The 111112-nt window shown below is 65.9% G+C and carries 112 protein-coding genes and 1 tRNA gene (2 of these 113 cut by a window edge); 44 read left to right on the top strand and 69 right to left on the bottom strand.

Annotated elements, in window-relative coordinates:
• The 4 genes in view from HCU76_RS10135 to HCU76_RS10120 are tightly spaced (at most 43 nt apart) and all read left to right on the top strand, a layout consistent with a single transcriptional unit that may run on beyond the window.
• Positions 1 to 86, top strand: partial view of a DUF1330 domain-containing protein gene (locus HCU76_RS10135; protein ID WP_213953463.1) — the 3' portion only. It extends 205 nt beyond the left edge of the window; 86 of the gene's 291 nt are visible here — the last part of the coding sequence; its start codon lies beyond the left edge, outside the window; it ends in the stop codon at positions 84 to 86.
• Between the two features lie 29 nt (positions 87 to 115).
• Positions 116 to 1399, top strand: coding sequence for a phosphopyruvate hydratase (gene eno, locus HCU76_RS10130; RefSeq protein ID WP_213953462.1), 1284 nt, complete (start codon positions 116 to 118; stop codon positions 1397 to 1399).
• 9 nt (positions 1400 to 1408) lie between these two features.
• The gene (locus tag HCU76_RS10125; protein ID WP_213953461.1) at positions 1409 to 1687 is read left to right on the top strand and encodes a septum formation initiator family protein; all 279 of its coding nucleotides are present in this window, start codon (positions 1409 to 1411) and stop codon (positions 1685 to 1687) included.
• Between the two features lie 43 nt (positions 1688 to 1730).
• Complete coding sequence (locus HCU76_RS10120; protein ID WP_218509146.1) at positions 1731 to 2402, top strand: AAA family ATPase; 672 nt, start codon at positions 1731 to 1733, stop codon at positions 2400 to 2402.
• 93 nt (positions 2403 to 2495) lie between these two features.
• On the opposite strand, the gene HCU76_RS10115 is transcribed toward HCU76_RS10120, so the two are convergent.
• Together HCU76_RS10115 and HCU76_RS10110 are read right to left on the bottom strand one after the other, a co-directional pair.
• Entirely contained in the window at positions 2496 to 3485 is a 990-nt protein-coding gene (locus HCU76_RS10115; protein ID WP_218509385.1) for an Hsp33 family molecular chaperone HslO, read from the bottom strand.
• 25 nt (positions 3486 to 3510) lie between these two features.
• Positions 3511 to 4035 (bottom strand): gamma carbonic anhydrase family protein, encoded by a 525-nt coding sequence (locus HCU76_RS10110; protein ID WP_213953459.1) that lies wholly within the window; start codon positions 4033 to 4035, stop codon positions 3511 to 3513.
• 38 nt (positions 4036 to 4073) lie between these two features.
• Here HCU76_RS10110 and HCU76_RS10105 point away from each other — a divergent pair, with 38 nt between their 5' ends.
• Positions 4074 to 4880: a ferritin-like domain-containing protein gene (locus HCU76_RS10105; RefSeq protein WP_213953458.1), complete on the top strand. Its 807-nt coding sequence runs from the start codon at positions 4074 to 4076 to the stop codon at positions 4878 to 4880.
• Between the two features lie 191 nt (positions 4881 to 5071).
• On the opposite strand, the gene HCU76_RS10100 is transcribed toward HCU76_RS10105, so the two are convergent.
• The 4 genes from HCU76_RS10100 to HCU76_RS10085 form a co-directional block, all read right to left on the bottom strand.
• The gene (locus HCU76_RS10100; protein ID WP_213953457.1) at positions 5072 to 5521 is read right to left on the bottom strand and encodes a MaoC family dehydratase; all 450 of its coding nucleotides are present in this window, start codon (positions 5519 to 5521) and stop codon (positions 5072 to 5074) included.
• A gap of 47 nt (positions 5522 to 5568) precedes the next feature.
• Positions 5569 to 6570, bottom strand: coding sequence for a Bug family tripartite tricarboxylate transporter substrate binding protein (locus HCU76_RS10095; protein WP_371319787.1), 1002 nt, complete (start codon positions 6568 to 6570; stop codon positions 5569 to 5571).
• 49 nt (positions 6571 to 6619) lie between these two features.
• Entirely contained in the window at positions 6620 to 7528 is a 909-nt protein-coding gene (gene xerD, locus HCU76_RS10090; RefSeq protein ID WP_213953456.1) for a site-specific tyrosine recombinase XerD, read from the bottom strand.
• A gap of 64 nt (positions 7529 to 7592) precedes the next feature.
• On the bottom strand, positions 7593 to 8525 hold the full coding sequence (locus tag HCU76_RS10085; protein ID WP_213953872.1) for a tripartite tricarboxylate transporter substrate binding protein BugE: 933 nt from the start codon (positions 8523 to 8525) through the stop codon (positions 7593 to 7595).
• A gap of 189 nt (positions 8526 to 8714) precedes the next feature.
• Here HCU76_RS10085 and HCU76_RS10080 point away from each other — a divergent pair, with 189 nt between their 5' ends.
• Positions 8715 to 9620: an AEC family transporter gene (locus HCU76_RS10080; protein ID WP_213953455.1), complete on the top strand. Its 906-nt coding sequence runs from the start codon at positions 8715 to 8717 to the stop codon at positions 9618 to 9620.
• Here HCU76_RS10080 and queG read toward each other — a convergent pair.
• Positions 9530 to 10699: a tRNA epoxyqueuosine(34) reductase QueG gene (gene queG, locus HCU76_RS10075; RefSeq protein ID WP_213953454.1), complete on the bottom strand. Its 1170-nt coding sequence runs from the start codon at positions 10697 to 10699 to the stop codon at positions 9530 to 9532. The genes HCU76_RS10080 and queG overlap by 91 nt on opposite strands.
• Here queG and tsaE point away from each other — a divergent pair.
• The 3 genes from tsaE (at position 10685) to HCU76_RS10060 (ending at position 13124) form a co-directional block, all read left to right on the top strand.
• A complete protein-coding gene (gene tsaE, locus HCU76_RS10070; RefSeq protein ID WP_213953453.1) occupies positions 10685 to 11185 on the top strand; it encodes a tRNA (adenosine(37)-N6)-threonylcarbamoyltransferase complex ATPase subunit type 1 TsaE in 501 nt (166 codons plus the stop codon). The two genes, queG and tsaE, sit on opposite strands and share 15 nt — an antisense overlap.
• A gap of 16 nt (positions 11186 to 11201) precedes the next feature.
• Entirely contained in the window at positions 11202 to 12701 is a 1500-nt protein-coding gene (locus tag HCU76_RS10065) for an N-acetylmuramoyl-L-alanine amidase (RefSeq protein ID WP_213953452.1), read from the top strand.
• 147 nt (positions 12702 to 12848) lie between these two features.
• A complete protein-coding gene (locus tag HCU76_RS10060) occupies positions 12849 to 13124 on the top strand; it encodes a glycine zipper domain-containing protein (protein WP_213953451.1) in 276 nt (91 codons plus the stop codon).
• Between the two features lie 91 nt (positions 13125 to 13215).
• Here the strand turns inward: HCU76_RS10060 and HCU76_RS10055 are convergent, their stop codons facing one another.
• Both HCU76_RS10055 and HCU76_RS10050 read right to left on the bottom strand, forming a co-directional pair.
• Positions 13216 to 13404 (bottom strand): hypothetical protein, encoded by a 189-nt coding sequence (locus HCU76_RS10055; protein WP_213953450.1) that lies wholly within the window; start codon positions 13402 to 13404, stop codon positions 13216 to 13218.
• 129 nt (positions 13405 to 13533) lie between these two features.
• Complete coding sequence (locus HCU76_RS10050; protein ID WP_213953449.1) at positions 13534 to 14196, bottom strand: DedA family protein; 663 nt, start codon at positions 14194 to 14196, stop codon at positions 13534 to 13536.
• A gap of 298 nt (positions 14197 to 14494) precedes the next feature.
• Between HCU76_RS10050 and mutL the strand changes: the two genes are divergently transcribed.
• From mutL to HCU76_RS10025, 5 genes are all read left to right on the top strand, one after another.
• Positions 14495 to 16375, top strand: a complete 1881-nt coding sequence (gene mutL / locus HCU76_RS10045; protein WP_213953448.1) for a DNA mismatch repair endonuclease MutL — start codon at positions 14495 to 14497, stop codon at positions 16373 to 16375.
• A gap of 115 nt (positions 16376 to 16490) precedes the next feature.
• Positions 16491 to 17432, top strand: coding sequence for an alpha/beta hydrolase (locus HCU76_RS10040; RefSeq protein WP_213953447.1), 942 nt, complete (start codon positions 16491 to 16493; stop codon positions 17430 to 17432).
• Positions 17433 to 17524: 92 nt separating this feature from the next.
• Positions 17525 to 18520, top strand: a complete 996-nt coding sequence (gene miaA, locus HCU76_RS10035) for a tRNA (adenosine(37)-N6)-dimethylallyltransferase MiaA (RefSeq protein WP_213953871.1) — start codon at positions 17525 to 17527, stop codon at positions 18518 to 18520.
• Between the two features lie 25 nt (positions 18521 to 18545).
• Positions 18546 to 19193 carry an ABC transporter ATP-binding protein gene (locus HCU76_RS10030; protein ID WP_213953446.1) on the top strand — a complete coding sequence of 216 codons (648 nt, stop codon included), beginning with the start codon at positions 18546 to 18548 and terminating at the stop codon, positions 19191 to 19193.
• Between the two features lie 208 nt (positions 19194 to 19401).
• Positions 19402 to 19824 (top strand): hypothetical protein, encoded by a 423-nt coding sequence (locus HCU76_RS10025; protein WP_213953445.1) that lies wholly within the window; start codon positions 19402 to 19404, stop codon positions 19822 to 19824.
• Positions 19825 to 19857: 33 nt separating this feature from the next.
• Here HCU76_RS10025 and HCU76_RS10020 read toward each other — a convergent pair whose 3' ends face one another.
• The 6 genes from HCU76_RS10020 to badH form a co-directional block, all read right to left on the bottom strand.
• Complete coding sequence (locus HCU76_RS10020; protein WP_256354112.1) at positions 19858 to 20484, bottom strand: flavin reductase family protein; 627 nt, start codon at positions 20482 to 20484, stop codon at positions 19858 to 19860.
• On the bottom strand, positions 20481 to 21458 hold the full coding sequence (locus HCU76_RS10015; RefSeq protein WP_213953444.1) for a threo-3-hydroxy-L-aspartate ammonia-lyase: 978 nt from the start codon (positions 21456 to 21458) through the stop codon (positions 20481 to 20483). The genes HCU76_RS10020 and HCU76_RS10015 overlap by 4 nt, the downstream gene beginning before the upstream one ends.
• Positions 21459 to 21626: 168 nt before the next feature.
• Entirely contained in the window at positions 21627 to 23285 is a 1659-nt protein-coding gene (gene aliA, locus HCU76_RS10010) for a cyclohexanecarboxylate-CoA ligase (RefSeq protein ID WP_213953443.1), read from the bottom strand.
• A 30-nt stretch (positions 23286 to 23315) separates the two neighbouring features.
• Positions 23316 to 24467 carry a cyclohexanecarboxyl-CoA dehydrogenase gene (aliB, locus tag HCU76_RS10005; RefSeq protein ID WP_213953442.1) on the bottom strand — a complete coding sequence of 384 codons (1152 nt, stop codon included), beginning with the start codon at positions 24465 to 24467 and terminating at the stop codon, positions 23316 to 23318.
• Positions 24468 to 24477: 10 nt separating this feature from the next.
• On the bottom strand, positions 24478 to 25260 hold the full coding sequence (gene badI / locus HCU76_RS10000; protein WP_213953441.1) for a 2-ketocyclohexanecarboxyl-CoA hydrolase: 783 nt from the start codon (positions 25258 to 25260) through the stop codon (positions 24478 to 24480).
• Positions 25261 to 25288: 28 nt separating this feature from the next.
• Positions 25289 to 26056, bottom strand: a complete 768-nt coding sequence (badH, locus tag HCU76_RS09995) for a 2-hydroxycyclohexanecarboxyl-CoA dehydrogenase (RefSeq protein WP_213953440.1) — start codon at positions 26054 to 26056, stop codon at positions 25289 to 25291.
• Between the two features lie 136 nt (positions 26057 to 26192).
• Between badH and HCU76_RS09990 the strand changes: the two genes are divergently transcribed.
• The 3 genes from HCU76_RS09990 to HCU76_RS09980 all read left to right on the top strand — a co-directional run bounded on the left by HCU76_RS09990 (position 26193) and on the right by HCU76_RS09980 (position 28387).
• Positions 26193 to 26702, top strand: coding sequence for a MarR family winged helix-turn-helix transcriptional regulator (locus tag HCU76_RS09990; RefSeq protein ID WP_256354111.1), 510 nt, complete (start codon positions 26193 to 26195; stop codon positions 26700 to 26702).
• Positions 26703 to 26801: 99 nt separating this feature from the next.
• The gene (locus HCU76_RS09985; RefSeq protein WP_213953439.1) at positions 26802 to 27158 is read left to right on the top strand and encodes a YciI family protein; all 357 of its coding nucleotides are present in this window, start codon (positions 26802 to 26804) and stop codon (positions 27156 to 27158) included.
• Complete coding sequence (locus HCU76_RS09980; RefSeq protein WP_345944615.1) at positions 27155 to 28387, top strand: DUF6596 domain-containing protein; 1233 nt, start codon at positions 27155 to 27157, stop codon at positions 28385 to 28387. The genes HCU76_RS09985 and HCU76_RS09980 overlap by 4 nt, the downstream gene beginning before the upstream one ends.
• A gap of 55 nt (positions 28388 to 28442) precedes the next feature.
• Here HCU76_RS09980 and HCU76_RS09975 read toward each other — a convergent pair whose 3' ends face one another.
• Entirely contained in the window at positions 28443 to 28658 is a 216-nt protein-coding gene (locus tag HCU76_RS09975) for a hypothetical protein (RefSeq protein WP_213953437.1), read from the bottom strand.
• A gap of 115 nt (positions 28659 to 28773) precedes the next feature.
• On the opposite strand from HCU76_RS09975, the gene HCU76_RS09970 reads away from it, so the two are divergent.
• Both HCU76_RS09970 and HCU76_RS09965 read left to right on the top strand, forming a co-directional pair.
• Positions 28774 to 31335, top strand: coding sequence for an FtsX-like permease family protein (locus tag HCU76_RS09970; protein WP_218509145.1), 2562 nt, complete (start codon positions 28774 to 28776; stop codon positions 31333 to 31335).
• A 298-nt stretch (positions 31336 to 31633) separates the two neighbouring features.
• Positions 31634 to 34045 (top strand): HAD-IC family P-type ATPase, encoded by a 2412-nt coding sequence (locus HCU76_RS09965; protein ID WP_256354110.1) that lies wholly within the window; start codon positions 31634 to 31636, stop codon positions 34043 to 34045.
• Between the two features lie 51 nt (positions 34046 to 34096).
• Here the strand turns inward: HCU76_RS09965 and phaP are convergent, their stop codons facing one another.
• Complete coding sequence (gene phaP / locus HCU76_RS09960; RefSeq protein ID WP_218509144.1) at positions 34097 to 34642, bottom strand: TIGR01841 family phasin; 546 nt, start codon at positions 34640 to 34642, stop codon at positions 34097 to 34099.
• Between the two features lie 391 nt (positions 34643 to 35033).
• On the opposite strand from phaP, the gene ppk2 reads away from it, so the two are divergent.
• Positions 35034 to 35792 carry a polyphosphate kinase 2 gene (gene ppk2, locus HCU76_RS09955; protein WP_256354133.1) on the top strand — a complete coding sequence of 253 codons (759 nt, stop codon included), beginning with the start codon at positions 35034 to 35036 and terminating at the stop codon, positions 35790 to 35792.
• Here the strand turns inward: ppk2 and HCU76_RS09950 are convergent.
• Positions 35789 to 36973 (bottom strand): acetyl-CoA C-acyltransferase family protein, encoded by a 1185-nt coding sequence (locus HCU76_RS09950; protein ID WP_218509142.1) that lies wholly within the window; start codon positions 36971 to 36973, stop codon positions 35789 to 35791. The genes ppk2 and HCU76_RS09950 overlap by 4 nt on opposite strands.
• 164 nt (positions 36974 to 37137) lie before the next feature.
• Here HCU76_RS09950 and HCU76_RS09945 point away from each other — a divergent pair, with 164 nt between their 5' ends.
• Entirely contained in the window at positions 37138 to 37920 is a 783-nt protein-coding gene (locus HCU76_RS09945; protein WP_218509141.1) for a YoaK family protein, read from the top strand.
• 10 nt (positions 37921 to 37930) lie between these two features.
• Here HCU76_RS09945 and HCU76_RS09940 read toward each other — a convergent pair whose 3' ends face one another.
• The 3 genes from HCU76_RS09940 to HCU76_RS09930 form a co-directional block, all read right to left on the bottom strand.
• Positions 37931 to 38629, bottom strand: a complete 699-nt coding sequence (locus tag HCU76_RS09940) for an acetate uptake transporter (RefSeq protein ID WP_218509140.1) — start codon at positions 38627 to 38629, stop codon at positions 37931 to 37933.
• 27 nt (positions 38630 to 38656) lie between these two features.
• Positions 38657 to 39145, bottom strand: a complete 489-nt coding sequence (locus tag HCU76_RS09935) for a MaoC family dehydratase (RefSeq protein ID WP_213953431.1) — start codon at positions 39143 to 39145, stop codon at positions 38657 to 38659.
• Between the two features lie 64 nt (positions 39146 to 39209).
• Positions 39210 to 40853 (bottom strand): acyl-CoA synthetase, encoded by a 1644-nt coding sequence (locus HCU76_RS09930; RefSeq protein ID WP_218509139.1) that lies wholly within the window; start codon positions 40851 to 40853, stop codon positions 39210 to 39212.
• A gap of 291 nt (positions 40854 to 41144) precedes the next feature.
• Here HCU76_RS09930 and HCU76_RS36565 point away from each other — a divergent pair, with 291 nt between their 5' ends.
• The 6 genes from HCU76_RS36565 (at position 41145) to HCU76_RS09900 (ending at position 44520) form a co-directional block, all read left to right on the top strand.
• Complete coding sequence (locus HCU76_RS36565; RefSeq protein ID WP_218509138.1) at positions 41145 to 41375, top strand: hypothetical protein; 231 nt, start codon at positions 41145 to 41147, stop codon at positions 41373 to 41375.
• 28 nt (positions 41376 to 41403) lie between these two features.
• The gene (locus HCU76_RS09920; RefSeq protein WP_218509137.1) at positions 41404 to 42093 is read left to right on the top strand and encodes a BON domain-containing protein; all 690 of its coding nucleotides are present in this window, start codon (positions 41404 to 41406) and stop codon (positions 42091 to 42093) included.
• On the top strand, positions 42090 to 42593 hold the full coding sequence (locus HCU76_RS09915) for a DUF1269 domain-containing protein (protein WP_218509136.1): 504 nt from the start codon (positions 42090 to 42092) through the stop codon (positions 42591 to 42593). Before HCU76_RS09920 ends, HCU76_RS09915 begins: the two co-directional genes overlap by 4 nt.
• Before the next feature lie 30 nt (positions 42594 to 42623).
• Positions 42624 to 43451 (top strand): universal stress protein, encoded by an 828-nt coding sequence (locus HCU76_RS09910; RefSeq protein ID WP_218509135.1) that lies wholly within the window; start codon positions 42624 to 42626, stop codon positions 43449 to 43451.
• 205 nt (positions 43452 to 43656) lie between these two features.
• The gene (locus HCU76_RS09905) at positions 43657 to 44268 is read left to right on the top strand and encodes a GNAT family N-acetyltransferase (protein ID WP_218509134.1); all 612 of its coding nucleotides are present in this window, start codon (positions 43657 to 43659) and stop codon (positions 44266 to 44268) included.
• A 21-nt stretch (positions 44269 to 44289) separates the two neighbouring features.
• Entirely contained in the window at positions 44290 to 44520 is a 231-nt protein-coding gene (locus HCU76_RS09900) for a hypothetical protein (RefSeq protein WP_218509133.1), read from the top strand.
• 170 nt (positions 44521 to 44690) lie between these two features.
• Here HCU76_RS09900 and HCU76_RS09895 read toward each other — a convergent pair whose 3' ends face one another.
• The 10 genes from HCU76_RS09895 to atpD are packed head-to-tail and all read right to left on the bottom strand — an operon-like array spanning position 44691 to position 51473.
• Positions 44691 to 45614, bottom strand: a complete 924-nt coding sequence (locus HCU76_RS09895; RefSeq protein WP_218509132.1) for a F0F1 ATP synthase subunit gamma — start codon at positions 45612 to 45614, stop codon at positions 44691 to 44693.
• Positions 45614 to 45931, bottom strand: a complete 318-nt coding sequence (locus HCU76_RS37090; protein ID WP_371319786.1) for a hypothetical protein — start codon at positions 45929 to 45931, stop codon at positions 45614 to 45616. Before HCU76_RS37090 ends, HCU76_RS09895 begins: the two co-directional genes overlap by 1 nt.
• Positions 45850 to 47181, bottom strand: a complete 1332-nt coding sequence (locus HCU76_RS09890; protein ID WP_305729948.1) for a F0F1 ATP synthase subunit alpha — start codon at positions 47179 to 47181, stop codon at positions 45850 to 45852. Before HCU76_RS09890 ends, HCU76_RS37090 begins: the two co-directional genes overlap by 82 nt.
• Positions 47178 to 47984: a F0F1 ATP synthase subunit B gene (locus HCU76_RS09885; protein WP_218509131.1), complete on the bottom strand. Its 807-nt coding sequence runs from the start codon at positions 47982 to 47984 to the stop codon at positions 47178 to 47180. The genes HCU76_RS09890 and HCU76_RS09885 overlap by 4 nt, the downstream gene beginning before the upstream one ends.
• 3 nt (positions 47985 to 47987) lie before the next feature.
• Positions 47988 to 48278 carry a F0F1 ATP synthase subunit C gene (locus tag HCU76_RS09880; RefSeq protein ID WP_218509130.1) on the bottom strand — a complete coding sequence of 97 codons (291 nt, stop codon included), beginning with the start codon at positions 48276 to 48278 and terminating at the stop codon, positions 47988 to 47990.
• A complete protein-coding gene (locus HCU76_RS09875; RefSeq protein ID WP_218509129.1) occupies positions 48266 to 49000 on the bottom strand; it encodes a F0F1 ATP synthase subunit A in 735 nt (244 codons plus the stop codon). The genes HCU76_RS09880 and HCU76_RS09875 overlap by 13 nt, the downstream gene beginning before the upstream one ends.
• Entirely contained in the window at positions 48990 to 49304 is a 315-nt protein-coding gene (locus HCU76_RS09870) for an ATP synthase subunit I (protein ID WP_218509128.1), read from the bottom strand. Before HCU76_RS09870 ends, HCU76_RS09875 begins: the two co-directional genes overlap by 11 nt.
• Positions 49297 to 49590 (bottom strand): AtpZ/AtpI family protein, encoded by a 294-nt coding sequence (locus tag HCU76_RS09865; protein WP_256354109.1) that lies wholly within the window; start codon positions 49588 to 49590, stop codon positions 49297 to 49299. The genes HCU76_RS09870 and HCU76_RS09865 overlap by 8 nt, the downstream gene beginning before the upstream one ends.
• A 25-nt stretch (positions 49591 to 49615) precedes the next feature.
• Positions 49616 to 50005 (bottom strand): F0F1 ATP synthase subunit epsilon, encoded by a 390-nt coding sequence (locus tag HCU76_RS09860; RefSeq protein ID WP_218509126.1) that lies wholly within the window; start codon positions 50003 to 50005, stop codon positions 49616 to 49618.
• Complete coding sequence (gene atpD, locus HCU76_RS09855) at positions 49995 to 51473, bottom strand: F0F1 ATP synthase subunit beta (protein ID WP_218509125.1); 1479 nt, start codon at positions 51471 to 51473, stop codon at positions 49995 to 49997. Before atpD ends, HCU76_RS09860 begins: the two co-directional genes overlap by 11 nt.
• Positions 51474 to 51612: 139 nt before the next feature.
• On the opposite strand from atpD, the gene HCU76_RS09850 reads away from it, so the two are divergent.
• From HCU76_RS09850 to HCU76_RS09840, 3 genes are all read left to right on the top strand, one after another.
• Positions 51613 to 54066 (top strand): phosphoketolase, encoded by a 2454-nt coding sequence (locus tag HCU76_RS09850; protein ID WP_218509124.1) that lies wholly within the window; start codon positions 51613 to 51615, stop codon positions 54064 to 54066.
• 80 nt (positions 54067 to 54146) lie between these two features.
• Entirely contained in the window at positions 54147 to 55211 is a 1065-nt protein-coding gene (locus HCU76_RS09845; protein WP_218509123.1) for a PLP-dependent cysteine synthase family protein, read from the top strand.
• The gene (locus HCU76_RS09840) at positions 55208 to 56260 is read left to right on the top strand and encodes a carotenoid 1,2-hydratase (protein WP_218509122.1); all 1053 of its coding nucleotides are present in this window, start codon (positions 55208 to 55210) and stop codon (positions 56258 to 56260) included. Before HCU76_RS09845 ends, HCU76_RS09840 begins: the two co-directional genes overlap by 4 nt.
• 78 nt (positions 56261 to 56338) lie before the next feature.
• On the opposite strand, the gene HCU76_RS09835 is transcribed toward HCU76_RS09840, so the two are convergent.
• The 11 genes from HCU76_RS09835 to HCU76_RS09785 form a co-directional block, all read right to left on the bottom strand.
• Positions 56339 to 57295 (bottom strand): SMP-30/gluconolactonase/LRE family protein, encoded by a 957-nt coding sequence (locus tag HCU76_RS09835; RefSeq protein ID WP_218509121.1) that lies wholly within the window; start codon positions 57293 to 57295, stop codon positions 56339 to 56341.
• Positions 57292 to 58278 (bottom strand): branched-chain amino acid ABC transporter permease, encoded by a 987-nt coding sequence (locus HCU76_RS09830; protein ID WP_218509120.1) that lies wholly within the window; start codon positions 58276 to 58278, stop codon positions 57292 to 57294. Before HCU76_RS09830 ends, HCU76_RS09835 begins: the two co-directional genes overlap by 4 nt.
• Positions 58279 to 58286: 8 nt before the next feature.
• Positions 58287 to 59162 carry a branched-chain amino acid ABC transporter permease gene (locus HCU76_RS09825; protein WP_213953408.1) on the bottom strand — a complete coding sequence of 292 codons (876 nt, stop codon included), beginning with the start codon at positions 59160 to 59162 and terminating at the stop codon, positions 58287 to 58289.
• Between the two features lie 39 nt (positions 59163 to 59201).
• On the bottom strand, positions 59202 to 60395 hold the full coding sequence (locus tag HCU76_RS09820) for an ABC transporter substrate-binding protein (RefSeq protein WP_213953407.1): 1194 nt from the start codon (positions 60393 to 60395) through the stop codon (positions 59202 to 59204).
• Positions 60396 to 60406: 11 nt separating this feature from the next.
• Positions 60407 to 61603, bottom strand: a complete 1197-nt coding sequence (locus tag HCU76_RS09815) for an ABC transporter substrate-binding protein (protein WP_213953406.1) — start codon at positions 61601 to 61603, stop codon at positions 60407 to 60409.
• A gap of 43 nt (positions 61604 to 61646) precedes the next feature.
• The gene (locus tag HCU76_RS09810; protein ID WP_218509119.1) at positions 61647 to 62357 is read right to left on the bottom strand and encodes an ABC transporter ATP-binding protein; all 711 of its coding nucleotides are present in this window, start codon (positions 62355 to 62357) and stop codon (positions 61647 to 61649) included.
• Positions 62357 to 63127 carry an ABC transporter ATP-binding protein gene (locus tag HCU76_RS09805; protein ID WP_218509118.1) on the bottom strand — a complete coding sequence of 257 codons (771 nt, stop codon included), beginning with the start codon at positions 63125 to 63127 and terminating at the stop codon, positions 62357 to 62359. Before HCU76_RS09805 ends, HCU76_RS09810 begins: the two co-directional genes overlap by 1 nt.
• Positions 63128 to 63301: 174 nt before the next feature.
• On the bottom strand, positions 63302 to 64864 hold the full coding sequence (locus tag HCU76_RS09800; RefSeq protein WP_218509117.1) for a DHA2 family efflux MFS transporter permease subunit: 1563 nt from the start codon (positions 64862 to 64864) through the stop codon (positions 63302 to 63304).
• Positions 64865 to 64890: 26 nt separating this feature from the next.
• Positions 64891 to 66267 (bottom strand): efflux RND transporter periplasmic adaptor subunit, encoded by a 1377-nt coding sequence (locus tag HCU76_RS09795; RefSeq protein ID WP_218509116.1) that lies wholly within the window; start codon positions 66265 to 66267, stop codon positions 64891 to 64893.
• A 31-nt stretch (positions 66268 to 66298) separates the two neighbouring features.
• Complete coding sequence (locus tag HCU76_RS09790; RefSeq protein WP_218509115.1) at positions 66299 to 67786, bottom strand: efflux transporter outer membrane subunit; 1488 nt, start codon at positions 67784 to 67786, stop codon at positions 66299 to 66301.
• A complete protein-coding gene (locus HCU76_RS09785) occupies positions 67767 to 68318 on the bottom strand; it encodes a MarR family winged helix-turn-helix transcriptional regulator (RefSeq protein WP_218509114.1) in 552 nt (183 codons plus the stop codon). Before HCU76_RS09785 ends, HCU76_RS09790 begins: the two co-directional genes overlap by 20 nt.
• Positions 68319 to 68394: 76 nt before the next feature.
• On the opposite strand from HCU76_RS09785, the gene HCU76_RS09780 reads away from it, so the two are divergent.
• Positions 68395 to 70182: an ABC transporter transmembrane domain-containing protein gene (locus HCU76_RS09780; protein ID WP_218509113.1), complete on the top strand. Its 1788-nt coding sequence runs from the start codon at positions 68395 to 68397 to the stop codon at positions 70180 to 70182.
• Positions 70183 to 70268: 86 nt separating this feature from the next.
• Here HCU76_RS09780 and HCU76_RS09775 read toward each other — a convergent pair whose 3' ends face one another.
• The 25 genes from HCU76_RS09775 to HCU76_RS09655 all read right to left on the bottom strand — a co-directional run bounded on the left by HCU76_RS09775 (position 70269) and on the right by HCU76_RS09655 (position 94074).
• On the bottom strand, positions 70269 to 70694 hold the full coding sequence (locus HCU76_RS09775; protein ID WP_213953399.1) for a DUF1178 family protein: 426 nt from the start codon (positions 70692 to 70694) through the stop codon (positions 70269 to 70271).
• An 11-nt stretch (positions 70695 to 70705) separates the two neighbouring features.
• On the bottom strand, positions 70706 to 71296 hold the full coding sequence (locus HCU76_RS09770; protein ID WP_213953398.1) for an NUDIX domain-containing protein: 591 nt from the start codon (positions 71294 to 71296) through the stop codon (positions 70706 to 70708).
• Entirely contained in the window at positions 71289 to 71606 is a 318-nt protein-coding gene (locus tag HCU76_RS09765) for a DUF2818 family protein (RefSeq protein ID WP_213953397.1), read from the bottom strand. The genes HCU76_RS09770 and HCU76_RS09765 overlap by 8 nt, the downstream gene beginning before the upstream one ends.
• A 4-nt stretch (positions 71607 to 71610) precedes the next feature.
• On the bottom strand, positions 71611 to 73101 hold the full coding sequence (gene nuoN, locus HCU76_RS09760) for an NADH-quinone oxidoreductase subunit NuoN (protein ID WP_218509112.1): 1491 nt from the start codon (positions 73099 to 73101) through the stop codon (positions 71611 to 71613).
• A 22-nt stretch (positions 73102 to 73123) separates the two neighbouring features.
• The gene (locus tag HCU76_RS09755) at positions 73124 to 74599 is read right to left on the bottom strand and encodes an NADH-quinone oxidoreductase subunit M (RefSeq protein WP_218509111.1); all 1476 of its coding nucleotides are present in this window, start codon (positions 74597 to 74599) and stop codon (positions 73124 to 73126) included.
• Positions 74600 to 74623: 24 nt separating this feature from the next.
• Positions 74624 to 76651, bottom strand: coding sequence for an NADH-quinone oxidoreductase subunit L (gene nuoL / locus HCU76_RS09750; protein ID WP_218509110.1), 2028 nt, complete (start codon positions 76649 to 76651; stop codon positions 74624 to 74626).
• A 12-nt stretch (positions 76652 to 76663) separates the two neighbouring features.
• Positions 76664 to 76972 (bottom strand): NADH-quinone oxidoreductase subunit NuoK, encoded by a 309-nt coding sequence (gene nuoK, locus HCU76_RS09745; protein WP_213953393.1) that lies wholly within the window; start codon positions 76970 to 76972, stop codon positions 76664 to 76666.
• A complete protein-coding gene (locus tag HCU76_RS09740) occupies positions 76969 to 77634 on the bottom strand; it encodes an NADH-quinone oxidoreductase subunit J (protein ID WP_218509109.1) in 666 nt (221 codons plus the stop codon). Before HCU76_RS09740 ends, nuoK begins: the two co-directional genes overlap by 4 nt.
• A gap of 28 nt (positions 77635 to 77662) precedes the next feature.
• Entirely contained in the window at positions 77663 to 78172 is a 510-nt protein-coding gene (gene nuoI / locus HCU76_RS09735; RefSeq protein ID WP_218509108.1) for an NADH-quinone oxidoreductase subunit NuoI, read from the bottom strand.
• 14 nt (positions 78173 to 78186) lie between these two features.
• On the bottom strand, positions 78187 to 79263 hold the full coding sequence (nuoH, locus tag HCU76_RS09730) for an NADH-quinone oxidoreductase subunit NuoH (RefSeq protein WP_213953390.1): 1077 nt from the start codon (positions 79261 to 79263) through the stop codon (positions 78187 to 78189).
• Positions 79260 to 81440: an NADH-quinone oxidoreductase subunit NuoG gene (gene nuoG, locus HCU76_RS09725; RefSeq protein ID WP_213953389.1), complete on the bottom strand. Its 2181-nt coding sequence runs from the start codon at positions 81438 to 81440 to the stop codon at positions 79260 to 79262. Before nuoG ends, nuoH begins: the two co-directional genes overlap by 4 nt.
• 16 nt (positions 81441 to 81456) lie before the next feature.
• Positions 81457 to 82797: an NADH-quinone oxidoreductase subunit NuoF gene (gene nuoF, locus HCU76_RS09720; protein WP_213953388.1), complete on the bottom strand. Its 1341-nt coding sequence runs from the start codon at positions 82795 to 82797 to the stop codon at positions 81457 to 81459.
• Positions 82797 to 83327: an NADH-quinone oxidoreductase subunit NuoE gene (gene nuoE, locus HCU76_RS09715; protein WP_213953387.1), complete on the bottom strand. Its 531-nt coding sequence runs from the start codon at positions 83325 to 83327 to the stop codon at positions 82797 to 82799. Before nuoE ends, nuoF begins: the two co-directional genes overlap by 1 nt.
• The gene (locus HCU76_RS09710; protein WP_213953386.1) at positions 83324 to 84577 is read right to left on the bottom strand and encodes an NADH-quinone oxidoreductase subunit D; all 1254 of its coding nucleotides are present in this window, start codon (positions 84575 to 84577) and stop codon (positions 83324 to 83326) included. The genes nuoE and HCU76_RS09710 overlap by 4 nt, the downstream gene beginning before the upstream one ends.
• Positions 84578 to 85186, bottom strand: a complete 609-nt coding sequence (locus HCU76_RS09705; RefSeq protein ID WP_213953385.1) for an NADH-quinone oxidoreductase subunit C — start codon at positions 85184 to 85186, stop codon at positions 84578 to 84580.
• 7 nt (positions 85187 to 85193) lie between these two features.
• The gene (locus tag HCU76_RS09700) at positions 85194 to 85676 is read right to left on the bottom strand and encodes an NADH-quinone oxidoreductase subunit B family protein (protein ID WP_140839331.1); all 483 of its coding nucleotides are present in this window, start codon (positions 85674 to 85676) and stop codon (positions 85194 to 85196) included.
• A 2-nt stretch (positions 85677 to 85678) separates the two neighbouring features.
• Complete coding sequence (locus HCU76_RS09695) at positions 85679 to 86038, bottom strand: NADH-quinone oxidoreductase subunit A (protein WP_213953384.1); 360 nt, start codon at positions 86036 to 86038, stop codon at positions 85679 to 85681.
• A gap of 56 nt (positions 86039 to 86094) precedes the next feature.
• Positions 86095 to 86179: transfer RNA gene (locus tag HCU76_RS09690), tRNA-Leu, on the bottom strand.
• 114 nt (positions 86180 to 86293) lie between these two features.
• Positions 86294 to 86722, bottom strand: a complete 429-nt coding sequence (secG, locus tag HCU76_RS09685) for a preprotein translocase subunit SecG (protein WP_213953383.1) — start codon at positions 86720 to 86722, stop codon at positions 86294 to 86296.
• 40 nt (positions 86723 to 86762) lie between these two features.
• Positions 86763 to 87518 (bottom strand): triose-phosphate isomerase, encoded by a 756-nt coding sequence (gene tpiA, locus HCU76_RS09680; protein WP_213953382.1) that lies wholly within the window; start codon positions 87516 to 87518, stop codon positions 86763 to 86765.
• 12 nt (positions 87519 to 87530) lie between these two features.
• Positions 87531 to 88526 (bottom strand): NAD(P)H-quinone oxidoreductase, encoded by a 996-nt coding sequence (locus HCU76_RS09675; protein WP_213953381.1) that lies wholly within the window; start codon positions 88524 to 88526, stop codon positions 87531 to 87533.
• Positions 88527 to 88616: 90 nt separating this feature from the next.
• Complete coding sequence (pnp, locus tag HCU76_RS09670; protein ID WP_213953380.1) at positions 88617 to 90986, bottom strand: polyribonucleotide nucleotidyltransferase; 2370 nt, start codon at positions 90984 to 90986, stop codon at positions 88617 to 88619.
• A 205-nt stretch (positions 90987 to 91191) separates the two neighbouring features.
• A complete protein-coding gene (rpsO, locus tag HCU76_RS09665) occupies positions 91192 to 91458 on the bottom strand; it encodes a 30S ribosomal protein S15 (RefSeq protein WP_007837783.1) in 267 nt (88 codons plus the stop codon).
• A 109-nt stretch (positions 91459 to 91567) separates the two neighbouring features.
• Positions 91568 to 92740, bottom strand: coding sequence for a pyridoxal phosphate-dependent aminotransferase (locus tag HCU76_RS09660; RefSeq protein WP_213953379.1), 1173 nt, complete (start codon positions 92738 to 92740; stop codon positions 91568 to 91570).
• Between the two features lie 38 nt (positions 92741 to 92778).
• Positions 92779 to 94074: a branched-chain amino acid ABC transporter substrate-binding protein gene (locus tag HCU76_RS09655; RefSeq protein ID WP_213953378.1), complete on the bottom strand. Its 1296-nt coding sequence runs from the start codon at positions 94072 to 94074 to the stop codon at positions 92779 to 92781.
• A gap of 135 nt (positions 94075 to 94209) precedes the next feature.
• Between HCU76_RS09655 and HCU76_RS09650 the strand changes: the two genes are divergently transcribed.
• Together HCU76_RS09650 and HCU76_RS09645 are read left to right on the top strand one after the other, a co-directional pair.
• Positions 94210 to 94584, top strand: coding sequence for an Hsp20/alpha crystallin family protein (locus HCU76_RS09650; protein ID WP_213953377.1), 375 nt, complete (start codon positions 94210 to 94212; stop codon positions 94582 to 94584).
• A gap of 181 nt (positions 94585 to 94765) precedes the next feature.
• A complete protein-coding gene (locus tag HCU76_RS09645) occupies positions 94766 to 95515 on the top strand; it encodes an alpha/beta fold hydrolase (protein ID WP_256354108.1) in 750 nt (249 codons plus the stop codon).
• On the opposite strand, the gene tsaD is transcribed toward HCU76_RS09645, so the two are convergent.
• Positions 95475 to 96512 (bottom strand): tRNA (adenosine(37)-N6)-threonylcarbamoyltransferase complex transferase subunit TsaD, encoded by a 1038-nt coding sequence (gene tsaD, locus HCU76_RS09640; RefSeq protein ID WP_213953376.1) that lies wholly within the window; start codon positions 96510 to 96512, stop codon positions 95475 to 95477. The genes HCU76_RS09645 and tsaD overlap by 41 nt on opposite strands.
• 60 nt (positions 96513 to 96572) lie before the next feature.
• Here tsaD and HCU76_RS09635 point away from each other — a divergent pair, with 60 nt between their 5' ends.
• The 11 genes from HCU76_RS09635 (at position 96573) to cobA (ending at position 110893) form a co-directional block, all read left to right on the top strand.
• Positions 96573 to 97832: a nitrate regulatory protein gene (locus tag HCU76_RS09635; RefSeq protein ID WP_213953375.1), complete on the top strand. Its 1260-nt coding sequence runs from the start codon at positions 96573 to 96575 to the stop codon at positions 97830 to 97832.
• A 314-nt stretch (positions 97833 to 98146) separates the two neighbouring features.
• Positions 98147 to 99391: a CmpA/NrtA family ABC transporter substrate-binding protein gene (locus HCU76_RS09630; RefSeq protein ID WP_213953374.1), complete on the top strand. Its 1245-nt coding sequence runs from the start codon at positions 98147 to 98149 to the stop codon at positions 99389 to 99391.
• A 10-nt stretch (positions 99392 to 99401) separates the two neighbouring features.
• On the top strand, positions 99402 to 100343 hold the full coding sequence (gene ntrB / locus HCU76_RS09625) for a nitrate ABC transporter permease (RefSeq protein ID WP_213953373.1): 942 nt from the start codon (positions 99402 to 99404) through the stop codon (positions 100341 to 100343).
• Positions 100340 to 101167 carry an ABC transporter ATP-binding protein gene (locus tag HCU76_RS09620; protein ID WP_213953372.1) on the top strand — a complete coding sequence of 276 codons (828 nt, stop codon included), beginning with the start codon at positions 100340 to 100342 and terminating at the stop codon, positions 101165 to 101167. The genes ntrB and HCU76_RS09620 overlap by 4 nt, the downstream gene beginning before the upstream one ends.
• Positions 101168 to 101204: 37 nt before the next feature.
• Positions 101205 to 101645 (top strand): globin family protein, encoded by a 441-nt coding sequence (locus tag HCU76_RS09615; protein WP_213953371.1) that lies wholly within the window; start codon positions 101205 to 101207, stop codon positions 101643 to 101645.
• Entirely contained in the window at positions 101642 to 102538 is an 897-nt protein-coding gene (locus HCU76_RS09610; protein ID WP_213953370.1) for a GAF domain-containing protein, read from the top strand. Before HCU76_RS09615 ends, HCU76_RS09610 begins: the two co-directional genes overlap by 4 nt.
• Before the next feature lie 25 nt (positions 102539 to 102563).
• Positions 102564 to 105077 (top strand): nitrite reductase large subunit NirB, encoded by a 2514-nt coding sequence (gene nirB / locus HCU76_RS09605; protein ID WP_213953369.1) that lies wholly within the window; start codon positions 102564 to 102566, stop codon positions 105075 to 105077.
• Positions 105078 to 105091: 14 nt separating this feature from the next.
• A complete protein-coding gene (gene nirD / locus HCU76_RS09600; protein WP_213953368.1) occupies positions 105092 to 105520 on the top strand; it encodes a nitrite reductase small subunit NirD in 429 nt (142 codons plus the stop codon).
• A gap of 687 nt (positions 105521 to 106207) precedes the next feature.
• Complete coding sequence (locus HCU76_RS09595) at positions 106208 to 109033, top strand: nitrate reductase (RefSeq protein ID WP_213953367.1); 2826 nt, start codon at positions 106208 to 106210, stop codon at positions 109031 to 109033.
• A 160-nt stretch (positions 109034 to 109193) separates the two neighbouring features.
• Positions 109194 to 110099 (top strand): DNA-binding protein YbiB, encoded by a 906-nt coding sequence (gene ybiB, locus HCU76_RS09590; protein ID WP_213953366.1) that lies wholly within the window; start codon positions 109194 to 109196, stop codon positions 110097 to 110099.
• On the top strand, positions 110096 to 110893 hold the full coding sequence (gene cobA, locus HCU76_RS09585; protein WP_213953365.1) for a uroporphyrinogen-III C-methyltransferase: 798 nt from the start codon (positions 110096 to 110098) through the stop codon (positions 110891 to 110893). The genes ybiB and cobA overlap by 4 nt, the downstream gene beginning before the upstream one ends.
• Positions 110894 to 110900: 7 nt before the next feature.
• Here cobA and HCU76_RS09580 read toward each other — a convergent pair whose 3' ends face one another.
• Positions 110901 to 111112 carry the 3' end of a M48 family metallopeptidase gene (locus HCU76_RS09580; RefSeq protein WP_218509107.1) on the bottom strand. Its footprint extends 3640 nt past the window's final position, so the window shows 212 of its 3852 coding nt (coding positions 3641-3852); its start codon lies off the right edge, out of view; its stop codon occupies positions 110901 to 110903.

The raw sequence follows: 111112 nt of genomic DNA, 5'->3' as shown, positions 1-111112 counted from the left end.
TCTACGACACGCCTGAATACCGCAAGGCACGCGAGGCGCGTGCCGGCGCGGCGATCATGAACATGATTGCCGTCGAAGGTCTGTAAGAATCAAGTTCTCAAACAAAGGGTAAGCAATGAGTGCAATCGTTGACATCGTCGGCCGCGAGATTCTCGACAGCCGAGGCAATCCCACCGTCGAATGCGACGTGCTGCTGGAAAGCGGCACCATGGGCCGCGCGGCCGTGCCTTCGGGCGCATCGACCGGCTCGCGCGAGGCCATCGAGCTGCGCGACGGCGACAAGAGCCGCTACCTCGGCAAGGGCGTGCTGAAGGCCGTGGAGAACATCAACACCGAGATCTCCGAAGCCGTGCTCGGCCTCGACGCCAGCGAGCAAGCCTTCCTCGACCGCACGCTGAACGACCTGGACGGCACCGACAACAAGGCGCGCCTGGGCGCCAACGCGACGCTGGCCGTGTCGATGGCCGTGGCCCGCGCCGCGGCCGAGGAATCCGGCCTGCCGTTGTACCGCTACTTCGGTGGCATGGGCGGCATGGAATTGCCCGTGCCGATGATGAACGTCATCAACGGCGGCGCCCATGCCAACAACAGCCTGGACCTGCAGGAGTTCATGATCATCCCCGTGGGCGCCAAGAGCTTCCGCGAGGCCGTGCGCTACGGCGCGGAGACCTTCCATGCGCTCAAGGCCATCCTGAATTCCCGCGGCATCAGCACCGCGGTCGGTGACGAAGGCGGCTTCGCGCCCAGTGTCGAAAGCCATGAAGCCGCGATCCAGCTGATCCTCGAAGCCATCGACAAGGCCGGCTATGTGGCCGGCGAACAGATCGCGCTGGGCCTGGACTGCGCCGCCAGCGAGTTCTACAAGGACGGCAAGTACGTGCTGTCGGGCGAGAACCTCACGCTGACGGCCGAAGGCTGGACCGACATGCTCGCGACCTGGGTCGACAAGTACCCGATCATCAGCATCGAGGACGGCATGCACGAAGGCGACTGGGACGGCTGGAAGCACCTGACCGAACGCCTTGGCAAGCGCGTGCAACTGGTGGGCGACGACCTGTTCGTCACCAACACCAAGATCCTGCGCGAAGGCATCGACAAGGGCATTGCCAACTCGATCCTCATCAAGATCAACCAGATCGGCACGCTGACCGAGACCTTCGCCGCCATCGAGATGGCCAAGCGCGCGGGCTACACGGCCGTGATCTCGCACCGCTCGGGTGAAACCGAGGACAGCACCATCGCCGATATTGCGGTGGGGACCAACGCTGGCCAGATCAAGACCGGCTCGCTCTCGCGTTCGGACCGCATTGCCAAGTACAACCAGTTGCTACGCATCGAGGAAGACCTGGGCGACGTTGCCACCTACCCGGGCCGTTCGGCGTTCTACAGCCTGCGCTGACGTTACATCATGCGCTCCCGCGTCGTCGCTCCCATCGTGCTCGTGTTGCTGCTGCTGTTCTTGCAATGGCAGCTGTGGAACGGCCGCGGCAGCCTGCGCAGCGTGGCGCAGCTCGAGGACAAGCTGGCGACGCAGAAGGCAGCCAATGCCAAGGCTGCCGTCATCAACGACCGACTCACGGCCGAGGTGCGCGACCTGCGCGAAGGCCTCGAGATGGTCGAGGAACGCGCGCGGCAGGAACTCGGCATGGTGAAGCCGAACGAAGTCTTCGTCCAGATCACACGCTGATGCGGCCCACCCCCGAAGCGCCTGCGGCGCCCGGAAAACCCACATGACCCCGACTCTCCCGGCCGGCAGCGTGATCGCGCTGCTGGGCGCCGGGAGCACCGGCAAGACCGAACTTGCGCAGGCGCTGGCCACGCGGCTGCAGCAGCGCGGCATCGCGAGCACGTGGGTTCCGGAGCCCTTGCGCGAATGGTGCATGCGCGAAGGCCGCGCACCGCGGCGTGATGAACTGCAGGCCATCGCGGACGAGCAGACGCGCCGCATCGTCGAAGCCGCACGCAGCGGCGTTGTCGTGGCGGACACCACCGCATTGTCGATTGCCGTCTACAGCGACACCCTGTTCGGTGACACCTCGCTCTACCCCGGCGCAACGGCCGCGCAGTGCCGGTACACGATCACGCTGTTGACCGCGCTCGACTTGCCCTGGGTCGATGACGGCCTGCAGCGCGAAGGCCCGCAGGTGCGCGAGCCCTTCGATGGGCGGCTGCGCGGCGCATTGGCTGGCGCCGGTATCGGCTACGCCGTCGTCCACGGCACGGGCGCCGAGCGACTGGCCAGTGCCTGGAACGCGATCCATTCGATCGCTTCACGCGAGCGCCCCACGGGGGCCCCGGTGCGGCGTGGCGCCGGCTCGGCGTGGCAGTGGCCTTGCGACAAGTGTTCCGATCCTTCCTGCGAGCACCGGCTGTTCAGCGGCCTCGTCGCGGGGCGGCAATAGCGGTCAGCCCTGCCGCCCGGCCCGGGCAACCGCATACCCAAACCAATCGCCCGCCAGGATGCGCGGTCTGTGTGGACTTGAACGGCGCCGTCGCTACTGGACGATCGCCGTCCCGGGCGGCTGGTCCCCAGGGGACTTGAAGATCTGCGCCGCATCGACGGCATCGAAGCGGTACTGCTTGCCGCAGAAGTCGCAGCCCACCTCGATGTCGCCGCGCTCGGCAAGGATCTCTTCCGCCTCCACGATGCCGAGCCCGCGGATCATGCCGGCCACCCGATCGCGGCTGCAGGTGCATGCGAAGTGCGGCCCGAGCAAGCCGGCTTGCGGCTCGAAGCGCAGCACCTTCTCCTCCCAGAACAGGCGATGCAGGATGGTGTCGACGTCGAGCGTCAGCAGTTCGTCGCGCGTCAGGCTGGAGGCCAGGATCGAGATGCGGTTGTAGTCCTCGTTGAGGCCGATCTGGTCCTGGTGGGCTTCCGCGATGCCGCTGCGCAGCAGGTTGGCCTCGCCCTTGACCGGCAGGCGCTGGATCAGCAACCCTGCGGCCACCTTGTCGTCGGCCGCCAGCACCAGCGTCGTGTCGAGTTGCTCGCTCTTGAGCATGTAGTGCTGCAGCACGTCGCTGAGCTTGCCGAACTTGTCGTTGTGGTCGCCCACCAGCGGCACCACGCCCTGGTAGGGCTGCTGGCCGGGCACCTTGTCCTTCGGATCGAGGGTGATCGCGCAGCGGCCCTTGCTGTGCACGTTGACCATCTCCGACAGGTGTGCATTGTCAGGAATGGCGCCCATCACCTTGGCCGTGGCACGCAGGCTCAGGTCGGCCTGGACTTCGGCCACGGCGATCTTCACCGGCCCGTCGCCGAAGACTTGCAGGATCAGCGCGCCATTGAACTTGATGTTGGCCTGTATCAACGTTGCCGCAGCCGTCATCTCGCCGAGCAGCTCCACCACGGGCGGCGGATAGGCACCGGTGGCGGAGTTCGATGCGCGCCGCGCCAGGATTTCGGTCCAGGGTTGGGTCAGGCGCACGATCATTCCGCGCACGGGCATTCCGTCAAACAAGAACTTGTGCAGCTCGCTCAAAATCATCCTTCAGTCGCCTGGGCAATCAGGCGATCTTCCTCAGGCCCTTCGCGAAGCGATGGCCGTTTTGTACATAGTGCTCGGCGCTTTGCCGCAGCTTGGCGGCGGCCGCATCGTCGAGCGTGCGAACCGCCTTGGCGGGCGCGCCGATGATGAGCGAGTTGTCGGGAAATTCCTTGCCCTCGGTGACCACGCTGCCGGCGCCAACGATCGAGTTGCGGCCGATCTTCGCGTTATTCAAGATGACGGATTGAATGCCGATCAGCGAGTTGTCGCCGATGGTGCAGCCATGCAGCATCACCTGATGCCCCACGGTGACGTTCTCGCCGATGGTGAGCGGGCAACCATGATCGGCATGCAGCACCGACAGGTCCTGCACGTTCGAGTTGCGGCCGATGGTCAGGGTGTCGGTATCCCCGCGCAACACCGCGCCGAACCAGACGCTGGTGTTGTCGGCCAGCTTCACGTTGCCGATCACCTGTGCGCTGTCAGCGACCCATGCGCCATCGCCAAGTTGCGGCGCCACGCCGTCGAGTTCATAGATCGCCATCGTCAGGGTCTCCAGGGAGCAAAACTAGAATTGTAGGGATGCACCATCGCCTGAGCGCCCTTGCCGCGCTGCGCATCGAAGATCCCGCAGAAAAAGTGACCGCGGCACGCGCGGCGGCGGCGCTCGCGGCCGTGGATGCCATCGGCTCGGACGAACTGCGCGGCGTGGTGGACGAGTCCGGCGTGCCGGGGCGGCCGGCGCGGCCCGTCCGAGTCGCCGCCACCTCGGTGCCGCAGCGCTCGCCCTTCACGGACGAGGGCCGCGCCGCGCTGATCCACGCGATCTGCCACATCGAATTCAACGCCATCAACCTCGCGCTCGATGCCGTCTGGCGCTTCGGCGGCATGCCCGAGGCCTACTACCGCGACTGGTGGCGCGTCGCCGACGAAGAGGCGCAGCACTTCGCCTTGCTTCACGCGCACCTGCGCGGGATGGGCTGGCAGTACGGCGACTTTCCCGCGCATGACGGCCTGTGGACCATGTGCGAGAAAACGAGAGACGATGTGACAGCGCGCATGGCGCTGGTGCCCCGCACGCTGGAAGCACGTGGGCTCGACGCCACGCCGCTGATCCAGGCCAAGCTGGCGCGAATCGGCACGCCCGATGCCGTGGCCGCGAGCGCCATCCTCGACATCATCCTGCGCGACGAGATCGGCCACGTGGCCGTCGGCAATCGCTGGTATCGCTGGCTCTGCGAGCGCGACGGGCTGGACCCGATCGCCCACTACCGCATGCTTTATCGCCGCCACGAAGCACCGCGGCTGCGACCGCCGTTCAACCTCGATGCGCGCTCGCGTGCCGGCTTCACGGACGAGGAGCTGGGCGCGCTGTCACAGGCTGACTGAACCAGCGCAATTGACCCAGGAAGACGGGAGCGGACAGCCGTACGCAGAGGACGCAAAGGTTCCGCAAGGACGCGAAAGAAGACAAGGAAAAAGCAAAGGCTTCTCTGGTTTTCTTTTGCGATCTTTGCGAAGCCTTTGCGCCCTCTGCGTTCGGCTGTCCGTTCCCATTCCCGTTCCCGTTCCCGCTACCCCTATCGTCGACGCATCACGACCAGCTTCGGCAGGAAGTGCTGCAGCACCTCGCCGCGCTGGTTGCGCGTCTCGCACCGCATCTGGACCATGCCGCGATCGGGCTTGGAGCGCGATGGCACGATCTCCATCACCTCGGCTTCGACGCGCAGCACGTCGCCCGGCCGCGTCGGATGGGGCCAGCTGAGCTGGCCGCCCGAGCCGATGATGCCGTCGGCCAACGGCAGGCCGCTGGTGACGAGCAAGCGCATGGTGATTGCAGCGGTGTGCCATCCGCTGGCCGCCAGTCCTCCGAAGAAGGTGCTCTTCGCGGCCTCTTCGTCGGTATGGAAAGGCTGCGGGTCGAACAGGTTGGCAAAAGCCTTGATCTGCTCCGCGTCGATCTCGTGCCCCTCGCTCGTGAATCGATCGCCGACTTTCAGATCGTCGAGATACAGCGCCTTGTCGGCCATGGCTTGCTCCGGTGGGATGGATGGGACGCCCATGATGGCAGACCCGTCTATTCCGCCTTGATGTTCGCGGCCTTGATGATGCGCCCGTTGCTTTCGTACTCCGCGGCGATGGCCTTTGCGAAGTCACCCGCGCCGCGGGTCGTCGGCACGTTGTCCGCCGCCAGCAGCTTGGCGCGCAGTTCGGGGCTCTCCAGCGCCTTGTTGATCTCGGCGTTGTAGCGATCGACCAGCGCGCCCGGTATGCGGGCCGGCGCGAACACGCCGAAAAGCGACGACAGGTTCGCCGTCTCGAAGCCGAGTTCGCCCAGCGTCGGCACCGCAGGCAGGCTGTCGAGCCGAGCGGGTGCGCCCGCGGCGAGCGCCCGCAGCTTGCCGCTCTGGATGTGCGCGGTCAACGTCGGACCGGCATTGGTCGACAGGATCTCGAATTGCCCACTCAATGCGTCGGTCAGTTGTTGGCCGCCGCCCTTGTACGGCACATGCGTCACGTCGATGCCCGCGCTCGCACGCAACTGCGCGAGCACGATGTGGCCGAGCGAACCCAGCCCGGAGGTGGCCCAGCGGATGGCGCCCGGCTTGGCCTTCGCTTCGGCCAGCAGCGCCTTGAAGTCCCTCGCCGCTTCGGCGGGCGTGGCCAGCAGCAGCACCGGCGAATACATCACGCTCGCCACCGGCACGATGTCCTTCAACGGGTCGAAGGGCGACTTCGCGAGATGAGGATTCAGCACCAGCGGGCTCGTGGCAGAAAAGCACAGCGTGGCGCCGTCCGGCGCGGACTTGGCCACCGCGTCCATGCCGATGCTGCCGCTGGCGCCGGCCCGGTTCTCGATGATCACCGTCGTGCCGAGTTGCGCCGCGAGCTTCTCGCCCAAGGCTCGCGCCACGTTGTCGCTGACGCCGCCCGGCGGATAGGGCACGACGATGCGGAGGACCTTGGGAAGGGCCTGGGCGCGCGCACGCGCGCTCCAGAGCGCGGATGCAGCCAGTGCAGTGATCGCAAGGTCGCGTCGGGTGAACGCCAGGTTCATCTTGAAAATCCCCTTTTCCATTCCAGATTTCCACTGAAGGCGCCGCGGGCGCTTCGGCGGTGGGCACCATTCAGCCGCGCGGATGATGCTGCGCGTGCAGTTGCTTCAAGCGCTCGCGCGCGACATGGGTGTAGATCGTCGTCGTCGAGATGTCTGCATGGCCCAGCAACAGTTGCACCGCGCGCAGGTCGGCGCCATGGTTGAGGAGGTGCGTGGCGAACGCGTGGCGCAAGGTGTGCGGGGAAAGCGGTACATGGATGCCGGCACGCAGCGCGTGCTTCTTCACGATGATCCAGAACATCACGCGCGTCATGCCCGAGCCGCGTGCGGTCACGAAGAGGTCATCGGTTTGCTGCCCATCGAGGATCTCGGGGCGCGCCTCCTTGAGATAGCGCTCGATCCATCGCCGCGCTTCGCCGCCGAAGGGCACCAGCCGCTCCTTGCTGCCCTTGCCGACGACGCGCAGCACGCCGTCGTTGAGGCTCATGTTCAGCACCTTGAGCGTGACCAGTTCGCTCACGCGCAGCCCGCTGGCGTACATGAGTTCCAGCATCGCGCGATCGCGCAGGCCAAGCGGCGTGTCAACCTCGGGCGCCGTGAGCAGATCTTCCACATGCTGCTCGGTCAGCGTCTTGGGTACGCGCAGCGACTGCCGCGCGGGGCTCAGGCGCAGGGTCGGATCGGCGGTGATGCGACGCTCGCGCAAGGCCCAGCGGAAGTAGCGCTTGAACACGGTGAGCCGCCGGTTGGCCGAGGTGGCCTTGCCCTTGTCGGCGAGCTTGGCGCCCATGTAGGCCTGCAGGTGATGCTCCTGCGTGGCATCCAGCGCGACGCTGCGCTCCGCCAGCCAGCGCTCGAACAATTCAAGGTCGCGCCGGTACGCCTCCAGCGTGTTGTTCGCCAGGCCGTGCTCCAGCCACAGCGCATCGACGAAATCCGTGATGGCGGAGCTTTGGGAAGAGGTCGCGGCGACGGTCATGGGCGCAACCATACCCAAATTGAAAAAGCCGCCCGCGGCGGCTTCTGGTGGGACGGTGCCGTGATCAGTCCAAAGAGAGGTTCTGCTTTTTCACCACATCCTTGTAGACCGCAAATTCCGCCTTGATCTGCGCCGCGAACTGCTCGGGCGTGTTGGCCACGATGAGCGAGCCGGTGTCCTCGATGCGCTTCTTGACGGCCGGGTCTTCCACCGACTTCTTCACGCCGTCGGCGATCTTGTCGACGACTTCCTTGGGCAGGCCCTTGGGTCCGAGGATGCCGTAGTAGGCCATGCGATTGACCGGCTCCAGCCCGACTTCCTTGAAGGTCGGCACATTGGGCAATTCCTTCAACCGCTGCGGCGCGGACACCACGATGGGCACGAGACGGCCCGCCTTGATGAAGGGCATGGCCGAGGGGATGTTGTCGAACATGATGGCCACCTGGCCCGCCACCACGTCGTTGAGCGCCGGGCCCGCACCGCGGTAGGGAATGTGGGTCACGAAGGTGCCGGTCAGGCTCTTGTACAACTCCATCAGCAGGTGCCCGATGCCGCCGGTGCCCGACGACGCATACGAATACTTGCCCGGGTTCTTCTTCAACTCGGCCACGAACTCGGCGTAGTTCTTCGCCGGGAAGTTCGGGTTCACCGCGATGATGTTCGGCGTGGCGGCGATGTTGGTGATCGGCGTGAAATCGGCGATCGGGTCATAGGGCGTCTTCGGATTGATGGCCGGGTTGGCCGCCGTGCTCGACACGGTGGCCACGCCGAGCTTGTAGCCGTCCGGCGCGGCCCGCGCGGTTTCAGCCGCACCCACGATGCCGCCGCCGCCCGGGCGATTGATCACGATCACGGGCTGCCCCAGCACCTTGGCCAATGGCTCGGAGATGACGCGGGCCACGATGTCGGTGGTGCCGCCCGGTGCGAAGGGCACGCTCAATTCGATCGGCTTGTTGGGATAGCCCTCTGCCCAGGCCTGGCCGGCAAACGCAACCATGGCAACGGCGCCCACACTCCATTGACGACGATTCAAGTTCACTGAACTCTCCAGTACAAATTTGCAAACATGAGCCTCATGCTAGCGGCATGCCCGCGGAGCCGCGCCCTGAAATACCCGCGTGATTGCCCGTTTATGCTCTGAGGCGCGCTCCATCATGCGCGGCCTTCATGCGAGACAAGCACCCCCGTGAACTATGCGCAACTGCTCTTCCCCGACTTCTCGCTGATCGCCTGCGGCTGGCTCCTGTGCCGCTTCACCGCGCTCGACCGCCGCGTGTGGGACCAGGTCGAAAGCCTCGTCTACTACTTCCTGTTCCCGGTGCTGCTGTTCCATTCGATCGTGCGCAGCCCCTTCGACTTCGCGGCGACGTCGAGCATGCTGGGAGCGGGCGTCGCCATGAGCCTGTGCGGCGTCGGGCTGTCGTATGCCCTGCCCCATCTCCCGTGGCTGGGCCGGTATATCGATCGCGCCGATCACGCTGCCAGCGCGCAGGTCTCGTTCCGCTTCAACTCCTTCATCTGCCTCGCGCTGGCCGACCGGCTTGCGGGCCCGCAGGGGCTGTTGCTGATCGCGGTGTTGATCGGCGTGTGCGTGCCGCTGCTGAACGTGGCCGCCGTCTGGCCGATGGCCCGCCATGCGCAAACGGGCTTCCTGCGGCAATTGATACGCAACCCGCTGATCATCGCGACGGCGACCGGCCTGCTGGCCAACGTGCTCGGCTTCAGGGTGCCGCCGTGGCTGGAGCCCACGCTCTCGCGCATCGGCGGCGCCTCGCTGGCGCTGGGCCTGATGGCCGCCGGTGCGGGTATGCAGTTCGCCACGCTGGCGCGTGCCAAGGTGCTCGCAAGCTGCGTGCTCGCGATCCGGCACCTGGTCCTGCCGCTGGTCGCGTTCGGCCTGTCGCGCCTGCTGCACCTGGAGCCGACGCAGGCCACCGTGCTGCTGGCCTTCTCCGCCGTGCCCACGGCCTCCAGCGCTTATGTGCTGGCGGCTCGCATGGGCTACAACGGGCCGTTCGTCGCGGGGCTGGTGACGCTGTCGACGACGCTGGGGGTGTTGAGCCTGCCGTTCGCGCTGGGGGTGTTGAGATAGTTGCTGGCCTGGGCCTGTTCCAGCGCCCATTCGACATGCTCGCGAACCAGCGCGGAGGGATGCGCAAGCCGGGCCCTCAGCGCGTCAACCAATCCCGGGTCCGAAGGCGTTATGCGTAGGGCGTTGCCGACCCCGACGGCCAGGTTGCGCAGCCACCGCTCGTGCCCGATGCGACGAATCGGGCTGCCCTCCGTCCATCGAAGGAACTCGTCCTCGGTCCACGCGATCAACTCCGCCAGATGCCGCCCCGTCAACCCTTCCCGCTGATCGAAGTCCGGCAACGCGCTGCGGCGCGCGAACTTGTTCCAGGGGCAGATCAACTGGCAGTCATCGCAACCGTAAATGCGGTTGCCGATCAAGGGCCGCAGCTCGACCGGGATCGCCCCGGCATGCTCGATGGTGAGGTAGGAAATGCAGCGCCGTGCATCGAGCCTGTGGGCGCTCAGGATCGCCCTTGTCGGGCAGATGTCGATGCAGGCGGTGCAGCTTCCGCAATGCGGCGTCACCGGTTCGCTCGCGGGCAATGCCACGTCGACGTAGATCTCGCCGAGGAAGAACATCGAGCCCGCCTCGCGGTCCAGCACCAGCGTGTGCTTGCCCCTCCAGCCCTGGCCGCTGCGCGATGCCAGTTCGGCCTCCAGCACGGGCGCCGAATCGGTGAACACGCGATGCCCGAACGGCCCCATTTCAGCGGCGATCTGGTCGGCCAGCTTCTGCAGTCGCGAGCGCAGCACCTTGTGATAGTCGCGTCCTCGCGCATAGAGCGACACGATCGCCTCGCCCGGTCGCGAGAGACGGTCGAACTCGATGGCCTGCCAATCGGCGGGCGTATCGCGCGGCAGGTAGTTCATGCGCGCGGTGATCACGGTGACCGTCCCCGGCACCAGCTCGGCCGGCCGGGCGCGGCGCGCGCCATGGGCCGCCATGTAGTGCATGTCGCCATGGAAGCCTTCGGCCAGCCATGCCATCAGTCCGGGCTCGGCACTGGACAAGTCGATGCCCGCCACGCCGATTTGGGAGAATCCCAGTTCCCGGGCCAGCGCCTGAATACGAATCACGAGTGGATGGCTGCCGATCACCTGCCGATTGTAGAAACGCAAGACGCCGTGCGCGTCTGGCACACCGAAGAGGACACCGCGGCCTTTGCGCAGACGCTGGCGCACAAGCCGGCGTTGCGTGATGCGTTCGTCGAGTTGCGTGGCGACCTCGGCGCCGGCAAGACCACCTTCGTGCGACACCTGTTGCGCGCGCTCGGCATTGCCGGCCGCATCAAGAGCCCGACCTACGCGGTGGTCGAGCCGCACGAGGCACCCGATGGCCTCGCGATCTTTCATTTCGACTTCTACCGTTTCAGCGATCCCCAGGAGTGGGAAGACGCCGGCTTCCGTGACATTTTCGCGGGCCCCGGCCTCAAGCTCGCCGAATGGCCCGAAAACGCCGCAGGCCGCATTCCGCTTGCAGACCTTGCTATTAAAATCGAAGCAATGACCGACCAATCCCGTACCGTGCGCCTTCGCGCGAACACCGCCCGCGGCCGGCAATTGCTGGCCGGGTTCGTTGAATGAGCGCGAAGTCCTTTCAATGACTCTTGAGCACCCCAATCGCCGCCACCTGTTGAAGGCAGGCAGCCTGGTGCTGCTGCTCGGCGTGCAGGAAATCGCGCATGGCGCAACCATCATGGCCGTGCGCGTCTGGCCGGCCGCCGACTACACCCGCGTGACCATCGAATCCGACGGGCGCCTGCAAACGCAGCAGCTGGTGGTCGGCAATCCGCCGCGCCTGGCCATCGACATCGAAGGCATCGAGCTGAACCCGGCGCTGCGCGAACTGGTCGGCAAGATCAAGCCGGGTGACCCGTACATCAACGGCCTGCGCGTGGGGCAGAACTCGCCCAACGTGGTGCGCATCGTGTTCGACCTGAAGCAGTCCGTGGTTCCGCAGGTGTTCTCGCTCGCGCCGGTCGCCGCGTACCAGCATCGACTCGTGCTCGACCTCTATCCGCAGCAGGCGGTCGATCCGATGGAAGCCCTCATCGCCGAGCGCCTGCGCGACGCGCCGTCTTCCACCGCCAAGGGCAACGCAGACACCACGGTGGCCGGCATCGCCCCACGCGAATTGCCGCGCACCGGCGAGCCGCAAAACGCCACGCGCGCCGCGCCTTCCACAGGCGACGCGCTCGGCGAACTGATGGCGCAGCAATCGATGCGGCCCGCACCGGCCACCCAGGGCGCAAGTCCCGGCGGTTCGCCAACGCTCTCGGCGCCGCCGACTTTGCCGCCTGTCGTCGGTGTCACCCCGGTCAAACCGCCGCCCGTGGCTGCGACAGCGGGTCCCAGTGTCGCCACTTCCAGCCGCACTGATCGGCTCATCATCGTCGCGCTCGATCCCGGCCACGGCGGCGAAGACCCTGGCGCCACCGGGCCGGCCGGCACCCGCGAAAAAGACATCGTGCTGCAAGTCGCCTTCAGGCTGCGCGACCGCATCAACGCGGGCAGCGTGAACGGCAACCCGATGCGCGCATTCCTGACGCGCGACGCGGATTTCTTCGTGCCCTTGGGCGTGCGCGTGCAGAAGGCCCGCCGCGTGCAGGCCGACCTGTTCGTGAGCATCCACGCAGACGCCTTCACCACGCCCGCAGCGCGCGGCGCCAGCGTGTTCGCGCTGAGCCAGGGCGGCGCGTCGAGCAGTGCGGCGCGCTGGCTGGCCAACAAGGAAAACGAGGCAGACAAGGTTGGCGGCATCAACGTCGGCGGCCATGAGGCGCAGGTGCAACGCGCATTGCTCGACATGAGCACCACGGCCCAGATCAACGACAGCCTGAAGCTCGGTGGCGCGATGCTCGGCGAGATTCGAAACGTGGGACGGCTGCACAAGGGCGAGGTCGAACAGGCCAGCTTCGCCGTGCTGAAGGCGCCCGACATTCCAAGCGTGCTGGTCGAGACCGCATTCATCAGCAACCCCGAGGAAGAAGCCAATCTGCGTCGGGTGAGCTACCAGGAAAACCTCGCCGATGCGCTGATGCGCGGCATCCAGCGCTACTTCACGCAGAACCCGCCGCTGGCTCGCAGCCGGCAACTGTAGCCGTCATCAATGCCCGGCCAAACGCCGGGTCCTGCGCGTGCACAAGCCCCGCGCGGCGTCGCGCAAATAACCGGGACCGTCTCCTACAGCCCCGCTGGAGGGGGTTCGCACAATGAGTCCATCACTTCAAAACGAAAGGTGGACATCATGAAAGCACGTCTCTGGATCGCGGCCGCTGCAGCATCTTCGGCAATGGCATTGGTGGGTTGCGCGGGAACCGGGCCCAACCAGCAGTTGGGCGTGGGCGCGGGTGCAGTGGGCGGTGCCTTGGTGGGCCAAGCCATCGGGCACAACACTGCGGCGACTGTTGGCGGCGCGGCGATTGGCGGCCTGATCGGCAACGAGGTTGGACGCAACGCGGACCAGCGCAACTACAACAACAACCGCAACAACTACTACCCGTACAACGGTCCGAGCAACTGAGCGAGTTGAATCGGTCGGGCCGGCGCGAGGAGCGGCTGGCCAGCAAAAAGGCGTGTCATCGACACGCCTTTTTTGTTGAGTCTCGGCAGGCTCACGTAGTCGGTCGTGCCGCCGCGGACGCCATCGCAAGGAAGGCATGCGTCATGGCCATCGCCCGGGCTGCCCAGGGATGATGCGCGGTGTCGTCTTCTTCCCGCACCAGCGCAGGCAACCTGACTGCGGAGCCAATGCTTTCCAGGAGCGCGGCGTATTCGGAAGTGTCGGGTTGTGGGGCTTGCATGGAGGGCATGCTACGCGGCGGGGCTCGACTCACAATTCGTCGGACGGCGTAGGAAGACACAATATCAGAACAAAGTCACACATTGTTTCATGACCTTTGGGACTCGAACCTTCCACCCTCGAACGGGGCTTATTTCTGCAACGCCGCACGCTCGCGTTCCGCACGGCCCGCACGCCATGCGCCAAAGATCGCCATCACGCCCGGTATGAAAATCAGCGCCCAGATGATCTTGTCGAGGTGTTCGCGAACCAACGGCAGGTTGCCGAAGAAGTAGCCCGCCGTCGCAATGCCCAGCACCCAGACCAAGGCGCCCACGATGTTGAACATCGTGAACCTGGCGCGATTCATCGCCGCCACGCCGGCCACGAACGGCGCAAAGGTGCGGATGAACGGCATGAAGCGAGCGAGGATCACGGTCACGCCACCGTAGCGCTCGTAGAACGCGTGGGCCTGGTCGAAGGCCTTTCGGTTGAACAGGCGGGAGTTCTCCCATTGGAAGACCTTCGGCCCGAAGAATCGCCCGATCGCGAAGTTGGACTGGTCGCCCAGGATCGCTGCGGCAATGAGCACAACGCAAGCCAGCGCAAAGTCCATGTGGCCGACACCGCACAGTGCGCCAACGATGAAGATGAGTGAATCGCCGGGCAGGAAGGGCATCACCACGACGCCGGTCTCGACGAAGACGATCAGGAAAAGCAGCGCGTAGACCCAAGGGCCATAGGCGATGACGAATGCTTCGAGGTGCTTGTCGACGTGAAGGATAAAGTCGACGAAATAACTGAGTATGTCCATGGCGGGAGATTATCCGGGGGGCTGCGCGGCCCGCCTGTACGGGTGCTGAACCGGGCGTGCATCCGCCACGGAAATCGCTTCGATGGCCCCGACCTGATCACCGGAACTTCATTCGTGGCTTCTTTCTTCCTGCTGCATTGGCGCATGACCGCCCTTGCGCTGGCAGGACGGCGCGGCGCATGTCGATCTTCACCACTTTGCACCGGCGGCCTATGAGGCCAGGATCGGCGCATTCCTCGCCCTGCGCATGCCAGGACGCAGCACCGCTGCGTCGCCCGGCAAATCCTAGAATCACTGCGTGAACGCCCCCCTCTCCCCCGCCTCCACCCGCCGCCCCATCCGCGATTTGCCCGACGAACTGATCAGCCAGATCGCGGCCGGCGAGGTGGTGGAGCGGCCCGCGTCGGTGGTGCGTGAACTGCTGGACAACGCGCTGGACGCCGGCGCGCGCGAGATCACGGTGCGGTTGTCGGCCGGCGGCGTGCGGCTGATTTCGGTCGAGGACGACGGCGGCGGAATTCCGCGCGATGAACTCACCGTGGCTTTGCGTCGCCATGCCACCAGCAAGATCGCCAGCCTCGGCGAGCTCGAAACCGTCGGCACGATGGGCTTCCGGGGCGAGGCGCTGGCGGCGATCAATGCGATTGCCGACCTGTCGCTGCTCTCGCGCACGGCCGGCGCCGACAGCGCTTGGGCGCTCGATGGCCGGACCGGAGAACTGCGCCCGGTGGCGCGCGCCATCGGCACCACGCTCGAAGTGCGCGAACTGTTCTACGCCACGCCGGCGCGCCGCAAGTTCCTGAAGACCGATGCCACCGAACTGGCGCACTGCGTCGAGGCGGTGCGCCGACAGGCGCTGGCGCGTCCGGATGTCGGTTTCTCGATCTGGCACGAAGGCAAGCTGGTCGAGCAATGGCGCGCCGCCTCGGGCCCCGAGGCGCAGGTGCAACGCCTGGCCGATGTGCTGGGCGACGATTTCGTGGCGCAGAGCGTGGCAGTCGATCGGCCGGGTGGCGCCGTGCGTGTCGTGGGCCGCGCCGGCATACCGGACGCCGCACGCTCGCGCGCGGACCAGCAGTTCTTCTATGTCAACGGCCGCTTCGTCCGCGACAAGGTGCTGGCCCACGCGGTGCGCAGCGCCTATGAAGACGTGCTGCACGGCCAGCGCCAACCCGTGTATGCGCTCTACCTGGAGATCGACCCGGCCCGCGTGGACGTGAACGTGCACCCGACCAAGATCGAAGTGCGATTTCGCGATGGCCGCGAAGTGCACCAGGCGGTCCGGCATGCGATCGAGGATGCGCTCGCCGCACCGCGTGCGGGGGACGCGGTCAACACGCCCGCCGCACCCTTTTTCAAGCAGTCCCAGCCTGCCGCGCCGGCACCGTGGGCACAGCCGGCCATCCACTTTGCGTCCGAGCGACGCCTGGGCGATGCGGCTGCAATGTGGCCCGCGCAACGACTCGACGGCGCCACGACCCCGCCGATGGGTTGGGCGACAACGCCGCAGCCCGCGCAACAGCCCGCCGCGCCCTTCTCCCCCACCTTCCAACCCGCCGCACCCCTCCCGACCACAGGCGACGCCAACGCGGACGCCTGGCCGCTGGGCCGCGCGATCGCCCAGCTCCAGGGGATCTACGTGCTGGCCGAAAACAGCCAGGGCCTGGTCATCGTCGACATGCACGCGGCCCATGAGCGCATCGTCTACGAACGGCTCAAGACCCAGCTTGACGGCGCCGCCATCACCAGCCAGCCGCTGCTGATCCCCGCCACCTTCGCCGCGACGCCGCAGGAAGTCGCCACCGCCGAGGCCTGCGCAGACGTACTGGCGACGCTGGGCCTGGAAATCTCGCCCTTTTCGCCCCGCACGCTGGCGGTGCGCGCCGTGCCCGGCACGCTGGCCGATGGCGACCCGGTCGAACTCGCCCGCAGCGTGCTCGCCGAACTGGGCCAGCACGACGCCAGCACGGTGGTGCAGCGGGCGCAGAACGAGTTGCTGTCGACCATGGCCTGCCACGGCGCGGTGCGCGCCAACCGGCGCCTGACGCTGGACGAAATGAACGCGCTGCTGCGCCAGATGGAAGCCACCGAACGCTCCGACCAGTGCAACCACGGGCGGCCGACCTGGCGGCAACTCTCGCTGCGTGAACTGGACGCGCTGTTCCTGCGAGGACGGTAACATTCAGAAACGTGTCGTCCGATCGGCGGGCACGCGCGTTGCATGACCTTGTCGCGGCCATTGCTGGCAGGCCGCCGGAACTTTCGCGCCAGCCAGGTCTCCCTCTGCCACAAACATGAAACGTTGGGCCTTCCTCGCTTCTGCCATTGCCCTGAGCGCACTTTTCGCGGGTGGTTGTTCCACGCTCGATGAGCGCCAGCGCGAATGGATCTTCCAGCCGAGCGACCAGAGCTGGGGCAACACGGCTGAACAGACGGCCGGCATGGAGCAGGTGTGGATCGACTTCCGCTCCTCGCTCACGGGCGAGCCGGCCCGCCTGCACGGGCTCTGGCTCGGCGCCAAGCCCGAATCGGCCGACACGCCCGTGTTGCTGTACCTGCACGGCGCGCGCTACAACGTCAGCGGCTCGGCGCCGCGCATCCGGCGGATGAATGAATTGGGCTTCTCGGTGCTGGCCATCGACTACCGCGGCTTCGGCAAGAGCACCAAGGGCCTGCCATCGGAAGAAACCGCGCGCGAGGATGCGCGCGCGGCCTGGGCCTGGCTCGCGGCGCGGCATCCGCAGCAGCGCCGCTACATCTTCGGGCACTCGCTGGGAGGCGCCATCGGCATCGACCTGGCGGCCAGCGTGAAGGACGAAAGCGGCGTCATCGTCGAGGGCACCTTCACCTCCATCTCCGACGTGGTGAGCAGCTTCAAGTGGGGCTGGCTGCCGTTCCAGCCTTTCATCACGCAACCCTTCGATGCGCTCGCCAAGGTCAAGGACATCGGCGCGCCGCTGTTGGTGGTGCATGGTGCGCTCGACAACCTGATCCGCCCCGAACTCGGCCGCAAGCTGTATGACGCCGCCACCGGTCCGAAGAAGTTCGTGCTGGTCCGGAACGGATCCCACTACAGCACCAACACGGTCGGCGGGACGGAGTACCGCGAGGCGCTCGAGCAACTGTTCAGCGTCAGGGCGCCCGACCCGGCAGCATCGCAGCAGCAGGCCGCGCCCGGCACGGCGCCACCGCGCGCCGCAGCCATGCGGCCGTACGACGGCGGCCGGCAGCTCTGAGCATTTGACGAAGCGCCTCGGCCACAGCCGCCCCGCGGCCCGCCTGGCGCACCTTTGTTAACCTCGGGCGCATGCCCTCTTCCACCGCCGACATGGCCGTTTCCCGTCCGGCCCCTGCGGCAGCGTGGCTCGGCATCGCCGGCCCCACGGCTTGCGGCAAGACGGCCGCCGCACTGGCACTGGCGCGCGAACGCCTGGTCGAGATCGTCAGTGTCGATTCGGCGCTGGTCTATCGCGGCATGGACATCGGAACCGCCAAGCCCAGCGCTGCCGAACTGACTGCCGTCCCGCACCACCTCATCGACATCCGAGATCCGAGCGAGAGCTACAACGCCGCCGCCTTCGTCGCGGACGCCACGCGGCTGGTCGCGGAAATCCGTGCGCGCGGCCGGATGCCGCTGCTGGTCGGCGGAACGATGCTGTACTTCAAGGCGCTGATCGATGGCATTGACGCGATGCCCGCGGCCGAGCCCGCCGTGCGCGCGCGCCTCGATGCCGAAGGCGCGGCATTGGGCTGGCCCGCGATGCACGCGAAACTGGCCGAGATCGATCCCATCGCCGCCGCCCGCCTGTCGCCCAACGACAGCCAGCGCATCCAGCGCGCGCTGGAGGTGTGGCATGCGAGCGGGCAGCCGCTGTCGAGCTTCCACGCGGCACGCCATGCCGGGCGTGCGGACACGGCCGGCTCGCCCGCAGGCATCCTCTTTTCCCTCGAGCCGACGGACCGCGCCTGGTTGCACGAGCGCATCGCGCGCCGCTTCGATGCGATGCTGGACGATGGCTTCCTCGACGAGGTACGCGCGCTGCGGGCGCGCGGCGACCTGCGGCCCGACATGCCGTCGATGCGGTGCGTCGGCTATCGGCAGGCGTGGGAGTTCCTGGACGAGTGCCCGTGCGACCGATCGACCTGCGGCGACCGCGCCGGCCCGTCCATCGCCGCATTTCGCGAACGCGGCATTGCCGCCACCCGGCAGCTCGCCAAACGGCAAATCACATGGCTGCGCAGCATGCCGGCCCGCCGCATCATTCCCGCCGAGGCACCGGACGCCATGGCGCAGCTGGTGCATGCGGCCATGGAGATTCCATGAGCGCAGCGCCGCTTGCACGGACCACATGACGCTCCAAGTCCAGGATCTGGCCAAGCACTACGGCGATGCGGCCGTGTTCGAGCATGTATCGCTCGAAGTCGCGGCCGGGGAGTTCGTTGCCATCGTCGGCGAATCGGGCGTGGGCAAGTCCACGCTGCTCAACTGCATGGCCGGCCTGGACAGCTGGGATGCCGGCAGCATCCGGCACGACGGGGTCGCGCTGGCCACGCTCGACGACGAGGCGCGCGCGCTGTGGCGCCGGCGGCAAGTGGGTTTCGTGTTCCAGGCCTTCCACGTCCTGCCCCATCTGGACGTGGCGCAGAACGTCGCCCTGCCGCTGATGCTGCTGGGCGACATCGATGCAGCGCGCGTGCAACAGATGTTGTCGATCGTGGGACTGGAAGGCTTGGGCGAACGCCTGCCCCAGCAGCTTTCCGGTGGGCAGTTGCAGCGCGTCGCGATTGCCCGGGCGCTGGTGCATCGCCCCAGCCTTCTGCTGGCGGACGAACCGACCGGCAATCTCGATCCCACCACCGCAGGCCGCGTCATGGATGTGCTGGTGCAGCAAACGCGGGAGCATGGCGCGTCGCTGGTGCTGGTCACGCATTCGGAGGCGGCTGCGGCGCGCGCCGATCGGGTGCTGCACCTGCGCGCGGACGGCATCGCTTCCTGACCGTATTTCCGGCCGATATCGCACCCCGGCGGGGGCGGTTTCGGGTCCGATGAAAGTACACGTCGGCGTACCATTCAATGAAAAGTAATTCTTAGGGTTTACGTCATTTCAAAATGTCAAGAAATATTTCAGACAATTCATCGAAATGACGCGTTGAAACGCTTTGTCACACTCATACTGGAGGCCCAACAGCAGGAAAACACCCGTTATGCCCAGCTTGCGTGAGGAATATCGCCAAGTCACCGACGCCCTTGAAGCCGCGTATCTCGCAGACAAGGCCGCCTATGAAGCGCTGCCGCGCCGAAGCAAGGACTTCTGGGCGCTGCAGCCGCCGCAGTCATGGCCGACGGCCGAAGAATTCAAGCCCTGGTTCGAGGCCCGCACGGCCTTGCTGGAGGCCGAGCAGCGCGTGATCCAGATGCTGCGTGCCCGGTGCGAAATGGTCCGCCAGAAATTGGGCCGTGCCGGCATCGAATTGCTGCTGCGCACCGCCAACTACCCGGCCTACATGGAACAGATCGTCGACACCGTGCCGGACGACCTGCACCTGGCCGAATTCATGCGCATGCCGGCAACGGGCGACGAACCGGGCGCCGCGGTGCGACCGATCCCTCAACCGCAGACGCATTGAGCCGGGTTCTGGAGGAATTGTTCAGCATAGCCTTCAGGTCGGGCGCCGCATCCTGAAACGCAAATCGGGCGAAATCTCGAAATAGTCGGCCGGCCCGCCGCCCCGCAGGATCGGGCGCGCAGCGGCGGTGTCGTACACACCGTCCTTGATCAGCGAGCGGTCGATGTGCACCGCGACAACCTCCCCCAGCGTCATCCAGGTTTCGATCGCACCGCCATCGGCGGACTGCAACTGGAAAGATTGCGTGAGCCTGCATTCGAACGCGACCGGGCTCTCGCCCACGCGCGGCGGCGAGACCAGCCGCGACGGCACCTGCGTGAGGCCCGCCAACTCGAACTCGTTGACCTCCGGCGGCACCATCGCGCAACTCGCATTCATCTGCTCGGCGAGCGGCCGCGTGGCCAGGTTCCAGACGAACTCGCGCGTCTGCTGGATGTTGCGCACCGTGTCCTTGTAGCCGATGCTGGCGAAACCGACGATCGGCGGCGTGTAGTTGAAGCCGTTGAAGAAGCTGTAGGGCGCAAGGTTCACGCCGCCGTTCGCGCCGCGCGACGAGATCCAGCCGATGGGACGCGGCCCGACGATCGCGTTGAATGGATCGTGCGGCAGGCCCGTTCCGAGGCGCGGCTCGTAGAAGTGCATGTCGGCATTCATCGTCATGCTGCGCTCGCTCCCGACAGCAGTTCGGCATAGCGCGCCATGTCGACGTTGCCGCCGCTCACGATGATGCCGACGCGCTTGCCGCGGATCGCGTCCCCGGCCGCGCACGCCGCCGCAAATGCGAGGCAACCGGTCGGCTCGACGACCATCTTCATGCGCTCGGCAAAGAAGCGCATGGCTTCGATGAGCTGGGCATCGGTGACGGTGAGGATGTCGGTCACATCACGCTTGATGATGCCGAAGGTGTACTGGCCGAGATGCTGCGTCTGCGCACCGTCGGCGATGGTCTTCGGCGTGTCGATGTGCACGATCTCGCCCTTGCGGAATGACTGCTGGCCGTCGTTGCCGGCCTCGGGCTCGACGCCGTAGATCTTGCATTGCGGGATCAGCGTGCGCGCGGCCAGTGCGCAACCACTGGTCAGGCCGCCGCCGCCGAGGCAGACATAGAGCGCATCGAGCGGCCGGCCGGTCTCGAAGATCAGTTCCATCGCCGCGGTGCCCTGCCCCGCGATGACGTCGGGATGGTCGTAGGGCGGGATCAGCGTCATTCCTCTGTCCGCGGCGATGCGCTTTGTCAGCGCCTCCCGGTCTTCGGCAAAGCGGTCGTACTGCACCACCTCGGCGCCGTAGCCGCGCGTGGCCGCGAGCTTGGCCGCCGGCGCATCGTGCGGCATGACGATGACCACCGGCATGCCGAGGATGCGCGCCGCCAGTGCCATGGCCTGCGCATGGTTGCCCGAGGAAAAGGCGATAGCGCCGGCCTTGCGCTGCGCCGCGTCGAACTGCGACAGCGCATTGAACGCACCGCGGAACTTGAACGCGCCCATGCGCTGGAAGTTCTCGCACTTGAAGAAGAACTGCGCGCCCCATCGCTCGTCGGCCGTGGCCGAGCGGAGCACGGGCGTGCGGTGGGCATGGCCATCGAGCCGCTTGGCGGCCGCGAAGACGTCGTCATAGGTGGGGAGTTGAAGCATGGCACCGAAGATAGCCCATCGGGCCGGCCGGCGTGCCAGGCCAGCGCGATCTTCGCCTCGCGGGTCAGCTTCGACAGGCGCTTGCCCTCGTCGTCGAGCAGCCTTCGAAGCTCGGCCGTGTCCATCGCCGCTGGCCCGGCGACGAGGGCTGCATGGCGGCTCGAGCCTCTACGCCGTCTCCGCGCGCAGCAGCTCGCGCAGCTTGTACTTCTGGATCTTTCCCGATGGCGTGGACGGCATCGTGTCGCGCACCACGAGCCTCTCCGGGATGTATTGCAACGCGATCTTCTGGGCCTTGAGGAAGTCGACGATCGACGGCAGGTCGATCTCGTGGCCGGGGCGTGGCACGACCACCGCGCAGGCCCGTTCGCCGAGGCGCTCGTCCGGGTAGGCGACGATGGCCGCCATCTGCACCGCGGGGTGGCGGTACAGCAGCGACTCGATTTCCACCACCGGGATGTTCTCGCCGCCGCGAATGATCACGTCCTTGCTGCGCCCCGTGATGCGCAGGTAGCCGCGCGCGTCGATGCGCGCGAGATCGCCGGTGTCGAACCAGCCATCGGCATCGGTCCCGTTGAGATGCGGTCGCTTGAGGTAGCCGCCGAAATTGGAGCAGGCGCGCAGCAGCAGCTTGCCCGACTCGCCCGGCGGCAGGCTTGCGCCGTCGATGTCGACCACCTTGATCTCCACGCCGGCCAGCGGCTTGCCGTCGGTGGCGAAGGCGCGCTCGTCATCGTCGTCGAGTTCGATGGTGGTAACGGCGCCGTTCTCGGTCATGCCCCAGGCCGACACGATCTTGGTCTTGAGCACGCTGCGCGCCTGCTCGACCAGCGGGCCGGGGATCGGCGCGCCGGCGCAGAGGAAGGTGCGCAACGTCGGCACGGCCAGGCCGCTTTCGGACACGCCGCGCGTCAGGTCCGCGAGGAACGGCGACGACGCCATCGTGAACGTGACGCGCTCTTCGCGAATCAGGCCGATCGCGCGTGCCGGTTCCCAGATGTCCTGCAACACGGCCGTGGCCTTGAGCATGATGGGCATCATCAGTCCGTACATGAAGCCGGTCTGGTGCGCCATCGGCGAGGCCATCAGCACCACGTCGTCCTGCGTCAGGCCCATGCGCTGCGCATACGGAATGATGTTGGCCATGACCGTGTTGGCCGAGTGCATCACGCCCTTGGGCTCCCCTGTGGTGCCGGAGGTGTAGATGAGTTGCGTGACATCGTCCGGGCCGGGGCGGTGGCGCGTGAGGATGTCCTGCGCGTCGGGTTCGTCTTCCCAGTGCGGGCCGCCCAGCAATGCCTCGAAGCTGTGCGGCGCCGGCTGGCCATCCTGCGTCGCGCCGATCACGACGAGGTGCTGCATGGCCGGCAGACTGGGCCGCAAGTCGACCAGCATCTGCTCGTGGTCGAAGCCGCGGAAGGTCTTCGGCACGATCATCACCTTCGACTCGCCATGCTTGAGCATGAACGACAGCTCGCGCTCGCGGAAGATGTGCATCATCGGATTCAGCACGGCGCCGATGCGCGAGCACGCGAGATAGGTCAGCGTGAATTGCCACCAGTTCGGCAACTGGCAGGAGACCACGTCATTGCGTTCGACGCCCAGACGCGTGAGGCCGACGGCGATGCGGTCGGCCATGCGCGCCATCTCGCGGTAGGTCATGCGCGTGACGGTGCCGCTCTCGACCTGAACCGCCACGATGCCGGTCTTGTCCGGGCAAGCAGCGAGGCAGGCATCGAAGTCGTCGTTGATGGTGCGGTCGTGCCACAAGCCCTGCGCGACCATGGCGGCGCGACGGGACGGAATGAGTACGGCGTCGAATTGCATGTGTGTCTCTTCTGGTCTTTTGTGGAAGGGTCAGGCCGGAACCGCGGAGCGGCCGGCGCGTGCGCGCGCGATGACCGTCTTCATGATCTGCGCTGTTCCGTCGCCGATCTGGAAGCCCAGCACGTCGCGCAGGCGCTGCTCCATCGCGCCGCGGTCGTAGCCGCCGTGGCCGAACATCAGCAGGCACTGGTGGATGCAGTCGTACGCCAGCTTGGGCGCCCACCATTTGCACATCGCGGCTTCGGCGCTGTGCGGCGCGCCGCGGTCCTTCAGCCACAGGGTTTGCAGGCACAGCAGGCGCGCGGCCTCGACCTGCGTGTCGAAGTCGGCCAGCGGATGCGACACGCCCTGGAAGGCGGACAGCGGCTTGCCGAAGGCCTCGCGCTGCGCGACGTAGTCCCACGTTTCCTCGAGCGCCACGCGGGCGACGGCCAGCACCTGCAAGCCGATCAGCGCGCGCGAGAAGTCGAAGCCCTGCATCACCTGCACGAAGCCCTTGTTCTCCTCGCCGAGGCGATGATCGACCGGCACGCGCACGTTCTCGAAGAACAGCGAGCCGCGGCCGATGGCGCGCTGGCCGTGGCAGTCGAAACGGTTGCGCGTGAGGCCCGGCACATCGGCCGGCACCAGCAAGGCAGTGACGCCGTGCGCGCCGTCGCTCACCGCGCCGGTGCGGCCGAACACGACGATGGCATCGGCCTGGTCGGCGGCGGAGATCGAGGTCTTCTCGCCGTTGATGACGTACTCGTCGCCGACGCGCTCCACGCGCAGGCGCAGGTTGGCCGCGTCGGAGCCGCCGCGCGGCTCGGTGAGCGCGATGGCGAACAGGGCCTCGCCGCGCGTCAGCTTCGACAGCCACGGACCGACCACTTCGGGCCGGCCGTGCTCCGACAGGATCTGTCCGTTCAGCGATGCCAGCAGGTTGATGTACGACATGCTCAGGTCGGCCCGGGCGATCTCCTCATGGATCACGCCGGCAGCGAGGCAGCCCATGCCCTGCCCGCCATGCGCTTCGGCGAGTTCGGGCGCGATGAAACCCATCTCGCCCATCTCGCGCATCAGGCCGCGCTCGAGCGTTCGGTTCTTGTCGCGCTCCAGGAAGCCGGGCGCGATGCGTTCGGTGGCGAAGCGCCGGGCGTGGCCGGCCAATGCTTCGAGTTCGTCGTCGAGATAGGGGTTCATCGCGGCGGGCTCACTTCGCGTACTTGCGGAAGTCGGGCTTGCGCTTTTCCTGCAAGGCCTTCACGCCCTCGCGCGATTCCTCGGTGTCGTAGTAGAGCTTGAGCGCGTACATGCCCATGCCGGCGATGCCTGCCTGATGCGCGGTGTCCATGTTGAAGCTGCGCTTGGCGATGGCAATGGCGGTCGGGCTGCGTTCGCAGATGGTCTCAGCCCACTCCTGCACGGTCTCGTCGAGCTTCTCGGGCGCCACGCAGATGTTGGCCAGGCCCATGGCCACGGCCTCCTGGCCCGAGTAGCGCTTGTTGAGGTACCAGATCTCGCGCGCCTTCTTCTCGCCAACCACTCGCGCCAGGAAGGCGGTGCCATAGCCCGGATCGACCGAGCCCATCTTCGGGCCGACCTGGCCGAAGATCGCCTTCTCGGAGCAGATCGTCAGGTCGCAGATGGTGCACAGCACGTTGCCGCCGCCGATGGCAAAGCCCTGCACGCGCGCGATCACCGGCTTGGGCACGTTGCGGATCGCGTCGTGCAACTCCTCCATCGGCAGACCGATGGTGCCGCGGCCGTCGTAGTTGCCGTCATGCGCGGACTGGTCGCCGCCGGTGCAGAAGGCGCGGTCTCCTGCGCCGGCCAGCACGATGGCGCCGATGGCGCGGTCATAGCCGGCACGGTTCAGGGCCTTGATGAGTTCGTCGCAGGTGGTGCCACGGAAGGCGTTCATCTTCTCGGGGCGGTTGATGGTGATCCATGCGACGCCGTTGCGCACTTCGTAGAGGATGTCTTCGTATTCCATGATGAGTCTCCTGGGGTGTGTGGGTTGTTCAGCCGTTCATGGTCAAGCCGCCGGAGACGCTCAACACCTGGCCGGTGATGAAGCCGGCGTCGTCGCTGGCAAAGAAGAGGATCGCACCCGGCAAGTCGTCGGGCTGGCCGATGCGGCCGAGCGGTATGGCGCGGGTGAAAGCTTCCATCAGCTTCTCGGGGTTGCCAGCGCCTTCCTTGTAATCGGCGAACAGCGCGGTGTCGGTCGGGCCGGGGCACACCACGTTCACCGTGATGCCGTGCCGCGCATGCTCGCGCGCGATGGTCTTGGAGAACGAGATGAGCCCGCCCTTGCATGCGGCATACACCGCCTCGCCCGAGGAGCCGACCCGCCCCGCGTCCGATGCGATGTTCACGATGCGCCCGGCCTTGCGCGAGGCCATGCCCGGCAGCACCGCATGGTGCATATGCAGCGCGCCGGTGAGGTTGATGGCGATGAGCTTGTCCCACTGCGCGGGCTCGGTCTTGGTGAAAGGCTTGAACACATCCCAGCCGGCGTTGTTGACCAGCACGTCGATGGGGCCCAGCGTCGATTCGACGGCCGCGATGGCCGCGTCGACGCTAGCGCGGTCGGTGATGTCGCACCTGAATGCCTCGGCCTTGCCGCCATTGGCACGGATGCCCTCGGCGACGCGCTGCGCCGCTTCGAGGTTCATGTCGAGCACCGCCACGACGGCGCCCTCCGCCGCGAATCGGCGGCAGGTCGCGCCGCCGATGCCGCCACCGCCGCCGGTGAGCGCCACCGTCTTGCCCTTGAATCTTTCCATGATGTCTCTCCTTGAGGTTGAAGCTTGGTATCGTCGCGCCATTCGAGTCGACGATTCCCGGATATACGTCAATATGTTGTCGTATCATAGGCGCCTTGCCTCTAGCTCATCAACTTCTTTCACAAGCAGAGTCACCATGGTAATCCCTAATCAAAAAGACGACTCGACTCGCATGGACCTGGCCAATCGCGTCTTCTTCCGCCTCTACCAAAGCGCAAATATGTTGCATAAAACGGGCACCAAGGCCGTGGAGGCCGAAGGGCTGACCACGCAGCAGTGGGCGGTGCTGGGCGCGCTGTCGCGCGAGGAGGCGGAAGGCGGCATGAGCGTGGGCGACCTGGCCCGCTACCTGAAGGTGAGTCGGCAGAACCTGTCGGGCCTGCTGGGCCGCATGGAGCGCGACGGCCACCTGGGCATGGCACCTGACGGGCGCGACCGACGCTCGCGCCTCATCACGATGACGCCGTCCGGCCGGGACGTCTGGCTGGCGCAGGCGCTGCCGAAGATCCACAACTACTACGAGCAGGCGCTGGACGGCTTCTCGGTCAATGACATCGTGCACACGCTGCATTACCTGCTGCGCTTGCTGGAGAACATGGAGCGCGTCGATGCGGCGCAGGGCGGCACGACGGAAGGCGACGAATAGCCACAAATAAACTTTCACGCCGCTGTCGAAACGCACGCGGCCCGCGCGTCATGGAGGCGAGCCATACTGCTCGACAACCCCTTTTTCAAGGAGCCCGCCATGCAATACATGCTGATGTTTTATGTCACCCCCGATGACCTCGCCAAGTACGGCGACGAGCGCGCGGAAGCGCACAAGGCCAGCTGGATGGCCTACGTCGGCGCCGTCTACGAGTCCGGCACTGTCGTCAACGGCGATGGCCTGCTACCGCCCTCCACCGCCACCACGCTGCGTGTGCGCGGCGACAAGCGCCAGGTGCAGGACGGCCCCTTCGCCGACACCAAGGAGCAGCTCGGCGGCTACTTCGTCATCGACGTGCCGCACATCGACGCGGCGCTGGAATGGGCCGCCCGCGCGCCCTGCGCCGCCACCGGCGGCGTGGAAGTGCGACCGGTGATGCCGCGCGACGCAATGTGAACCCGGAAGCGGCAGCGCGCCGTGCCGCGGAGCGCGCGGCGCGCGACTCCTACGGCCGGCTGCTGTCGATCCTGTCGGCCCGCACGCGCGACATCGCGCTGGCCGAGGACGCGCTGGCAGACGCATTCGAAAGCGCCCTCGAAACCTGGCCGCGCACGGGTGTACCTGACAACCCGGCCGCGTGGCTCGTGACGACGGCGCGGCGCAAGACGCTCGACGCGTGGCGTCACGACCAGGTGCGCGAGGCCGCGGCGCAGACCCTGCACCTGCTGGCCGACGAATTCACCGAGAGCGAGGCCGCAGGCGCCGTTCCCGATGAGCGCCTGCGACTGCTGTTCGTCTGTGCGCATCCCGCCATCGATGCGGCGGCGCGCACGCCGCTCATGCTGCAAACCGTGCTCGGCCTCGACGTGCAGCGCATGGCCGGTGCGTTTCTCACCGCGCCGGCCACCTTGGGCCAGCGACTCACGCGCGCCAAGGCACGCATCCGGCAGGCGGGCATTCCCTTCGAATTCCCCGAAGCGCGCGACCTGCCGGATCGCCTGCTGGATGTGCTCGACGGCATCTACGCGGCCTACGGCACAGGTTGGGACGACATCGACGGCACCGACAGCACACGACGCCTGAGCAACGAGGCGATGGAACTCTGCGCGATCCTGTGTCGCCTGATGCCGGGCGAGCCCGAGCCCTTCGGGTTGCTGGCGCTGATGCTGTTCTGCGAATCGCGCGCGGCGGCGCGGCGTGATGCGGCTGGCAGCTATGTGCCACTGGATGCGCAGAACACCGCGCAATGGAGCCGGCCGATGATCGCCGAGGCCGAGCACGCGCTGCGACACGCGGCAAACCTCTCGGCGCGCGGCCCCTATCAACTCGAAGCGGCAATCCAGTCAGCCCACATCCAGCGAGGGCTCGGCGCCGACGTGCCAGCGACGGCGCTGGTATCGCTCTACGACGGGCTGCTCGCGCTGCGGCCGAGCGTTGGTGCGCAAGTCAGCCGTTGCTGCGCGGTGGCGCGTGCCGATGGCCCGCTCGCGGGACTTGCCGCGCTGGAGGCGCTCGATAGCGGCGTCGTGACGAACTACCAGCCATGGTGGGCGGCGCGCGCCCATCTGCTGGCGGAGGCGGGACAGACGGCGGAAGCGCGGGCAGCGTATCAACGCGCCATCGGCTTGGCCGTGCAACCGGCGGTGCGGGCGCATCTGACACGCGTGGCGGCACGGGTCTCCTGACTTTGCCAATATTCGCAGCGAAATTGAACCCGCCTGCGATCCCGTGTGTGCCGACTCAAATCCAGCGCGGCCCATCCCGCCCGCCCAGCGCCCGCAGCCTGGAAAAGCCGGCGACCAGCGCATCGGAATAACTCAGGTAGGTGCGCTCGGAAACGTCGAACTCCGCATAGGAGACGAAGGTACCTTGTTCGCCGGTGCCCTTGAGAATCACCCACGAGTAGGTCCTGGAACTCATTTCACGCACGCTCAAGGCGAGGTCTTGCAAAGTCATGGCGGTTCTCCCTGTTCTGTTTCGATGTCTGGGGCGCATTCTTGAGGGCCCGCGCTTTCCGACCAAGGGCGAGCTTCACGATTCCAGGCGTTTTCTCACGCGCCACAATCGCGGCATGCGCGCCCTGCTCTCCACTTTCTCCTGGCAGGAATTGCGCCACCATCCGTGGCGCAACGCGGCAGCGGTGGTGGCGGTGATGCTGGGCGTGGCGCTGGCCTTTTCGGTGCAACTCATCAATGCCTCGGCACTCGACGAGTTTTCCAGCGCGGTGCGTTCGGTCAACGGGCAGCCCGACCTCGAGTTGCGCGCGGCCCAGGGCAGCTTCGACGAGTCGCTGTTCGCGCGCGTCGTCGCCGATCCGCGCGTGGCGTTGGCGAGCCCGGTGCTCGAGGTCCAGACGGTGGCGCTGGCGCCGGGCTTGTCGGCGCCCCTCTCGATTCGCGTGATCGGCGTGGATGCGCTGGTGCTGCCGTCGATCGCGCCTGAGTTGATCCCCAAGCCTGCAGAGGGCGCGCAACGCCTCGCGCTGCTCGCACCAGCGACGATCTTCCTGAATGCGGGCGCGCGTGGGGCGCTGGGCGACGTGCCAGCGGTCGAACTGCGCACTGCGGCAAGTGCGCGCCGGGTCGATGTTGCGGGCAGCGTCCCGGCGGGCGGCAAGGCGCTGGCCGTGATGGACATCGGCGCGGCACAGGACCTGTTCGGCCGCGGCGGGCAACTCACGCGGATCGATCTGCGCCTGGCGCCGGGTGTCGACCGGGGCGCTTTCGTGCGGTCGCTGCAGCAGTCGGCCGGCTGGCCGGCGGCGGTGCAGGTCGCGGAGCCGGGTGATGCGGCGCAGCGCGTGAGCAACCTGTCGCGGGCCTATCGCGTGAACCTGACGGTGCTGGCGCTGGTCGCACTGTTCACCGGCGCGTTCCTGGTGTTCTCGGTGCTGGCGCTCAGCGTGGCCAAGCGGGCGCAGCAGTTCGCGTTGCTGGGTGTGCTGGGCCTCACGCCGAAGCAGCGGCTGCGGCTGGTGTTGATCGAATCGCTGGTGCTGGGCATCGTCGGCAGCGTGGTGGGCATCGGGCTCGGCACGGCGCTGGCTGCCTTCGCGTTGCAGGTGCTGGGTGGCGACCTGGGTGGCGGCTACTTCGCCGGGGTCGCGCCCGCCTTGCAATGGAGCACGGCGGCGGCGATCTCCTACGGCGCGCTCGGCGTGCTCGCGGCGATGGTGGGTGGCTGGTATCCGGCGCGGGCCGCGCAGGCGTTGCCGGAGGCGCAGACGCTCAAGGGCCTGGGCTCTGCGCCAGCAGGGTCCGGCCGGCAATGGATCGCGGTCGTGCTGGTCGCGGGTGGTGCCTTGCTGGCCTTCGCGCCGGCTGTGTACGGCGTGCCTATCGCGGCCTACCTGTCGGTCGGCTTGTTGCTGGTCGGCGGCATCACCGGCTTGCCCGGACTGATCGCGTTGATCTATGACCGACTGGCGCCCCTGATGGCGAAGCGCCTGCTGCCGCTGCTGGCAGTGGAACGCGCGCGGCGCATGCGCGGCACTGCGGCGGTGGCCGTCAGCGGCGTCGTCGCGAGCCTGAGCCTGGCGGTGGCGCTCACGGTGATGGTGGCGAGCTTTCGAGATTCGGTCACGCGCTGGCTGGACGTGGTGCTGCCGGCCGATCTCTATCTTCGGGCGGCCAACGCGGGCGGGTCGGGCAGTGGCAGCGACACGGGTGCATTCGGGCCGGACATGGTCGACGCCATCGGGCAGGTGGAAGGTGTGACACGCGTCAGCACGGTGCGCGCGAGGCAGGTGTCGTTGGCCGCGACGCAGCCGCCCGTGACGCTGCTCGCTCGCACCTTCGTCGGCGATGCGGCGCAGGCGCTGCCGCTGGTGGGCGACGCGTTCAAGACACCCCCGGGGAGCATCGGCATCTATGTGAGCGAGGCGGTCGCCGACCTCTACGGCGCGCGGCCCGGCACTGCGTTCGCGCCGCTGGCCAGGGCGTTCGAGCAGGACGGCAAGCCACCTGTCGAGTTCTTCGTGGCGGGGGTGTGGCGCGACTATGTGCGGCAGTTCGGCTCCATCGTGCTCGACGCGCGCGACTTCCAGCGATTGACCTCCGACCGCAGCGTGAACGACGTCTCGCTGTGGCTCGCGCCGGGCGCGGATCTCTCGCAGGTGCAGCAGGCCATCCGCGCGCTGGCGGCGCAAAGGCAGATGGCCGGCGACGCGCTGGAATTCGCGTCGGTGGGCGAACTGCGCGCCACGTCGCTGCGCATCTTCGACCGCAGCTTCGCGGTTACCTACTGGCTGCAGGCGGTGGCGATCGCCATCGGCCTGTTCGGCGTGGCCGCGAGCTTCAGTGCGCAGGTGCTGGCGCGGCGCAAGGAGTTCGGGCTGCTCGCGCACCTGGGGTTCACGCGGCGACAGGTGCTGGCTGTCGTCGCCGGCGAGGGCGCGGCATGGACCGTGATCGGCGCCTTCGCCGGCATCGCACTGGGGTTGGCGGTTTCGGTGGTGCTGGTGAAGGTGGTGAACCCGCAGAGCTTCCACTGGACCATGGACATCCTGGTGCCATGGGGTCGCCTGCTCGCGCTGTGCGCCGCCGTCATCGCGGCCGGCACGATGACAGCGTGGTTGGCCGGCCGTGCGGCTGCCGGTCGCGATGCGGTGCTGGCGGTGAAGGAAGACTGGTGAGACAAACGACAGTCATGAGCATGGGCGGACGCGCAAAGTGCCGCTGCGCGTGGCGGCGCCGCAGGAAAGTGGAAAAGCCCTGGGTCAGAACTGTCCGCATGTCGGTGGGGCGATAGGCGCTCCCCTCGTTGTTTCTTGTATGCGCGCTGCAAGGGCCGCGTCTGTGCGGTACCGCTCAGTGTGCGCGGCCGGATTGACGCGCCTCATCCACTGAAGATATCGGAACACGTTATGTGCGGTGGCAGACAGCCAGGGTGCATGATTTGCGCCAAGGTGGAACGCTCTCCAGGAACCCCGTATGTCCGCCATCCCAATGGTCAAGGTCGCGCCACCAGCGGAGCACGAACCGAAGAGCGCGATACCCCCCGATTCCGAAAGCGGATTGACGAGCGAAGAGGCTCGGCGTCGCATGGCGGCCGATGGGCCGAATGCGGTTCAGGATGTGGCGCCGCATCCGGTCCGTCGCGCCTTGGGCAAGCTGTGGGCGCCGGTGCCGTGGATGCTCGAGGCGGCGGTGCTGCTGCAATTGGCGCTGCGCGAATATGTCGAGGCGTCGGCCGTCGCGTTTCTCCTGGTGTTCAACGCGGGCTTGGCGTTCTTCCAGGAGGGACGCGCCCAGGCGACGCTCGAAGCCCTGAAGTCCCGTCTTCCATTGAGCGCATCGGCGCGGCGCGACGGCGTGTGGAAAACGCTGGCTGCGGCCGAACTGGTTCAAGGCGACATCATCAAGTTGTCCCTCGGCACCGTGGTCCCCGCCGACGCCCGATTGATCCGCGGATCCGTGCTGATCGACCACTCGATGCTCACCGGCGAATCCGTGCCGATCGAAGCCGGCGCCGGCTTCCAGACCTTTGCCGGCGCGCTGGTGCGTCGCGGCGAGGCTGTCGCCGTGATCGTCGCGACCGGCGCGCGCACGAAGTTCGGGCGCAGCGCCGAACTCATTCGCACGGCCCATGTCGAGAGCACCGAACAGAAGGCCATCGTTCGCGTGGTGCGCAATCTCGCCGTGTTCAACGGCGCAGTGATCATCCTCCTCGTCGGCTATGCGGAGCATCTGGCGATGCCGCTGGTGCAGATCGCGCCCTTGGCGCTGGTTGCCATCCTGGCTTCGATTCCAGTGGCGCTTCCGTCGATGTTCACACTCGCGGCGACGGTTGGAGCGCGGGCCGTGGCGCGACGCGGCGTCTTGCCAACGCGCCTTTCAGCGCTCGACGAAGCAGCCGGGATGGATGTCCTGTGCGTCGACAAGACCGGAACACTGACACGCAATGAACTCGCAGTGACTGCGTGCCGCGCGCTGCCGGGTTTCGAGGAGCCGCAAATCCTGGCGATGGCGGCGCTGGCGAGTTCCGACGGCGGCGCCGATCCCCTGGACGCTGCGATCCGCGCTGCCGCCCAAGCGGCGGCCCAACCGGCAACTGAACCGGCCGCTCAACCGGCGACCGTGGCGCGCTGGAAGCTCGTCACCTTCACTCCTTTCGATCCCACGCGGAAGATGTCGGAGGCCACGGCCATCGACCCCGAGGGCAAGGCGGTCAGGATCGTCAAGGGCGCCTTCACCGTGGTCGCTGCGATTGCCGAACCGTCTCCTGCGGCGTCGGCAATGGTCGAGGAACTTCAGGCCCAGGGCTTTCGCGTCCTTGTCGTCGCCACGGGATCGGCCGAGCCGCTGCGCATGGCCGGCGTGATCGCGCTGAGCGATCCGCCGCGCGCGGATTCCGCGGCACTCGTGGCCCAGTTGCATGGCTTGGGCATTCGCACCGTGATGGTCACCGGCGATGCGCCAGTGACCGCCCGGGTCGTGGCGCAGGCAGTCGGAATCACCGGGGCGGTCAGCCCGGCCGCATCGCTTCCCCACGATGCTCGCGTGGAAGCGTTCGACGTCTTCGCGGGCGTATTGCCCGAAGACAAATACGCGCTGGTCCAGGCGTTCCAGCGTGGCGGCCATGTGGTCGGCATGTGCGGCGATGGCGCCAATGACGCGCCGGCACTGCGGCAAGCGCAGATGGGCATCGCCGTCTTCACCGCGACCGACGTTGCGAAATCGGCGGCCGGCATCGTGCTGACCGATCCGGGTCTCGGCGGCATCGTTGCCGCCGTGCAAGTCGGGCGGACGACGTTCCAGCGAATCCTGACCTATACGTTCCGGTCCATCGTCCACAAGATCGTCCAGGTGCTTTTCCTGTTGGCTGGGCTGGTCATCTCCGGCGCCGCCGTGCTGACCCCGTTGCTGATGGTGCTGATGATGGTGGCGGGCGATTTCTTCGCGTTGTCATCGGCGACCGACAACGTCCGGCCGTCGTTGACCCCCAACGTCTGGCGGATCGGCAATCTCACCATCGCCGGCATCGTCCTGGGGGTATGCGATCTCGTCTTCTGCGTCCTCACGCTCGCGGTCGGGCGCTTCGAACTCCACCTCGACAGCGATACGTTGCGGACGCTGACGGTCGTGACCCTGGTGTTCAGCGGCCAGGCGATCTTCTATGTCACGCGCGAGCGCCAGCACTTATGGAGTTCGCGGCCCGGCGGCTGGCTGATCGCATCGTCGGTGCTCGACGTCACGATCTTCAGCATGCTCGCGACCCAAGGCATCCTGATGATGCCGTTGCCGGCAGCCGTCGTCGCCTGTGTATTCGGCGCGGCGGTCGTCCTGGCCTTCTGCCTGGACATGGTGAAGGTCCTGCTGTTCCGGCGCCTGGCCATTGCCTGACGCCATGGGCGTCGGTACGGGCAGACGTCCGGAACGCGCACGGTATCGGTATCAGGCCTCGGTCGTCGCGACTGCGGCTTTCGAGTTCTTCACCACGGCATCGGCGACCTGTTCGGCGTTCGCAGTCAGGGCGTCGGCAATTTGCTTGGCTGCCTTGTTCGTGCCCTCGTAGGCGTTTTTCGCGGCAGCCGTAGCCGACTTCGCCAGCGTCAGAAACTGCTCGGTGCCGGGCGCGTCCTTCATGACACCGCTGACGGCGTCCGTGAACTTGGCTTGCACATCTGCGAATTGCGCCTCGAAGGTCGCGCGTTGGGCTTCCGCGAAGGACGCGAGGATCTCCTGCACCTGGCGGCCATAGGCGGCGGCCTTCTGGGGCGCGGCCTTCAGCGCTTCGGACTGGAGCTTCAGCAGATCGGCCGGGCTCTTCGCGAGCAGCGCGGCCTGGCTGGCTTCATGGGATTCGGCCAGCAGGGTCTTGATCGTCTGGAGGTTCAGCGCGACCAGCTTTTCCACGCTTTCGAACGCTTGCGTGCTCAGGCCGAACAGCGTGTCGACTGAGGCCTTGGTCGGGGCGGCGAATTGGTCAAGATTGATCATGAGAGGCTTTCTATCTGGTGGGAAGGGTTCGGACTTTGCTGCGCCGCAGCATGACCAAGTCTATTCCGGGTTTCCCCCAATGCAAGCGTTAATTGCTGCACTGCAACATCTTGATGCATGACAGCGAACGTGAATGCGTGCGTCACCGAACAGACTGGGACCGAGCAGCCGCGCAGGCTGGGCGTTTTCATACCAGGTGGTGATCTGCGATGACCAAATCAGATAAACAAATCCAGCGAGATGTCCTTGCCGAACTCCGACTGAGCTCGCCATCATGAGCAGGAAAGAGCGGGCGAGTCGGACGCTTGAGCGGGCGATTCCTGCGGGAGAGCGCACCGAAGGCTCGCCCCTGGCCCAGGCCCCGGACATCAACCCGCAGCGTCAATCGTCGATGGAGCACAAGCACTACAAGCAGCAGTTGCGGCTGTTGCAGATCGAGCTGGTCAAGCTCCAGCGGGAACTCATCGCCCACGGCGACAGCATCGCGGTGGTGCTGGAGGGGCGCGATGCAGCCGGCAAGGACGGCAGCATCAAGCGCATCGTCGCGCACCTCAGTCCGCGCGAGACGCGGGTCGTCGCCCTGGGTCCGCCGTCCGACCGGGACCGCAACAGCTGGTATTTCGCGCGCTACGTCAGGCAGTTGCCCGTCGGTGGCGAACTGGTACTGTTCAACCGCAGTTGGTACAACCGCGCGGGCGTGGAACTGGTGATGGGTTTCTGTTCCAGGCAGCAGCATGAAGAGTTCATGGCCTCGGTGCCGAAATTCGAGGAGATGCTGGTCAGCTCGGGCATCCGGTTGCTGAAGTACTACCTGGACATCGGGAAGGCGGAGCAGGTGGCCCGTCTGGCCGATCGCGCACGCGATCCGCTCACCCGATGGAAGGTCAGCCCGATCGACGCCATGGCCGTGAAGCACTGGAAGGCGTATTCGAAGGCACGCGACGAGATGCTGCTCGGAACCAGCGCCAGCATCGCGCCGTGGCACATCGTGCGCACCGACGTGAAACACCTGGCGCGCCTGAACCTGATGCGCGACATCCTGTCGAGGTTGCACTACCCGGGCAAGGACAAGCTGCTCGTCCAGCCTGACCGGGACATCGCGTTCGAGTTCACGCCCGATTGCATCGACGGCCGGCGGCTCGTGCGCTAGAGGCGCTCGAACACCGCGGCGATGCCCTGCCCACCACCAATGCACATCGTCACGAGCGCATAGCGCCCGCCCGTGCGGTGCAGCTCGTAGATGGCCTTGGTCGCGAGGAACGCACCGGAGCATCCGATGGGATGGCCCAGCGCAATTGCGCCGCCGTTCGGGTTGACCTTCTTCGCGTCGAACTCCAGCCCGCGCGACACTGCGATGGCTTGCGCGGCAAAGGCCTCGTTGCTCTCGATCACGTCCATCTGGTCGAGCGTCATGCCGCACTTCTTCAAGGCCGCCCGGGTCGCGGGGATCGGCCCCTCGCCCATGATCTCGTTCGGCACGCCGGCCACCGCATACGACACCAGGCGGCCCATCGGCTTGTGTCCGGCCGCGGCAGCCACGCTCGCGTCGGCCAGTACGAAGAAGGCGGCGCCGTCATTGATGCCGGACGCGTTGCCTGCCGTCACCGAGCCGTCCTTCTTGAAGGCGGGCTTCATCTTTCCCAACGTCTCCATCGAAGTCGTTGCCTTGACATGCTCGTCGGTGTCGAAGGTGACCTCGCCCTTTCGGGTCTGCTTGACGATGGGCACGATCTGCGACTTGAAGCGCCCTTCCGCGATGGCGGCCGCGGCGCGTCGATGCGATTCGACGGCCAGCGCGTCCTGCTCCTCGCGGGTGATGCCCCACTTGGCCACCAGGTTCTCGGCCGTGATCCCCATGTGGCCCACGCCGAAGGGGTCGGTCAAGGTGGCGACCATCATGTCGATCATCTTGGTGTCGCCCATGCGCGCGCCATTGCGCATCGCGGGAGACATGTAGCCGCCCCGGCTCATCACTTCGACACCGCCGCCTATGCCGTAGTCGCAGTCATTGAGCAGGATCTGCTGCGCGGTGGTCACGATGCCCTGGAGGCCCGATGAGCAGAGGCGATTGACCGACATCGCGACCGAGTCCATCGGCAGCCCGGCCTGGATGGCCGCGACCCGCGCGACGTAGGCAAAGCGGTGGTCGGTGGGGATCGTATTGCCGACGGTCACGTAGTTGATGGCCTTCGGGTCGACGCCCGAGCGGCTGACGGCTTCCTTCATCACGGTGCCTGCCAGTTCCGCAGGCTCCATGTCGGCCAGGCCGCCGCCGAAGGTGCCAATCGCCGAACGGGCGGCGCCCAGAATCACGACGTCTCTTTGGGTCATTTCATTTCTCTTTTCAATGTGTATTCGCCCGCGGCTTCTGTCCACGCGCTGCACTACTTGTAGACCGGCGCATCGGACATTGTCGGTGCGCCAGTGCACCCACGGAAAGAATAGTTCGGTAGCGCACAGACCCGCCTGCGCCGCCGGACTACAACGGGTTCGACATGACTGCGCGGTGGGCGAACCTCCTTTACGGGCTGGTCGGAAGGCGGCGCACCCAGGCGGCCAATCGCCAGCTGGGCTGCGTGCTCGCCGCCGTTGCCGGTGCGATCAACGCGGGCGGCTTTCTTGCGGTACACCGCTACACCTCCCACATGACAGGCATCGTGTCGTCGGTCGCGGATGACCTGGCCATCGGCAGCGTGGCGATGGCGTTCGCAGGCGTTGCTGCGCTTGCGACGTTCATGGCCGGCGCCGCCTGTACCGCCCTCCTGATCAACTGGGCGCGGCGCCACAAGTTGCACAGCAAATATGCGCTGGCCCTGATGGTCGAGGCCGCGCTGCTGCTGTTGTTCGGCCTGGCGGGTGCGAACCTCGCGTCATTGCCCCATCTGCTGGTGCCGTCCACGGTGCTGCTGCTGTGCTTCATCATGGGCTTGCAGAACGCGATCATCACCAAGATTTCCGATGCCGAGATCCGAACGACCCATATGACCGGCATCGCGACCGACATCGGCATCGAGCTGGGCCGGCTGGTCTACTGGAACCGCAACGAGACGGCCAACACCGTGCACTTCGTCAAGGCCAACCGCGACAAGCTCTTCATCCATTCCGCCATCCTGGCGTCGTTCTTCGTCGGAGGCGTGGGTGGCGCGATGGCATTCAAGGCCGCGGGTTTCGCGGCGACCATTCCGATCGCCTGCACATTGACCGTGCTGGCGTTGCCGCCGATCCTGGTCGACCTTCGCGGTCGCCGGTTCGGGCGCCGCTCCGCGCAGGGAAGATGATGCTTACCTGTCAGATCAGCGCCCTGGCCAGAGCGGGAACCGGTTCGATCACGTGCACCACCTTGGCTGGTGGCGTGGCCGGACCCTTGCGGATGAAACCGAACGGCTTGCCAAGCGGCAGAAGCTCACGGCCGAAGTAGCTGTTCAGGAACACCGCGCCCGCACAGTAGAAGCCCAGCAACGAGATCGCCAGTTCCGAATACGCTGCGAGCGCACCGAAGAGCGGCGCGTTGATGCCGAAGATGCTCAGCGCCAGCGAGGGAAGCAGCACATTGATCATCACCAGGATGGCCGCGAACACCTTGTTCGCCTCGAATGCCGCGACCATGATGAACAACGAGAAGATGAAAAAGCCGATGCATGCCACGCCAAGCTGCCTGGGGTCGGCGTTGGCGCCGACCGCGCCGAACCAGCCAAGGCTGACGGCCCAGTGCATGGCCACGGCGCCCCAGAACAGGCCGTAGGCGCCCAGCACGATGGCGCCGAAGTAGTTGTTCTTTTTGAAGTCGACGCTGGAGGCCCAGACCTGCGCTATCGAGCCCAGAAACAGCGCCCGGGGAATCAGGTAGACGCTGCCACTGGTCCAGCCCATTTTCTGGGAAGACGCCACGAAGGTGACCATCGACAGGCCAAACACGCCCAGCGCGGTCGGGTCGGACATGATGATCCTGGTATCGGTGACCGGGGTCGGGGATGTTGTCGAGGGCATGGTCTTTCTCCTGGGGTCCGCTCGCATTCACGCCAGGCTGAGCGCCGGCGTCTGCTGCGGCTGCACGGCGGCGATCGAGGGCGGCCGCTTGGCGGACGAGGTGGTCATCACCAACGCTTCGCCATCGATCACCACCGTCGTTCCGACCATGCAGATGGTTTCAAGCGTCACGCGGCGGCGAATGGGGTCTACGGATTTGACACTCACGCTGGCATGCACCGTTTCGCCAATGTGCACCGGCGCGCGGAAGTTCAGCAACTGGCTGAGATAGATCGTGCCCGGTCCGGGAAGGTGGTTGGCCACCGCGGCCGAAATCACGCTGGCCGTCAGGAAGCCGTGCGCGATGCGGCCGCCGAAGCGCGTCGTCGCCGCGAACTCCTCGTTCACATGCAGGGCGTTGTTGTCGCCGGAGACGCCGGCAAACAGGACGATGTCGGCCTCGGTGATGGTCTTCGAGTAGGTCGCGGACATGCCCGCCTTCAGGTCTTCGACGTCGTAGCCGTTCATTTCGTTCATGGTGTCTTGTCTCGATGCTTCGGTTGCCTGGAACTGGCAGTGAACAGGAGTTTCATGACAGCACTCACACGATGGCCGCGGCCGAATGCAACTGCTCGCGCAACACGAACTTCTGGATCTTCCCGGTGGAAGTCTTGGGTAGTTCGCCGAAGATGACCTGCTTGGGCACCTTGAATCGCGCCATCTCGGCGCGGCAATGCGCGATGATTTCCGCCTCCGTCACCGTGGCTCCCTCGCGGAGTTCGACGAAGGCCGCGGCCACCTCGCCCCATTTCTCATCCGGCTTGGCCACGACGGCCGCTGCGAGCACCGCTGCATGGCGATACAGCACCTCCTCGACCTCGACACTGGAAATGTTCTCGCCGCCGGAGATGATCACGTCCTTGCTGCGATCCTTGATCTTGACGTAGCCGTCGGGCTGCGTCACCGCTAGGTCGCCCGTGTGGAACCAGCCACCGGCAAACGCTTCCTCCGTGGCCTTCGCGTTCTTCAGGTAGCCCTTCATCACCACATTGCCGCGGAAGAAGATCTCGCCGATCGTCTCGCCGTCGGCCGGCACCGGCTCCATCGTGTCGGGCGTGAGCACGGCGATGGCCTCCTGCATCGGGTAGGCCACACCCTGGCGGGCGTTCAGGCGGGCCCGTTCGCCCACGGGGAGTGCGGCCCACTCGACCTGCTGGGCGCATACCGCCGCCGGGCCGTAGACCTCGGTCAGGCCGTAGACGTGGGTGATGGCGATGCCCATCTGTTCGCAGCCTTCGATGATGGCGGCGGGCGGCGCAGAGCCGGCGATCAGGCCCTTGACAGCGTGAGCGATCCCCGCGCGCTGCGCTTCGGGCGCGTTGATCAGCATGCCGTAGACGATGGGCGCACCGCACAGGTGGGTGACCTTGTGCTCGCGGATCAGGTCGAAGACCACCGCCGGTTCGAACTTGCGCAGGCATACGCTGGCGCCGGACTGCAAGGCCAGGGTCCACGGGAAGCACCAGCCGTTGCAATGGAACATCGGCAAGGTCCACAGGTACACGGGATGGCGCGGCATCTCCCAGGTCACGACGTTCGAAACCGCATTGAGGTAGGCGCCGCGGTGGTGCGTCACCACGCCCTTGGGGTTGCCGGTCGTGCCGGACGTGTAGTTCAGTGCGATGGCGTTCCACTCGTCGGAAGGCAGCTTCCAGCGAAAGCCGGGGTCGCCACGAGAGAGGAAAGACTCGTAAGAAACATCGCCGAGGGATTTGCCGGGCGGTGCATCGTCGTCCTCGACCTCGATCACGAACGGCCGCCTGTCGCCGACCATCGCGAGGGCCTTCTCGATCACGACGGCGAACTCGCGGTCGGTCAGCAGCACCTTGGCCTCGCCATGCTGCAACATGAAGGCGATGGCCTCTGCATCGAGCCGCGTGTTGAGCGTGTTGAGCACGGCACCCGCCATCGGCACGCCGAAATGCGCCTCGAACATCGCCGGCACGTTGGGCAGCATGACCGCGACGGTGTCGCCGGCGCCGACGCCGCGTTGCACGAGCGCACTGGCCAGTCGGCGACAGCGCGCATACGTGTCGCGCCAGGTTTGCCGTCGTGATCCATAGATCAACGCGATGTGCTCAGGGTACACGCAGGCTGATCGCTCGATGAAGCTCATGGGCGACAAGGCCACGAAATTGGCCTCGTTCTTGTCCAGGCCGAATTCGTAGGGGTGGGTTCTTGTCATGATGTCTTCCGGGTTCTGGCGCGCCGCCGGGGCACGCCATACCAACATAGGCGCATCGCGCTGGTCGGTCTGTGCGCTGGCGTACCACGTCAGGAAGCGATCATGAACATCCTCCGTTTCCGATTTGCCGATTCGTTCCTCAAGCCGGTTTGTAGGAGAACAGCGCGAGTTCCGCTCGAAGAAGCGCCGGGCGAGGCTGTGCGCGGCACCGAACAGACGGTGTCCCTGCAACCACTGACAGTGCACAGGTGCGCACCATTCCGGTCGCGACCCGATTCCACAGGAACCATCGTGAAGAACTACACATTGCCCTCGCTCCTGCTCGTCGCCATGCTCGCGCTTGGCGCTTGCACAGGGCCCATGGGCCCGCAGGGTAACCAGGGCAACACGGGCTACACCGGCGCCACGGGAAGCACAGGCAACACCGGAAATACGGGCGCGACCGGAGACATCGGCGGGCAGGGCAGAACCGGCTCCACCGGCGCGAGCGGCGACACCGTGGTGGTCGTACCCGCCCGATGAAAGCCCGCATCCTTCGCCAGAGGACGTCATGAAGACCGACAACCAACTCCAGCAGGACGTCCTCGCGGAACTGAAGTGGGACCCGTCCGTCCACGCGGCCGAAATCGGCGTGGCAGTCAAGGACGGCGTGGTCACCCTGGCCGGCGAGGTCAGCAGCTTCCCCGAGAAATGGGCGGCACAAGGCGCCGCACAACGCGTATTCGGCGTGCAGGCGCTGGTCATGGCGCTGGACGTCAAGCTCTCCGAACTTGGAAAACGAACCGACGCCGACATCGCGCGGTCGGCCGAAACTGCGCTGAACGCCCATACGCTCCTGCCGACCGATGCCGTCAAGGTCATGGTCGAGCACGGATGGATCACCCTTTCGGGCGAGGTGCACTGGCAGTACCAGAGGGAAGCGGCGATCGAATTCGCCAGCCATCTTGCGGGCGTGCGCGGCATCGACAACCAGATCACGCTCAAGCCCCGCGACGCCGAAGACACTCTCCAGTTGGACCTTGACGCCGCGCTCGCGCGGCTCGCGACGGCCGACGCGCAACCGATTTCGGCTTCGGTCCACGGCGCCGATGTCACGCTGTCGGGAACGGTGCAAGGCTGGCACGAGCGAGACCTCGCCATGCAAAGTGCATGGGCCGCGCCCGGCGTGCGCAGCGTCATCGACAACCTCACGCTCGCCTCGCGGGCCACGTTCACATCACCCACGAAAGCAGCAGCATGATCACCGATATTTCCCCGGCCTACATCTTCGAGACGCGCGTGCAGGCAGAGGACGCGATCCACGCGTTGAGCGAGTCGGGGTTCGACGTCAAGAAGCTGTCCCTGGTCGGACGTGGCTATCACAGCGAAGAACACCCGATGGGCTTCTACACCGTCGCCGACAAGATCAAGGCGTGGGGCGGCGCGGGCGCATTCTGGGGTGGGATCTGGGGCCTGTTGCTGGCGCCGGCTGTCTTCATCCTGCCCGGTCTCGGCCTTGTGGCAATGGCAGGCCCCGTCGTGGCAGCACTGGTCAGCGCGCTGGAAGGCGCCGTCCTGGTTGGCAGCCTTTCTGCGCTGGGCGCGGCGCTGACGCAAGTCGGTGTGCCCAAGGATCAGGTCATCAAGTACGAAACTGCCGTCAAGGTCGACAAGTACGTTCTTCTGGTCCATGGCGGCGCGGAAGATCAATCAAAGGTGAGATCTGTTCTTGCCGGGTCGATCGCGCAGGCCACTGCATAAGTGCTCGCACATTGAGGCCAAAGGACTATCGTGACCTACGCAACATTGATGGTGCACCTGCAGATCGGGCAGTTGAACAGCGGCGTGCTGAAGATGGCCCGTCATCTCGCAGAAAGCCATGGCGCCAACGTGATCGGCATCGCAGCCCAACAGCCTCTGGAGATGGCGTACGGCGACGGAATTGTTCCGCAAGAAATGTATGAGGAGAGCCGGGCGCAAACCGCCAGGCTGCTGAAGGATGTCGAGGCAGGTTTTCGAAGCGCACTGCAGGGCATGCCGGAACCGCCCGAGTGGCGCTGCTCGATGCCCTTTGACCTGTTGGCCGACTACGTCGCAGGCGAAGCGCGCAGCGCCGATCTCATCCTGACCACCGTCGACACGAACCGCATGCTCGATGCTGCCCGCTGCCTCAACACCAACGATCTCATCATGCGGGCCGGACGACCCGTGCTGCTGGTGCCGGCCGCCACCGACAAGGTCGACCTCGATCGCGTGATGATCGGATGGAAGGACACGCGCGAGGCGCGCCGGGCCATCGTCGATGCGATCCCGCTGCTACAGAAAGCCGCGCACGTGAGCCTGGTCGAGATTTGCACGCACGCCGATCAAGCCGCGTGTCGAATCCGCCTCGCGGATGTCGCCGCCTGGCTGCAGCGGCATGGCGTTACTGCGAAGTGCATCGCATCACCATCGACCGGTGACGATGCCGAAGCGCTTTATGCCTTGGGTCAGGACATCGACATCGACTTGATTGTTGCGGGTGCATACGGCCACAGTCGCTTGCGGGAATGGGCGCTGGGTGGTGTCACGAGTGATCTGCTGGTGAGCCCGAATCGATGCGCATTGGTTTCGCATTGAGCATCGGTACGTCACCGCACAGACTGAACTGCGCTATCGGCGCAAGCTTTGTGGATCCAGACACGGGCCCATTGCCATGACGAACCTTGACACGTCCCACCGGGAGACACCTCGCGCGACGTTGACGCTGCGCGGTGTTCGTGGCGCTTCGTGTCAGGCGCGCGAAGGCACTGCGGCGCCATCTCGCAATCTCAAAGGAAACAACATGATCAGCGCATCGAAGGACGCGGCGGCCAACAACGATTCCGCGGCCGGCAACGAAGGATTGAATGGCGGCCGGCACGAAATGCTGCGCGGCGGCGACAGGGTGTTGATTCGGCCGATCCACAAGGACGATGTCGAGATGGAGCGCAAGTTCATCGAGGCCCTGTCGCCCGCGTCGCGGCGATTCCGCTTTCTGGAGACCTTGAACTCACCGGGCGATGCGCTGCTTCAAAAGTTGACGACGATCGACCCGTCGACGGACATGGCGTACGTCGCGGTGATCGAGGAGAACGCGAAGGAGATCGAAGTGGGCGTTGCGCGATTCAGCGCGCAGGCGGGAGGCAAGGAATGCGAGTTTGCCGTGACCGTCAGCGACGCGTGGCAAAACAAGGGACTCGGCACGCTGTTGATGAAGTACCTCATCGTGGCCGCGAAAAAACTCGGCATCGAGCAGATGCATTCGAGCGACCTCGAAGACAACAACCTGATGCGCAAGTTCGCGGCACACCTGCAGCTCGACCACAAGCGCGACCCGGATGACATCACGCAGGTCTTGTACACCGTCGACTTGCGAAAGCCTGCGCTTCAGCCGGCGGCAGCCAGCGCCGCATGATCCGACCTGAGGAAACCGGCGATGCCCTACGTTCTTCTTGAGCGCCTCCGCTGCGCAAGGCTTCCAGCCAGGATCGTTGACGACAGCGAGATCGGCAAGCTGGAGATACTTCGAACGGCGGGCCTGGTCGAAGCCGATCTGCCGCCGACGCACCAGGTTCGCGGCAGCCAGTCCTATACCGGCAATGCCATCGTGATGCGGGTAACGCCCAGCGGCCACGTGGCCGCGAAGGCCCGGTCCGGCGAGCGCTGAGCGCGGAGAGGGGGACAGTCGCCGGCATCGAGGACCGCTCAGTGTGATGGGCGGGCGCCGAAGCATCCTCTACCAGCGCCGACAGACTGTCACCTGAAAGCATCGCGGAATCCCGGGCTCATGTCCGTGCGACACCGCACATCGCAAGCGGTTCCCGCACCAGGCGCCAATCATCGCCCGGCGCCCAGCGCCTTGAATCCCGCAACCACGTCGGACAGCTCATCGTCGATGCTGCTCTGCCGCAGGCGATGAAAGCTGCCGCCGAGTGTGCGCAGCATTTTTTCGATGTTGTGGTCGGCGCGGTCCATTGCCGCCAGGCGACTCGCGTTTTCACTTGCGAGCGACTCCGCGGCGGCCCGGAAGATCGAGACGAACAGGTACTCGCGGATCAGCGCACGCAGCGTCATGGCGCCTTCGCCCGGCACCTCACGCGGCACCTCACCCAGCACCTCGGGCAGCATGCCGGTCGGCCAGGGCTGATCGGCGAGCTTTCGTCGCCAGCTCTCGTCGAGTGGCAACAGGCGCTGGCTCACTGGCTCGTACGCCGAACCCGAGACCGGGCGGTTGTTGAACAGGTAGAGTGACGCGCGTGCACCGGGCGCTTCATGCGCCTCGTCTTGCCCGACGACCTTCACCATGACCTGCCCGACCAATGCCGTGATCGCCTGCACCGATCGCGGTACGGCGAAGACACCCGCCGCCAGCGTGCGGCGGTCCGCGAGCCCGGAACTGATTCGGTCGCCCACCGCCCAGACCTGCGCCGTTGCAGGCAACGCGGCCAGCGTGGCGCGTGCATGGTCGAGCACCACGTCATTGAAGCGTCCGACCAGGCCCTGGTCGGAACCGAAGATCACGGCGCGGATGGCGCGGCCGGCCTGTCCGTGCGATGGCGGCGCGCCATCGAGCGGCGCGCTACTGCGAAAGCACGCGCCCAGTCCGAGTTCCACCGTGCGGGCATAGTCGCCGAGCGCAGCCACGGACCGCTCGTACTGGCCCACGCTCGCGGCCGCCTGCGACTTCATCGCGCGAACGACCGATTGCAGGTCGCCAGCGCTGGCGATCTTGCGCCGCAGGCTTGCGGACGTGTCGGCCATCAGGGCGCTTCCGTCGGCGCAGTCTTGCTCGCCTCGGCATGCGGCAGGAAAGGCACGATGGCCTTGCGGGCCAGTTCGATGATCGCCACCTGGTCTTCTTCGCGCAGCTTGTCGGCGCTGACAAGCCGGGTAGCCAGGTCGACGGGCATCCCCGCAGCAGCCTCCTGCACCGCGCGCTGGGCTTGCGTCATGCGATCCAGCGTCACAGGCTCGAAGAGGCGCGACTTCAGCGCCATCAGGATCGCGATCTGCGCCGGCACGGGCACCGGCGACAACTCCGCCTGCTGCAGGCACGCGCGGATGCGTTGTCCATGCACGATGGCCTGCTGCGTGTCGTCGTCCAGCCTGGCGCCGAACCGCGCGAAGACTCGAGTTCCTCGAACTGCGCGTAGCCCAGCTTGAGATCGCCTGTCACCGCCCGGAAAGCCGCGCGCTGCGCCTGGCCGCCTACACGCGACACCGACTTGCCGACGTCGACCGCAGGCAGCACGCCGAGTTCGAACAGGGTCGGCGACAGGTAGATCTGGCCGTCCGTGATGGAGATGAGGTTGGTCGGGATGTAGGCCGAGATGTCCTCCGCCTCGGTTTCGATGATGGGCAGCGCCGTGAGCGACCCGCCGCCCAGTTCCTTGCGCAGATGGGTGGCACGCTCCAGCAGCCGCGAGTGGATGTAGAAGATGTCGCCGGGGAAGGCCTCGCGTCCGGGCGGGCGTTCCAGCAGCAGCGACAACTCGCGGTACGAGCGCGCATGCTGGGTGAGGTCGTCGTAGACGATGAGCACGTCGCGCCCGGCTTCCATGAAGTGCTCGGCGATGCTGGTCGCGGCGTACGGTGCGGCATACGCCAGCCCCGGCGGGTCGTTGCCCTCGGCCACGACCACCACGGTGTAGTCCATCGCGCCCTGGGCGCGCAGCACGGCCACGACGCGGGCCACTGCCGACGCGCGCTGGCAGATCGCGCAATAGATGCACACGACATCCTGGCCCCGCTGGTTGATGATGGTGTCGATCGCCATCGAGGTCTTTCCGGTCTGCCGGTCGCCGAGGATGAGTTCGCGCTGGCCGCGTCCGATCGGGATCAACGCGTCCACCACCTTCAGGCCGGTCTGCAGCGGCACGTTGACGCTCTCGCGGTCCATGATCGCCGGTGCCGGGCGCTCTATGGCCAAGCGGGTGGTGCCGGTCGGCACATCCTGTCCGTCGAGCGGGCGACCCAGCGGATCGATCACGCGGCCGAGCAGGCTTTCGCCGACCGCGACATCCATCACCCGGCCCGTGCGCTGGACCTCGTCGCCCGCATGCAGATGGGCATGGTCGCCCAACAGCACCACGCCGATTTCGGTGTCGTCGACGTTGAAGGCAATGCCCGACACATCGCCGGGAAAGCGGATCACTTCCGCATAGCCGACGCCGGGCAACCCGCTGACATGGGCCACGCCGGTGTCGACGGAAACGACCGTGCCGACCTCGCGCGGCACGAGGCGCGGCACCAATGCATCGCGCGCCTGGGCCAGCAGTTCGAAGGCGGTGTCGAAGGTCTGCTGCAACGTGGCAGTGGGTGCGTTCATGCAGTGCTCGGCGCAGGGCTCGATGACGGGGTTGAGGCGGGTGCGGCCCGCGCCTTCAGCAGTTCGCTCACGCCCCGGTCCAACGAACCGAGGTAGTCGGAGATGCTCCACGCGAACTTGTACCCCTGCGTGCTGAGTTCGATGCCGCCCACGAGCTCCGGGGCAACTTCGAACTGCAATGGGGCATCCATTGAAAAGGTCTCGTTGATCGCATGCTGGACGGCATCGCGTTGCGGCTGTGGCAGCGCGAACGCACTGCGGACGAGCGCAGGGCCATTGCCGGATTTCAGTGCCGCGTCGAGCCCTTCCCTGGCGTTGCCGTCCAGCGCCCGCAGGCGCTGTGTGAACACGTCGCAGGCGCTGGCTTCAAGGCTCGCCGAGGCCAGGTCTGCGAGCGTGCGGCGCGCAATGGCCAACACTTCCTGCACCGTGCGGTCGCGCACCGATTCGTTCAGCCTCTGTGCGTCGCCGGCCAGTGTCTCCTGGCGCTTGACCGCCAGCGCCTCCGCCGCGCCACGTGCCACATCGTCCAGCCGCTGGCGGTCCGCGTTGGCGTCGCTCGTCGCAGTGGCAAACAGCGCGGCGCGGTCGCGATCGAAGTCGGCGTTCTTGCGCTGGAAAGCCTGGCGTTCCTTGATCGCCTCGGCCTTCCTCGCGTCTGCATCCGCGAGTTCGTCGGCAATGCGCTTTTCGCGAGCGGCGATGGCGTCCTGTACCGGCTTGTAGAGAAAGCGCTTCATCAGCCAGACGAGGACGAGGAAGTTCAGCGCCTGCGCACCGACGGTGAACCAGTCGATCAGCATGGCTTACTTCCCGGCGACGTGGGCCGCGGCCGTCACGGCGGCATTCCAGAACGGGTTGGCGAAGATCAGGATCATCGACACCACGAAGCAATAGATGGCCGTCGACTCGATCATCGCCAGGCCGACGAACAGGGTGCGCGTGATGGTGGCTGCGGCGTCGGGCTGTTGCGCCAGCGCCGTCAACGCCGTCGCCACCGCCCTGCCCTCGGCCAGTGCGGGGCCCATGGTGCCGAATCCGGTGGTGAGGCCGGCGATGACGATCGATGCGATGGCAATCAGGGTCAGGCTGTCCATGGGCGGGCCTCGGGTGGTGGGGTGGTTGGCGCGGCGGGTTGCTCGACCGACTTGGGCGTGGCAACGCGCGTGGCGGCGGCGATGTAGACCGCCGCCAGGATGCTGAAGATGTAGGCCTGCACCATGCCGGTGAGCAGGCCCAGCAAGGTCATGACGACCGGAAAGAGAAAGGGCGTGATCGTCAGCAGGATGCCGGCGATCATCGCGCCGCTCATCATGTTGCCGAACAGACGCACGGCGAGCGCCAGCGTGCGCGATGCCTCGCCGATGATGTTGAAGGGCAGCATCAGGATGGTGGGCTCCAGGTACGACCTGAGGTAGCCGCGCAGGCCCTGGCTCGCGATGCCGAAGAAAGGCACCGCCACGAACACGCACAGCGCCAGGGCGGCGGTGGTCGACAACGAACTGGTGGGCGACTCGAAGCCGGGCAGCACGGTGCACAGGGCCGAGGCCGCGACGAAGACGAACAGCGTGCCGATGAATGCGAGGTACTTGCCAGGCTCGCTCAAGCCGACCTCCCTGATCTGTCCGGCGATGCCTGTCACGACGATCTCGAGCAGGCATTGCCAGCGCGAGAGCTGCCGCCCGCTGCCGAGCCTGCGCGTGACGAGCGCGGACCCTGCGACCAGCACCAGCATCAGCGCCCACGTGAAGACGATGGTTGCGTTGAGCTTGACGAATCCGTGTTGCCAGAAGATCCATTGGTCCGGGCTAAGGCGCATGGGAGCCTCCAGGGTCCAGGCGCCGGCGTGGCGATGACGCGGGCTGTGCGAGCCAGGTCACCATGCCACGTGCGATCACGAAGCCGAGCAGGCACGCCAGCAGCCGTTCCCAATGGCCCGCCCCGGCGACATAGAAGCCCGTCAAGGTCAGGGCCATGCGCAGAAGCAGGCTGGTGAAAATCCACAGGCCGGGCTGCCTCGCCGTGGTGGCGCGGTAGACCGTCCAGCACAGGCCGCCAAAGAAGATTGCCCCGAGCACCGCGCCGGCAATGAAGGACAACGACAGGAACAGCGCTTCACGCATCGCCGGCCCCCCCTTCTTCGTGCATCGCGCGGTCTTCGTTGGCAACCCAGCGCCATGCGTTCACGCAACCAAGCACCAGGCCGGCCACCAGCAGCGCGAGCGTCCACGAATGCTGGCCCGCGTAGTGCCTGTCCAGCCAAAGGCCGAGTGCGGCGCCCAGCAAGGTCGGCACCGCGACCGACCATCCGACCAGGCCCATCATGCCGAGGCCGAGCCAGACGCCGGGCGTGCCATCACGCCGCGCCTTGAGTTTGCGTTGTGCCTTGGCGCCCACCTGATGGGCCATGGGCGGCCAGGGGGTGTCCTCGTCGTCATGCATTTTCAAAACGCGCGAAGCGTCGCAGAAAGCCGCTCTCGACGGCCGCCATGGCCGATCGAAGGCTCTGCGCTTGCGCGTCCTCCTGCAAGAACTGTTGCGCGACCGCTTCGCGCAACTGCGCCAGGCCCGCACCGCGCAAGGCACGGCGCACCGACACCAGCACGTTCGCCCCGGTCTTGACCAGGATGCCCTCGTCCACCGCGAGGCAGACTTCGCCATGGGCGGGCGTTTCATAGATCAGTATTCCCGGTACCAGCGCAGCGACGCAGTCGAGCCGGTGCGGCAACAAGCCGAACGATCCGCCAAGCGACTCCGCAACGATGCGCGAGACGCCATCCTCGTCGGCGAAGACCTGGAAGGGCAGCAACACCTTAAGCCGCATGCGTCGCCACCTCGGGTTTGGCGGCAGGCGCCGCCTTTGCCTCGCTGATCGCACCGATCATGTAGAGCGCACTCTCGGGCCGGTCGTTGAACTCGTCGTGCAGGATGCGTTCGCAACCCTCCAGCGCATCCTTCAGGCTCACCAGCTTGCCCGCCTGCCCGGTGAATTGCCCGGTCGTGAAGAAGGGCTGCGTCAGGAAGCGCTCCAGCCGGCGCGCGCGCGCCACCACGCTGCGGTCCGCGGGCGATAGCTGCTCCAGACCCAGCATCGCGATGATGTCCTTGAGCTTGGCGTATTGCGCGAGCGTGCGCCGGATCTCCTGCGCCAGCGCGTAGTGGCGCTCGCCGACGATGCCGGGCGTCGCCATCATCGAATGCGACTGCAATGGATCGATGGCAGGGTACAAGCCTTCGCTGGCGCGCTGGCGCGACAACACGATGGAGGCGGACAGGTGCGAGAACGTGTGAACCGCTGCCGGATCGGTGAAGTCGTCGGCCGGCACGTACACCGCCTGGATCGAAGTGATCGCGCCGGTGTCGGTGTTGGCGATGCGCTCCTCGAGACCCGCGAGTTCGGTGCCCATCGTCGGCTGGTAGCCGAGCCGCGACGGCATCTGCCCCATCAGGCCCGACACCTCGGAGCCGGCCTGGATGAAGCGGAAGATGTTGTCGATGAGCAGCAGCACGTCGCGGTGCTCGTCGTCACGGAAGTACTCGGCCATCGTCAATGCCGCGTCGCCGACGCGAAAGCGCGCACCCGGGGGTTCGTTCATCTGGGCAAAGATCATCACCATCCTGGACAGTACGCCCGCGGCCTTCATTTCGCCGTAGAGGTCCGCGCCCTCGCGACAACGCTCGCCGATGCCGCAGAAGATGCTGACGCCGTCCTGGCGGCCGATCATGTTGTGGATCATCTCGGTCAACAGCACGGTCTTGCCCACGCCGGCGCCGCCGAACATGCCGGCCTTGCCGCCGCGCTCCAACGGCGCCAGCACGTCGATGACCTTGATGCCGGTCTCGAAGACTTCCGACTTCGTGGACCGCCGCGCCAGCGCAGGCGGCGCCCGATGCACCGACCGCCACTCGACGCCCGTCAATGGCTCGCCACGATCGATGGTGTTGCCGAACACGTCGAACATGCGCGAGACGATGCCCTTGCCCACCGGCGCGCGAAGCGGCGCGCCGCTGTCGCGCACCGGCATGCCGCGCGCGAGGCCCTCGGTGGGTGTCAGCGCAATGCAGCGCACGTGGTGTGCGTCGCGCTGCGTCAGCACTTCGATGACGATCCGGCGGTCGTCGCCCGCGTGCAGCAGCGAATGGATCGGCGGCAGGTGCCTGTAGAAGCGGACATCGACCACGCTGCCACGCACCGCCGCGACCGTGCCGACGTTGAAGGCGGTCGCGGGGACCTCGGGTTGGGTTACCTCGGCGAGCGATTCCGGTAGCGTCGATGTCTGGATAGGGAACATGCCTCAAGAAAGCAGGAGCGAGAAAACCAGCGTAGGTCTCGCATCGCCGGCGGTCTGTGCGCTGCACAACATAGCGAGGCGCACCGCCTATGCGCGCCCGCGCACAGACGGTGCGGCCCGGCGACTTCTATAACAAGGCATGAAGATCGCCACCCTGCCCCCCGAACTGCTCTCCCGCATGGACGCGTATTGGCGCGCCGCCAACTACCTGTCCGTCGGCCAGCTCTATCTCTACGACAACCCCCTGCTGCGCGTGCCGCTGAAGCTGTCGCATGTCAAGCCGCTCGTGGTCGGGCACTGGGGCACCGTGCCGGGCCAGAACTTCATCTACGTGCACCTGAACCGGGTCATCAGGGAGCACGACCTGAACATGATCTATGTCGCCGGCCCCGGCCATGGCGGGCAGGCGCTGGTGGGCAACGCCTGGCTAGAAGGCACCTACAGCGAGATCTACCCGGACATCGGGCAGGACGAGGCCGGCATGAAGAAGCTGTTCGCGCAGTTCTCGTTTCCCGGCGGCATTTCGAGTCACGTCGCGCCGACGACGCCAGGCTCCATCCACGAAGGCGGTGAACTGGGCTACTCGCTCAGCCACGCGTTCGGCGCGGTATTCGACAACCCCGACCTGATCGTCGCCTGCGTGGTCGGCGACGGCGAAGCCGAGACTGGCCCGCTGGCCACGGCCTGGCATTCGAACAAGATGCTCGACCCGATCAACGATGGCGCAGTGCTGCCAATCCTTCACCTCAATGGTTTCAAGATCAGCAACCCGACCGTGCTGGCACGCATCGAGCGCGACGAACTGGCGCAGTTCTTCCGCGGCTGCGGCTGGACACCGCTGTTCGTGGAGGGCGAGGACCCGCAACAGATGCACCAGCTCATGGCCGCCACGATGGACTACGCCGTCGAGCAGATCCGGCGGATCCAGCAGGATGCGCGCGGCACCGGCGACCACGAGCGGCCGCGCTGGCCGATGATCGTCTTCAGGTCCCCCAAGGGATGGACCGGGCCGAAGGTGGTCGACGGACTGCCGGTCGAAGGCACCTTCCGGTCGCACCAGGTGCCGCTGGTGGTCGATCCCGCGCACCCCGACCACCTGTTGCAACTCGAAGCCTGGATGAAGAGCTATGGCGCCGAAACCCTGTTCGACGAGCGGGGCGGCTTGCTTCCCGAATTGGCCGAGCTGGCACCCAGGGGCACGCGCCGGATGAGCGCCAATCCCCATGCCAACGGTGGCATGCTGCTGCGCGACCTGCGCATGCCCGAGTTCCGGTCCTACGCCATCGCAGTGGAGAGCCCCGGCGCGGTCGACATGGGCGACACGGTGGTGCTCGGCAAGTTTCTGCGCGACGTGATCAAGCTCAATCCGCAGACTTTCCGCCTCTTCGGGCCGGACGAAACGCTCTCGAACCTGTTGGGCGCCGTCTTCGAAGCCACCGCGCGCCAGTGGGACGCGCGGCATGTACCCGGCGACGAGTTCCTCGCGCCGGCCGGCCGCGTGCTCGATTCGATGCTCAGCGAGCACCAGTGCGAAGGCTGGCTCGAAGGCTACCTGCTGACCGGCCGCCACGGCGTGTTCAACAGCTACGAGGCCTTTATTCGCATCGTGGATTCGATGTTCAGCCAGCATGCCAAGTGGTTGAAGGTCACGTCGGAACTGCCGTGGCGGCGCCCGATCGCCTCATTGAACTACCTGCTCGCCTCGCATGTCTGGCAGCAGGACCACAACGGCTTCACGCACCAGGACCCGGGCTTCCTCGACCACGTGGTCAACAAGAAAGCCGACATCGTTCGCATCTACCTGCCGCCCGATGCCAACTGCCTGCTGTCGGTGTTCGACCACTGCCTGCGCAGCCGGCACTATGTCAACGTCGTGGTGGCCGGCAAGCATGCATTGCCGCAGTGGCTGGACATGGAGGCCGCCGTCATGCACTGCACCGAAGGCATCGGCATCTGGCAGTGGGCCAGCAACGACCAGGACGCCGAGCCCGACATCGTCATGGCCTGCTGCGGCGACACGCCCACGCTGGAAGTGCTGGCGGCCGTCTCGATCCTGCGCGAACACCTGCCCGAGATCCGCATCCGCGTCATCAACGTCGTCGACCTGATGAAGCTGCAATCCGCGAGCGAGCATCCGCATGGGCTGAACGAGTCGGACTACAACTCGCTGTTCACCATCGACAAGCACATCATCTTTGCCTTCCACGGCTATCCGTCGCTGGTTCATCGCCTGACCTACCGGCGCGCCAACCGCAACCTGCACGTGCACGGCTACCGGGAAGAAGGCACCATCACCACCGTGTTCGACATGCGCGTGCAGAACGAGCTGGACCGCTTCCACCTGGTGCAGGACGTGATCGACTACCTGCCCAACCTGGGGAGCAAGGGCGCCTACCTGAAGCAGATGACGCAGGACAAGCTGATCGCGCACCAGCACTACATCCGCCAGCATGGGCAGGACATGCCCGAGATCCGGAACTGGAAATGGGGCAATCCGCCGTCGACAAGTTCGGGCAGCGGGCACGATGGAGGCGCCGCCGAACATGGAGAGCCGGACGACGAATACCAACGGCCGGTCTACGTCTCCAGCTAGGGAAGCTATTCGTCGACGCCTCCGAGCGAAATACCAAGCGCCGCGTCCCCGATCGCAGGCGGTTTGGTGACAATCCCCCGATGACGCGTCCCCCCCACACCCCAGGCTGGCAGACCGAGGCGATCCGCCGCATCGAGGCCGACTACCAGCGCAGCGCCGACACGCACCTCATCCCGCTGCCGCTGCCCGGCCTCGCCGCTGCCGGCATCGACCTGTACCTGAAGGACGAGTCGACCCATCCCACGGGCAGCCTGAAGCACCGGCTCGCGCGCTCGCTGTTTCTCTACGCCTTGTGCAACGGCTGGATCCGCGAAGGCACCACGGTCGTCGAGGCATCGAGCGGCTCGACGGCCGTGAGCGAGGCCTACTTCGCGCGGCTGCTGGGCCTGCCCTTCGTCGCGGTGATGCCGCGCACCACCTCGCCTGAAAAGATCGCACAGATCGGCTTCTACGGCGGCCAATGCCATTTCGTCGAGCGCGCCGCGCAGGTCTACGACGAGGCGCGCGCGCTGGCCGAGCGCAGCAACGGCCACTACATGGACCAGTTCACGTTTGCCGAACGCGCCACCGACTGGCGCGGCAACAACAACATCGCGCAGAGCATGTTCGAGCAGATGACGCACGAGCGGCATCCGGTCCCGGCTTGGATCGTGGTCGGCGCCGGCACGGGCGGCACCAGCGCAACCATCGGGCGCTATGTGCGCTATCGCTGCCACGACACCTCGATCTGCGTGGCCGATCCCGAGGGCTCGGTGTTCGGCGCCTACCACCGCACGGGCGATGCATCGCTGACCGCCCCGGGCTCGCGCATCGAGGGCATCGGCCGTCCGCGCGTGGAGCCCAGCTTCATCCGCACGCTGGTGGACCGGATGGTCGAAGTGTCCAACGCCGACTCGGTGGCCGCGATGCGCGCGCTCTCGGCGCTGCTCGGCCGCAAGGTCGGACCCTCGACCGGCACCAACCTGGTGGCGATGCTGGCGATCGCGCAGGAGATGCGCGATGCCGGCCGGCAGGGCTCGATCCTGTCGCTGCTCTGCGATGCCGGCGAACGCTACCTGCCCAGCTACCACGATGCCGATTGGGTGCGCGAAGCGTTCGGCGATGTGAGCGCGGACCAGCGACGCATCGAGGCGCTGCTGAAATGACGCTGCGCCTGTCGCGTCGCCACCTGCTGCTGGGCGCGCTGATGCCGCTGCCGGCCTGGGCCCTGCCGCCCCGCGGCTTGCAGTTTCCGCGCGACTTCGGCAGCCATCCCGACTTGCGCACCGAGTGGTGGTACATCACCGGCCAGGCCACGTCCGGCGCGCGCGTGTTCGGCTTCCAGGTGACCTTCTTTCGATCGCGCATCGCAGAGACGCAAGCCATGCAATCGGCCTTCGCGGCCAGGCAACTGATCTTTGCGCATGCCGCAATGACCGATCTCGCCGGCGGCAAGCTGCTGCACGACCAGCGCATCGCGCGGGCCGGCATGGGCGTGGCCGAGGCGAGCGAAGGCGATACCCGCGTGCATCTGCGCGACTGGCTGCTGGAACGCAAGGCCGAGGAGTACAGCGCCCGCATTCCGGCCAGCGGCTTCGCGCTGGACCTGCGTTTCATGCCCACGCAACCGCCGCTGCTCCAAGGTGACGCCGGCCTGTCGCGCAAGGGCCCGGAGGTCGCGCAGGCCAGCTACTACTACAGCGAGCCGCAACTCGCGACGAGCGGCCGCATCACCCTGCACGGCCAGCCCTTCGACGTGCAGGGCAAGGCCTGGCTGGACCACGAATGGAGCGAAGCCTACCTGCACCCCGACGCGGCCGGCTGGGACTGGATCGGCATGAACCTCGCGGACGGCAGCGCGCTGATGGCTTTTCGGATGCGCCTCAAGACGGGGGGCGTGCTGTGGGCCGGTGGCTCGTTCCGGGCGGCCGGCGGCGTGCCGAAGCCGTTCGCGCCGGACGAGGTGGCATTCGAGCCGCTGCGCGTGTGGAAGAGCACGGCCAGCCAGGCGAGCTACCCGGTCGAATGGAAAGTGCGCACGCCTGCGGGGAGCTTTGTCGTCAAGGCCCTGCTGGATGACCAGGAACTCGACAGCCGCGGCTCGACCGGCGCGATCTATTGGGAAGGCCTGAGCGACCTTCTGGATGAAAAAGGCAAGCCCGTCGGGCGGGGCTACCTGGAGATGACGGGCTACGCGGCTGCGCTACGGCTCTGACGCGACTTTGCAATCAAGCGCAGGACAAGGCGGAGCGCCGCAGACAGTGCTGTAGCACGGCAAGGCGATCCAACGCAGTCATGCGTTTGATTGCGAAGTCGTATGAGCGCCCTGCGTGTTCACGTACAGCGCATACACCGACTGGCTCGCCGCCATGAACAGCCGGTTGCGCGCCACGCCGCCAAAGCACAGGTTGGCGCAACGCTCCGGCAGCGTGATGTGCCCGATGGGCTTGCCATCCGGTGCGAACACCCGCACCCCGTCCTGGCCCTCGCCCGTGCCCCAGCCGGCCCAGAGGTTGCCGTCGACATCGCAGCGGAAGCCATCAGGGCGCTCGCCCTTCTTGCAGCTGTAGAACACGCCGTCGTTGTAGAGCTGATCACCGCCATCGCTGACATCGAACACGCGGATGCGGGGTGGTGTGGTGCCGGACTCGACCACGTACAGCCGCTTCTCGTCCGGCGAGAAGCACAGTCCATTGGGCCGGTTCACCGAACTCCTGACCACGGTCGCGTGGCCTGTCTTGCAGTCCACGCGATAGATGTTGGTGGGCAACTCCGCCTCGGCGCGATGGCCTTCGTAGTGGCCCAGGATGCCGAAGGGCGGATCGGTGAACCAGATCGAGTCGTCGGACTTCACCACGATGTCGTTGGGCGAGTTGAGCCGCTTGCCGTCGAACTTGTCGAGGATCACGGTCACGCGCCCATCGTGCTCGGTACGCGTGACGCTGCGGCTGCCGTGCTCGCAGCTCAGCAGCCGTCCTTGCCGGTCGCGCGTGTGTCCGTTCGCGAAGTTGGACGGCTGCCGGAACACGGTCACGTCGCCGCTCGCTTCGTCCCAACGCATCACGCGGTTGTTGGGGATGTCGCTCCACAGCAGGCAGCGATGGTCGCCGAACCAGACCGGACCCTCCGCCCAGCGCATGCCGGTGGCGATCCGCTCGATGGCGGCGCTGAAGATCATGTACTTGCCGAAGCGCGGGTCCAGCGCCCGCACCGCGGGATCCGGGTAGCGCGTGGCGGCCTGCCAGCTCATTTCGCCGGCCCCCGAAGCCGATCGATGAACGCGATGATCTCGCCCATGATCCCGCGCCGGAACGCCAGCACGCAAACCACGAAGATCAGGCCCGTGACCATCGTGACCGACTCGCCCAGCGTATTGAACCAGTCGATGGTGGTGATGCGCGCCAGCAGGTTGCCGAGTTCGCCGATCTTGTTCTCCAGCAGCACCACGACGGCCGAGCCGACCAGCGGTCCCGACAGCGTGCCCAGCCCGCCCACCAGCGTCATCAGGATGACCTGGCCCGATGCCGTCCAGTGCACGTCGCTCAAGGTGGCAAAGCCCAGCACCAGCGTCTTCAGCGAACCCGCCAGGCCCGACAGCGCCGCCGAGATCACGAAGGCCAGCAGCTTGAAGCGGCTCACGTCATAGCCCAGCGACAGCGCACGCGGCTCGTTCTCCTTGATCCCCTTGAGCACCTGCCCGAACGGCGAATGGATGGTGCGCACGATCAGCAGGAAAGCGAGCACCACGACCACGAGTGCGACGTAGTACATCGTGAGGTCGTTCGACAGGTCGATCACGCCGAACAGCTTGCCGCGCGGCACGCCCTGGAGGCCGTCCTCGCCGCCAGTGAACTTGGCTTGCAGCGCGACGAAGAACATCATCTGGGCCAGCGCCAGCGTGATCATCGCGAAGTAGATGCCCTGGCGGCGGATCGCCAGCACGCCGAACAGCCAGCCCAGCAGCGCGCCGGTGAGCGTGCCGGCCAGCAGGCCGAGTTCCGGCGTCAATCCCCAGACCTTGATCGCATGGCCGGCGACGTAGGCCGAGCCGCCGAGGAAGGCCGCATGCCCGAAGGACAGCAGCCCGGTGTAGCCGAGCAGCAGGTTGAATGCAGAGGCGAACAGCGCGAAGCACATCAGCTTCATCACGAACACGGGGTACGCGCCGAAGAACGGCGCCAGGACCAGCGCGACCAGCAGCAGCGCGTAGACGACAGTAGAGATCTTCTTCATGCCGCGCTTTATTTTTCTTTTCCGAACAGGCCGGCCGGACGGATGAGCAGCACGATGACCATGATCACGAACACGACCGTGGACGAAGCTTCCGGATAGAACACCTTGGTGAAGCCCTCCACGACGCCGAGCCCGAGCCCGGTCAGGATGGCGCCCATGATCGAGCCCATGCCGCCGATCACCACCACCGCGAACACCACGATGATGAGGTTCTGCCCCATCAACGGCGACACCTGGATCACCGGCGCCGCCAGCACGCCGGCAAAGGCCGCCAGTGCGCATCCGAAGGCATAGGTCAGCGTGATCATCAGCGGCACGTTGACGCCGAAGGCCTCGACCAGCCGCGGGTTCTCGGTGCCGGCACGCAGGTAGGCGCCGAGCCGGGTCTTCTCGATCACGTACCAGGTCGCGAAGCAGATCACCAGCGACGCCAGCACGACCCAGGCGCGGTAGTTGGGCAGGACCATGAAGCCGAGATCCGTCGCGCCCGCCAGCGCGTCGGGTGCGTCGTAAGGCAGGCCGGACGAGCCATAGACCGAGCGGAACACCCCTTCGATCAGCAACGTGAGCCCGAGTGTCAACAGCAGGCCGTAGAGGTGGTCGAGCTTGTAGATCCAGCGCAGCAGCAATCGCTCGATCAGGACGCCGACGATGCCGACCACGATCGGCGCCAGCAGCAGCATGAACCAGTAGTTGATGCCGAAATACTCCGCCGCCATCCACGTGAAGATGGCGCCCAGCATGAACAGCGCGCCGTGCGCGAAGTTGATGACGTTGAGCAACCCGAAGATCACCGCGAGCCCGAGGCTCAGGATCGCGTAGAACGAGCCGTTGACCAGCCCCAGGAGGAGCTGGCTCAACAGGCCCTGGATCGAAATGTTCATGTGGTTGGGAGCGCGCGGGTCAGGTTGGCAGCGAGACGGTTACTTCCAGAGGGCGCACTTCGACTCGGCCTTGGTCGTGAAGACCTCGTCGCCCTTGAGCTTCTGCACCAGCTTGTAGTAGTCCCACGGCTGCTTCGATTCGGCCGGCGACTTGACCTGCATCAGGTACATGTCGTGCACGAAGCGGCCGTCGGCGCGCACCGTGCCCTTGGCATAGAAGTCGTCGATCGGCGTCTTCTTGATCTGGTCCATGACCTTGTCGGCGTCGATGGTCTTGGCGGCCTGCAGCGCCTTCAGGTAGGTCATGGTGGCCGAGTAGTCCGCCGCCTGGATGTCGGTGGGCATGCGCTTGGTCTTTTCGAAGAAGCGCTTGCCGAATTCGCGCGTCTTGTCGTCGAGGTTCCAGTCCCAGCTCGTCGTGACCAGCAGGCCCTCGGCATTCTTGAGGCCGATGCTGTGCACGTCGGTCACGAACACCAGCAGGCCGACCATCTTCATCGTCTTGGTGATGCCGAATTCCTTGGCCGCCTTGATCGCGTTGATGGTGTCGCCGCCGGCGTTGGCCAGCGCCAGCACCTGCGCCTTCGAGTTCTGCGCCTGCAGCAGGAAGGACGAGAAGTCGGAGGTATTGAGCGGATGCTTGACCGAGCCCACCACCGTGCCGCCCTTCTCCTTCACGACCTTGGTGGCATCGGCTTCGAGTGCCTGGCCGAAGGCGTAGTCGGCCGTGAGGAAGAACCAGCTCTTGTCGCCGCGCGCGATGACGGCGCTGCCGGTGCCCTTGGCCAGCGCCACCGTGTCGTAGGCGTAATGCACGGTGTAGGGGCTGCACTGCTCGTTGGTCAGGGCCGAGCTGCCGGCGCCGTTGACCATGAACACGCGCTTCTTCTCCTGCGCCACCTTGGCCATCGCCAGGCCGGTGCCCGAGCTGGTGCCGCCGAACAGCATCGTCAGGCCTTGCGTGTCGATCCACTCGCGTGCCTTCGAGGCGGCGATGTCGGCCTTGTTCTGGTGGTCTGCGGTGAGCAGTTCGATCGGCATGCCGTTGACCTTGCCGCCGAAGTCGTCGATGGCCATCTGGATGGCCAGTGCGCCGTTCTTGCCTTCGACGTCGGCATAGAGGCTCGACATGTCGGTGATGAAGCCGATCTTGACCTTTTCCTGGGCTTGCGCGGCGCCAGACGCCAGTGCGATGGCGAGGGAGACGGCGGAGAGTGCGAGTACCTTTTTCATGGTCGGATTCCTTATTTCCAGAGAGCGCATTTCGATTCGGATTGGGTCGTGAAGATTTGGTCGCCCGGCATCTTCTTGATCACCTTGAGGTAGTCCCACGGCCGCTTCGATTCCTCGGGCTTCTTCACTTCCACGAGGTACATGTCGTGGATGAAGCTGCCGTCGGCGCGGATCTGGCCCTTGGCATAGAAGTCGTCGATCTTCATGCTCTTGAGCTGGGCCATCACCTTGTCGCTGTCGGTGGTCTTGGCGGCCGTCACGGCCTTCAGGTAGGTCATGGTGGCCGAGTAGTCGGCGGCCTGCACGTCGGTCGGCATGCGCTTGGTCTTCTCGAAGTAGCGGGTCGCGAACTTGCGCGTGTCGTCGTTCAGGTCCCAATACCAGCTCGTGGTGTGCAGCAGGCCTTCGGTGTTCTTCAGGCCCAGGCTGTGCACGTCGCTCAGGAACACCAGCAGGCCGGCGACCTTCATGGTCTTGGTGATGCCGAATTCCTTGGCCGCCTTCATCGAGTTGATGAAGTCGCCGCCGGCATTGGCCAGACCCAGGATCTGCGCCTTGGAGTTCTGCGCCTGCAGCAGGAAGGACGAGAAGTCCGACGCGTTGAGCGGATGCCTGACCGAGCCGACCACCGTGCCGCCCTTGGCCTTGACCACGGTCGTGGTGTCGGCCTCGAGCGCCTGCCCGAAGGCATAGTCGGCCGTCAGGAAGAACCAGCTCTTGCCGCCGTTGTCCACCACCGCGCCGCCGGTGCCCTTGGCCAGCGCCACGGTGTCGTAGGCATAGTGCACGGTGTAGGGGCTGCAGGCTTCATTGGTCAGCGCCGATGAGCCCGCGCCGTTGTTGAAGTAGACGCGCTTCTTTTCCTGCGCCACCTTGGCCGCGGCCAGCGCCACGCCGGAGTTGGTGCCGCCGAACACCATGGTCACGCCGGCGGTGTCGATCCATTCGCGCGCCTTCGAGGCGGCGATGTCGGCCTTGTTCTGGTGGTCGGCCGTGAGCAGCTCGATCGGCTGGCCCAGCGCCTTGCCGCCGAAGTCGTCGATGGCCATCTGGATCGCGGTGGCGCCGCCCTTGCCTTCCAGGTCGGCGTAGAGGCCCGACAGGTCGGTGACGAAGCCGATCTTGACTTTCTCCTGCGCGTAGGCCGGGACCGCTGCCAACGCGAGCGCGCCGATGGCCAGTGTCAGTGCGGTAAGACGGTATTTCATGGATTCCTCTGTGCGATCGATGGAAAAACGTAAAAGGGAAAAATCAGACGCCCAGCAGTTCATTGAGCACCGGCATCTTGGCCTCGAGTTCCTTCGCGCTGAAGGCCTCGACCATGCGGCCGTGCTCCATCACGTAGAAACGATCGGCCAGCGGCGCGGCAAAGCGGAAGTTCTGCTCCACCATGACGATGGTGTAGCCCTTTGACCGCAGCGTGACGATCATGCGGGCCAGCGCCTGCACGATCACCGGTGCGAGTCCTTCGGAAATTTCGTCCAGCAGCAGCAGCCTGGCGCCGGTGCGCAGGATGCGCCCCACTGCGAGCATCTGTTGCTCGCCGCCCGAGAGCCGCGTGCCCTGGCTGTTGCGGCGCTCGGCCAGGTTGGGAAACATCGCGTAGATCTCTTCCACGGACATGCCCTTGTCGGCACCCTTGAGCACCGGCGGCAGCAGCAGGTTCTCTTCCGCGGAAAGGCTCGCGAAGATGCCGCGCTCTTCCGGGCAATAGCCGATGCCGAGATGCGCGATCTTGTGCGTCGGCAAGCCCACCGTCTCGGTGCCGTGCACCTTGATGCTGCCCTTGCGGCTGCCGGTCAGGCCGAGCACTGCGCGCATCGTGGTGGTGCGCCCTGCACCATTGCGGCCCAGCAGCGTGACCACTTCGCCGGGCTGCACCACCATGTCGACGCCATGCAGCACATGCGACTCGCCGTACCAGGCGTGCAGGTCCTTGATTTCGAGTGCGGGGGCGGCCATCAATGTGCTCCCTGCAGTTGGCCGTCGGTCGTGCCCATGTAGGCCTCCATGACCAGCGGATTCTTCGAGACCTCGGCGTACTGCCCTTCGGCCAGCACGGCGCCGCGCTGCAGCACGGTGATGGTGTCGGCAATCGTGGAGACCACGCTCATGTTGTGCTCGACCATCAGGATGGTGCGGCCCGCCGACACGCGCTTGATGAGTTCGGCCACACGGTGCACGTCTTCGTGGCCCATGCCCTGCGTGGGCTCGTCGAGGAGCATCAATTCGGGCTCCATCGCGAGCGTGGTCGCGATTTCGAGCGCGCGCTTGCGGCCGTACGGCAGGTTGACCGTCAGCTCGTCGGCCATTTCCTCGAGCCCCACCTCGGACAGCAGTTCACGCGCCCGCGCCTCGAGCGGCTTGAGCGACTTCTCGCTCTTCCAGAAGTGGTACGAAGTTCCCAGCGAACGCTGCAGGCCCAACCGCACGTTCTCCATCAAGGTGAGGTGCGGAAAGACGGCCGAGATCTGGAACGAGCGGATGATGCCGCGACGCGCGATCTGCGCGGGGCGTTCCTGGGTGATGTCCTGGCCGTTGAAGAGGATCGTGCCGGACGTGGGCTCCAGGAACTTGGTCAGCAGGTTGAAGCAGGTGGTCTTGCCAGCGCCGTTGGGCCCGATCAGCGCATGGATCGCGCCGCGCTTCACGGCAAGGTCGACCTTGCTGACAGCGGTGAAGCCCTTGAATTCCTTGGTGAGCTGGCGCGTTTCAAGAATGATGTCGCTCATCTCGCGCGCTCGCCCTCTTGCTGGCGGAAATTTACGGTCATGCAGTCCATCTGTTCGCGCTACCAAGCGAGCGCGGACGGATGTTAGGCGCGGCCTAATGCCCTTCCTACTGGGGCAAATGCCTATGCTGCAGTGCAACGGCGCGCGGTCCTACGCGCCGCCGTAAGACTCCTGTCAGTGAGCCCCGGCCGCGGCGTCGCTGGCGCCTGCGCCACCCTTCGGCGGACGCGACAGCCACACCAGCGGAATGAGCAGGATGAAGATCACCGCGGACGCATAGAACAGGTCGTCCGCAGCCAGCATGAAGGCCTGCTGGTCGACCATCCGATTGAGCTGCCCCAGCACCTGGTCCGCACTGAACCCAGTGCCGCCCAGCCCCGTGATCGCGCTGGCTGTCGCCGAGCTGCCGCTGGTCACCGCTTCCACGAGTTGCGCGTGGTGCAGCGCCGCGCGGTTCTCCCACACCGTGGTCGCGATCGACGTGCCCATCGCGCCCGCCGTGATGCGCAGGAAATTCGACAGGCCCGACGCCGCCGGAATGCGGTCCGGCGTGAGGCCCGACAGCGTGATCGTGACCAGCGGAATGAAGAAGAACGCCATCGCCACGCCCTGGATGATGGTCGGGATCATCAGCGTCCAGAAGTCGGCCTGCGTGCTGAAGCGCGATCGCATGAACAGCACCAGCGCGAACACGAGGAACGAGAAGGTCGTGTAGCGCCGCGGGTCCACCTTGGCCACGGTCAGCCCGACGATCGGCGAGAACACGATCGCCAGCAATCCGACCGGCGCCGTCACCATGCCGGCATCGGTCGCGGTGTAGCCCATCCACTGCTGCAGCCACAGCGGCATGATCACCACGTTGCCGAAGAACAGGCCGTAGGCGATGGCCGTCGCGAAGGCGCCCGTCCAGAAGTTGCGGCGCTTGAACAGCGACAGGTCCACCACCGGATGCTCCTCGGTCAGCTCCCAGATCAGGAAGAAGGCAAACGCGACCACCGCGATCACGGCCAGCGCGACGATCGTGCTCGAATGGAACCAATCGAGCTCCTTGCCCTTGTCCAGCATCAACTGCAGCGAGCCGACCCACAGCACCAGCAGCCCGAGTCCGATCGCGTCGATCGGCACCTTGTAGGTCGCGCTGTCGCGATTGCGGTAGAGCGCCCAGGTGATGGCCGCGGCGACGAAACCGACCGGCAGGTTGATGTAGAAGATCCACGGCCACGAGATGTTGTCGGTGATCCAGCCGCCGAGCAGCGGCCCCATCACCGGCGCGACCAGCGTGGTCATCGCCCACATGGCCATCGCCAGCCCGGCCTTGGCCTTCGGATAGCTGGCGAGCAGCAGGGTCTGCGACAACGGGATCATCGGCCCGGCAACGAAGCCCTGCGCCGCGCGGAACAGGATCAGCGTGGTCATGTTCGGCGCCAGGCCGCACAACAGCGAGGTCAGCATGAACAGCGCGATGCTGAGCACGAACAGGCGCACCTGACCGAAGCGCTGCGTCATGAAGCCGGTCAGCGGCACGGCGATCGCGTTGGCGACCGCGAAGCTGGTGATGACCCAGGTGCCCTGCGTCGCACTGACGCCGAGGTCACCCGAGATGGCAGGCAAGGACACGTTCGCGATCGATGAATCGAGCACGTTCATGAAGGTAGCCGCGGAGAGCGCAATGGTCCCCCAGACGCGCGCGGCGCCTTCGAGGGGTGCGTGGGCTACGTGGGCGGGAGCGGTAGCCATGAAAGGACTGGAAAGCTACCGCGGGATCAGCTGCGCGGCGTCGACAGCGCGACCGCAGCCGAGTGTGGGCCGCTGGCTTGCGGCGGCTCGGCCGAGGCGCCCGGGCTGGGCACCGCTGGCGCTGGCGCCGGTGTGCCCGGCTGCTTGCCGGCCTGGGGCGCACGCGCACCGCCCACGTTGGCCGCGATGATGCCGTTGACCACGGCTTCGGCGCCCTCGTTCAGCGCGCTATAGACAGCGGTCTGCGAAAACGCCGCGGCGCGCGGAGCATCGGCCAGCATCTTGCCGTCCTTTTTCGACACGTCGATGGTCGCATCCATCGACAGGCCCACGCGCAGCGGATTGGTCTTGAGCTGCTCGGGGTCGAGCGAGATGCGAACCGGCACGCGCTGCACCACCTTGATCCAGTTGCCGGTCGCGTTCTGCGCGGGCAGCAGCGCAAAGGCGGACCCAGTGCCCACGCCCAGGCCTGCGACCTTGCCGGTGTACTCGACCTTCTTGCCGTACAGGTCGGCGGTCATCTTCACCGGCTGGCCGAGGCGGATGTTGCGCAGCTGCACTTCCTTGAAGTTGGCATCGACCCAGACCTGGTTCAGCGGCACGATCGACATCATCGGCGTGCCGGCTGCGACGCGCTGGCCCAGTTGCACGGTGCGCCTGGCGACGTAGCCATCCACCGGCGCGGGCATGGCGACGCGTTGCGTGGCCAGGTAGGCCTCGCGCACCTTGGCGGCGGCGGCGAGGACGGCGGGGTGCTTCTCGATGCTGGTCCCTTCGGTCAGCGACTGGTTGCTCACCAGTTGCTCGCGCGCCGACACCACGCCGGCCTGCGCCGCGGCCAACTGGCTCCTGGCGTTCGACAGCGCCGTCTCCGAGTGGCTCAGTTCTTCCTTCGACACGGCGCCGTTGCCGGAAAGCGCCTGGCGGCGCTTCAGGTCCTCCTGGGCGCGTTCGATGTCGCTCTGGGCGCGCACGATGTCGGCCTGGCGCAGGTTGACCTGGGCCGCGAGCGAACCGTTGTTGGCATAGAGCGTGCGCACCTGGCGCACGGCCTGGGCCAGCGCGGCCTCCGACTGCTCCAGCGCAACCCTGGCATCGGCCGGGTCGAACTGCACCAGCGGCTGGCCCGCCTTCACGAAATCGGTGTCGTCGGCGCTGATGGACATCACGGTGCCGCTGATCTGCGGCGTGATCTGGATGACGTTGCCCTGAACGTAGGCGTTGTCGGTGTCCTCGTAGTGGCTCGCGACCAGCCATTCATAGGCGCCCCACGCGCCGCCGGCAACGACGACGACGGCCGCGAGCGCGGTGAGTGCACGGCGACGCTTGCCGTTGGGTGCGGGGGCGGCTGCCGGTTCTGCCGGTACTGCAGTTGCGGCGCTGGGGTTGGCGGTGTCGGTCATTTGCGGGCTCTCTGAATGGGTGGTGATGCGTTCACTGGATCTTGTTGGGGGCGACCAGCGCGGCGGTGCTGGTCTCCGGGGTCGGCTGCCAGCCGCCGCCGAGGGCGCGGGCCAGGCCGACTTGCGTGTCGAGTGCGCGGGCCGCGAGATCGACACCCTGGCGGCGCTGCAGCAGCACGGTGGTTTCGGCCGACAGGACGTCGAGGAAGTTCCCGAGCCCTGCGCCGTATCGCTGCATCGCGATGTCGTAGGCGCTTTCGGCTGCGGCCTGTGCTTCGCGCTGCTGGGCCTGCTGGCGCACCACCGACTGCACGGAAGTCACCGAATCGGCCACGTCGCGCACGGCGTCCAGCACGGTGGTGTTGTAGCTCTCGATGGACGCATCGAGGTCGGCCGACTTGCCGCGCAGGTTGGCACGCAGCCTGCCGCCTTCGAAGATCGGCAGGCGGATCGCCGGGCCGATGCCCCACTGCTGGCTGGCCGACTTCAACAGCGAATCGACGCCGATCGACTGGAAGCCGGCGAAGGCGACCAGGTTGACGTTGGGATAGAACTGGGTCTTCGCGTTCTTCACGTCCTGCGTGGCGGCCTCGACGCGCCAGCGTGCAGCGGCGATGTCGGCGCGGCGGCCGAGCAGGTCGGCCGGCAGCACCGGTTGCAGCGCGATGTTCTTGATCGCCGTCAGTTCGGGCGACTTCAGGTTCGCGGTGGCATTGGGCTGGCCGACCAGCGCGTCGAGCGCATGCTGCGACAACGCGATCTGCTCGGTGATCGCCTCCATCTGCTGGCGTGCCTCGGGGATGCCGCCTTCGCTCTGGCGCAATTGCAGGCGGGTGTCGAGTCCGGCCGAGACGCGGTCGCGCACCAGGCGCAAGGTCTCTTCGCGCTGGGCCAACGTGCGCTTGGCGACCACCAGCTGGTCGTTCCAGCGGGCCCATTGCAGATAGCCGCGCACCACGTTGCTGGCGAGCAGCACACGTGCGGCGTCGGCGTCCGCGGCGGCAGCATTGGTCGCGCCGATGGCGGCATTCAGGGCCGAACGGTTCTTGCCGAAGAAGTCGATCTCCCAGCTGCCGTTGAGCTGCAGCGTGCCGGTCTCCTGGATCGATCCGCCGAGCGGTGGCGGGTAGATGTAGGTCTCGCTGAACAGCTGGCGCGTCAGGTCGAGGCCAGCGCCGACTTGCGGCAGCTCCGCGGCGCCGACCACCTGGCTCTGCGCCCGTGCACGGGCGATGCGGGCCTGGGCCACCTGCAGGTTCGGGTTGCCCTGCAAGGCCTGGTCGACCAGCGCGTTGAGCTGGGTGTCGCCGAAGGCCAGCCACCATTGACTTGCCACAGTCACTTCCGGCGCGGCTTGGGCGGGCAGGTCTAGCGCCGCGGCGTCGCGCATCTGGGCAGCGGAGTCGATGTGGCCCATCTCGGCACAACCGGCCAGCAGCAGCGCCAGCGCGGCGGCGGCCACGACGGTGCCTCGGCGCGCCGTCTTCATGGCAAGGGAATCAGGAGGAAGAAGGGTCATTTTTTTCTCCACGGGCCGACAGGGCCTGTGCGTTGTCGAGGATGCGGCGCAGGAAGTTCTTGAGCTGTTCCCACTCTTCGGGGCTGAAGCCGGCCAGGTGCTCGTTCTGCACGCGACTCAGGATGTAGGGCACCTGCTCGGCGGCGATGCGGCCTTCGTCGGTCAGTTCGATGTTGACCACCCGGCGGTCGGCCACCGAGCGCACGCGGCGGCACAGGCCCTTGGCTTCGAGACGGTCGAGCAGGCGCGTCATGGCGCCGTTGTCGAGCTGGCATTCTCGCGCCAGTTCGGCCACCGTGGCGGCCTGTCTCATGTGCAGCTTGTGCAGCGGCACCCATTGCGGGAAGGTCGGGCTGCCGGGCTCGCACATGTTGAGTTCGACCGACTGCCCCACCGCCGTCATGATGCGTCGCATCAGGTAGCCGATGCTCTCTTCCGAGCGGTAGTTTTCGCCCGTGTAAAAGCTCGGCACGGCGCGCTCCGGATCGGCATCGGGAGCACCGAGAGACGCAGGAATGTCACGAACTGTCATGGCCTGAATATTAGTTGCCTCGGCAATTATTGTCAAGGCGACCTTTGTATCGGCAGGGGATAGTTACAATGCATACATGGCTGCAATCGCTTCGACGTCTTCCCCTGCGAAGGGCTCGCCCCAATCGCTCTCCGGCCTGAGGCCCTTCCTGCGGCCCTACCGACTCCAGATCTCGCTCGCGGCCCTGTTCCTGGTGCTGGCGGCTGTCACCACGCTGGTCTTCCCGATGGCCTTGCGCAGCCTGATCGACGGCGGCCTCGTTTCCACCGACAAGGGTGAGCAGACGATGGCGCTGCGCGACCACTTCCTGGCGCTGTTCGGCGTGGCGGTGGCGCTCGGCATGTTCTCGGCTGCACGCTTCTACACCGTGAGCTGGCTCGGCGAACGCATCACGGCCGACCTGCGCAATGCGGTGTACTCCCACGTGTTGCGGCAAAGCCCCGCCTTCTTCGAGACCACGCAGACCGGCGAGGTGCTGTCCCGCCTGACCGCCGACACCACCCTCGTGCAGACCGTGGTCGGCTCCTCGCTGAGCATGGGCTTGCGCAACGCGGTGATGGGCGCGGGCGCGCTGGCCATGCTGGTATGGACCAACCCTTATGTGATGTTCCAGGTGCTGCTGATCCTGGTGCTGGTGGTGCTGCCGAGCATGTGGTTCGGGCGCCGCGTGCGCAAGCTCTCGCGCGCCAGCCAGGACCGCGTGGCGGACTCCAGCGCCATCGCCGCCGAAGTGCTCAATGCCATTCCGGTGGTGCAGAGCTATACGGCCGAAGCGCGCGAGGCCGAGCGCTTCGGCACTTCGACGCAACATGCCTTCCTCACCGCCGTGCGGCGCACTAAGGCGCGCTCGGTGCTGGTGGCCTTCATCATCATCGCGACCTCGGCCGCGCTGCTGTGGGGCCTGTACCAGGGCACGCAGGCGGTGCTGCATGGCGACATCACGGCGGGGCACTTGGGCCAGACCGTGGTCTACGTGATCATCCTGGCCAGCTCGGCCGCGGTGCTGGGCGAGGTGTATGGCGACCTCTTGCGGGCCGCGGGCGCGACCGAGCGCCTGATGGAACTGCTGCATGCGGAATCAGCCATCGTGTCGCCAGCGAACCCGGCGCAAACGCCAGTGCCCGCCGCCGGCAGCGCGATCCGCCTCGAGGACGTTGGCTTCCACTACCCCTCGCGGCCACAAACGCCGGCGCTGCGCCACTTCAGCCTGGACGTGGCGCCCGGCGAAACGGTGGCGCTGGTCGGCTCCAGCGGCGCGGGCAAGAGCACGGTGTTCCAGTTGCTGCTGCGCTACTACGACCCGCAGTCGGGCCGCATCGTGCTGGACAACGCGCAGTTGACCGAACTCTCGCTCGACCAGCTGCGCCACCGCATCGGGCTGGTGCCGCAGGATGCCGTGATCTTCTCGACCAGCGCACTGGAAAACATCCGCTACGGACGTCCGGAAGCCACCGAGGCCGAGGTCCACGAAGCCGCCCGCGCCGCGTTTGCCGACGACTTCCTGCGCGCCCTGCCCGAGGGCTACGACACCTTCCTGGGCGAGCGCGGCGTGCGCCTGTCGGGCGGCCAGCGCCAGCGCATCGCCATAGCGCGCGCCATCCTCAAGAACCCGCCGCTGCTGCTGCTCGACGAAGCCACCAGCGCGCTCGACGCCGAAAGCGAACGCATGGTGCAGGCCGCGCTGGAATCCGCGATGGAAGGTCGCACCACCCTCGTGATCGCGCACCGGCTGGCCACGGTGCAGAAGGCAGACCGCATCATCGTGCTCGACCACGGCGGCATCGTGGAGCAGGGAAATCACGCGACGCTGGTGGCGCAGGGCGGGGTCTACGCGCGCCTGGCTGCATTGCAGTTCGCCGCCTGAGGAAGCGCTTTCGCGGCCGGTTGCAAGGCGCAAGGCTCAGCGACGAGCCGGGCCGTGCCCCACGGATGGAGCGCCGGTCGACGCCGCTATTGCAGCGTTTCCTTGAGTGCCGCCGGGATCGGCAGCTGGAGCACGGGAATGCCCTCCTCCGCCAGCGCCTCGGCCTGCTCGCGCGTGGCTTGACCTCGGATACCCCGGTCAGTCGCTTCTCCGTAGTGGATCTTGCGGGCCTCGTCGGCAAAGCGATCACCCACGTCCTCGGTCTTCGCCATCAGTTCACGCGCGGCCTGCATCCAGCGCGCCGAAGCTTCGGCCGCCGGTGCGCCGGGCTGCGAAGGCGCCACGGCGCCCAGGTTGATGCGAGGCGCGCTGAGTAACTTCGTGACCCGGGTGTCGCTGCAAACCGGGCATTCGACCAGTCCGCCGGCGAGCTGCGTCTCGAACGCTTCGTTGGACGCGAACCACCCTTCGAAGCCATGCCCCAGCGCGCATTGGAGGTTGAGGACCTTCATGCCGCCAATTATCAGGCCCCGCCCGCTCCGTCCAGGGGCTTCCAGTCGAGTGACCACGCGCCCGACTGCACGTTCTGCAGCCACAGCGCGCAGGTCAGGGTCTTGGCGTCTGTCACGGTGCCATCCCGGCACCATGCCAGCAATTCCTCGGTCGTTGCAGTGATCACGTCGAGAAACTCGCCGTGGTCGAGCTGGCGCGCGCCAAGCTCCAGCCCCCGCGCGAAATACACGTGGATGATCTCCGTCGAATAGGCCACGGCCAGGTGCATCGCTCCCGCATGCGCCCACTCGCGTGCGCGGTAGCCCGTTTCTTCCAGCAGTTCGCGCTGCCCGCAAACGAATGGATCCTCGCCCGCGTCGAGCTTGCCGGCAGGAAACTCCGTCATCACGTGCCCGATCGGATAGCGGAATTGCCGCTCCAGCACCACCCGCCCATCGTCGAGCAGGGGCACCACGACCACGGCGCCCGGATGCACCACGTATTCGCGCGTGGCGCTGTGCCCGTCAGGCAGGCGAACCGTGTCGCGCCGCGCCACCAGGAACTTGCCCTCGAACAGCAACTGGCTGTCCGTGGGTTCTTCTCTCAGATGTGAATCAGGCATGGCCGCCCTTGCGATGTTTGAGGAGGTAGCGCCAGGTGAAGCCGGGGAAGGCCAGCACCAGGAACAGTGCGCCCGTCACGGCATAGAACTCCCAGCCTTGCGGGGCGATCTGCCCCACGCGACGCTCGAAGAGCATGCCGACACCGCCTGCCAGGAAATACAGGACCACCAGTTCGGCGACCCGAAGTGCAAGCGGCTTGCCGCGCCCCGCCAGCGGCACCACGGCCATCAAGCGTTCGTTGACAAAAGGCAGGTTGGCAGCGACCAGCGCCACCAGCAGGACCACCCAGCACGACGCCGCCTGCGACACGCGGTCAGGTGGCCAGCGTGGCCACGATCGCCTTCGCGCAGAGCGTCATGAGGCCGCCCGGCAGGATGCCCAGGATCAGGATCAACGCACCATTGATCGACAGCACCGTGCGCACGTCGAAAGGCGCCGACACCGTCGTCGCCGTCACCGGCTCATCGAAATACATGACCTTGACCACGCGCAGGTAGTAGAACGAGCCGACCAGCGACATCATCACGGCGAACACCGCGAGCCCGATGTAGATCGGCTGGCCCGACGCGATGAGCGCCTGCAGCACCGCGAACTTGGCATCGAAGCCGACCAGCGGCGGCAAGCCTGCCAGCGAGAACATCGCGATCGCCATCACGCCGGCATACAGCGGGCTGCGTTGGTTGAGACCTGCCAGGTCGACGATCTCCTCGCTCTCGAACCCTTCGCGCGCCAGCAGCAGGATGATGCCGAAGCTCGCCAGCGTCGTCAGCACGTAGCTGATGACGTAGAACATCGATGCGCTGTACGCGTACTGGGCGTTGTAGGTGTTGTCGTTGACCACGCCCGCGACGAGGCCGAGCAGCAGGAAGCCCATCTGCGCGATCGTCGAGAAGGCCAGCATCCGCTTCAGGTTGCTTTGCGCAATCGCCGCCAGGTTGCCGACCAGCAGCGAGGCCACGGCCAGCACGGCGAGCATCTGCTGCCAGTCGATCGCGAGCGGCAACAGGCCCTCCACCAACAGGCGGATGATGATCGCGAAGGCGGCCAGTTCCGGCGCGGCGCCGATCAGCAGCGTCACCGCCGTCGGCGCCCCCTGGTACACGTCCGGGACCCACATGTGGAACGGCGCGGCGCCGACCTTGAATGCCAGGCCCGAGACGATGAACACCAGGCCGAACACCAGCACCTGGTGGTCCACCTTGCGGCTCGCGATGGCCTTGTAGACCTCGTTGATGTCGAGCGAACCGGTGGCGCCGTACATCATCGACATGCCGTACAGCAGGAAGCCGCTCGCCATGGCGCCGAGCACGAAGTACTTCATCGCCGCCTCGCTCGCCACCGCGTTGTCGCGGCGCAGTGCCACCAGCGCATAGCTCGACAGCGTCAGCAACTCGAGACCAAGGTAGATCATCAGGAAGTTGGCGCCCGACATCATCACGAAGATGCCCAGCAGCGCGAACATGCTGATGGTGAACATCTCGCCGCCACGCAACATGCCGCGATCGGCCGCGTACGGGCGACCATAGACCAGCGTCACCATCAGCGCGATGGTGGCGAAGCACTTGAGCCAGTTGCCCATCGGATCGCTCACCACCAGGCCGCCAAAGGCATAGACGGTGGCTCCGCCGGCCGCGTTGAGGCCGGTCAGCAAGGCTACGACGGCCAGCGTCAGCGACGTCAGCAAGTAGGTACGCGAGCGGCGCGGGCTGGTGTCAGACAGGTCGACCAGGCAAATGATGCAGGCCATCGCCAGCAAAACGACCTCAGGGTAGATCGGCGCCAGCCAGCTGAGTTTGTCAATCATCTCGTTCTCTTCTTCAGCGGGTTCAAGGCAGCTTCGACACGGCGACGTGGCGCAGCAATTCACCCACCGAAGCGTTCATCACGTCGGTAAAGGGCTTCGGATAGATACCCATCCACAAGGTGGCAATCGCCAGCAGGGACAGCATCAGGAACTCGCGCCCGTTGATGTCCGACAGTTCCTTGACGTGCTCATTGCCGGGCTCGCCGAGGTAGACGCGCTTGTACATCCACAGCGTGTAGGCCGCGCCGAAGATCAGCGCCGTGGCCGCCGCGAAGCCGAGCCAGAAGTTGGCCTTGACCGCACCGAGGATCACCATCCACTCGCCCACGAACCCGGCAGTGGCCGGCAAGCCGCAATTGGCCATCGCGAACAGCAGCGCGAAAGCAGCGAACTTGGGCATGGTGTTGACCACGCCGCCGTAGTCCGCGATCTGCCGCGAATGCACGCGGTCATACAACACGCCGATGCAAAGGAACATCGCGGCCGACACGAAGCCGTGCGAGATCATCTGCACGATGCCGCCCGACACGCCGAGGTCGCTGAAGATGAAGAAGCCGAGCGTCACGAAACCCATGTGGGCCACCGACGAATAAGCCACCAGCTTCTTCATGTCCTGCTGGACCAGCGCCACCAGGCCGACGTAGATCACGGCAATGACCGACAAGGCGATGATGAGCCAGGCCCACTCGTGCGATGCGTCCGGCGCGATCGGCAAGGAGAAGCGCAGGAAGCCATAGGCACCGAGCTTCAGCATGATGGCCGCCAGCACGGCGGAGCCGCCGGTCGGCGCCTCGACGTGCACATCGGGCAACCACGTGTGCACCGGCCACATCGGGACCTTGACCGCGAAGGCTGCGAAGAACGCAAAGAACAACAGCGTCTGCGCGGTGCCACTCAGCTTCAGCTGGTGCCAGCTCAGGATGTCGAAGCTGCCGCCCGAGGTGTTGTAGAGGTAGACCAGCGCAACCAGCGTCAACAGCGAGCCGAGCAGCGTGTAGAGGAAGAACTTGAACGCAGCGTAGATCTTGTTCGGGCCGCCCCAGATACCGATGATCAGGTACATCGGTATCAGCGTGGCCTCGAAGAACACATAGAACAGGATGCCGTCGAGCGCGCTGAACACGCCGATCATGAAGCCCGACAGGATCAGGAACGCGGCCATGTACTGGTTCACGCGTTCGGTGATCACTTCCCACGCGGAGATCACCACCACCACGGTGATGAAGGCGGTCAGCAGCACCAGCCAGAGCGAGATGCCGTCGACGCCGACGTGGTAATTGATGTGGAAACGATCGATCCAGCTCGCCTTCTCCACGAACTGCATCTTCGCAGTCGTGATGTCGAAGCGCGTGTACAGCGGTATCGTGACCAGGAAGCTCGCGATGGAGCCGACGAGTGCGACCCAGCGCACCATGCGCGCCTGCTCTTCGCGACCGAACGCCAGCAGCACGGCGCCGATGATGATCGGCATCCAGATGGCAAGGCTCAACAAACCCATTTTTCTTTTTCTCCAGCCTGCCGTTTAAGGCTTGACCCAGATGAAGTACGTCATCAGGACGAAGACGCCAAGCAGCATCGCGAATGCGTAGTGATAGATGTAGCCGGTCTGCAACCAGCGCACCGCGGCGGAAATACGGCCGACCAGCTTCCAGGAGCCATTGACGATCGCGCCGTCGATGATGGCCTGGTCGCCGCCCTTCCACAGACCGGTGCCAAGGCCGCGCGTGGCGCGTGCAATGACGTTCTCGTTGAACCAGTCCATGTAGTACTTGTTCTCGAGCAGGTTGTAGATCGGGCTGAACATGCGCTTGATCGCGGCCGGCAGCGCCGGGTTGATCATGTACATGTAGTACGAGAGAGCCACGCCGGCCAGCGCCAGCCAGAACGGCGGTGACGTGAAGCCGTGGAGGGCCATGGCGACCGGGCCATGGAAGGCTTCTTCCAATTCCTTCATCGCATGATGCCTGGTGCCGTCGACCGCGATCGCGTCCTTGAAGAATTCGCCGAACAGCATCGGGTCGATCGTCATGAAGCCGATCACCACGGAAGGAATGGCCAGCAGCACCAGCGGCAGCCAGACCACCCACGGCGACTCGTGCGGCTTGGCATCGTGCCCGTGGTGATCGTCATGGCCGTGATGGTCGTCGTGGTGCGCGTCGGGGTTCTGGTCGTAGCGCTCCTTCCCGTGGAACACGAGGAAGTACATGCGGAACGAATAGAAAGCCGTCACGAACACGCCGGCCATCACGGCGAAGTAGGCAAAGCCCGAGCCCCACAGGTGGCTCTCATGGACCGCTTCGATGATGCTGTCCTTGGAGTAGAAGCCCGCGAAGAACGGCGTGCCGATCAGCGCCAGCGAACCCAGCAGCGAAGTGATCCAGGTGATCGGCATGTACTTGCGCACGCCGCCCATCCAGCGGATGTCCTGGTTGTGGTGCATGCCGATGATGACCGAGCCCGCCCCGAGGAACAGCAGGGCCTTGAAGAAGGCGTGCGTCATCAGGTGGAACACCGCGACCGAATAGGCGGAGGCGCCCAGCGCCACCGTCATGTAGCCCAGCTGCGAGAGCGTCGAGTACGCCACCACGCGCTTGATGTCGTTCTGGATGATGCCAAGGAACCCCATGAACAGCGCCGTGATCGCACCGATCACCAGCACGAAGCTCAGTGCCGTGTCGCTCAGTTCGAACAGCGGCGACATGCGCGCCACCATGAAGATGCCGGCCGTCACCATCGTGGCCGCGTGGATCAGCGCGGAGATGGGCGTCGGGCCTTCCATCGAGTCGGGCAGCCACACGTGCAGCGGGAATTGCGCGCTCTTGCCCATCGCACCGATGAACAGGCAGATGCAGATGACCGTGATCAGCATCCACTCGGTGCCGGGGAAGGTCAGCTTGGCCAGGCTGTCGGCCTTGGCAAAGGCCTCGGCGTAGCTCAGCGTACCGGCGTAGGCCGCGATGAGGCCGATGCCGAGGATGAAGCCAAAGTCACCCACGCGGTTGACCAGGAAGGCCTTCATGTTCGCGAAGATCGCGGTCGGGCGGTTGTACCAGAAGCCGATCAGCAGGTACGACACGAGGCCCACCGCTTCCCAGCCGAAGAACAGCTGCAGCATGTTGTTGCTCATCACGAGCATCAACATCGAGAAGGTGAACAGCGAGATGTACGCGAAGAAACGGTTGTAGCCGTCGTCTTCCTGCATGTAGCCGATGGTGTAGATGTGCACCATCAGCGACACGAAAGTCACGACACACATCATCATGGCGGTGAGGCCGTCGATGAGGAAGCCGATCTCCATCTTCAGCCCGCCGACAACCATCCATTCGTAGATGGTCTCGTTGAAGCGGGCGCCGTCGGACACCACGCTCTTGAGCGTCAGCGCCGAGATGACGAAAGCCACGAACACGCCGAGGATGGTCAGCGAATGGGTCACCGTGCGGCCAAGGCGGTCGCCGGCGAACTTGGTCCCGAACACGCCCGAGACGACGGCGCCGACCAGCGGCGCCAATGGCACGACCAGCAGGGTGGATGCGGAAAGCGTTGCGCTCATGGTGATCTCTTGTTATCCCTTGAGTGCGTTCAGTTCGTCGACGTTGATGTTCGACTTGTTGCGGAACAGGAGCACCAGCAGCGCCAGCCCGATGGCTGACTCGGCCGCGGCCACTGTCAGGATGAAGAACACGAACACCTGGCCGTGCATGTCGCCCAGGTAGTGCGAGAACGCGACGAAGTTCATGTTGACCGCGAGCAGCATCAGTTCGATGCACATCAGCAGCACGATCAGGTTCTTGCGGTTGAGGAAGATGCCGACGACCGCCATCGCGAACAGCATCGCGCCAAGCGACAGGTAATGATGGAGCGACAAGGTCATGCTTTTTTCTCCGCTGCGGCCGCCGGGGCGCCTTCTGCTGGTGTGGCCGGGGAGGCCGGCGCTTGTGGCGGTTGTGTCGCCGCCAGCTTGACCAGCGCCATGCGGTCGCGCGCCTTGACCTTGACCTGGTCATCGACGTGAACGAACTTGGTGTCCTTCCGCGCCCGCAGCGTCAGCGCAATGGCCGCGATCATCGCCACCACGAGGATGACGGCCGCGATCTGCACGGGGTAAAGATATTCGGTGTAGAGCAGGATGCCCAGCGCCTTGGTGTTGGACACCTGGCTGGCGGCTGCCTGCGCCGCTGCCGGCAACTGGCGGAAGCCACCCATCAACACGTAGGCCATTTCAAGCGCGATGACCACGCCGACGAGCGCCGCCAACGGGAAGTGCTTCCAGAAGCCCTGTCGCAGGCTGTCGATGTTGAGGTCCAGCATCATCACGACGAACAGGAACAGCACCATCACGGCGCCCAGGTACACAAGCACCAGCACGATGGCCAGGAACTCGGCCTGCAGCAGCAGCCACACCGCCGATGCCTGCGAGAACGCGAGCATCAGGTACAGCACCGCATGCACGGGATTGCGCGCGGTGATCACCCGGAAGGCTGCGAACAGCAGCACGACCGAGAACAGATAGAAGAAGCCAGTCTTGACGTCCATGGATTTTTTTCTTCGGGGCGTCTGCCGTTTAGCGGTACTTCGCGTCCGCGGCCTTGGCGGCCGCGATCTCGTTTTCGTAGCGGTCGCCCACGGCCAGCAGCATTTCCTTCGTGAAATACAGGTCGCCGCGCTTTTCGCCGTGGTATTCGAGGATATGGGTTTCGACGATCGAGTCGACCGGGCAGCTTTCTTCGCAGAAGCCGCAGAAGATGCACTTCGTCAGGTCGATGTCGTAGCGCGAGGTACGGCGCGAACCGTCGTCGCGCACTTCCGACTCGATGGTGATCGCCACCGCCGGACACACGGCCTCGCAAAGCTTGCAGGCAATGCAGCGTTCTTCGCCGTTTTCATAGCGGCGCAGCGCATGCAGGCCGCGGAAGCGCGGGGAAAGCGGCGTCTTTTCCTCGGGGAATTGAACCGTGATCTTGCGCTTGAACGCGTATTTTCCGGTCAGCATCATGCCCTTGAACAATTCCGCGAGCATGAAGCTCTTGAAGAAGTCCTTGACCGAAAAGGAGGAGGCAGCAACGGCTGTCATTTTTTTCTCTCCGCTTATTTCCAGATGTTCCAGGGCGTCTGCATCCAGCCCCCGACCACCAGCAGCCACACCAGGGTGACCGGAATGAAGATCTTCCATCCCAGACGCATGATCTGGTCATACCGGAAGCGCGGGAAGGTGCCGCGAATCCAGATGAACAGCGAGACCACGAAGAAGGTCTTCGCGCCCAGCCAGATCCAGCCCGGAATGAAATCGAGGAAGCCGACCGGCGAAAGCCATCCGCCCAGGAACATCAGTGCGGCCAGGATGGCCACCAGCCACATGCTGGCGTACTCGGCCAGGAAGAAGATCGCGAAGCCCATGCCGGAGTACTCGACCATGTGACCCGCCACGATCTCGGCCTCGCCTTCCACCACGTCGAACGGATGGCGATTGGTTTCGGCCACGCCCGAGATCACATAGACGACGAAGATCGGCAGCAGCGGAAGCCAGTTCCACGACAGGAAGCCCAGGCCCATGTTCGCGAAGGTGCCCTTGCCTTGCATCGCGACGACGTCACCCAGGTTCAGGCTGCCCGACACCATGATGACCACAACCAGGCAGAAGCCCATGGCGATTTCATAGCTCACCATCTGAGCGGAGGCGCGTAGTGCGCCAAGGAAGGCGTACTTCGAATTCGACGCCCAGCCCGCGATGATCACGCCATACACCTCGATGGAGGTGATCGCCATGATCAGCAGCAAGCCGGCATTGACGTTGGCCAGCACCGCTTCGGGACCGAAGGGGATCGCCACCCACGCGGCGAGCGCCGGCATGATGGCCATGATCGGGCCGAGGCGGAACAGGCCCTGGCTCGCCGCCGACGGGTTGATCAATTCCTTGGTCAGCAGCTTCAACGCGTCAGCGATGGGCTGCAGCAAGCCGAAGGGACCGACGCGGTTCGGCCCCAAGCGCACCTGGATGAAGCCCAGGAACTTGCGCTCCCACAGGGTCAGGTACGCCACCGCACCCAGCAACGGCAGCAGCACGGCCACGATCTTGATCAGCGACCAGATCACCGGCCAACCGCCGCCGACCCACCAGTTCGCGGAACTCAGTCCACGGCCAAAACCATAGATGGCGTCGATCATGCGGGCACTCCGTCGAGCGTCGGAACAGTGCCGCGCACTGCTTGGCCACGGGCATCTGCTGTCAGCTGAAGCGAAGTCGCGCGTCGCACCAGGCCGTCGAGTTGATAAATGGCAGCGACTACCGGCACGACGGAGGCGCCTTGCGCTGCGGCAGACAGATCGATGCCCGCAGGCGCCGCGTTGCTCAGACGATCCGCCGGCACCTGCGCCGTCGCCACGTCCTGGGCGCCCTGGATTTGCGCCAGCACTTCCTGCGACGACTCGAAGTCGAAGCCTTGCAGGCCCAGCATGTTGCCCAGGACGCGCAGCACCTTCCAACCGGGGCGTGCGCCACCTTGCGGCTTGACCACCGCATGGAAGCTCTGCACGCGGCCTTCGGCATTGACGAAGGTGCCCGGTGTTTCGGTGAACGGCGCGATCGGCAGCAACACATCGCTGAACGCGAGATTGGCCTTGAACGGGCTCAAGGTCACGACCATCTGCGCATGCTCGAGACCCGCGGGCGTATCGCTGCCGAGGGCCGAGTCGAACTCAGGCTCGTTGTTCAGCAGGATCACGGCCTTCAGGCCGCCCGTCAGCATCTGGGCTGCGTTGAGGCCGCCGTTCTTCGGCGTGGCACCAACCCATTGCGCCCCGACCGTGTTGGCGGCTTCGGTCAGGTAGCCGACGCTGGCACCGGTCTGCTCGCCAATCCACTGCGCGATGGCCAACAATTGCGAGGCTTGCGGATGGTGGGCGGCAGCGTTGCCGAGCAGGATGGCCTTGCGTTCGCCGCCGAGCAAGGACTTGGCAAGCGCCTTGGCGGCGTCGCTGGCATCACCGTTGACAGGCACAGAAACGCCCTTCTCGGCCCCGATGGCCGAGGCCAGATTGTTCAACGCCGCGATCCATTCGCCCGACGAGGCCGTCTGCGCGCTCGCGAGCGACATCGCCCATGCATCACGCGAAGCGAGTTCCTTGCTCGAATTGATCGAGTGAACCGCCCCACCCTTGCGCGCAGCCTGGCGGATGCGTTGCGCGAACAGCGGATGGTCCTTGCGCAGGTTCGAACCGACGACGAGGACGCGTTGCAGTTGCGACAGCGAGGCGATCGAGGTACCGAGCCAGCGAATGCCGCTGGCTGGCGTGAAGTCGGCGTTGCGCAGGCGGTAGTCGATGTTGTCGCTGCCGAGGCCGCGCACGAGGCCGCTGGCCAGCGCCAGTTCTTCCACCGTGCTGTGCGGGCTCACCAAGGCACCAATGGCCGAAGCGCCATGGTCCGTCTTGATCTGGCGCAGGCCGTTCGCGACATATTCGAGCGCAGTCTGCCAATCGACCGCCTGCCACTTGCCGCCCTGCTTCAGCATCGGCTGCGTCAGGCGCTCGTCGCTGTTGAGCGATTCGTAGGAGAAGCGATCGCGATCGGCGATCCAGCATTCGTTGACGTCTTCGTTCTCGAGCGGAACGACGCGCATCACCTTGTTGTTCTTGACCTGCACGATCAAGTTGGCGCCCGATGAATCGTGCGGCGCGATCGACTTGCGGCGCGACAGTTCCCAGGTGCGAGCGCTGTAGCGGAAGGGCTTGCTGGTGAGCGCGCCGACCGGGCAGATGTCGATCATGTTGCCCGAGAGTTCGGAATCCACGGTCTCGCCGAGCACCGTGGTGATCTCGGAATGCTCGCCGCGATGGATCATGCCGAGTTCCATCACGCCGGCCACTTCCTGGCCGAAGCGGACGCAGCGCGTGCAATGGATGCAGCGGCTCATCTCTTCCATGCTGATCAGCGGGCCGACGTCCTTGTGGAACACGACGCGCTTCTCTTCTTCATAGCGCGACGACGAGCCACCGTAACCCACCGCCAGGTCCTGCAGTTGGCATTCACCGCCCTGGTCGCAGATCGGGCAGTCCAGCGGGTGATTGATGAGCAGGAACTCCATCACCGATTGCTGGGCCTTGATGGCCTTGTCGCTCTTGGTGCGGACGATCATGCCCTGCGTCACCGGCGTGGCGCACGCCGGCATCGGCTTGGGCGCCTTCTCGACGTCGACGAGGCACATGCGGCAGTTGGCCGCGATGCTGAGTTTCTTGTGATAGCAGAAGTGGGGGATGTAGGTTCCCGCCTTGTCGGCCGCATGCATGACCATGCTGCCTTCAACGATCTCCACCTTCTTGCCGTCGATTTCCAGTTCAACCATATGTTTTTCCCGTCCCTCAGGCCTTGGCGGCCGCTGCAGGGACGTAGCCCGGAATGAGCGCCTCGAACTCGTGGCGGAAGTGCTTGATCATCGCGCGCACCGGCATCGCAGCGGCATCGCCCAGTGCGCAGATGGTGCGGCCCTGGATGTTGTCGGCCACCGAATTCAGCAGGTCCATGTCGGTCGCCTTGCCTTGCCCGTTGTGGATGCGCTCGACCACGCGATAGAGCCAGCCCGTGCCTTCGCGGCAGGGCGTGCACTGGCCGCAGGATTCGTGCATGTAGAAATACGAAAGGCGCTTGAGCGACTCGACCATCGAACGGCTGTCGTCCATGACGATGACCGCACCCGAACCCAGCATCGAGCCGGCCTTGGCGATGGAGTCGTAGTCCATCGTGCATTCCATCATGATGGACGCGGGCAGCACCGGCGACGACGATCCGCCGGGGATCACGGCCTTGAGCTGGCGGCCCTTGCGCACCCCGCCGCACAGTTCCAGCAGCTTGCTGAACGGCGTGCCCATCGGCACTTCGTAGTTGCCTGGCAACTCGACGTCGCCGCTCACCGAATAGATCTTGGTGCCGCCGTTGTTCGGCTTGCCGCATTCGAGGTAAGCCGGGCCACCGTTGATGATGATCCACGGTACCGCCGCGAAGGTCTCGGTGTTGTTGATGGTCGTCGGCTTGCCGTAGAGGCCGAAGCTCGCCGGAAACGGCGGCTTGAAGCGCGGCTGGCCCTTCTTGCCTTCGAGCGATTCGAGCAGCGCGGTTTCCTCGCCGCAGATGTAGGCGCCGAAGCCGTGGGCCGCATGCAGCTGGAAGTTGTAGCTGCTGCCCATGATGCCGTTGCCGAGATAGCCGGCGGCACGCGCCTCTTCCAGCGCTTCTTCAAAACGATCGTACGACGCGAAGATCTCGCCGTGGATGTAGTTGTAGCCGACGCTGATGCCCATCGCATACGCGGCGATGGCCATGCCTTCGATCACGATGTGCGGGTTGAACTGCAGAATGTCGCGGTCCTTGCACGTACCCGGCTCGCCTTCGTCCGAATTGCAGACCAGGTATTTCTGGCCCGGGAACTGGCGCGGCATGAAGCTCCACTTCAGGCCGGTGGGAAAGCCGGCGCCACCGCGACCACGCAGCCCGGAAGCCTTGACTTCGGCGATCACCTGCTCCGGCGTCATGCCTTCGCTCAGGATCTTGCGCAGCGCCTTGTAGCCGCCGCGCGCTTCGTAGTCGGCCAGGCGCCAGTTGGTGCCGTCGAGACCCGCATAGATCTGCGGCTCAATATGGCGGTTGTGGAAGCAGGTCTGGACGCCAGTGGCCTGGAACTGGGCGAGGACTTGGTCGGCGTTCATCACGAGGCACTCCCCTGGGCCGTACGGAGGCCGTCGATGAGCTGGTCGAGCTTGTCATTGCTCATGAAGCTGCACATGGTCACGTCATTGACCAGCATCACAGGCGAATCGGCGCAGGCCCCGAGGCATTCGCTCTGCTGCAGGGTGAACAGGCCGTCGGCCGTGGTGTCGCCCATCTTGATGCCGAGCTTCTTCTCCAGGTGCGCCAGCGCGACCACGCCATCGCGCAACTGGCACGGCAGGTTCGTGCACACGTTGAGCTTGAACTTGCCCACCGGATGCTGGTTGTACATGTTGTAGAAGGTGGTGACTTCATGCACCGCGATCTGTGGCATGCCGAGGTAGTCGGCAATGACCTTTTCGCTTTCGAGGCTGACCCAGCCGTGCGCCTTCTGCACGATCTGCAGGCAGGCCATCACGGCCGATTGCGCCTGGTCGGCCGGGTACTTGGCGACCTCGCGCGCGAACAGCGCGAGCATCGCGTCGTCGATCGCTTGCGTGCTCGCAGGTGTGTGGTGGGGATTGCTCATCGATCGATCTCTCCGAACACGATGTCCAGCGTTCCGATCACCGCCACGGTGTCGGCGATCATGTGGCCGCGCGCCATCTCGTCGAGCGCGGCAAGGTGCGCAAAACCAGGTGCGCGAATCTTCAGGCGATAGGGCTTGTTGGCGCCGTCGCTGACCAGGTAGATGCCGAACTCGCCCTTCGGATGCTCGACCGCCGCATAGGCCTCTCCCTCCGGCACATGGAAGCCTTCGGTGAAGAGCTTGAAGTGGTGGATCAGCTCTTCCATGTTGGACTTCATGGATTCGCGCGCGGGTGCGGCCACCTTGTGGTTGTCGGTGATCACGGGGCCGGGGTTCGCGCGCAGCCAGGCGGAGCACTGCTGGATGATGCGGTTGGACTGCGCCATCTCTTCCATGCGCACCAGGTAGCGGTCGTAGCAATCGCCGGTCTTGCCCACGGGGATGTCGAAATCCATGCGGTCGTAGACATCGTACGGCTGCGTCTTGCGCAGGTCCCAGGCGATGCCGGAGCCACGCAGCATCGGACCGGTCAGGCCGAGGCTCAAGGCACGTTCCTGCGTCATCACGCCGATGTTGACGGTCCGCTGCTTCCAGATACGGTTGTCGCTGAGCAGCGTGTGGTACTCCTCCATGTGCTTCACGAAACGCTTCGAGAAGTCATCGATGAAGTCCAGCAGCGAACCCTGGCGGTTCTCGTTCAGGCGCGCCATGGTCTTGGCATTCTTGATCTTGCTGTGCTTGTACTGCGGCATGGTGTCCGGCAGGTCGCGGTAAACACCGCCCGGACGGAAGTAGGCTGCATGCATGCGCGCGCCGGACACGGCTTCGTACATGTCGAACAGGTCTTCGCGTTCACGGAACGCGTAGATCAGCACGGTGGAACTGCCGCAATCGTTCGCGTGGGAGCCGAGCCACATCAGGTGGTTCAGCAAGCGTGTGATTTCCGAGAACATCACGCGGATGTACTGCGCGCGAATCGGCACTTCGAGGCCGAGCAGCTTCTCGATCGCCAGGCAGTAGGCGTGCTCGTTGCACATCATCGACACGTAGTCGAGACGATCCATGTACGGCAGCGACTGGATGAAGGTCTTGCCTTCTGCCAGCTTTTCGGTCGCGCGATGCAGCAGGCCGATGTGCGGGTCGGCGCGCTGCACGACCTCGCCGTCCAGCTCCAGCACGAGGCGCAGTACGCCGTGCGCTGCCGGATGCTGGGGCCCGAAGTTCAGGGTGTAGTTCTTGATGTCGGCCATTTACTGCAGGCCTCCATAGTTCTCTTCGCGGATGATGCGCGGCGTGACTTCACGCGGCTCGATCGTCACGGGCTGGTAGACCACGCGCCGCAGCTCTTCGTCGTAGCGCATCTCGACATGGCCCGACAGCGGGAAATCCTTGCGGAACGGGTGGCCGATGAAGCCGTAGTCGGTCAGGATGCGGCGCAGGTCGACGTGGCCATCGAACACGATGCCGTACAGGTCGAAAGCCTCGCGCTCGAACCAGTTGGCCGAGTTCCAGATGTGCATCACCGAGGGAATGACCGGGAAGTCGTCGTCCGGGCAGAACACCTTGACGCGCACGCGCTGGTTCAGGGATACCGACAACAGGTGGGAGACGGCGCAGTAGCGCGGCCCATCCCATTCCGTGTCTCGCCAAGCCGAGTAGTCCATGCCGCAGATGTCGATGAGCTGCTCGAACTTGCAGCCAGGTGCATCGCGCAATGTTTCCATCGCCTCGAGATAGACGTCGGCCTTGACGGTGACGGTGACCTCGCCCAGCGCCACCTTGATGCTGGCGAGCTTGTCGCCGAGCGCGCTGGAGATCGTGTCCCTGAGGACTTCGGGAGCAATCGCAAAAGTGGTCATGAAGTGCTCAGGCCCGCGCGATAGTGTTGGTTCGGCGAACCTTCTGCTGAAGCTGGATGATCCCGTAGATCAGCGCTTCGGCGGTTGGCGGGCAGCCCGGTACATAGACGTCGACGGGCACGATGCGGTCGCAGCCGCGCACCACGGAATAGCTGTAGTGATAGTAGCCACCGCCGTTGGCGCACGAGCCCATCGACAGCACCCAGCGCGGCTCCGCCATCTGGTCGTAGACCTTGCGCAGCGCCGGCGCCATCTTGTTGCACAGCGTGCCAGCCACGATCATCAGATCGGACTGGCGTGGGCTGGCCCGGAACACCTCGGCGCCGAAGCGACCGATGTCATAGCGTGCGGCGGCCGCATGCATCATTTCGACGGCGCAGCAGGCCAGACCAAAGGTCATGGGCCACAGCGAGCCGGTCTTGGCCCAGTTCACCACGGAGTCGTACGACGTGGTGACGAAGCCTTCCTTGAAAACGCCTTCAATGGCCATTGTTATTCCCAGTCAAGCGCGCCCTTTTTCCATTCGTAGACGAAGCCCACGACAAGGATGGCGAGAAAGATGACGACGGCCCAGAAACCTGCTGCACCTACTTCCTTCAGCGCGACGGCCCAGGGAAACAGGAAAGCGATCTCAAGATCGAAAAGGATGAAGAGGATGGCCACCAGGTAATAGCGGACATCGAACTGCATGCGGGCATTCTCGAAAGCTTCGAAGCCGCACTCGTAGGGGGAGTTCTTTGCAGAATCGGGACGGTTCGGCCCGAGGATGTAGCCGAGGATCTGGGGCGCAATGCCTACCCCGATACCGACCAGGATGAACAACAGGACTGGGAGGTATGTTTCGAGGTTCATCGGGAAGGTTCTATCACCGCTTGCCACGAGCAGGAAGTGTTCCTGCTCGTGAGATTTGGTGCGGTCGGCGAGACTCGAACTCGCACAGCTTTCGCCACTACCCCCTCAAGATAGCGTGTCTACCAATTTCACCACGACCGCGGTTTGTCTTATCTGGATGGCATGAGGACCGTGAAGGATTTGGCTTTCCAGACAGAGTCAGAGTTTACCCTGAAATGAAACGTTTTCTTGCACCGAGTGCATCGAACGATGCATTTACTTTGCCGGGATCTGGGCAGCGCCACCTGCTGGTGCAACAGGCTCCGCCGCGGGTGCGCTCGTGCCCGTTGCCGGTGCCGGCGTCGCCGGAATCTGCGCGGCCGAACCCGATGCTGGAGCAGCCGGCGCAGGCGCCGGCGCGCTGACCGCGGCGCGTTCGATCAGGCTGCCACCACCACTGCTCGGGCGGGCGTGGCTCAGGTAGGCCAGGCCCAGCGTGCAGGCAAAGAAGACCGCCGCCAACACCGCCGTGGTGCGCGAGAGGAAGTTGGCGCTACCGCTTGCACCAAACAGGCTGCCGGCGCTGCCGCTGCCGAAGGCCGCACCCATGTCGGCACCCTTGCCGTGCTGGATCAGGATCAACCCGATCATCGCCAGCGCCGCGAGCATCTGCACGCCCGTCAAGATGTTGAGAAACACGTTCATTCGTTCTTACTCCAGGTTCGATTCGTACCGCAGCGCACGCTCAGCGCGCCGCCGCAATGATTTGCAAAAAGTCAGGGGCCTTGAGCGAAGCACCGCCAATCAGGCCGCCGTTGATGTCGGGCTGTGAGAGCAGTTCGGCCGCATTGGCTGCATTCATGCTGCCGCCGTAGAGGATGCGAATGCCGGCAGCATGTTCGCTGGCCGCGTGATGCAACTGCGCACGCAGCAGCGCGTGCACGGTTTGCGCCTGCGCCGGCGTGGCGGTCTTGCCGGTGCCGATGGCCCACACGGGCTCATAGGCCACCACGATTTCGCTGATGCAATGGCCGTTGACATGTATCACCGCGGCAAGTTGCCGCTTGACCACCTCTTCGGTCTGCCCCGCCTCGCGTTCCGCCAGCGTCTCGCCGACACAGACGATCGGCGTAATACCGTTGGTCAATGCGGCGGCCGTCTTCGCGGCCACCGTCGCGTCCGTCTCACCGTGGTACTGGCGGCGCTCCGAATGGCCGACGATGGCATAGCGCACGCCGAAGTCCTTCAGCATCGCGCTCGACTGCTCGCCGGTGTAGGCGCCTTGCGCGTGCATCGACACGTCCTGCGCGCCCAGTTCGATGGGCGAGCCTGCAACCAGCGACTGCACCTGCGCCAGGTAGGGCGCGGGCACGCACAGTGCGACGTCGCAGGCCGGATCGTCCACGCCCTGCTTCAGCGCTTCCACCAACGCCGAGTTGGCAGCCAAGCTGCCGTTCATCTTCCAGTTGCCCGCGATCAGCTTGTTCTTGTGAGTTGTCATCTATTGATTGCCCTACCAGGTCAGCACGATCTTGCCGATGTGCTGGTTCGACTCCATCAGTTCGTGCGCCTTCGCCGCGCCGCCCTGCTCTGCCGCCGCGAAGCTGCTGTGGATCACGGGCTTGATCGCGCCGCGTTCCAGCAAGGGCCAGACCTTTTCACGCAGGGCCTTCGCGATGGCGGCCTTGAATGCGACGGGGCGCGGACGCAGCGTCGAACCGGTGACGGTCAGGCGCTTGCGCAGCACCAGGCCGGCATTGATCTCGCTCTTGATGCCGCCCTGCACGGCGATGATCACGAGCCGGCCGTCTTCGGCCAGGCACTCGATCTCGCGCGCCACGTAGCTGCCGGCCACCATGTCGAGCACCACGTCGACGCCCTTGCCGCCGGTGAGCTTCTTTGCTTCCTCGACGAAATCGGCGGTCTTGTAGTTGATCGCATGGTCGGCGCCAAGCTTCAGGCAGGCTTCGCACTTGTCGTCGCTGCCAGCCGTCACGATGACGGTCGCGCCGAGCGCCTTGGCCAACTGGATGGCCGTCACGCCGATGCCGCTGGATCCACCCTGCACCAACAGCGTTTCACCGGCCTGCAATCGACCGCGTTCGAACACGTTGCTCCAGACGGTGAAGAAGGTCTCGGGCAGCGTCGCTGCTTCGACATCGCTCCAACCCTTGGGCACCGGCAGACATTGCGCGACCGGCGCGACGCACAGTTCGGCATAGGCACCGCCCGCGACGAGCGCGCAGACGTGGTCGCCGACCTTCAAGCCGGCCGCGGCCATCGCCACGGCGTCGCCAGAGACGATCTCGCCTGCCAGTTCGAGGCCGGGTAAATCGGAGGCGCCGGGCGGCACGGGATAGTGACCCATGCGCTGCAGCACGTCGGGCCGGTTCACGCCGCTGGCCGCGACTCGAACCAGCAATTCACCCGCGCCCGCCACGGGCGCCGGGCGCTCGCCGACGCGCAGCACCTCAGGGGCGCCGAACGTAGTGATTTCAATGGCTTTCATGGTCTCTTCGGACTGCATCCCGTCCCCAGGACGACAACGCTGTGAAACAAACGACAAGGGCCGCCTCGCGACGGCCCCTGCCTGCCGGCCTCAGGGCTGGCGTTCGCCGTTGTCGCTCTCGACGCGCGAGGCATACACGCTTTGCTGCGGCTCGGCCAGGGCCGGTGCGGCTTCACGCGGTTGCTGCTGCTGCGGCTCGTTGCGCTGCTCACGCGGCGCTTCGTTGCGCTCGCCTTCGAAGCGCGGGGCGCGCGGCTCGCGGTCGCCACGCGGCGGGCGATCGCCACGTTCACGGCGTTCGCCGCCACGGTCGCCGCGATCACCACGGTCTTCACGCGGCGCACGCTCCTGGAATTCCATGCCGGCCGGACGCTCGGTCAGGGCCTTCATCGACAGCTTGACGCGGCCCTTTTCATCGGTTTCCAGGACCTTGACCTTCACGATCTGGCCTTCGCTCAGGTAGTCGGTGACCTTCTCGACGCGTTCGTGCGCGATCTGGCTGATGTGCAGCAGGCCGTCCTTGCCGGGCAGCAGGTTGATCAGCGCGCCGAAGTCCAGGATCTTGGTGACCGGGCCTTCATAGACCTTGCCGATTTCGACTTCGGCGGTGATCTGCTCGATGCGCTTCTTCGCGTGTTCCGCCTTTTCAGGATCGGTCGACGCGATGGTGATGGTGCCGTCTTCGTCGATGTTGATCTGGCAGCCGGTTTCCTCGGTCAGCGCACGGATGACCGAGCCGCCCTTGCCGATCACGTCGCGGATCTTCTCGGGGTTGATCTTCATCGTGAACAGGCGCGGAGCGAAGTTCGACACTTCGGCCTTGGCCTCCCCCATCGCTTCCTGCATCTTGCCGAGGATGTGCATGCGCGCTTCCTTGGCCTGCGCCAGTGCGACCTGCATGATTTCCTTGGTGATGCCCTGAATCTTGATGTCCATCTGCAGCGCGGTGATGCCGTTGGTGGTACCCGCTACCTTGAAGTCCATGTCGCCGAGGTGATCTTCGTCGCCCAGGATGTCGGTCAGCACTGCGAAGCGGTTGCCTTCCTTGATCAGGCCCATGGCGATGCCGGCGACGTGCGCCTTCATCGGCACGCCGGCATCCATCATCGACAGGCAGCCACCGCAGACCGAAGCCATCGAAGAGGAGCCGTTCGACTCGGTGATTTCCGAGACGACGCGGATCGTGTACGGGAACTCTTCCTTCTTCGGAAGCACTGCGACGAGCGCACGCTTGGCCAGGCGCCCGTGGCCGACTTCGCGACGCTTGGTCGAGCCCATGCGGCCCACTTCGCCGGTGGCAAAGGGAGGCATGTTGTAGTGGAACAGGAAGCGGTCCTCGTACTCGCCGGCGAGTGCGTCGATGCGCTGTGCATCGCGCTCGGTGCCCAGCGTGGTCACGACCAGCGCCTGCGTTTCACCACGGGTGAACAGGGCCGAACCGTGGGTGCGCGGCAGCACGGAGTTGCGGATCTCGATCGGGCGGACGGTGCGCGTGTCGCGGCCGTCGATGCGCGGTTCGCCTTCGAGGATCTGGCTGCGGACGATCTTGGCTTCGATGCTGAACAGCAGGTCGTTGACCTTGCCGGCGTCGAAGGGTTCGCCGCTTTCCTTGAGCGAGGCCATCACCGAAGCATTGGCTTCGCGCAGGGCTTGGGTGCGGGCTTGCTTGCTGCGGATCTGGTAGACGGCGCGCAGCTTTTCTTCGGCCAGGCCCTTGACCTTGGCGACGAAGTTCTCGTCTTCGGCAGGCGCTTGCCAATCCCACACCGGCTTGCCGGCGTCGCGCACGAGTTCGTGGATCGCATTGATCGCGATGCTGGCTTGTTCATGGCCGAACACCACGCCGCCGAGCATGATTTCTTCGCTCAGTTGCAGGGCTTCGGATTCGACCATCAGCACCGCCGCTTCGGTGCCGGCGACGACCAGGTCCATCTGCGAATCCTTGCGGGCCGTCTGGCCCGGATTCAGCACGTATTGGCCGTTGATGTAGCCCACGCGGGCGGCACCGATCGGGCCGCTGAACGGGATGCCGGAGATCGACAGTGCGGCGCTCACCCCGACCATGGCGGCGATGTCGGCATCGACTTCGGGGTTGAGGGACAGCGTGTGGATGACCACATGCACTTCGTTCAGGAAGCCTTCGGGGAACAGCGGGCGGATCGGACGGTCGATCAGGCGGCTGGTCAGCGTTTCGTGTTCGCTGGGCTTGGCTTCGCGCTTGAAGAAGCTGCCGGGGATCTTGCCGGCGGCATAGGTCTTCTCGATGTAGTCGACGGTCAGCGGGAAGAAGTCCTGGCCAGGTTTGGCGGACTTGGAGGCAACCACGGTGGCGAGGATGACGGTGCCGTCGATGTCGACCTTGACCGCGCCGCTGGCCTGGCGGGCGATTTCACCGGTTTCCAGGACGACGGTCTTGTCGCCCCATTGGAAGGACTTGGTGACTTTGTTGAAGAGGCTCATGTTTGCTCCTGTTTTGATAGCAAGGTCACGCGACCCTGCGAGGCTTTGGAGCGCTTGTCAGAACACGATGCCATTCCAGCGAAGCTCGGCTCGAACTTCCCTGGAATGACACAGCTTCGCTCTGTCTTGCACTCCGAAATGGAACCGCGAAGTAAAAAACGCCTGAGCTAGCGGACTAACTCAGGCGTTTTTGCATGCGGTTGGCTTACTTGCGCAGACCCAGCTTGGCGATCAGCGCGGTGTAACGGTCAGCGTCCTTGGACTTGAGGTAGTCGAGGAGCTTGCGGCGACGGCTCACCATGCGCAGCAGGCCGCGGCGACCGTGGTGGTCCTTGGCGTGCGTCTTGAAGTGAGGGGTGAGTTCGTTGATGCGGGCGGTGAGCAGTGCGACTTGCACTTCGGGGCTGCCAGTGTCGTTGGCGGCGCGGGCGTTGTCTTTGACGACTTCGGCCTTGATGGAGGCTGCGATCATTTGAAAAATTTCCTTGTTCCGATGGGAATTTGACTTGCGGTGTGCGCTGGAACTGCACGCACCGTGCGCCTTGCGGCATGCAAAGCCTGTCGATTATAGCGCGTCCGCTTCAGCGGGCTGGTTTTTGCTGGACCGCGAGCCACTTCTCGAGGCGCTCGACACCCTGCACCAGCCGCTGAGGATCCCTGGAGGCGAAGCACCAGCGCAGCCAGCCCTGGGCTTCCGGCGCGAAGGCGTTGCCGGGGGCGAGGCCAAGGCCGGCTTCGGCGACCAAGCGCTTGGCGACTTCCAGGGAGTCGGAAAAGCCTTCGAGCTGGAAAAAGGCGTACATCCCGCCCCTCGCCGGTGCGACCTTGACGCCGGGAACGCATTGCAGCAAGGGCACCAGCGTGTCGCGGCACTGCTTCAGGTGCGCGACCACGCGGGGCGTGACTTCGTCGGTGCGCCGCAGGGCCTCGATGCCGGCACGCTGGGTGAAGACGCTGGCGCAGGAGGTGTTGTACTCGATGAGCTTGCCGATGCCGTCCATCATCGAAGGCGGCAGCACCAGCCAGCCTAGGCGCCAGCCGGTCATGAGGAAGCTCTTGGAGAAGCTGTGCGCGACCACCAGGCGGTCGTCCGGCGTGCAGATGTCGAGGAAGCTCGGCGCGCAGCCGTTGGGCGTGGGCTCGAAGTAGAGGCGCTCGTAGACCTCGTCGGCCAGGATCCAGGTGCCGGTGGCGCGGCAATGGTCGAGGATGGCTTGCTGTTCCTCGCGGGTGAGCGTCCAGCCGGTGGGGTTGTTCGGGGCGTTGATGATCAGGAGCTTGGTCTGTCGGGTGACGGCGGCGCGCAAGGCATCGAGGTCCAGCGTCCATTCGCCGGCCTTGGGCACCAGCGAGACGCATCGCACCTGGGCGCCAAGGATTGCCGGCTGGGCCGTGAGGTTGGGCCAGACCGGCGTGACCGCGACGACCTCGTCACCCGCGTCGACCAGCGCCTGCACGGCCAGCATCAGCGCATTGACGCCGCCGGAGGTGACCGCGATGCGGCCGGCGTCGATGCGCGGGTGCAATTTGCTGGCATAGGCCGCGATGGCTTCGCGCAACTCGGGCAGGCCGAGGTTATGGGCATAGAAGGTTTCGCCCCTGGCGAGCGAGTCGATGGCGGCCTGACGGATGAATTCGGGCGTGACTTCGTCGCTTTCGCCGAACCAGAAGGCGAGCACGTCGTCGCGGCCCAGGCCAGCATTGGCGACTTCACGGATCTTGGAAGCTTCGAGATGGAGGATGGTTTGACGCATCGGGCGATTCTGCCTGCCGAGCAAGGCCGCGCCGGGCTTCAGGCCTCACGACGCATGCGGCATGTCGTGGGCATTTCTGCCCGTGCCGCGTCGATCGTCCTGATCACGCGGAAGCCGTAGCCCGAGCCCTCGACGTCGAAGCGCACACCAGGCGCACCCTGCCTGTCCATGATGCCGACCACCAATTGCTGCTGGAACTGGTGATCGCTTGCGCGCATGTGCCCGCGGCGACCGGCGAGGGTGACATCGGCATGCTCCAGCGCCTTGGCCAGCGGCAGCGCCTCCGTACTGCCGGCGCGCTCCAGCGACTGCGCCAGCGCCTCGACCAACAGCTGCATGCGCATGTGCACGTAGTCGTCGGCAGGCTTGGGAAAGCGCGTGCGAAAGGACTTGTAGAAGGCCTCCGAGGCCGGCGTCTGTACGTTCGGCAGCCAGTCGGCGACCGCGACGACGCGGCCGACCCCGGCGTCGCCGATGGCGGCCGGCGCGCCCAGCGCATTGCCATAGAAGGTGTAGAACTTGCCTTGGTAACCGGCCTCGCGCGCAGCCTTCACCAGCAGCGTCAGGTCATTGCCCCAATTGCCCGTGACCACGGCCTGCGCGCCGCTCGCGAGGATCTTGCTGGCATAAGGAGCGAAGTCCTTCACGCGGCCCATCGGATGCAGTTCCTCGCCGACGATCCGGATATCGGGCCGGAGCTGGCCGAGCTGGCGCTTCGATTCGCGCAGCACCGACTGGCCGAAGCTGTAGTCCTGCCCGATCAGGTAGACGCGTTCCAGCGACGCGTCGTCCTTCATCACGTCCATCAGCGCGGTCACGCGCATGTCGGCATGGGCGTCGAAGCGGAAGTGCCAGAAGCTGCAGCGCTCGTTGGTGAGGATCGGATCGACCGCCGAATAGTTCAGGAAGACCACCCGCCGGGACGGGTCGCGCTCGTTGTTCTTGTCGATGGCGTCGAGCAGCGCGGCGGCGGTGGCGGACGAGTTGCCTTGCAGGACGATGCGCGAACCGTCGTCGATGGCGGCGCGCAGGGCGGACAAGGCTTCTTCGTTCTGGCCCTTGCTGTCATAGCGCTCGAGCTTGAGCGGCCGGGCGCCGCCGGGCAGCCTGACGCCTCCGCGCGCGTTGACGCGCTCCACCGCCCATTGCAGGTTGCGGAACACGGCCTCGCCGGTGTTGGCGAATGGGCCGCTGAGGCTTTCGATCAGGGCCAGGGAAATGGGCTCGGGAGACTTGGCGCGCGATGGGAGCGACATCGATGCGGCAAGGGCGCCGCCTAGCGCCAGCGCGCCGGATTTCAAGGCCCGGCGGCGCGAAATATTGGGGAAATTCATGCTCTTGAAAGGCGTCCGCACGGGCCTAGATGAGGTGGCATGCGGCACTCATGATGAAAAGGCCGCGCAGTGTAAGGGGCAGCCCCATGCCCGCCCCTTTTGTCCTCAATGACCCTACGAGACCAGGAGATCAACATGTTCTTTGCACCGGCCCTCTACAACTGCTCGCCCCGCGCCCATGACCGCAGCTTCGAACGCTTCGTCAATCGCGCCTTTGCCAACGCCACCGTGTCGCGCCATGGGGTGAACATCGAGCAGGACGACACCAGCTGGACCCTGTCCTTCGACGTGCCGGGCCTGACCCGCGACGACCTGTCGGTCAGCATCGAAGGCGCCGTGGTTCGCGTCGAGAGCAAGGCAGAAGCCAGGCGCCAGGTCAAGGCAGCCTACGAGATGCCGCTGGAAATCGACACCGCGGCCAGCGAAGCCAAGCTGGAAAACGGCGTGCTGACCCTCAAGCTGGGCAAGCTGCAACCTGTGTCCAACAAGGTCGATTTGTCAATTCAGTAACTCGCCTTCCCAGCCACAAGCCGGTAACTTTTAGTTGCCGGCTTTTTTGTTTTTGCAGCCACAATACCTACAAATCTCACATATTGTGACGTTTATTAAACTTAATTTCTTACATTGACACCGCGGGTTTCGCCGATGCGCTGACCCGTCACGGTGCCCTTGTTGCCAACACGAATCACCGATGGACACGCATTTGCACGCCGCCCACTCGCTTTCGCGCGCCGACACGCTGCTGGTGTTCCTGCCCGGCGCGTTCCTGAAGCCGGAAGAGTTCGAGCGCGAAGGCTTTGTGGATGCCGTACGGCAGCGCCGGATCGACGCCGACGTGCTGATCGTGGATGCCAACGTCTCCTACTACTACGACCAGACCTTCATCGAACGCCTGCAATCGAGCGTGATCCAGCCGCAACGGGAGCGCGGATACAAGTCGATCTGGCTCGTCGGCATTTCGATCGGTGGCTTTGGTGCGCTGATACATGAACTGGCTTCGCCGGGCAGCGTCGACGGCATCGTGACCATCGCGCCCTATCTCGGACGCCGGCCGCTGGGCGCCGACATTGCCCGGGCCGGCGGCCTGCGCTCCTGGCGCCCGCTGGAAGGGCCGCCGTCGGATTCGGAGGCCGACCGTCTGTTGTGGCCATGGCTGCAGCAATACGCCTTCCCGACGCCATCCAGGCGCCTGCCGCCGCTCTACCTGGGTTTCGGGACCAGCGACCGCTTCGCGTGCAACCACAAGGTGCTGGCCGAGGTGCTGCCCGAAGGCCATGTGTTCACGACCGAGGGCGGCCACGACTGGCCGCAATGGGCTCGGCTCTGGCGCGACATGCTCCAGGTCCTGCCGCTGCCGATACTGCGCCCGGTGTCCGCGCAGCGGGATCTGCAAGCTCTCGCTACGCAGCCTGCAACGAATCCAGTGGCCATCGGGGCTTGACGTCGAAGGCATAGCGCGGGGTGGCCGCGGCCATGCCGGCTTGCAGGCGCATGGCCGCGGCCATCGCGATCATGGCGCCGTTGTCGGTGCACAGATGAAGCTCGGGGTAGTGCACACGCACGCCGCGCCTGGCGCAGGCCGCGTCGAGTTGCCGGCGCAGGTCGTGGTTGGCGCCGACGCCGCCGGCCACGACCAGCCGCTTCATGCCGGTGGCCTCCAGCGCCGCCATGCTTTTCTTGAGCAGCACTTCGACGATGGCCGCCTGGGTCGATGCGGCCAGGTCGGCCTTGCGGGCCTCGAGTTCGCCACCGAGTTTCTTCGCCTGCGTCATCACCGCGGTCTTGAGGCCGGCGAAGGAAAAGTCGAGGTCTCCGCTGTGCAGCAAGGGACGCGGCAGCTTGAACGCCGCGGCATCGCCCTGCTCCGCCAGCTTGGCCAGCCACGGGCCGCCGGGATACGGCAGGCCCATGAGCTTGGCGCTCTTGTCGAAGGCTTCGCCGGCGGCATCGTCGATGGTCTCGCCGAGGATCTCGTAGTGGCCCACGCCGTCGACGCGCATCAACTGGGTATGGCCGCCCGACACCAGCAACGCGACGAAGGGAAACTCCGGCGGGTCGGCACTCAGGAAAGGCGACAGCAGGTGGCCTTCGAGGTGATGCACGCCGAGCACCGGCTTGCCGAGCGCCGCGCCCAACGCGCATGCCACGCCGGCGCCCACCAGCAGCGCGCCGGCCAGGCCCGGCCCTCGCGTGTAGGCCACCACATCCACGTCGGCCAGTTGGCGCCCGGCCTCCGCGAACACGGTCTGCGCGAGCGGCAGCACACGGCGGATGTGGTCGCGGCTTGCCAGTTCCGGCACCACGCCGCCATAGGCCTGGTGCATGGCGATCTGGCTGTGCAGCGCGTGGGCGCGCAGCAGCGGTGTGGCGCTGCCTTGCGCTTCCACGAGCGCGACGCCGGTTTCGTCGCAAGACGATTCGATTCCGAGTACAAGCATCCGGGGAGTGTAGGAGCCGCACGGCTTGGGGGCACGGATGTTGCTGCATGACCTTCCACGATGAAATCAGGACTGAGCTTTCTTGTCGCAGCCCGGCGCTGCGAAATCGACGAACTGGACCAGCTCGCGCGCACCAGTGAACTGGTCGGGACGATCGGCCGTCTGGTGCATGCGCTGCAGCGCGAGCGCGGGTTGTCGAACGTGCTGCTGGCCTCGCAGGGCAAGCGTTTTGCCGCGCAACGCAGCGTGCAGGTCGGCGAATCCATTCGGCTGGAGCAGGAGGTGCGTGCCGGCTTCGACAGGTTGCATGCGGAAGCACGCCGCCTGGGCAGCGGCACGCGCCTGTTCAGCCGCATCGCCTGGGTGCTGCCGGGGCTGGATGCCCTGCCCGTTCTGCGGCGGCGCATCGGCGCGCTGGAGATCGGCGTGGCCGACGCGGCGGCGGCCTTTGCCAAGCTGATCACCGGACTGCTGGCGGTGGTGTTCGAGGCGGCCGATGGCGCGACCGACCCGGAAATTTCGCGACTGCTCGCCGCCATGTTCAATTTCATGCAGGGCAAGGAATTCGCGGGCCAGGAGCGTGCCTGTGGAGCGGCCGCGTTTGCCGCGGGCCAGGATGACGGCACCCGCCAGCAGCGATGGCTGCAACTCATTGCGGCGCAGGAGCGCTGCTTCCATGTGTTCACCGAGTTTGCCGGGCCTGTGCTGGCGAGGTTGTGGCGCGACAGCCAACCCGCGGAGGAAACCGCCGAGCTGGAACGGCTGCGCCGCGCGGCCATCACGACCGCACCCGGCGAGCCGCTCGACGCCGAACTCAGCACGGTCTGGTTCGATTGCTGCTCGCTTCGCATCGACGCAATGAAGGCGATCGAGGAACGGCTGGCGAGCGACCTGCGCGCGCTGTGCGACCGCAAGATCGCCGAGGCCCGGGCCGAGGCCGATGCCAACGAGGCCTTGCTGGACCAGGTGACCGGCGCGCAGGAGACCGGCGTGCCGACGGCCTTCTTCGACGACATCGCGCCCCAGCCGCCCACGGTCAAGGCCTATGGACACCAGCTCGAGCGCTCGGTGCTGGACATGCTGCAGGAGCAGTCGCAGCGCCTGCAGGCCATGAGCGACGAACTGGAAGCCGTGCGCGCCGGCCTCAACGAGCGCAAGCTGGTGGAGCGGGCCAAGGGCCTGTTGATGGCCCACAAGCGCATGACGGAAGAGGAGGCGCACAAGATGCTGCGCCAGACCGCGATGAACCAGAACCGGCGGCTGGTCGATGTGGCCGAGTCGGTGCTTTCGATGGCCGACTTCCTGCCCTCCGGAAACTAATTGGTGCGCTGCACAAATCGGGTGCCTCCGGGTCGATCTCATTCAAATCGCGCGGAGATGCTTGTTGAGTAACAGTTCATTGCTATCATTTTGATAGCAATAAGCAACTCGGAAGCGCTGGCACGCCGCTTGCAACCACTTCAGCCATAGACCAAAGACGGTCTTCAGGCAGGTGGCATCCAACGAAGGGTGTCGCCCACCAACAGGACAAAGGCGTCCTTGCCCGCATGCACTCGTATTCATTTCGAGCAGCAGATGCGCGGCAAGGACGCCTTTTTTGTTTTTCGTTTGTTGTTTTGACCGGAGTTCGCCCCATGACCGATGCGCTGAAATTCAAATTGAGCCGACGCACCGCACTGAAAGCCGCCGCCGCAGGCGCGGTCGCTATCGCCCCCGCGTTGCGCGCCACCGTCTGGGCGCAAGGCTCCGACAAGCCCGAGAAGCCCGAGGTGAAGATCGGCTTCATACCGCTGACCGATTGCGCCAGCGTGGTGATGGCCTCGGTGCTGGGCCTCGACAAGAAGCACGGCGTGAAGCTCACGCTGAGCAAGGAGGCCAGTTGGGCCGGCGTGCGCGACAAGCTCGTCAACGGCGAGCTCGACATGGCGCACGTGCTCTACGGCCTGGTCTACGGCGTGCACGTCGGCGCTGGCGGCGCGAAGAAGGACATGGCCGTGCTGATGGGCCTGAACCGCAACGGCCAGGCGATCACGCTGTCGAAGGCGCTGGCCGACAAGGGCGCGGTCGACGGCCCGTCGCTGGCCAAACTGATGGCCAAGGAGAAGCGCGAATACACCTTCGCCGGCACCTTCCCCACCAGCACGCACACGATGTGGCTCAACTATTGGCTGTCGGCCTCGGGCATCAGCCCGATCAGCGATGCCAAGGTCATCGTGGTGCCCCCGCCGCAGATGGTGGCCAACATGCGCGTGGGCAACATGGACGGGTTCTGCGTCGGCGAGCCGTGGGGCCAGCGGGCCATCATCGACAAGATCGGCGTGACCGCGATCACCACGCAGGACATCTGGAAGGACCACCCGGAGAAGGTGCTCGGCACGCGCGCCGAGTTCGTCAAGGCCAATCCGAACACCTGCCGCGCCGTGATGATGGCCGTGATGGAGGCCGGCAAGTGGATCGATGCCAACCTGCAGAACAAGACAAAGATGGCCGAGACGGTGGCCGAGAAGTCGTACATCAACACCAGCGCCGACGCGATCAACCAGCGCATCCTGGGCCGCTACGACAACGGCATGGGCAAGACCTGGGACGACCCCAACCACATGAAGTTCTTCGACGACGGCCAGGTCAACTTCCCTTACCTGTCCGACGGCATGTGGTTCCTCACGCAGCACAAGCGCTGGGGCATCCTGAAGGAGCACCCGGACTACCTCGCGGTCGCGAAGCAGATCAACCAGATCGACCTCTACAAGGACGTCGCCAGCGCGATGAAGGTCAGCGTGCCGAAGGACCCGATGCGCACCAGCAAGCTCTTCGACGGCGTGGTGTGGGACGGCAAGGACCCGAAGAAGTACGCCGATTCGTTCAAGGTCCAGGCCTGAGGAGCACGACATGGTCAGCGCTGTTTTTCACTCCCCGCTCGATGCGTCCATTCCTCTCCCTCTCCCGCGTGCGGGAGAGGGTCGGGGTGAGGGTGTACCTCGTGTCCAGGCTGCCCCTCACCCCAGCCCTCTCCTCACGGGGGAGAGGGAGCAACGGCGCAAAGTCCTAGACCTGCGATGGCTCTGGATGCGCGTGTTGCCGCCGCTCGCGGGCTTCGGCCTGCTGCTGCTGATCTGGGAACTGGTGGCACTCCGGAGCACCAATGGCTTTCCCTCGCCGCTGGAGACCTGGAAGCAGGCGCTCGATGTCTTCAGCGATCCGTTCTACAGCAAGGGGCCGAACGACCAAGGCGTCGGCTGGAACGTGCTCTCGTCGCTGCAGCGTGTCGCCTTGGGCTTCGGGCTCGCGGCCGCGGTCGGCATTCCGGCGGGCTTTGCGATCGGGCGCTTCGAGTTCCTGGCGCGCATGTTCAATCCGCTGATCAGCCTGCTGCGGCCCGTGTCGCCGCTGGCCTGGTTGCCGATCGGCCTGCTCGTTTTCAAGGGCGCCAACCCGGCCGCCATCTGGACCATCTTCATCTGCTCGATCTGGCCGATGGTCATCAACACGGCCGTGGGCGTGCAGCGCGTGCCGAGCGACTACATGAACGTGGCCAAGGTGCTCAACCTCAGCGAGTGGAAGATCATCACCAAGATCCTCTTCCCCGCCGTGCTGCCCTACATGCTCACCGGCGTGCGGCTCGCGGTCGGCACCGCATGGCTGGTAATCGTCGCGGCCGAGATGCTGACCGGCGGCGTCGGCATCGGCTTCTGGGTCTGGGACGAGTGGAACAACCTCAACGTCAAGAACATCATCATCGCGATCTTCGTCATCGGTATCGTCGGCCTGTTGCTGGAGTTCGCGCTCATCAAGATCGCCACCGCGTTCACGTTCGAAGAGGTGAAGTCATGAGTGAAGCCACGACCCTGGAGAAGGCAGACAGGAAGTTCATCGACATCAGCGAAGTCGAGCAGACCTTCAAGACGCCCAAGGGCAGCTTCCAGGCGCTGCGCGACATCAACCTCACGGTCGCCAAGGGCGAGTTCGTGGCGCTCATCGGGCACTCGGGCTGCGGCAAGTCGACACTGCTGAACCTGATCGCCGGGTTGACCAAGCCGACGCATGGCGGGCTGCTCTGCGCCAACAAGGAAATCAACGGCCCGGGCCCGGAGCGCGCGGTGGTGTTCCAGAACCATTCGCTGCTGCCTTGGCTGACCTGCTACGAGAACATCTACCTTGGTGTGGAGCGCGTGTTCGGCTCCGCAGAATCGAGGGTGCAATTGAAGGCGCGCACCGATGCGGCGCTGGCACTCGTCGGCCTCACGCCCGCCACCCACAAGCGACCGGGCGAGATCTCGGGCGGCATGAAGCAGCGCGTCGGCATCGCCCGCGCACTGGCCATGGAGCCCAAGGTGCTGCTGATGGATGAGCCCTTCGGCGCACTCGACGCGCTCACCCGCGCACGCCTGCAGGACGAGCTGCTCGCCATCGTGCAGAAGACGCAGAGCACGGTCGTCATGGTCACGCATGACGTGGACGAGGCGGTGCTGCTGTCCGACAAGATCGTGATGATGACCAATGGCCCCTCGGCCACGATCGGCGAGTTGCTCACGGTGAACCTCGAACGTCCGCGCAATCGCGTGGAACTGGCGGAAGACCGCAACTACGTGCACTACCGCAAGGCGGTGATCGACTTCCTGTACACGCGCCAGGGCCATGTCGAGAAGGCCGCGTGATTTTTCGCCCGCACAACAACCGACGAGGAACCCCACGATGACCCCTAATCAGATCGAACTGGTGCAGTCCAGCTTTGCCAAGGTTGTGCCGATATCCGAGCAGGCCGCGGCCATCTTCTATGGCCGGCTCTTCGAATTGGCGCCGGAGGTGCGCGCACTCTTCAAGGGCGACATGGTCGAACAGGGGCGCAAGCTCATGACGATGCTGGGCGGCGTGACTCGAGGCCTCGGCAACCTCGATACGCTGGTGCCGGTGGCACAGCGCCTGGCCGAGCGGCACGTCGGCTACGGTGCGGAGCCAGCGCACTACGCGGTGGTCGGCGCCGCACTCATCGACACGCTCGACAAGGGGCTGGGCGCCGAATTCACGCCCGACGTGCGCAACGCCTGGGAGACGGCCTACGGCACCCTTTCGGGCGTGATGATCGCGGCGGCCCGGAAGACGGCTGAGGGCTCCGCCATGGAGGCGCAGGCGTGAAGACGTTCATCCGCGTCATCGAGTACTGGGTGCCCAGCGAGGATGGCAGCCTGCTTGAATTTGGTGGCGGCCTGTTCGGCCCTGCACATCGCTTCGCGGCCGTGAGCCAGAACCTGTGCTTCGGCCGTGGCGAAGGCTTGCCGGGCCGCGCCTGGGAGACGGGGCGCCCGATCGTGCTCAAGGAGTTGTCGGGCTCCTACTTCCGGCGCGCCGCGGCAGCGAAGACGGCGGGGCTGACCTGCGGCATCGCGGTGCCGATCTTCAAGGGCGACCGGCTGAGTTCGGTGGCCGTGATCTTCTGCGGCGACGACGAAGAGCATGCCGGCGCCATCGAACTCTGGGGCAACGACCCGGAAGAGTCCACCGACATGACGCTGGTCGACGGCTACTACGGCACCACCGGCGACACCTTCGAGTTCATCTCGCGCGCCACCGCGTTTCGTCGCGGCACGGGGCTGCCCGGCATGGCGTGGGATTCGCAAAAGCCGGTGTTCCTGCCGGACCTCGGCAAGGGCGCGGGATTCATTCGCGCCGACAGCGCGGTGAAGGTCGGCATCAACCGCGGCTTCGCGATCCCCTGCTCGACGCTGGACGGCTCCAGCTTCGTGATGGCCTTCCTGTCGGCCCGCGCGACGCCGATTGCGCGCCGCATCGAGATCTGGGAGCCCGACACCAGCGGCACGCACCTGCGTCGCAGCCTCGGGTTCTCCGACACCGCAGCCAAGGACGACGATGCCTTCGAAGCGATCGCCATGACGGGCGATGCACCGGATGCGGCCGGCGCCATCGCCCGCGCCTTCGCGAGCGGGATTCCGTACACCGCCGAACCCATGATCGCCATCCCGGTCGCGCCGCAAGGCCGCATCACCGCTGTGATGGCGCTGCACTTCTGATCACCTCTCAATCGGGAAGCACACGATGAAAAAGATGAAACTGGTCCTGGTGGGCAACGGCATGGCCGGCGTTCGCGCCGTGGAAGAGTTGATCAAGCTCGCGCCCGACCTCTACGACATCACCGTGTTCGGCGCCGAGCCGCATCCCAACTACAACCGCATCCTGCTGTCGCCGGTGCTGGCCGGCGAGCAAACGGTCGAGCAGATCATCCTGAACTCGTGGGAGTGGTACGCGGAGAACGACATCACGCTGCACGCCGGCAAGCTGGTGACCGAGGTGGACCGTGTGAAGCGCATCGTGCGTGCCGAGGCGGCGGACGGCAGCGTGGTGGAAGCGGAATACGACCGGCTGCTGCTGTGCACCGGTTCCAATCCCTTCATCCTGCCGGTGCCGGGCAAGGAGCTGAAGGGCGTGATCGCCTACCGCGACATCGCCGACACCAACACCATGATCGAGACTGCGAAGACGCACAAGCATGCGGTGGTGATCGGCGGCGGCCTGCTCGGCCTCGAAGCCGCCAACGGCCTGATGCTGCGCGGCATGAGCGTGACCGTGGTGCATGTCAACGCGTGGCTCATGGAGCGCCAGCTCGACGACGTGGCGGGCGGGCTGCTTCGCCAGTCGCTGGAAGCGCGCGGCCTCAACTTCCTGCTGAGCGCGCAGACGCAGGAACTGGTCGGCGACGCCGAAGGACGCGTCAAGTCGGTCAAGTTCAAGGGCGGCACCGAAGTGCCGGCCGACCTGGTCGTGATGGCCGTGGGCATCCGTCCGAACACGGCGCTCGCCGAATCGATGCGCCTGCACTGCAACCGCGGCATCGTGGTCAACGACACCATGCAGACGGTGACCGATGCGCGCGTCTACTCGGTCGGCGAATGCGCGGCGCACCGCGGCATCGCCTATGGCCTGGTGGCGCCGCTGTTCGAGCAGGCCAAGGTCGCGGCGAATCACCTGGCGCAGTTCGGCATCGGCCGCTACATGGGCTCGCTGACCTCGACCAAGCTCAAGGTGACGGGCATCGACCTGTTCAGCGCCGGCCAGTTCATGGGCGGCGAAGGCACCGAGGAGATCGTGATGAGCGATCCCTTCGGCGGGGTCTACAAGAAGCTCGTGATCAAGGACGACAAGCTCGTGGGCGCCTGCCTGTACGGCGACACGGTCGATGGCAGCTGGTACTTCAAGCTGCTGCGCGACGGCCGCAGCGTGAACGACATCCGCGAGAAGCTGATGTTCGGCGAATCGAACATCGGCGACGTCGGCCATGAAGGCCACAGCAGCGCGGCGACGATGCCCGACGAAGCCGAGGTCTGCGGCTGCAATGGCGTGAGCAAGGGCACGATCTGCAAGGCGATCAAGGACAAGGGCCTGTTCACGCTGGACGAGGTGAAGAAGCACACCAAGGCGAGCGCGAGTTGCGGCTCGTGCACGGGGCTGGTCGAGCAGATCCTGATGTTCACCGCCGGCGGCGACTACTCCGCCGCGCCGAAGAAGAAGGCCATGTGCGGCTGCACCGACGCGAGCCACAAGGACGTGCGCGACGCCATCCGTGCCCAGAAATTCCTGACGCATGCCGAGGTGTTCGAAGGCATGGGCTGGCGCACGCCCAACGGCTGCGCGAGCTGCCGCCCGGCCGTCAATTACTACCTGATCAGCACCTGGCCGAAGGAGGCGAAGGACGATCCGCAAAGCCGCTTCATCAACGAGCGCAGCCACGCGAACATCCAGAAGGACGGCACGTATTCGGTGATCCCGCGCATGTGGGGCGGGCACACGACGCCGGACGAACTGCGGCGCATCGCCGATGCGGCGGACAAATACAAGATCCCGACGGTCAAGATCACCGGCGGGCAGCGCATCGACCTGCTGGGCGTGAAGAAGGAAGACCTGCAGGACGTGTGGAAGGACATCGGCATGCCGAGCGGCTTCGCCTACGGCAAGTCGCTGCGCACGGTGAAGACCTGCGTGGGCAGCGAGTGGTGCCGCTTCGGCACGCAGGACTCGACGCAGATGGGCAAGGACCTGGAGCATGCGCTGTGGGCGATGTATTCGCCGCACAAGGTGAAGCTGGCGGTGTCGGGCTGCCCGCGCAACTGCGCCGAGGCCGGCATCAAGGACGTGGGCGTGATTGGCGTGGACTCGGGCTGGGAGGTCTACGTTGGCGGCAACGGCGGCATCAAGACCGAGGTGGCGCAGTTCCTTGTGAAGCTCAAGACGAGCGAGGAAGTGATGGAATACACGGGGGCCTTCCTGCAGCTGTACCGCGAGGAAGGCTGGTACCTGGAGCGTACGGTCCACTACATCTCGCGCGTGGGGCTGGACCATGTCAAGAAGAAGGTTCTCGAGGACGTTGCCGGCCGCAAGGCGCTGTGGGAGCGCTTGCAGTTCGCGCTGGATGGCGAGCCGGATCCGTGGTTCGAAGCGAACCGGGCGCAGGTCGATGTGCGCCAGTTCGTGCCGGTGGCCGACGCGGTCACGGCACCGCTGACTTTCGTGCCGAAGGCCAGCATTGCCTCGCCGGACCTTGCCGATATCTCGTGAAGCAGGAGGCACCGATGACCGAATGGAAAACCATCTGCCGCGTCGACGAGATCCCGGTGCTCGGTTCGCGCCGTGTCTCACGCCCGGTGGGCTTGGCCGTGGCGGTGTTCCGCAACAGCCAGGACGAGGTGTTCGCGCTGCTGGACCGCTGCCCGCACAGGGGCGGGCCGCTGTCGCAAGGGATCGTGTTCGGCACCAGCGTGGCGTGTCCGCTGCACAACTGGACGATCGGGCTCGATGACGGCTGCGCGAGGCAACCCGACGAAGGATGCACGCCGAAGTTTTCGTGCCGCGTCGAGGACGGCCACGTGCTGCTCGATGCGCACGAACTGGCGACGCATGCGCTGGACCTGGAAGCGCCCCGTGCCGGTCCCGGGAGGGCTGCGCCCGCAGGGCCGTTGGGGGACGAGACCTTTGATGTGCAGGCGCCGCATGGCTCTTGAATTCGTCGCTGCTGGTGGAGTGGGCACAGCGCATGTAGGGGACGTGTTGCGTGCAGGGGGCGCATTGCGTGCAGGGGGCGCATTGCGTGCAGGGGGCGCATTGCGTGCAGGGAGCGCGTCGTCGGGCGGCATGCGGTACGGGCCGGCCGACCCTACTGCGGCGGCCCCTTCGGGGCTCCCTTGCGGTGCTCGCTTTGGGCGGGGTCCACATGAACTCGCTTCGCTCAGACAGCATGTGGCCCTGATCCGCCCAAAGCTGCGCTCCTCAGCACCGCAGAAGGGATCGACCAACCCGTACCGCATACCACCCGCCGCCGTGGACACGTCCGTGGTGCATCAGCATTGCCCCCACTCCCCCGTACGCAGTGCCCCGGTCTTGCTCCCTCTCCCCCTGGGAGAGGGCTGGAGTGAGGGCAGCCGCACCCCCAAAGGGGACGGTGCGTTTCGCCACCCCCAAGCCCGGTGCGCGGTGTGGGTCGGGCGATCCCTTCTGCGCCGCCGAGCAGCGCAGCGTTTCGCGGATCAGGGCCACATGCTGTCTGAGCGAAGCGAGTTCATGTGGACCCCGCGAAACGCGAGCAGCGCAGGGCAGTCGCGAAGCGACCGGCGCAGTAGGGTCGCACGGCCCGCACCGCGTACCGGGCGCTCTGTCCAAGAGACGACTCCCGCCCCCACCGCACGCAAGCCATGAAAGAAACCAAGTCCACCTGCCCCTACTGCGGCGTAGGCTGCGGCGTGATCATCGAGTCGCAGGGCGACCAGATCACTGGCGTGCGTGGCGACCCCGATCATCCGGCCAACTTCGGCCGCCTCTGCACCAAGGGGTCGACCCTGCATCTCACCGCATCGGCGGAGGTCACGCGCCAGACGCGCCTGCTGCATCCCATGCAGCGCCTCGAGCGCAGCGCTGCCCCGCAGCCCGTCAGCTGGGACAGCGCTCTCGACACCGCCGCCGACAAGTTCGCCCAAGTCATCCGCGAGCACGGCCCCGATGCGGTCGGCTTCTACGTCTCCGGCCAGTTGCTCACCGAGGACTACTACGTCTTCAACAAGCTTGCCAAGGGCCTCATCGGCACCAACAACATCGACACCAATTCGCGCCTGTGCATGAGCAGCGCGGTCGCGGGCTACAAGAAGACGCTGGGCGCGGATTCGCCACCGGCCTGCTACGACGATTTCAAGGACGCGCAGTGCCTGTTCATCGTCGGCAGCAACACCGCCTGGGCACATCCGATCCTGTTCCGCCGCATCGAGGATGCGAAGCGCGCCAATCCCGCGATGAAGATCGTCGTGGCCGACCCGCGCCGCACCGACACGGCCGAGATCGCCGACCTGTTCCTGCCGGTCCAGCCCGGCACCGACGTGATGCTGTTCCACGGGATGCTGCACCTGATGCTGTGGGAAGGCTGGACCAAGCCCGAATACATCGCCGCGCACACCAGCGGCTTCGACGCGCTGAAGACCACCGTGCGCGAATGCACGCCCGACAAGGTGGCGCAGATCTGCGGCATCGACAAGGCCGACCTGCTCGAGGCCGCCCGCCTTTTCGCCACCTCGGCCGCCACGCTGAGCCTGTACTGCCAGGGCCTCAACCAGTCGTCCTCGGGCACGGCCAAGAATGCCGCGCTCATCAACCTGCACCTGGCCACGGCGCAGATCGGCAAGCCCGGCGCCGGGCCGTTCTCCCTCACCGGCCAACCCAATGCCATGGGCGGGCGTGAAGTCGGCGGTTTGGCCAACCTGCTGAGCGCGCATCGCGACCTGTCCGACCCGGACCATCGCGCCGAAGTCGCCGCGCTCTGGGGCGTGCCGAGCGTGCCCGCAGTGCCCGGCAAGACCGCCGTCGAAATGTTCCAGGCCGCTGCCGACGGCGAGATCAAGGCACTGTGGATCGCCTGCACCAACCCCGCCCAGTCGATGCCCGACCAGGCCACGGTGCGCCGTGCGCTCGAACGCTGCGAGTTCGTCGTCGTGCAGGAGGCCTTCGCCACCACGGCCACCTGCGTCTATGCCGACCTGCTGCTGCCCGCCACCACATGGGGCGAGAAGACAGGCACCGTGACCAATAGCGAGCGCCGCATCTCGCGCGTGCGCCCGGCCGTCGCGGCGCCCGGCGCGGCCCGGCATGACTGGTCCGCGGCAGCGGACTTCGCGCTTCGACTGGAAGCCCGCGTGCCCCCGCGCGCGTCGACGACGCTCTTCCCCTACACGCTCGACAGCGAGGTCGGCGCCGAATCGATCTGGAACGAGCACCGCGAGACCACGCGCGGCCGCGACCTCGACATCACCGGCATGAGCTGGGCCATGCTCGACGACCGTGGCCCGCAGCAATGGCCCCTGCCGCAAGGCCGCGCGGCCGGCCGCGTCCGGCTCTACGAAGACGGCCGATTCCCGACGCCCGATGGCCGCGCCCGTTTCGTCGACACGCCCTACAAGCCGGTCGCGGAACAGCGCGAGGCCCGCTTCCCCTTCTCCCTCAACACCGGCCGGTTGCGCGACCAGTGGCACGGCATGAGCCGCACCGGCACGCTGGGCCGGCTGTTCGGCCACGTGGCCGAGCCGGTCGTGCAGATGCATGCGCAGGACATGGCCCGGCGCCAGCTCAAGGACGGCGACCTCGTCCACCTGACCTCCCGCCGCGGCAGCATCGTGTTGCCGGCCCAGGCCAGCCGCGAGGTCGGCATGAGCCAGGCCTTCGTCGCGATGCATTGGGGCGAGGAATACCTCAGCGGGCGCGCCTCCAACGGCGATCGGCTCGCCGGCATCAACGCGCTCACCAGCCCGGCCTTCTGCCCCGACTCGAAGCAGCCCGAGCTCAAGCACGCGGCCATCAAGATCCTCAAGGCCGAGTTGCCATGGTCCTTGCTCGCGGCCGCCTGGGTGCCGGACGACCGGGCGCTGAGCACGCTGCAGGAATTGCGCGGGGTGATGAAGGAATTCCCTTTCGCCAGCTGCGTGCCCTTCGGCGCCGGTGGCGCGCTGTCGGCCGGCGCCGCCGAACGCACCGGCTTGCTGTTTCGCGCCGCCAGCCACGAAGCCGCTGCCGACGCCTTGCTGGCCCGCATCGAGACCCTGCTGGGCCTGGCCGCAGCCGACACGCTGCGCTACGCCGATGCCCGCCACGGCCAGCGCCGCGCCGCGCGCCTGGTGCGCCGCGACAGCGCGGCTGGCGAGGCGCACCTGGAAGCCTTCCTGTTGGCCGGCGACACGCGCGCAGAAGCGTGGATCACCGCGCTGCTACGCGAGCAGTTGCCCGCGCAGGCCTTCGGCCGCCAACTGTTGCGCCCCGGACCGACGGCGCCGGCGGGCGTGGCGGCGCGCGGCAAGATCGTCTGCGGTTGCTTTGGCGTGACCGAGACGGCCATCGGCCAGACGCTGCAGGGCTGCACCGGCAACGACGACCAGCGCCTGGCCACGCTCCAGGGCGCGCTGCAATGCGGCACCAACTGCGGCTCCTGCCTGCCGGAGCTGCGGCGCATGGTCCGCGCGGAAGTGGCGGAGGCGGCGCCGTGAGCGCGGTGCCGGGCCGCCCCAAACAAGCTCATGCCCCCTCGGGGGGCAGCGAGGACACGAAGTGCCGAGCGTGGGGGCCCCAGTGACCTCGGATGCAATCCACGCAGGCATAAGCCGACTCACGTATTGGCATAACGCATGCGGGACAATCCGCGCACCCATGGGAATCAGCCAATACATCAAGGAAATCGGCCGCGGCGCACGCGGCGCGAAGCCGCTCACCCGCGCGCAGGCCACCGACCTGTTCGGCCAGGTGCTGGACGGCACCGTCACCGACCTGGAGGTCGGCGGCTTCTGCCTGGCCATGCGCATCAAGGGCGAGACGCCCGACGAGATGGCCGGCTTTCTCGACGCAACGCATGCCCGCCTGCACCGCATCCCGGCCAGCGACCGTCCCCTCATCGTGCTGCCCAGCTACAACGGCGCGCGCAAGTTGCCGGTGCTTACGCCGCTGCTGGCGTTGCTGCTGGCACGCGAAGGCCTGCCCGTGCTGGTACACGGCGCGGCCACCGAATCCACTCGCGTCCTGGCGTCCAGCGTGCTCGCCGCGCTCGGCACCCTGCCGATGACGTCCATCGCCCCCATCGCCGACGGCCAGGTCGCCTTCGCCCCGACGGAACTCCTCAGCCCCGGCCTCAAGCGCCTGCTCGACGTGCGCCGCGTGGTGGGCCTGCGCAACCCGGGCCACAGCGTCGTCAAGCTGATGCAGCCGACCGAAGGCGAATGTGTCGTCGTCGGCAGCTACACCCACCCGGCGTATGCCGAATCGATGGCCGCCACCTTCGAGCTGATGGGCATCACTGCCCTGCTCTCGCGCGGCCTCGAAGGCGAGGTGGTGTCGGACCCGCGCCGCACTGCGCAGATCGACGGCTTCCTGCGCGGCGCCCGCATCGAACTGCAGGCGCAGCAACCCGGCACGCATGCCGAGGTCGAGGGCCTGCCGACCGAGATCGACATCGAGACGACCGCCGACTACACGCGGCGCGTGCTGGCCGGCGAGGCGCCCGTGCCGGCCGCGATCGCGCAACAGGTCGAACACATCAAGCAACTGGCGAACCGGCTATGAGCAAACCCACATTCCCCTCCCAAGGCACTTGCACGCTCGTCGGCGCCGGCCCGGGCGACCCGGACCTGCTGACGCTGAAGGCCGTCAAGGCGATCCATGCGGCCACCGTGCTCTTCGTCGACGACCTGGTCGACGACGCGATCCTCGGCTATGCGCGGCCCGAGGCGCGCATCGTCCACGTGGGCAAGCGCGGCGGCTGCAAGAGCACGCCGCAGGCCTTCATCGAGAAGCTCATGATCACCGCCGTGCGCGAAGGCGAAGCCGTGGTGCGCCTCAAGGGCGGCGACCCATTCATCTTCGGCCGCGGCGGCGAGGAGGTCGAGCACCTGCGCGAAGCCGGCATCGAATGCACCGTGGTCAACGGCATCACTGCGGGCCTGGCGGCGGTGACCTCGCTCAACGTACCGCTCACGCACCGCGACCATGCACAGGGCGTGGTGTTCGTCACCGGCCATGCCAAGACCGGCGCCGGCGCGGCCGAGGCCCCGACGGACTGGCGCGTCCTGGCCGCCACGGTGCGCGACGCGCGGCTCACGCTGGTGATCTACATGGGTGTGTCCGGCGTGCAGCACATCCAGAACGAACTGCTAGAGGGTCTGCCCGGCGATACGCCGGTGGCGGTGATCCAGCATGCGAGCCTGCCGCAGCAACGCCACATCGCGACCACGCTGTCCCGGTTGCAGGCCGGCATTGCGGAGGCCGCCCTCGCGAGCCCGTCGATCATCGTCGTGGGCGACGTGCTGCGCGGCCTGGCCGCGGCCGGTGCGGAGAACCAGTCCCGCTTCGGGACTTGAGAAGCTTTCAGCCGCTGAAGTAGGGCCGCTCCGCTGGCAGCAGCGCCCGCTTTGCAAAGCTCCGCCACGGTGCCGGCGCACGCTGGCCCCAGGCGATGAGCCCGATGCCGTAGGCCTGCGCCCGCAGTTGCGGCGACACGCCTTGCAGCATGGCCTCCAGGTGGATCCGGTCGCGGAATTCCGACTCGGGCCGCACCGGGTCGTGCGACTGGTCACGCA

Origin of the sequence: Variovorax sp. dw_308, assembly GCF_019207085.1 — a bacterium.
Classification (GTDB): Bacteria; Pseudomonadota; Gammaproteobacteria; order Burkholderiales; family Burkholderiaceae_C; genus Variovorax.
Note: the sequence above shows the minus strand (reverse complement) of the source record. Positions and strands in the feature narration are given on the sequence as shown.

Excerpts from the sequence above, each read along its gene's own strand:
- nuoI (WP_218509108.1), bottom strand. The coding sequence starts at position 78,172 with ATGACAGCCGTTGCTGCCTCCTCCTTTTCGGTCAAGGACTTCTTCAAG.
- atpD (WP_218509125.1), bottom strand. The coding sequence starts at position 51,473 with ATGTTCCCTATCCAGACATCGACGCTACCGGAATCGCTCGCCGAGGTA.
- rpsO (WP_007837783.1), bottom strand. The coding sequence starts at position 91,458 with ATGATCGCAGCCTCCATCAAGGCCGAAGTCGTCAAAGACAACGCCCGC.
- secG (WP_213953383.1), bottom strand. The coding sequence starts at position 86,722 with ATGAACGTGTTTCTCAACATCTTGACGGGCGTGCAGATGCTCGCGGCG.
- ppk2 (WP_256354133.1), top strand. The coding sequence starts at position 35,034 with ATGGAGCACAAGCACTACAAGCAGCAGTTGCGGCTGTTGCAGATCGAG.
- cobA (WP_213953365.1), top strand. The coding sequence starts at position 110,096 with ATGAGCAAACCCACATTCCCCTCCCAAGGCACTTGCACGCTCGTCGGC.
- HCU76_RS09990 (WP_256354111.1), top strand. The coding sequence starts at position 26,193 with ATGGTAATCCCTAATCAAAAAGACGACTCGACTCGCATGGACCTGGCC.
- HCU76_RS10065 (WP_213953452.1), top strand. The coding sequence starts at position 11,202 with ATGACTCTTGAGCACCCCAATCGCCGCCACCTGTTGAAGGCAGGCAGC.
- HCU76_RS09905 (WP_218509134.1), top strand. The coding sequence starts at position 43,657 with ATGATCAGCGCATCGAAGGACGCGGCGGCCAACAACGATTCCGCGGCC.
- HCU76_RS09660 (WP_213953379.1), bottom strand. The coding sequence starts at position 92,740 with ATGCGTCAAACCATCCTCCATCTCGAAGCTTCCAAGATCCGTGAAGTC.
- HCU76_RS09620 (WP_213953372.1), top strand. The coding sequence starts at position 100,340 with ATGAGTGAAGCCACGACCCTGGAGAAGGCAGACAGGAAGTTCATCGAC.
- HCU76_RS10050 (WP_213953449.1), bottom strand. The coding sequence starts at position 14,196 with ATGGACATACTCAGTTATTTCGTCGACTTTATCCTTCACGTCGACAAG.
- nirD (WP_213953368.1), top strand. The coding sequence starts at position 105,092 with ATGACCGAATGGAAAACCATCTGCCGCGTCGACGAGATCCCGGTGCTC.
- nuoE (WP_213953387.1), bottom strand. The coding sequence starts at position 83,327 with ATGAGCAATCCCCACCACACACCTGCGAGCACGCAAGCGATCGACGAC.
- HCU76_RS09975 (WP_213953437.1), bottom strand. The coding sequence starts at position 28,658 with ATGACTTTGCAAGACCTCGCCTTGAGCGTGCGTGAAATGAGTTCCAGG.
- HCU76_RS10125 (WP_213953461.1), top strand. The coding sequence starts at position 1,409 with ATGCGCTCCCGCGTCGTCGCTCCCATCGTGCTCGTGTTGCTGCTGCTG.
- HCU76_RS10025 (WP_213953445.1), top strand. The coding sequence starts at position 19,402 with ATGCCCAGCTTGCGTGAGGAATATCGCCAAGTCACCGACGCCCTTGAA.
- HCU76_RS10120 (WP_218509146.1), top strand. The coding sequence starts at position 1,731 with ATGACCCCGACTCTCCCGGCCGGCAGCGTGATCGCGCTGCTGGGCGCC.
- HCU76_RS09830 (WP_218509120.1), bottom strand. The coding sequence starts at position 58,278 with ATGAAGAAGATCTCTACTGTCGTCTACGCGCTGCTGCTGGTCGCGCTG.
- HCU76_RS09795 (WP_218509116.1), bottom strand. The coding sequence starts at position 66,267 with ATGACCGACACCGCCAACCCCAGCGCCGCAACTGCAGTACCGGCAGAA.
- HCU76_RS09775 (WP_213953399.1), bottom strand. The coding sequence starts at position 70,694 with ATGAAGGTCCTCAACCTCCAATGCGCGCTGGGGCATGGCTTCGAAGGG.
- HCU76_RS09935 (WP_213953431.1), bottom strand. The coding sequence starts at position 39,145 with ATGAACGAAATGAACGGCTACGACGTCGAAGACCTGAAGGCGGGCATG.
- HCU76_RS10055 (WP_213953450.1), bottom strand. The coding sequence starts at position 13,404 with ATGCAAGCCCCACAACCCGACACTTCCGAATACGCCGCGCTCCTGGAA.
- HCU76_RS09890 (WP_305729948.1), bottom strand. The coding sequence starts at position 47,181 with ATGAACGCACCCACTGCCACGTTGCAGCAGACCTTCGACACCGCCTTC.
- nuoH (WP_213953390.1), bottom strand. The coding sequence starts at position 79,263 with ATGATCGACGCCATCTATGGTTTTGGCCGTGGACTGAGTTCCGCGAAC.
- HCU76_RS09655 (WP_213953378.1), bottom strand. The coding sequence starts at position 94,074 with ATGAATTTCCCCAATATTTCGCGCCGCCGGGCCTTGAAATCCGGCGCG.
- HCU76_RS09945 (WP_218509141.1), top strand. The coding sequence starts at position 37,138 with ATGACTGCGCGGTGGGCGAACCTCCTTTACGGGCTGGTCGGAAGGCGG.
- HCU76_RS09870 (WP_218509128.1), bottom strand. The coding sequence starts at position 49,304 with ATGCGTGAAGCGCTGTTCCTGTCGTTGTCCTTCATTGCCGGCGCGGTG.
- HCU76_RS09880 (WP_218509130.1), bottom strand. The coding sequence starts at position 48,278 with ATGGACAGCCTGACCCTGATTGCCATCGCATCGATCGTCATCGCCGGC.
- HCU76_RS09930 (WP_218509139.1), bottom strand. The coding sequence starts at position 40,853 with ATGACAAGAACCCACCCCTACGAATTCGGCCTGGACAAGAACGAGGCC.
- aliB (WP_213953442.1), bottom strand. The coding sequence starts at position 24,467 with ATGAACCCCTATCTCGACGACGAACTCGAAGCATTGGCCGGCCACGCC.
- HCU76_RS09985 (WP_213953439.1), top strand. The coding sequence starts at position 26,802 with ATGCAATACATGCTGATGTTTTATGTCACCCCCGATGACCTCGCCAAG.
- HCU76_RS10030 (WP_213953446.1), top strand. The coding sequence starts at position 18,546 with ATGACGCTCCAAGTCCAGGATCTGGCCAAGCACTACGGCGATGCGGCC.
- HCU76_RS09710 (WP_213953386.1), bottom strand. The coding sequence starts at position 84,577 with ATGGCCGACATCAAGAACTACACCCTGAACTTCGGGCCCCAGCATCCG.
- HCU76_RS09815 (WP_213953406.1), bottom strand. The coding sequence starts at position 61,603 with ATGAAATACCGTCTTACCGCACTGACACTGGCCATCGGCGCGCTCGCG.
- HCU76_RS10085 (WP_213953872.1), bottom strand. The coding sequence starts at position 8,525 with ATGGTTGCGTTTGCCGGCCAGGCCTGGGCAGAGGGCTATCCCAACAAG.
- tsaE (WP_213953453.1), top strand. The coding sequence starts at position 10,685 with ATGGCTGCCGATCACCTGCCGATTGTAGAAACGCAAGACGCCGTGCGC.
- HCU76_RS10110 (WP_213953459.1), bottom strand. The coding sequence starts at position 4,035 with ATGGCGATCTATGAACTCGACGGCGTGGCGCCGCAACTTGGCGATGGC.
- HCU76_RS09595 (WP_213953367.1), top strand. The coding sequence starts at position 106,208 with ATGAAAGAAACCAAGTCCACCTGCCCCTACTGCGGCGTAGGCTGCGGC.
- HCU76_RS10060 (WP_213953451.1), top strand. The coding sequence starts at position 12,849 with ATGAAAGCACGTCTCTGGATCGCGGCCGCTGCAGCATCTTCGGCAATG.
- HCU76_RS09650 (WP_213953377.1), top strand. The coding sequence starts at position 94,210 with ATGTTCTTTGCACCGGCCCTCTACAACTGCTCGCCCCGCGCCCATGAC.
- HCU76_RS09920 (WP_218509137.1), top strand. The coding sequence starts at position 41,404 with ATGAAGACCGACAACCAACTCCAGCAGGACGTCCTCGCGGAACTGAAG.
- HCU76_RS09780 (WP_218509113.1), top strand. The coding sequence starts at position 68,395 with ATGGCTGCAATCGCTTCGACGTCTTCCCCTGCGAAGGGCTCGCCCCAA.
- nuoG (WP_213953389.1), bottom strand. The coding sequence starts at position 81,440 with ATGGTTGAACTGGAAATCGACGGCAAGAAGGTGGAGATCGTTGAAGGC.
- HCU76_RS10100 (WP_213953457.1), bottom strand. The coding sequence starts at position 5,521 with ATGGCCGACAAGGCGCTGTATCTCGACGATCTGAAAGTCGGCGATCGA.
- nirB (WP_213953369.1), top strand. The coding sequence starts at position 102,564 with ATGAAAAAGATGAAACTGGTCCTGGTGGGCAACGGCATGGCCGGCGTT.
- HCU76_RS09895 (WP_218509132.1), bottom strand. The coding sequence starts at position 45,614 with ATGGCCGACACGTCCGCAAGCCTGCGGCGCAAGATCGCCAGCGCTGGC.
- badH (WP_213953440.1), bottom strand. The coding sequence starts at position 26,056 with ATGGAAAGATTCAAGGGCAAGACGGTGGCGCTCACCGGCGGCGGTGGC.
- miaA (WP_213953871.1), top strand. The coding sequence starts at position 17,525 with ATGGCCGTTTCCCGTCCGGCCCCTGCGGCAGCGTGGCTCGGCATCGCC.
- HCU76_RS09800 (WP_218509117.1), bottom strand. The coding sequence starts at position 64,864 with ATGGCTACCGCTCCCGCCCACGTAGCCCACGCACCCCTCGAAGGCGCC.
- HCU76_RS09940 (WP_218509140.1), bottom strand. The coding sequence starts at position 38,629 with ATGCCCTCGACAACATCCCCGACCCCGGTCACCGATACCAGGATCATC.
- tsaD (WP_213953376.1), bottom strand. The coding sequence starts at position 96,512 with ATGCTTGTACTCGGAATCGAATCGTCTTGCGACGAAACCGGCGTCGCG.
- HCU76_RS09615 (WP_213953371.1), top strand. The coding sequence starts at position 101,205 with ATGACCCCTAATCAGATCGAACTGGTGCAGTCCAGCTTTGCCAAGGTT.
- HCU76_RS09915 (WP_218509136.1), top strand. The coding sequence starts at position 42,090 with ATGATCACCGATATTTCCCCGGCCTACATCTTCGAGACGCGCGTGCAG.
- HCU76_RS09970 (WP_218509145.1), top strand. The coding sequence starts at position 28,774 with ATGCGCGCCCTGCTCTCCACTTTCTCCTGGCAGGAATTGCGCCACCAT.
- HCU76_RS09785 (WP_218509114.1), bottom strand. The coding sequence starts at position 68,318 with ATGACAGTTCGTGACATTCCTGCGTCTCTCGGTGCTCCCGATGCCGAT.
- eno (WP_213953462.1), top strand. The coding sequence starts at position 116 with ATGAGTGCAATCGTTGACATCGTCGGCCGCGAGATTCTCGACAGCCGA.
- ybiB (WP_213953366.1), top strand. The coding sequence starts at position 109,194 with ATGGGAATCAGCCAATACATCAAGGAAATCGGCCGCGGCGCACGCGGC.
- aliA (WP_213953443.1), bottom strand. The coding sequence starts at position 23,285 with ATGCAATTCGACGCCGTACTCATTCCGTCCCGTCGCGCCGCCATGGTC.
- HCU76_RS10095 (WP_371319787.1), bottom strand. The coding sequence starts at position 6,570 with ATGGAAAAGGGGATTTTCAAGATGAACCTGGCGTTCACCCGACGCGAC.
- HCU76_RS09630 (WP_213953374.1), top strand. The coding sequence starts at position 98,147 with ATGACCGATGCGCTGAAATTCAAATTGAGCCGACGCACCGCACTGAAA.
- HCU76_RS10020 (WP_256354112.1), bottom strand. The coding sequence starts at position 20,484 with ATGACGATGAATGCCGACATGCACTTCTACGAGCCGCGCCTCGGAACG.
- HCU76_RS09755 (WP_218509111.1), bottom strand. The coding sequence starts at position 74,599 with ATGGGTTTGTTGAGCCTTGCCATCTGGATGCCGATCATCATCGGCGCC.
- HCU76_RS09865 (WP_256354109.1), bottom strand. The coding sequence starts at position 49,590 with ATGGCCCATCAGGTGGGCGCCAAGGCACAACGCAAACTCAAGGCGCGG.
- HCU76_RS09675 (WP_213953381.1), bottom strand. The coding sequence starts at position 88,526 with ATGAAAGCCATTGAAATCACTACGTTCGGCGCCCCTGAGGTGCTGCGC.
- HCU76_RS09705 (WP_213953385.1), bottom strand. The coding sequence starts at position 85,186 with ATGACCACTTTTGCGATTGCTCCCGAAGTCCTCAGGGACACGATCTCC.
- HCU76_RS09635 (WP_213953375.1), top strand. The coding sequence starts at position 96,573 with ATGAAATCAGGACTGAGCTTTCTTGTCGCAGCCCGGCGCTGCGAAATC.
- tpiA (WP_213953382.1), bottom strand. The coding sequence starts at position 87,518 with ATGACAACTCACAAGAACAAGCTGATCGCGGGCAACTGGAAGATGAAC.
- nuoK (WP_213953393.1), bottom strand. The coding sequence starts at position 76,972 with ATGACCTTGTCGCTCCATCATTACCTGTCGCTTGGCGCGATGCTGTTC.
- HCU76_RS09835 (WP_218509121.1), bottom strand. The coding sequence starts at position 57,295 with ATGAGCTGGCAGGCCGCCACGCGCTACCCGGATCCCGCGGTGCGGGCG.
- HCU76_RS09900 (WP_218509133.1), top strand. The coding sequence starts at position 44,290 with ATGCCCTACGTTCTTCTTGAGCGCCTCCGCTGCGCAAGGCTTCCAGCC.
- HCU76_RS10015 (WP_213953444.1), bottom strand. The coding sequence starts at position 21,458 with ATGCTTCAACTCCCCACCTATGACGACGTCTTCGCGGCCGCCAAGCGG.
- pnp (WP_213953380.1), bottom strand. The coding sequence starts at position 90,986 with ATGAGCCTCTTCAACAAAGTCACCAAGTCCTTCCAATGGGGCGACAAG.
- xerD (WP_213953456.1), bottom strand. The coding sequence starts at position 7,528 with ATGACCGTCGCCGCGACCTCTTCCCAAAGCTCCGCCATCACGGATTTC.
- nuoN (WP_218509112.1), bottom strand. The coding sequence starts at position 73,101 with ATGATTGACAAACTCAGCTGGCTGGCGCCGATCTACCCTGAGGTCGTT.
- HCU76_RS09950 (WP_218509142.1), bottom strand. The coding sequence starts at position 36,973 with ATGACCCAAAGAGACGTCGTGATTCTGGGCGCCGCCCGTTCGGCGATT.
- HCU76_RS09810 (WP_218509119.1), bottom strand. The coding sequence starts at position 62,357 with ATGGCCGCCCCCGCACTCGAAATCAAGGACCTGCACGCCTGGTACGGC.
- HCU76_RS09840 (WP_218509122.1), top strand. The coding sequence starts at position 55,208 with ATGACGCTGCGCCTGTCGCGTCGCCACCTGCTGCTGGGCGCGCTGATG.
- ntrB (WP_213953373.1), top strand. The coding sequence starts at position 99,402 with ATGGTCAGCGCTGTTTTTCACTCCCCGCTCGATGCGTCCATTCCTCTC.
- HCU76_RS09875 (WP_218509129.1), bottom strand. The coding sequence starts at position 49,000 with ATGCGCCTTAGCCCGGACCAATGGATCTTCTGGCAACACGGATTCGTC.
- HCU76_RS10105 (WP_213953458.1), top strand. The coding sequence starts at position 4,074 with ATGCACCATCGCCTGAGCGCCCTTGCCGCGCTGCGCATCGAAGATCCC.
- HCU76_RS09850 (WP_218509124.1), top strand. The coding sequence starts at position 51,613 with ATGAAGATCGCCACCCTGCCCCCCGAACTGCTCTCCCGCATGGACGCG.
- HCU76_RS09645 (WP_256354108.1), top strand. The coding sequence starts at position 94,766 with ATGGACACGCATTTGCACGCCGCCCACTCGCTTTCGCGCGCCGACACG.
- HCU76_RS09740 (WP_218509109.1), bottom strand. The coding sequence starts at position 77,634 with ATGGACGTCAAGACTGGCTTCTTCTATCTGTTCTCGGTCGTGCTGCTG.
- HCU76_RS09770 (WP_213953398.1), bottom strand. The coding sequence starts at position 71,296 with ATGCCTGATTCACATCTGAGAGAAGAACCCACGGACAGCCAGTTGCTG.
- HCU76_RS09965 (WP_256354110.1), top strand. The coding sequence starts at position 31,634 with ATGTCCGCCATCCCAATGGTCAAGGTCGCGCCACCAGCGGAGCACGAA.
- HCU76_RS09885 (WP_218509131.1), bottom strand. The coding sequence starts at position 47,984 with ATGCTGATCGACTGGTTCACCGTCGGTGCGCAGGCGCTGAACTTCCTC.
- nuoL (WP_218509110.1), bottom strand. The coding sequence starts at position 76,651 with ATGAGCGCAACGCTTTCCGCATCCACCCTGCTGGTCGTGCCATTGGCG.
- HCU76_RS09825 (WP_213953408.1), bottom strand. The coding sequence starts at position 59,162 with ATGAACATTTCGATCCAGGGCCTGTTGAGCCAGCTCCTCCTGGGGCTG.
- HCU76_RS09845 (WP_218509123.1), top strand. The coding sequence starts at position 54,147 with ATGACGCGTCCCCCCCACACCCCAGGCTGGCAGACCGAGGCGATCCGC.
- HCU76_RS09805 (WP_218509118.1), bottom strand. The coding sequence starts at position 63,127 with ATGAGCGACATCATTCTTGAAACGCGCCAGCTCACCAAGGAATTCAAG.
- HCU76_RS09820 (WP_213953407.1), bottom strand. The coding sequence starts at position 60,395 with ATGAAAAAGGTACTCGCACTCTCCGCCGTCTCCCTCGCCATCGCACTG.
- HCU76_RS09695 (WP_213953384.1), bottom strand. The coding sequence starts at position 86,038 with ATGAACCTCGAAACATACCTCCCAGTCCTGTTGTTCATCCTGGTCGGT.
- nuoF (WP_213953388.1), bottom strand. The coding sequence starts at position 82,797 with ATGAACGCCGACCAAGTCCTCGCCCAGTTCCAGGCCACTGGCGTCCAG.
- HCU76_RS09700 (WP_140839331.1), bottom strand. The coding sequence starts at position 85,676 with ATGGCCATTGAAGGCGTTTTCAAGGAAGGCTTCGTCACCACGTCGTAC.
- HCU76_RS10040 (WP_213953447.1), top strand. The coding sequence starts at position 16,491 with ATGAAACGTTGGGCCTTCCTCGCTTCTGCCATTGCCCTGAGCGCACTT.
- HCU76_RS09860 (WP_218509126.1), bottom strand. The coding sequence starts at position 50,005 with ATGCGGCTTAAGGTGTTGCTGCCCTTCCAGGTCTTCGCCGACGAGGAT.
- HCU76_RS09790 (WP_218509115.1), bottom strand. The coding sequence starts at position 67,786 with ATGACCCTTCTTCCTCCTGATTCCCTTGCCATGAAGACGGCGCGCCGA.
- badI (WP_213953441.1), bottom strand. The coding sequence starts at position 25,260 with ATGGAATACGAAGACATCCTCTACGAAGTGCGCAACGGCGTCGCATGG.
- phaP (WP_218509144.1), bottom strand. The coding sequence starts at position 34,642 with ATGATCAATCTTGACCAATTCGCCGCCCCGACCAAGGCCTCAGTCGAC.